The organism is Leucothrix arctica (assembly GCF_003172895.1).
Classification (GTDB): Bacteria; Pseudomonadota; Gammaproteobacteria; order Thiotrichales; family Thiotrichaceae; genus Leucothrix; species Leucothrix arctica.
In genome coordinates this window covers 57,672-171,577 of record NZ_QGKL01000043.1, presented here as the reverse complement: position 1 = coordinate 171,577, position 113,906 = coordinate 57,672, and the positions used below count along the sequence as shown (strand labels likewise).

Genomic DNA, 113,906 nt, shown 5'->3' with positions numbered 1-113,906 from the left:
AATATCCAATTGTGTTTTGCTAGTATCGATCCCTACATTGATTTCTTGCTCAATATTCATGATAAGATGGACTCCGACTTGCTATACGGGTTCTGAGACCCTAATGACTGTTCGAGTTATTATCTAATGAGTTATGTAGCGCTCATACTTGTTATCGGTATCTCTTGAAAAAGAGTAAGCCGTTGCTGCACCGAGCTACTACATAATGGCCTTTAGGAGCTAACTAAAGGTGGGTCTCAGTTTACCCGTTTTTTTAACATCTCAACCATACAAAAAGCTGCACGCGGACACATATTGCTGCGCTCGTTTTGTGTATGTCGCGTAGCTCCATTTTACACAAAAACGCTCTCCGCAATATGTGCAGGTGAGTTAAGCGTTATAAAGCATGAGATTTTATCTATCGAGGCAGTGTCTTTATCCGTGGTCTTTCATAAAGTCAGATGGACTTTGCCCAAAAAACGTCTTAAAAGCAGCGCTGTAAGCACTGTGGCTGCTGTAGCCATAGCGTAGGGCAATCTCAGTTATGGGGAGTCCTTCGTTAAGCGCTTCCAGAGAATAGAGCAAACGGGCTTGTTGTCGCCATTTACCAAAAGAAATACCTGTTAATTGTAAAAACTTTCGTTCAAAGGTTTTGGCTGAAATATGCAGTTCACTTGCCCATTCCGCGATTGGGCGTGCATCGGTTAAATGGTGTGTAAGGTATTCGCAGACGTTGTAATAACGTGCTTCTTTGGGCCAAGGCAATAATAGATTGAGAGCGTGATGCCGTTTTAATTCTTCCAATAATAAACTCACTAATAAGTTGGCGTGCCTATCTGCTCCATAATCAATCGGCAGCAAGGTGGCAGCTTGTATTAGTTCTTTGAGTAATGGCGTGACGTTAATAACAACAGTTCCATTAGGTAGCGTTGAATTAGCTGCGCCCGCTTTGATTAATATGCTGCGGACTTGAGTACGGCTGCGCATGATCACAGAGTGCTCTTCACCAACTGCCAGCCACACCGCTCGATTAGGTGGTACCAACCAACGCCCAGCCTGAGTTTCAATCAGCAGCATGCCTGAAATAGCATACATCAACTGCCCGCTGTTGCTGTGCTTGTGCGAAGCAATAAAGTGCCCTTTTGGATAATCTACGGCTATGCCATGTAACGGCAGCTTAGATGTTTCAAACAGGTTGAGCTTGTGTATATCGGCTACGGACTTACCCATAAATGTCTTTTTTTCTACATAATTTGCTCCATTATAGATATCAAGGCAGCCAATGAAAACCTAACATGCAGATTGATTTTTGATTGTTAGGGAGTTTACCCATGTTGCTTGACCCAAGTTGTAAGTATATTTCACACCCACCAGTTCAGTTAGTCGATCGTCAGTGGCCTGATCAGACGATTAGTAAAGCGCCGATCTGGTTGTCTACCGATTTGAGAGATGGCAACCAAGCATTATTTGAGCCAATGAACCTGAATAGAAAACATAAATTGTTTCAGACTTTGGTACAGGTTGGATTTAAAGAAATAGAGGTGGGTTTTCCAGCGGGTTCACAAATCGATTTTAATTTTTGTCGCCAGTTAATTGAGCAAAATCTCATTCCGGAAGATGTCGCCCCTATGGTCATGACGCAGTTACGTCATGACCTTATTGATCGTACTTTGGAAAGTATGAGCGGTGCACGACGTGTCATCGTGCATTTATATAATGCTGTGGCACCAGTGTGGCGTGAGATTGTTTTTGGATTATCGGTAGAACAGGTTGAGCAGTTAGTTCGTGATAATGTTCGCTATTTGAAAAGGCGCGTTGTGGACTTTCCAGAGACCGAATGGGTGTTGCAGTACTCACCAGAAACATTTTGCATGGCTGAGTTAGAGGTGTCTTTACGGATGTGCCATGCGGCGATGGATGAATGGCTAGAAGACGATACTCAAACCATGATCATCAACTTGCCAACTACAGTAGAAGTCAGCACGGCGAATGTGTTTGCTGATCAAATCGAGTGGATGCATCATCATTTGCAGCGCCGCCAGCAAGTAATTCTATCTGTTCATCCTCATAACGACCGTGGCACAGGAGTCGCTTGTGGAGAGCAAGCCTTATTAGCAGGGGCTGATCGAGTGGAAGGTTGTTTGTTTGGCAATGGCGAACGTAGCGGAAACTTGGATTTGGTTACTATTGCTTTAAATATGTATACCCAAGGTATTTCCCCAGGCCTAGATTTTTCAGATATTTTAGGTTTGGCATTAACGGTGGAAGAATGCACGGCAATTGCTTTGCACCCCCGTCACCCTTATGCAGGTGATTTGGTGTTCACTGCGTTTTCTGGCTCTCACCAAGATGCCATAGCTAAAGGCTTTAAGCGACAACAAGTCGGTGCGCCGTGGCGCATTCCTTACTTGCCGATTGACCCTAAAGACTTAGGGCGCACTTACGATGGAGTTGTGCGAGTTAACAGTCAATCGGGCAAAGGCGGTATTGCTTTTTTGCTGGAGCAGGATTATGGCATACAGATGCCACGTCGCATGCAGGTAGAGTTCAGCTCAATCGTCCAAAAGCAGGCGGATAGTGCCGAAACAGAACTATCGAGCCAACAACTATGGGAGCTGTTTACCCGTACTTATTTGCAGCCCGAGCAAGCTTCAGGAGTATACGGCTATCAGCGACACTCCTTATTTGAAACTTCATCAGGACAAGAAATTGTGTTGGATTTAAAGTCCACTCAAGGAAAGCATCGGCAAGTAAAAGGGCGAGGTAACGGCCCCATCGCAGCAACACTGGATGCGTTAGCACAACATGCAACGGTATTATCATATGAAGAGCGAAATCTAGGCCAAGGTAATGATGCCGAAGCGGTTACGTTAATCGAACTATCTACCGGTGGTTTATCTGGCTCGTATTTTGGCGTGGGTATTCATACTAACAGCACGACAGCATCTATTTTTGCTGTTTTAAGTGCATTAGCAAGAGTAAGTAGTTTTCAATATAAATAAATTTGGTCTTTATAAGCATACTAGCGGCTTTTCTAGAACTGATACTGAAGGTGAAAAATGGTTTTAACTGAGGTACTAAGGTGGCGTAGAGCGCTTCTCATGCAGCAAGTCACCTGCAAGGAAGTTTAAGAAGTACATGTGTAAATATTAAGGTCTATTATGAAAGCAATGCAGTGTGTTAAGTGCCAGAAAAACCCCTCGTTACGTTGGTTTTTCTTCAGTGGTTTTGATACTGATGATCGGTGTATCAAATGTGGAATGTTACTTAAGTGGAGTAAGAGGCGTATTTATCTTGGAATACTGGCGGCCGTACTGTCAGGACCTATTTTTCTTTTGACAGAGTCGTTTATTCCACATGATCTCTGTCGTGTCGCTGACACAGAATTTTGAACCCTCTACACGCCATACTTCAATCAAATACCCTTTTCAACCAGTCTGTTATCGAAACAAATCCTGAGTTATCTTTCTTAAATAAGCCCTTATGGTATGCATATGAAGGGGAAATACCAGGTTCTTTTTGCCAAGCTAGCCATGTTGACAGCTTAGCTTTGGAGTCATGATGTGTCGCAAAATTTTTGTGTTCATTCAGATTGTTGATTACAGTTGTTGCATGACCTAGTAACAACTGTTGTTCGGTTATGACCGAACCTAAAAATAGATCCTCAATCATCCCGTCTGATTGATGATTTGGCATGATCCAAACCCCAATTTCCGCGCCTGAAGGATGCTTAAAACACTCACCTTGGTTCATTTCTTCTGGTGTGGTAGTAATAATAAAGTCGTGTTTTTGTAACAGTTCGACCAATTGGTTTCTACGATTCTCAAAACCGTTGTTAGTTTGTGCACTATGGTCCGCATCAACAATAACGCCTAGTTTATTGATTTGGCCTCTGATTAATAAACCAAGTTGTAGTTCTAATTGTCGATAAAGTGGCTGCAAACCATTCCGATAAATCTGAGCATCGACATCCCTAGGGATTTTGGGCTCTATTTCAGGAATGTCTGATAACCCAGATAGTAACTGCTTAAAGAACTTTTGATCGCTTGCACCTTCGACAAGTAGTACGTTTCTGTTCGCCATTAGCGTACTTCCATGTCTGTTTCAGCGATCAATTTTGTATCTGCTTCATCATAGACGAGAGCAGAAATTGTTTTTTTGTCTACTTCACGTTCATTACGGCCTAATGACATAAGTCGTCCCTCTTCTGGCGAGGCTAGTGATACTTTACTGAATGCTTTAATGACATCTTTACTGTGGGTAGTCATGAACACTTGAATATTAAGCTCTTTTGCTAGCTTGAATATTTTTTCTAATACTTGCGCTTGAATTGAGTAGTGTAAACCGTTTTCAAACTCATCGATCATGAGGTAACCATCACGAGCGAAAAAAGCATGTAGGAATATTTGTAGTAGGCGGCTTATACCTTCTCCCATAGATTTTAATGAGATTGCTTTTGCTTCGCCTTTTAGTTTCACTACTGCGATTCTTTGTGGAAGTTCACCCGTTGATGTACCTGGTCGTTGCACAAACATTAAACTTGTTATGTTTGGATTGAGTATGTGCAGAGCATCTTGCAAAAACTGATCTTCGGAGTTTAAATAAACTTCATCCCATAGTTTTGCTAGATTCGTTTCTGAGTCTAAGGTTGTATTAACAACTGCATATGGGGCTGACTTCGCAGGTAGTGCATCACCTATAGCGTACTTGTTCATATCGACGAATCGGGAACTAACAACTTCCGAGCCATCTAGATTGCTGATACTACATTCTACGTTTGGAGCATTTAGCGCGCTAACTTCTTGCCATACGTCTAATAGAGAATCTCGTATTTTACCGTTTGCAGAATCACTTAAAAACTCATGTCGATTATCCAGAATTTTATCGAGTACACTTGTATTTCCACCTGAAGCAAATACTTGAACAGCCTCTAATAACGTGCTTTTTCCTGTATTGTTTTTGCCAACTATTAAGTTGACCCTTCCCAAGGAGGGGACCTCTAGGTTTTCAAAACAACGAAAATTACAAATTTTTAGACTATCTAGCATAGCTATACACCTTGTTTTCAAATAGCAAAATCAGCACGTTTAAACTCTGATAGCAATAGTATATATGAACACTGATTATTAGACCTCCTGTCGTTAAAGCTTATTTCTTCGGTAATTAGTTTTGTTTTGACTTATGGTTCAATAGAAGAAAAATAGTCATGTAACAATGGCGCTGGCCAGGACTTATGCTAATCTTTGTACCCGACAAAATTAAAGAAAATACAGACAAAAAAGCCAGCTCAACAACCGAGCTGGCTTCACCAAGCATCAATCTACCACCAGCAACCCCGCCTACTTAGGCTTCGTCACAATAGGCAAGTCCCAAGCATCTTTCTCCCAATCATCCTCAATCCACGTAAAGTCACTATGATAACAAGGTGGCGTAGAGCGCTTCTCATGCAGCAAGTCACCCGCGAGGAAGTTCAAAAAGTACATATGAGAACCCGGACAGCAAACGCTTGAGTGGTAGCCTTCTGGCACAATCGCGCAGTCGCCATCTTGCCCAGACATCACGTCGTTAAACTCGCCATCACGCCAGTTACGGTGCATCCAGAAGCCATTATCAGGTTGTAGCTTGAAGTAGTAAGTTTCCTCCAAATACGGCGAACCGTCTTTGCCATCATGACAATGAGGTGCCCAGCCTGACCAGCTTCCGCGAGGTACATATACTTCAAATAAGATCAGTCGTTCAGCAGGTAAAGGCGCTGCTAAAATGTGATTAACCTGTCTAAACGCTGCGCCACCACCACGAATCTCCGAACGCATTTCTTGCGGCTCAAACAAGCGAGTAGGGTAAACACCTTCAGCAGGTGCAGAACCAATGGCGAAGACCAGCGTGCCACCAGCAACTAAGCTAATTTTGTCGCCTGGAGTGACGTACAGCACCTGTGGCATTTCAGTGAATACACTGTCACGCGACAAGTTGTATTCCGTGCCATTGATGACAAATGTGCCTGACCCAGTGAGTGGAATAATCGCTGTTTCTTGGCCTTCGCGCGTTTCTTCAAACGCTTCGCCGTCTTTGTGATCACGCACTGAGAAGCTGAGGTATTTCCAGCCTGTCGATTCAGGAGTGATGTCGAGCATCACCCGCTGCTTTTTGTTCGATGGAATGTAACTTGTACTCATAATAGATGACCTATAAATGACTGTTGATACTGTAGCACTTCGCAGTTTTGGCGAGTGAATGCGATGATGTCGCTATACCTTTCAGCTTTGTTGAAGACCCTGCTCTTAGCGTGGAAAGCTATAAAATGTTTATAATCAAGGTCTAGCAGTGTTCGATATGGAGTTACCTGATGCGTTACTTATGGATAGTCTACTTTATGTTTTTACCTATGACACTTCAAGCCACAGGGCAATCTGTTACTCAAGCTTTGGGTGAGTTCGCATGGGAAAAACGTCAGATTATTGTCTTTACACCAGCGGCTGATGACTCGCGACTAACGCGTTTTAAAACGATTCAAACAGAGTTTGCAGAGGACTTTGCTGAGCGTTTTCTACAGACGTGGATTATCGAGGCTGACGGGAAGGTGTTACTAGAAGGTAAGCAGGATTCACGCTTACAGGCTGACTCGTTTTATCAGCACTTTAACGTGCAGAAAGACGAGTTTCGTGTCGTGTTAATTGGTTATGATCAAGGTGAAAAGCTGCGTCAGGCGGTATTTAATATTGATGAGTTATTGGGTGAGATTGACCAAATGTCGATGCGCCAGCAGGAAATGAGATCTCAATAGTTTTTATTTCAATTTTAGTCTAGGTAAGATCTCTGAAAACTCAGGTACGTCCTGCATGGCGCAGTCTTTATCTGCAAACAACATGGCATAGCCATGCACCAAGGACCACACCATCGTTTCAGTATTTAAAGCGTTGTTTCCAGTATGTTCAAATGGCAAACACACTTGTTGTAAGGTGCCATAAGACGCTTCACATGCTTGCTGATTCTCACTCATTGATTGCTTATCGGCACCCTCCAATTCCTCACAACCGGATTGGAACATCAAATGGAATAGGGTTTTATGAGTGCGCGCAAAGGTAATGTAAGCCTCGCAGGTCGCATTTAACTGATTCCACGGTGATGTTTCTGCTTGAGCATTTGCTTGCTGCATTGCTTCTGTAAACATGAAATGTCCGCGAGCCATGATGGCGACCTTCAAGCTAATAAGACCATTAAAATGGTTAGCAGGTGCGGCATGTGAAACCCCAGCGAGTGCCGCACATTTCCTCAAGGTAAGGGCTTGTGTTCCACCTGTTTCAAGCAGTTCTAAGCCCGCATTGATTAATGCTTCGCGGAGGTTTCCGTGGTGATGTGGCGCAGTGTTGTTCTTTTTAGTCATGGTAATGATTTTATGGCGACCAGTTGACAGTGTCAATTTGAATGCTTATATTGACACTGTCAATATTACTTCGGAGTTACCGTGCTACAGTCTCGAACCGCTTTTTATATCATGGCAGTTACCAGTGTCATCATCGCTTTGTCTTCGTATCGATTCTTGTTTTTGGACCTAGAGACGGCTTTTTCATATATGCCTAGCCATATAGATAATCGCTTAACGGCATTTATGCTGCACATCTCGTTAGCACCGATAGCGTTGATATTGGGTGTTATCCAATTTTCTTCAAAAATACGTACAAACATGCCTGCACTGCATCGTTGGACAGGGCGCATTTATGGTGTGTGTGTACTGGTTGCAGGTATTGCGGGACTGGTTATTGCTATTGGTGCAGAGGGTGGTTTTGTTGCAGCGACAGGCTTTGCTTTGTTGTCACTTGCTTGGATGTTTACTACATTTATGGGTGTTCAACATGTGCGTAATTGTCGTTTTGAAGAGCATCGGCGTTGGATGATTCGCTCGTTTGCACTGACGCTTGCAGGTGTTACTTTGAGGATACAGTTGCTGGGTTTTACGCTATTTGGAATGGAGTATACCGACGCTTCTTTGTATTTAGCTTGGTTGTGCTGGATACCTAATCTGCTTGTGGTGGAGTGGTGGATACGCCGAAGAGATAAGGTGAGTTAAAAATAAGACGCCCATATATCCTTTGATCTTTGGTGTATTTAAAGCATTTTTTGTTTATGTAGCTATTTTCGATCTGAATTTAATCTAAACTGATGCATAGAAATCACACTAAAATAAGCTAAAACATGATTGGTAAAAAGTATATGACGCTATCTAAATTTATTTCAATTCTCGTTATTTTTGTCTGTAGCATCATGAGTTATGGGAACTCGTATGCTGTTGAGTTTGAAGAGTGCAGCAAGTTTATAGGCAAGAATAAAACTAAGTACAGCAAGTGTCTGGAATACAGTTTTAGGGAAGCTGTTGCTCAGTCAAAGTTTAGTAAAATCAGTCATTGGTTGGGCTCGCGATCAGACGATGATTTGAATGGACCTTACGAATACCTTAGCTTGTTGATGTGTAGTAGTAGCACTAACGAGAATGGCGATACGATGGGGAAAGAAGGTGACAAGCCTTTTAAGGCTGAAAATAGTGCGCAAATTATAAAGGTGACAGATCAGCTTCTTAGTTTAGGCGCGTCGTTTGACTCAATGCCTCATTTCTCTCTTGTGACTCCGTTGTTTTGTGCGGTCAATAGGCAGAATAGTCAGGTGCTTGAGCATGTGCTGACACAGATAAAAGCGACGACTAAGGACTTAGATGGAAGTCTTTATGAAGGCTCTATTTCTGAGTTTGTTCCGCTATATAGAGCCGTGATAAATAATGACCTAGCTTCCGCTAAAGTATTGCTAAAACATGGCGCAACGACCGAGTTTTCTATTTGGGAGGGTGCAACCGCGTTAAATGCTGCTCTAAAGAAAAACCACGTAGAAATAGCGAATTGGTTGTTGGATGAGGGTGCAGTTGTCCAGCCTCGTTATGATTGTTCAGAGAAGTCTTCTTTGGGTTATGCGCTAGCTATACCTGCAAATATTGATGGGCGTGGGGCTATAGTTGCTCGTATTCGTGCACTTATGAAAAGTGTTTCTGTGGGTGTGGAGTGTTGACTCTTATTGCAACTATTCAGTCACTTAGCTTTAACCGGATTGTAACAAAGCTGCCATAGACTCCTGCCTCAAATACATTTAACTAGGAGTTTACAATGACCAAAACATGGAATCTTGTTGCCATAGCAGTACTTAGCTCGATTGCTTTGTGCAATGTGAGTGTTGCAGATAGTCATGGTGCGAAGTCAGCAGAGACAAATGTTCAATTAGGCCCGCGACCTTTCTACTTAGTTGAGCAAATGGACGACAGCGCACTTAAGTCTGAGTTACAAAAATGTGTCAATGGCCCATTTAAAAAATCAGACTTCTCAATAGGTCATCGTGGTGCTGCAATGCAGTTCCCTGAGCACACCAAAGAATCATACGAAGCAGCAGCTCGCATGGGTGCTGGTATTCTTGAGTGTGACGTGACATTCACAAAAGACAAAGAGTTAGTATGCCGCCACTCACAGTGCGACCTTCATACAACGACAAATATTCTAGCTATTCCAGAGCTTGCGGAAAAATGTACTAAGCCATTTTCACCTGCTGTTTATGATGATAAAACGGGTGAAATGCTTAGCCCAGCTTCTGCACAGTGTTGCGCGAGTGATCTAACGGTTGCTGAGTTCAAAACACTACGCGGGAAAATGGACGCTAGCGATAAAACTGCGAAGACTGTCGAAGCTTACATGGGTGGCACAGCTGGTTGGAGAACAGACTTATACGCAGGTACAGGCACTGTTTTAACACATGCTGAGAGTATCGAGCTATTCAAAAAGCTAGGCACAAAAATGACGCCTGAGCTTAAGTCAGCCAATGTAGCAATGCCATTTAATGGCTATACACAAGCAGACTACGCACAGCAAATGATTAACGAATACAAGGCTGCAGGTGTTGATGCCGCGAGTGTATTCCCGCAGTCATTTAATCTAAATGATGTGCTGTACTGGATCGAAAAAGAGCCAGCATTTGGTAAGCAAGCCGTTTACTTAGATGATGAAGTTTACAAGCACCATCCGAAAGAAAGACTTGATGTTGACGGCGGCTACAAGAAGCAAATCGCTAGAATGCCTGAACTGAAGAAGCAGGGTGTTAACTTCATGGCTCCACCAATGTGGGCGTTGATTGAGCTGAATGATAAGCAACAAATTGTCCCTTCAGAATACGCAAAGACGGCAAAAGCTAATGGTATTGACCTTATCACTTGGACATTGGAGCGCTCAGGTCTTCTTAAAAATGGCGGTGGTTGGTACTATCAGACCAGTACAGCAGCGTTGAAGAATGAAGGTGACATGATGGAAGTGCTAGACGTATTAGCGCAGGATGTTGGCATAAAAGGTATGTTCTCGGACTGGCCAGCAACGACGACTTATTACGCTAATTGCAAAGGGCTTTAAAATAATAAACAGGGCGAGAAGTTGCTTTCCCGTCCTGTTTTTTGATGCTGAAAATTGCTTACTTAAGCAATCCATCGAGGTGAAAATCTAACTGTGCCAACTGTGCCATAAAAAATTCACTTAGAAGAACACACTTAGTGGAATAGCATAACGCGGGTTTTTTTCATCTCCAAATGACAACACATTGTTACCCGCATATAACACAATGCCGAGTACGGGTTTGTTTGATTTTTCCTGTAACTCGGTGATGTGCCTGAAAGTATTCTGCTTAATGCCTTGTGATGACTTCACTTCGATAGCAATAATCTGATCATGCTTCTCGATAATAAAATCAATTTCCTTTTTATCAGTCGTTCGATAGTGATACAGCTTGGGTTGTAGCTCACTGTAGCTAATGTGTTTCAGTAGCTCACTAAACACAAACGTTTCTACCACCTCGCCTTTGTGGCGTGAAGACTGCAACTCATCAGCATTACGGATATCGAGTAGGTGACAGAACAGCCCACTATCAGTCATGTATAGCTTGGGAGACTTGATAAAGCGTTTAGAGATATTAGCGCTATAGGGTCGAAGCAAGGTTATCTGGTAAATCATCTCCAACATTGAAAGGTAATTGGTAATAGTTGGCTCGGATAAGCCAGCATCAGTTGCTAAGTCAGACTTATTAACCAAGCCGCAACTGCGCGGTGCGATGATGTTATAAAAACGAATGAACGCAGATAAGTCACGCAGCTCGCCAACGTCTCTAATGTCACGTTCAACATAGGTACTAATATAAGCATTAAACCACATAGAGCGACCTCGCTCTGATGTGACTTTGAGCGCTTCAGGGTAACCACCAAGTACCATTGCGGTCATCAAGTCCGTATGTGCAATTGTCGGAACTGCTAAGCCCTTAACGCCCTTTCTTAGTAAGTGATCGATAATATTATCATCGGGCTTGTGGTGAATTTCCTTTTGAGACAATGGCCACATTGGAATTTCAATAATACGTCCAGCCAATGTGTCCTTAGCTTTTTTCATATCCAGAACATTGGCAGAACCTGTCAGCAAAAAAGTGCCATTCTTTCTATTTTCATCAATGGCTATTTTTATCCCTTCTAATATTTCAGGGGCTTTTTGGATTTCATCCAGCGTCACAGGCTTAGGTAGTGTTGATATATAGCCAACAGGATCATGAAGTGCGGCGGCTCGTTCAACCAAGTTATCGAATACTCGATACTCTTGATCTTTGACCAAACACAATGTGGATTTACCAACCTGTCGCGCACCAGACAGTAGAACGGATGGCGAGATAGAGAGTGCTTCTGAGAGTAGGGTGTTGGCAGATCGCTTATACATTGTATGCTTATGATTATGTAAAAAACTAAAGTATACTTATGTTTTTTACATAACTAAAGGTGTGTATAAGGAAGCTCAAGCTTTGCAATATGAACTCGAGCTATCTATTCTAATATTGAATGATATTTTGGAATTTAGTTTGTCTTGCATGCACATGTGCATTAGTACGTCTCATGTATAAAATGACATAAGTGGCAGCCATAAAAAAGCCCCAACTAACTAAAGCTGAGGCTCTTTAAAAAAAGGCATGAACGACCAACAAACTTATTACTTAGGCTCTGAACCTTCACTAACCACTAGCTTAGAAAAAGTCACGCTGTTGTAGTCACCTGTCTTAACGTCTGCTGCAAAGTCACCTGTACCTGCACACGCTGGTGACCACATGCTGTCACTGTCTTTTGCACTACACTGGCCATACGCACCAGCCTTGAAGTAGAAAGGATCAAGCGCATAACCTTGGTCAAAGTTCTTCGCATCAACCTTACCGTTAGCATCAACATTGTTTGCTAGACTGATCTTGAACTCTTTAGTCTCACGACCTTCAGCGCTAAACGTTAGGTACATGTAATCGCCAAATACGTTTACTGTGTAGCTAAATTCTTTACCTAACTTAAGGCCTGCTTCTTTAGGGTCATTTCCAATGTTCCAACCGTTGCCCCAAACAGGGTAGTTGATGTCAGTACGGTCTGGATGTGCCTTCGCAAGGTTACGCTCGTAGTTCCAAAAAACAGAACCCGTTTCGTGGTTAGGAAGCTTCTTGTAGAAGATTTTTAGCGGCTCGTTACCGTTACCCCAACCCTTCGCTTCTTTAAGCTTTTCTTTGTTCTTAGCCGCATGAATCTGACCAACCACAACCGAATGTGCGGGTTCTTTATCAGAGTGCTTAGCACGCTTTGACACGTGGTTAACTTTTAGCGTTGCTTCCATCTTTCCACCGATAGCGCCAAACGTTTTAGCGTCAGGGTGTGAAGCAAGTGAGAAGTAGTTACCTGGATCTTTTGTACCGATGCTGTGGTCTGCACCGCGTAGTTCTTGGCGAAGCTCAGAACGTGCGTTAGAAGAGCCTTTTGTAGTAACCGCTTTGTTATGTACTTGAAATACTAGGTGGTTATTTTCATCTAAGTAAAAGAACTCAGGGTGAGAGTAAGTCATTAAGTTTGGAAGTTTGATTTCATCAACCTTGCCATTTTCATCAGCATCCATAGGGAGCGTGATTTTCCACTGGGACATATCAAAGTGATCAGCAGGCACGGGTGTTTTAGCGCTAACAGTAGCTGAAGCAGCTAGCAGTACAGAGAGGTATAGGCATTTCTTTAGCATTTTGTATCCTTACTTGAGTGTCTACTTACGGGGTGGTAGTTATTACGTAGATATCAATGGAGGGATAATGGGTGTTCATTTTGAATGGTCGTAAGTGCGACGTTGAGTCGCTGATGACTTCCATTGTTCCTCCATGTAATGCGCTAACGCTCAGACATTTAAGAACAGAATATGTAAAGTTGTCAATATATTTGTAAATACTTGTATTATTCAAACACCTTTAGCACAGCAATTCACCCAGCCGAACATTGGTCTTGTCCTGCTGATACTGCGCCAACTGAGCCATAAACAACTCCGCTGTAGCAATAGCATCTTCCAGCGCATTATGTGCACCATAAGGCGGTAAGTGATACTGCTTGCGCAAGTTTGCCAAGCGCAATTGGTTACTATGAATAGGCTGTTGGATACGGTCAAGTTTACGCTTTTCAAGCATCATGGTATCGACCATCAAAAAGGGGAGCGCTTTACCATAAACGCGTTTAGTCGCAGCCTCTAAAAAGTCACGCTCAATCTTCGAGTAGTGGACCAACAACACCTTGCCCGCCATTGCCTCAAGCAAGCGATCCAGCGCATCATGCAGCGCAACGCCGGTCTTCATTCTGTCATCGGTAATCTGGTGGATAATAACGCTCTTTGCATTGAGTGTTCGGTTAATACAAATCACTTCAGAAGTCGACGGGGCCAATGAAACGCGACCATTTTTATAAGGCATGTAACCCATGCTCAGAATGGCTTCATTCTTTGCGTCTAGGCCCGTCGTTTCAAAGTCCAGCGACAAGAAGTCAACGTCACTAATGGGCGTGTTTTTATCAGGCAGTGGCGCGCTCAAGTACGCGCGCGCCGCCGGATTATCGACATGGGGCAGCAAGCGATGTTGCTGATTCTGAATTGAGCGCCAGCGTGCAAACAAGTGTGTATCCTCCTTTTAAAAAACCAGTTAAGTGACTATCTAAATCGATTCGCCTGAAAGTTACTCGCCATGGTGCTTTGAACCGTTGCGACCACCTCAAAGGCATCTTTTAGATGGCGACGTTCAAGGGTCGATAATTCCTCAGGCGGAACGTAATTATCTGGCTCTTTACCCGCTTCAATCTGCATGGCCTGATGTTCAAGGCGCGTCATGCTAATAAATTCGAAGGCATCTTTTAAGTCAGCAATACGTTCGTCACTAATGCCACCCGGTGCTTCTGCAATCGCGTCAAGTCGCTCAAAAGTGTTGAGTAGCGGCAAGCCCATGACTAATGAATACACACGAGCGAGGTCAATAACAGGTGTGACACCACGCTTTTTAAAGTCGAGTGCTTTGATATTGTCGCCATTTTTCTCTAGTACAAAGCCTTTGAAAATACCCAGTGGCGGCTGGTTTCCTAAAGCATTAGCAGCGATATACGCCTGAAATAACGTGCCTTCTTTGGTCTTCTCTAACACTTCTTTCTGTAAACCTGCCAGTAGTGACTCATCACCGTACAAATGGCGAAGGTCAAAAAAGGTGCTGGCATACAGTAATGCTTGTGGTTGAGGGCGGTCGATCCATTCATTGAAATAGCCTCGCCAAACAGACACAGGCTGACGCCATTCTGGGTTAGTGGCCATGATGTTGCCGGGGCAATAAATATACCCACAGGCATCCAAACCATCACTGACCACTGTCGCGATATTTACAAAATACTCATCGTGCAACTCAGGGACAAAGTCATCAGAAATGATCATGCCGTTGTCTTGGTCGGTATGTGCTGTTTGCTCGCGACGTGCCATCGAGCCTGCAACCACAAAGGCGTAGGGCACGGGCGGTGGGCCGTATTGCTGTTCGGCAAGTGTTATTAGGCGACGGGTAATAGCTTGACCGATAGAGCTGATTGCATGGGCAATGTCGTAGGCTGGCAAGCTACTACGTACCATATTCACCAACGCTTTAGGCAAGTGAGCACTCAGCTGTTTCAACGTTTCTACGTCGCTGGCTTTATGAATGTCGCCGACCAAGTACACCGCGTTGTGGCTTTGACTGCGCAATAAGTCAGTATTGGATACGATACCGACGACCTTTTTAGTGGCAGGGTGCACTACCGGAATATGGTGAATGTTTCGACGAGCCATGAGTAACACGGCTTCTGACGCAGGTGCGTTGGAGTCGAGCGTATAAGGGTTTGGCGTCATGATCTGCCGAAGAGGGCTAGAAGAATCAAGGCGTGGCACGAGCGCACGTTGACGAAAATCCCTGTCAGAAACGATACCGATTAGTTGGTCGTTTTCAATGAGCAATGCTGAGCTAGTGTGATGCTCAGTCATTTTTACCGCAGCTTCATGAATGCTGATGCTAGGCGAGAGCGTCAGGCCTGTTTGAGCGAGATCTTTAAGGTGCAACGCCAGCAGTGAATAGTTTCCAGGGCGACTTTCTCGGAGCGCGTTTCTTAAGCGTTCTTGTTTTTTCTCGGAGAAAAAGTGCTGGATGACTTCATGTTGTTTTATCAGCGCCAAAAAGTCAGCGGCAGGTAGACAATAGAGCAGCGAGTCTTCAATGGATTTGACGAACATTGCAATGGGCGTTTGACTTAACACGGATGGAAAACCAATCCATTCGCCTTCTTCATAACGGCCTTGCAGGTTGCCCGCGGCATCCGTTACTTCAACTGCACCTTGGCGAATGATAAAGACATCGTGATTGACGTCACCAATTTGAAAAATGGTTTGGTCGCGGCGCACATAACGAATTTCCATCATCTTGACGACGCTAGTTAACGCATCACTAGATAGCTTGTTCAGTGGCATGCATTTCGATAAAAAATCATGAATTGCTAACTTTTCGACTTCCATTTTCCACCTCATGTTTTACAAACGCTTCACTAGCATGGTGCGTCGCTGCGGGTGGCTTGTCAATTGGTCAATAGTCTATAACGTGCCAGCGGCCGTTGAGCCTGAGAAAATCACGATATATTTTATAAAAACACAGACTTTCCACTAGTCGTAAGGCGGTATTAATTAATTTTTATGTGTGATTCCATGACTCCCAATAACCTAAAAATAAAGTCAGCGTAAAATGAATAATAAAATTACATTAGTAGGCCTAGCCCTTGTCTTGTTTGCATCAGCTTCGAGTTTGGCGGGTGTTTATAAGTGGGTCGATGAAAATGGCAATATGCATTACACACAAACACCTCCGCCAGCTAAAGCCAAAGTTAAAGTAGAAGAGATAGACGTACATAAAATCTCTAGCCCAGTAAGAGCCAAAAAAGAAAAGAGTGTGGCAGAGGACGATGTAAAACTTAAGATGCCGATTGAAACAGCAGCCAAGCCATCAGCTCAGCGCATTGCAAAACACTGCGTAAAAGCGATTGGTAAATTTAAGGCGGGCGCGTCGGCTAGTGTCAAAGCTAAAGAAATTGCGGAGTGCAAAACGAACCTAAAAGGCGCAGATGCCGATAAAATGAAAGAAATAGAGAGTTTTGTAGCCTCTATGTAGGCTTAAGTAGCGCTTTCAAAGCTCATTATTTATGCGATGATTAAGCTTTATAGAAAGTAACGATGCAAAGTTATGGACTCAAGTGCGATACACATCCCAATACCTTATTTAGTTGAAACGGTTGCCTTCCTGCTGACGGTAGTGTTGATTGTGCCGCTGTGTCATAAGATCAAGTTAAGCCCGATACTGGGCTATTTAGCGGTCGGTATTTTGATTGGCCCACATGCACTGTCGATTGTTTCTGATATTGAAAGTGTCAGCCACATTGCTGAGTTGGGCGTTGTGTTTTTGCTGTTTACGATTGGTTTAGAGTTATCCTTTGAGCGTTTAAAAGCCTATCGTAAGTTGATCTTTGGCTTAGGTGCTATCCACGTTGTGCTGTGTGCAACGATCATTGGCATGGTTGCATTTACATGGGGCAATAGCCCTGTGGTGTCACTGCTCATAGGCCTTTGTTTAGCACTGTCATCCACCGCAATGGTGATGCAGTTACTCAATGAACGAAATGAAATGGCCAGCACTCACGGACGTGCCAGTCTTGCTGTTTTACTGTTCCAAGACCTTGCGGTCGTGCCTATTCTGGTTTTACTCCCTATCCTTGCTGCGGAAGCAGACGTACCAATTTTTACTACGTTGGGCCTTGCAGTCCTAAAAGCGGTGGTGGTTGTGGCGGTTATTATACTGCTCGGCAGGCTGATATTTGTTCGTGTATTTCACCTTGTGGCGCGCACTAAAAGCGTGGATGTCTTCACTGCCATGATCTTATTGTCCGTGCTTGCGACCTCGTTACTCACTGCTTACGCAGGGTTATCGCTCACTCTGGGCGCATTGCTTGCAGGTTTATTGCTAGCCGAAACAGAGTTTAGACACCAAGTTGAAGGTGAGATATTGCCGTTTAAAGGGCTGCTGCTAGGCATGTTCTTTATGAGCGTGGGGATGATGCTGGACTTCTCCCTAGTCATCGATAAAGCAGGCTTTCTAGCACTGGCGCTGGTGGGTATGGTGGCGATAAAAGCAGTGGTTGGTGTGTTACTCGCACGTTACTTCGGCTTATCTACTCAAGATGCTTTGCGCACAGGTTTGTACTTATCAGAAGCCGGCGAGTTTGCTTTCGTACTGATTGGTCAGGCAGTTACCGTATATAAGTTGATCCCGACGGATGTGGGTCAGTTCATGGTTATTTTAGCGGGCTTATCGATGGTGATTACACCGCTGTTGGTTTATATCGCAGGCGTGTTAGCGGCCAAGTTTGCACCGTCTGACGCGCACTTGTCGGTACCAGAGCATCCTGAAAAAGACTTAACTAATCACGTGATTATTGCGGGTTATGGTCGAGTCGGTAAGTCAGTCGCAGCCACGTTAAAGTTAAACGAAATAGACTATGTGGCGCTTGATTTAGACTCGGAAAATGTAAGGCGGTGTCGGGAAGTGTCAGAGCTTGTGTACTACGGCGATGCTGCGAGACCTGATATCTTGAGGCAAGTGGGCGCTGATAAGGCCAAAGTTGTGTTGATTACATTGGATCAAATAGACGTGGCGATTCAAGTGGTCGAGGCGATCAAACGACGTTGGCCAGATCTGCCAGTATTGGTTCGAGCGCATGACGCTCAGCATAGTGATGAGCTTTACGCTGCTGGCGCAGATGCGGTTATGCCCGAAACGTTGGAGGCAAGTCTTCAGCTAGCAACCATGGTGTTGCAGCGAGTTGGTGTAGCGCCAGAGCAGGTGACTCAGACGCTGCTGTATATGCATGAAAACCAGTAGGTTTTAGTTAAGCGTGTGCGCAGCCTGTGCTTATAAGTAGTCGCGCAGGGTCTAAGATTTTCATCTCACGCTTATTAATAATCAATATATCGTTGGACTGGAACTGCTTCAGGATACGACTAATCGTTTCTGGTGCCATGCCGATGTGACTAGCGATGTCTTGTCGAGACATCGATAAAATAAGCTGGGTAGACGAGAAGCCGCGCTCAGCATTACGAGCGGATAGGTTATGAATAAACCCAGCCAGTTTTTGCTCAGCCGTTTGTGCATTTTGAAAGGCATTGGCGATGTTGATTTCTTTGCTAGACAGTCGCATTAGCTGCGCTTGAAGCGTTGGCATTTTTGCAGACAACAAAACCAGCTGATCATAATTAAACTGGCAAAGGACTGAGGTGGTTAGTGCAACCAAGCTACTAGAATACGTTTTAGTGTAGATCGCATCTAAGCCAATAATGTCACCGGGTAAATGAAAGCCAACTACGCGCTCTTCGCCCAAATCATTTAGCTTCACTGACTTATACATGCCTGACTTAACCGCGTAAAGATTGCGGAAAGGAGACTCCTGACGAATCACTTCATCACTTGTATGGTGCACTTTAGTGTCTTGCACGAGGGCTTCTAAACGTTCAAGTTCATCCTTACCTACGCCTGTAGGTAGACAGATTTTTTTTAATGAACACACACTACAATTGTGTTTTGCAGGACTAGACATTGGCTTTACCTCGTTGCTCTAACGAGTATCCAGATTATATCAACCGTTACTAAACTAATAGCGGTTTGTTCTGCAAAGGGTGAAGCTTTATGCCTATAAGGGAGTAGAGTTAAAACAGTGATATTTAATGCGACATAAATACCGGAACAGTCATGTTTTTGATAATACTGTGTGTCGCACCACCCAAGACGATCTCACGCCAGCGAGAGTGACCATAAGCACCCATCACTATCAGGTCATGCTCGTGTGATTGTGTAAAGGCCAATATCTCATCGCCGGTACTATTCTCGCTACCGCGTGATATTTCGACAGTGACCTCAATATCATGTCGTGCTAAATGCTCAGATATCATTGCGCCAGGTAAATCAGAGAAATTTGTATCTGACTTTTCAGGTTCAATGATAAGAATAGTTGCCTTACCAGCCAGTTGTAACAGAGGAAGTGCGTCATGAATAGCGCGCGAAGCTTCACGGCTTCCATCCCACGCGACCAGTGGTGACTCGCCAAAGTTAACCGTTGTGTAGGTATATGGAATGACTAGGCAAGGGCGGCCAGAGGCTAAAATCACTTCATCCGCGAGACCGTTATTGAGTGACTCTAAGTCATCTGAGTCAGGCTGTCCGATGACCAACAAGTCGCTGTAGCGAGCGCCATTGGCAAGCTCATAGGCAAATGAGCCACGAATAGCTTTCCAGCTGACGGTGGCATTATCTTGGCCAACCGCTTTATAGAAGATTGATTCAGCGTTCGCGATTTTATTCGTGAGAATGTCGTCATAGGCTTCAATGACGTCGGCAGTCACAGGGAACATGTCGTAAGACGGCATTGGAAATGATTTGCTAACGTAAACACCCGTTAAATGTGCACCGACTTTTTCAGCTAAGTTGGCGGCGAGATCAACGCGCTTGTTGCAAGCAGTATCGTTATCCGCATGAACTTGTATATCTTTGATAGCCATTACACACTCCTTTTAAAAAAAGGCCGCTTCCAAACAGAAGCGGCAGAAAGTGCGGTTAGGGCCGCACTAGGTCATTAACGAGTGACTGCTAGGGACTTGTATCTATTATCGGGTAATTAAAGAAGGTCGCCTTGACTTAGATCAAGAATGGTTCAATGACTAGGCTAGTTAAATACACCCATTCCCTCTTATACTGATGGCCAAATAACCTCACCCAGTGGCCAAGCATGCAACAAACACTCTTCAGCATTCTTCCGTTATTCTTGCTTATCGCGTTGGGCTACTTAGCTAAACGTACCGCATTATTAGATGTGCGAATGCTACCGGGGCTTAACCAGTACGTCTTTTACTTTGCCATACCGGCCTTGCTGTATACCGCCACCAGCAAACAGTCGATTGGTGAGCTGTTATATGCACCGGGTCTCATGGCATTTGCCGTGGGGTGTATGATCACAGGTACGATCTGTTGCCTCGTCTGTTATTACTACTTTAAATCCAAGCACGCTATTTCATTGGTGTTGCGCTACTTAAATGTAAACTTCGCCAACGTCGCCTATATGGGGATTCCTATCTCTTTTACCGTACTGGGTGAGTCAGCAAACGCTGCCACCATCGGTATTGTGCTTGCGAGTAATATATTTGTCGTGTGTGGCTCGCAGTTGCTGATCGAGCTATTAAAAGGCGACGGCATGAACGTGAAGTCACTACTCAATACACTCAACCGAGCGACGATACGTAACCCGTTATTTATGTCGGTGATGGCCGGTATTGCAGCGTCAGTGTTGCAGTTAGAGCTTCCTGAAACTATCAACATTACGCTTGAAATGGTGGCGGCAACGACTATTCCTGTGGCGTTATTTTGTTTGGGCGCGAGCTTTGAACTGACACGTACTGAAACCAACGTTACTGAAATATTCTGGGTCGTTTTTTGTAAGCTATTCGTCCAGCCAGCCGTCATGTGGGGCGTGTTTGCAGCCTTTGGCATGCAGGGCGAGCAGTGGTTGATTGTTGCGGTGTTATTGAATGCGTTGCCGACGGGCACATTGGCGCATGTATTGGCGATGCGTTATGGCGCGTTTGAAGTGCAAAGCTCGCAGATTATTGTTTATTCGACGGTGCTGTCGTTGGTGACGTTGTTGCTTTGGACGCAGTTGTTGGGGATTTGAAGCGTCTAGTTTAAGAAGCGGGTAATTTAAACTCAAACCGAGTCCCTTTGCCCAACTCACTTTCAACCTTCAGCTCAGACTCATGCAGCGCCAATAACTTAGACGCAATCGCCAGTCCAAGACCCTTACCTTTATGATAAGCCTGCTGTCCATTAGTCGAGCGGAAGTAAGGCTCAAACACATACGGCAAGTCTTCTTCTGCAATGCCTTGTCCCGTGTCTTCAATCGCGACCAACACTTGTAAGTCATCCTGCTCTTGTACCCTAATAGTCACCGTACCGCCCGCTGGCGTATACAAAATCGCGTTACCCACCAAGTTCTGAAACACCCGATCAAGACGTGCAACATCGACAAACGCATTGATCTCTTCGTTTTGCATATCAACCGCAAGGTGTACGCCTTTGTTACTAGCTAAACCACTTAACGACGCATAAAGATCACTCAACAAGTCAGACAGGCGAGTCAGCTCAGGGTTAACATCTACTTGACCATGTTCCAGTCGTGCTAACTCAAACAACTCATCAATCATGCCCGTCAGTTTGTGGTTGGTCAGTAGCGCCTTATCCAAAAAGTCATGACGATCAGCTTCAGATAAGTCATCACCACGCAGTTGCAGTGTTTCCAAATAAGCACGCATGCCAGCCAGCGGAGTACGCAGGTCATGCGAAACGTGCGCTAGAAATTCACGGCGCGTTTTGTCGTGTTTACGTAAGTAGCTGATCTGATCAACAATAGTGTTACCCATGCGATAAAACGATCCACGCAAGGCTTGTAACTCATCACCATCTTGGTCACCGGCTTGCAATGCGCCATTTGCATTAAGTTGTTCTTTAAAACCAGACTTCTCAAACGCAGCCACTTCGCGCTTTAGCTCAACCAAAGGGCGCGTCAGTTTATAAAATAGCAACAGGGCCGAAAGCAGCAAAAACGCCAATGCCGCAGTAATAATACTGAGACTAATCAACCAAGTTTTATTCGCATTAATCAGTGAGGCAGCGTCGTCATAAACCTCACCTTGAATAATGATGTAAAGGTAAGCCAGCATTTCGCCATTCGCATTTAAAATGGGCGCGGCAGAGAAGGCCTTTTTCTTATTCGAGCGCGGGTCTACACCGAGCGTTAGCTTGAATTCTTTGTTAGATATGAAGGTTTTAACCGGTGCTAAGTCAATATGATGATTAATGATCTTTTCATGAGGCGCTTTGTACTCAAGCACCTTACCGTCCAGACCAACCACATAAAGCTCGGTGCCTGGGTCAAGTCGCATCACCGTGTTAAACGCTTCTTTCACGTTTTCACTGTTTAGCTCATCGCCGGGGTATAGCGCGATGTCGCTGACTAAATAGCTCGCAAGGTTAAGGTGCAACTTTTGTGCAGTTTCCTGCTGAAGTTGGTGACTCGCATTGTCGTACACCCAAAAAAGCACCGCACCCAACGATAAAAATACGATGAATAAAACCAGTGCTAAGCGACGGTAAAGTCCCTTAATCATGAGCCATCCTCATCTGGGCGGTAAAACTTATAACCCACGCCCCAGACAGTCTGAATGAATTCACTCTTGCCGTTACTGCGCTTTAGTTTATTACGCAAACGGTTGATGTGCGTGTTTATGGTGTGCTCGTAACCGTCATGGCTATAACCCCAAACCGCGTCCAATAACTGCGAACGGGAATAGACTCGGCCAGCGTTTTTAGCAAGGTAAAATAATAGGTCAAACTCACGCGCTGTCAGCTCGATCAGTACCTCATTCATGCACACAACACGACTGCCAGCGTCTAGGTTTAGCTCATCAATACTGAGCTTTTCATCAACGCTTTCAATCGCTTCTTCAACAGGTGCAGCCAGTTGCGAGCGACGCAACAAGGCTTTCACACGTGCAGTACACTCGCGCATACTAAACGGCTTGGTTAGGTAGTCATCTGCACCCAGCTCCAAACCAATAACACGATCCGCTTCACCGTCTAACGAGGTCAGCATCAGTATCGGAATAGAAGGGTTCTTTTGACGTAGCTCTTTGCAAATATCCAAGCCATTGCAGTTGGGCAACATAATGTCCAACAGCACAATATCGTAACTCTCACGTAACAGGTTTTGCCTCGCGACTTCACCATCGGCAAAGTGCGTTACCTGATAACCCTGCGCTTTCATGTGAAATGACAGCATTTCAGCAATCGAGTTATCGTCTTCAACAATGGCAATGTGGTTCATGAATTATCCTGTTATATGGAGTCTAGTTGCAGTTAGAGTATGCCATCATGCGTGAATCACTGCTTTACTTGATGACATACTCAACACAACTTAGTCGATGCGCTTAACCGTTAAGCGAGCGGCTGGGTTATCAAAGCGGTGACTTTCATTCAAAATCGAGCTTGATAAACCATCATCACTACTAATCACACCACGGTGAATAGCCACGAAGTCTACGATGTCATCACGTGCTGCACTGTAACCTTCACCGCCGTTAGCAGGGCCGGGAATAGTGCCATCAGCTTCGCTGTTTAGCTCCGTTCCAGCATCCCAAACAGGGAGTGTCATGCTGCTAGACTCATCAACACTCAAACCACTGATGTCGTAGTTATCCGCTGCGGTAAAGCCGTCGTTAGTGTTTACCAGCATCGAAACGATGGATAGGTAAGTCTGGCTTCCTTCAGTCACACTCACTTCAACCGTTGCAGAACCACCTGGGCCAATTGCGCCAGTGCCGGAGTTGCTGTCTAGGTACTCAGCGTAACCTGCCGCTTCTGCCAGTAAGTCACCATTAGCACCACTTTCTGCCAACTGCTCCAAACCTGCTGATGCTGGACTGCCTTCGGTAAATGCGTGATAGCCTGACTTGTGTGCAATAACCGCTAACGGTGATAGCGGCTGGTTAGCCGTCAAATTAGTCACTGTTATTTGAAAGGTACGATTTTCCGTGTCCGTTTCAACATCGTCATTTTTACTACTACCATTACACGCTGCTAGAAATGCAGCGGCAACCAGTGGCACCACTAAACGCATCGTCGAGCGTTTATTTTTTATAGAAATACTCATAGTCATACCCCTTATTTCACAGTGATTGTTACGCGAGCAACTGGGTTTAACCAACGGTGAATACGGCTGTCTAGGTCACTAGTACCGCCCGTTGCGTCAGTGTCACCCAAAACGCCACGGTGAATGTGAACAGTAGGGTTTGTATCTGCACCTGCTGCGCCCGTACCGCCAGAACCTGCGTCACCACCCGGTGCTGCTGGAATACCAGGTGTACCTGCTGCGCCGCCGCCATTTACAATCTCATCGTTTGCTTCTGTACCTGCGTCATAACCGTTGATGTTGACGGTGTATGTACCTGCTTCTGTTGGGATCTTGTAAGAGTTTAAGCCGATGAATCCGTCATTTGTAGGCAGCATCATTGCAACAACTGAAATGTAGTTGTTGTCTGTGTCGTGTGTACTGATTTCTGCTGTTGCAGGACTAATAGCGCCCGGTGCAAGTAAGCCGCCCGCAGGGTTTGCTTGGTACTGTGCGCTTGTGCCGTCTAGATCAACGGTTAAACCGTCTAGGCTACCGCCTTCTGCCATTGCTTGTAGTGAGGCTGTCGCTGTCGAGCCTGACTGAAATAGGTGCGTGTCGCTGTCGTGAGCGGCCACTAGTAAAGGAGTGAAGTAGATACCTTGTGTCAGGTTTTGTACTTCTACTGTGAATGTTGCTGCGCTTGCCATTGAGCTAGCTAGTGCCATTGATAGAGCGACGCTGCCAAGTACGATTTGTCTTTTCATTTTGTTCATCTCTTAGTTGGTAAGTTCGAGATAGAGTTTAGTCCGGCGAAATAACGGAAGTTTCACCAAATTATAAACATTCTGTAAACATTGATTTATTGCGGTTGTCACAGTTATTCAACAGAAAGTTTATAAAAAGTTTAAGAATGGAAAGCACCCTAAAAGTATTGTTTCAGCATGTTCTGAAACAACGAACCCCTTACTTTAGGAGATAGACCATGACTGATTTAAATGACTTATTATTACGTAGCGCTTCACAAGACCAGAAAGCATTCAAGACTCTTTATGATCTGACATCACCTAAACTGTTTGGTGTGCTAGTTGGTATGATGAAGAGCGAATCAATTGCTGAAGACGTATTACAAGATGCCTTTTTAAAGATTTGGCAAAAAGCAGGTACATACCAAGCAAGCAAGAGCGGCGCGATGACTTGGATGCGTACCATTGCTACTAATACGGCTCGTGACAAGTTACGCGCTTTAAAAGTACGTCATTATCAAGATGAGTGTGGTGATTACGTTGAAAACTTGGAAGGCGATGTTGCAACACCTGAAACAGCGCACGATGTGACGACGGATATGGCTCGACTATTAGAGGCTGTGAAAGGCTTGAAGCCACTTCAACAAGAGTGTTTGATTCTTTCTTGTTACCACGGTTATTCGCACTCTGAGTTGGCTAAGAAGATGGGCCAGCCGTTGGGTACAGTGAAGACTTGGTTGAGATTGGCTAAGGAGCAGGTGGCTATGCCGGCTTGATGTCGCTAGCTTTCCGCACTATATAAATAACTCTAAAAATCAATTCGGAGTTGTGATGAATGCGACTACTTAGGTTGTCTCAAGAATACAAACCGTTTTTAGTTCACTAATTGTGAACTCTTTTTGCATGTGCTATATTCACAAAAAGTGAACTGAAGGCATGCATGCACGTAATTTCAAGAAAACCATTTAATGACGCAGCTAAGAAATATCCCAATGATGCGGTTGCCATCGAAGCACTCTACAAAACATTGAGGAACGGCCATTTCAGTGATCCTTTAGAAATGAAAAATTTGTTTCCAAGTCTGGATAACTTTAAATATAAAGATAAATGGTATGTCATAGATATAGGTGGCAATAATTTACGGCTACTCGCATTTATCGAGTTCCGTGATAACCGAATGTTTGTAAAGCATATTGTGTCTCATAGTGAGTATGACAGGCTTTGCAGCAGATACGCTAAGGAGTCAAAATGAGTAACTTTAGCCAAGTAAAAAATACCGCACTAGAATTATTTTCAATGGCTGGTTTTGTCAGTCATATTAAAAATGATGACGAGTACCACCAAGCATTAGAGCTGATGGATGAGTTGATAGAGGAGTACGATATGTACAAGCCTTTGATCGAAGTATTATCTGTTTCTATAGAGCGTTGGGAAGACGAAGCGGATGAGTTTGCAGACTTTAATGAGCGTATAGCAAACTTAGATGATGGGTTAGCGACGTTGCGTACGGTTATGGATCAGTACCAAATTAAAGCCGATGACCTTAAAGACGTTATAGGCAGTAAAAGCTTAGTGTCTATGATTTTGAGTGGCTCTAGAAAGCTAACTAAAGAGCATGTTCAGGCGCTTTCAAATCGCTTTAATATCAGTCCAGCATTGTTTTTTAAGCAACCTAGTTTGGCTGCTCCAAAATAATTTAAACGTTAAGCATCAACGATGCTGCTTGTAACTCTCCGCCTGATCAAACACTTCCTGATAAACCTCATCACGATCGACTGGCGGATATCCATGATCCGCCAATAGCATAATCAAATCCATTTTAAGCTCAGATTTAATATCATCCCGCTTTGACCAATCTGTATATTTCGCCTTATCGTCCACCAGCACCTTCACTGCTTTAGAAAGCTCCAACAACTTTTCTTCCTCAAACTCAAAGTTGTACTTATGAGCCAAGGTTTTCAAAATATCGTAAAACGCCTTCTCCTCAAAGCTAATATCTAGCTCATCGCCCGACGCCATCACATTTTTCAAGTCACTAATTAACGAGAAAATCTCATCGGTAATTTCGTTATGTAAGCCATCCTCATCAATATCCCGCTCATTATACTTATTCACCAAGGTCTGAAAGCGCTGTGTAAAGTCCATGCCCTTGACCTTATTCACCTTCTTCAAGTCACCAATCGCTTGCTTCAACATCTGCTTTAACAGTTTGATCTTAGTATTCGGCATTTTCATATTTTTGATGCGTTCCATGTACGCCTCTTCAAAAATATCTACCTGCGAAGCCGCGCCTTCGCCCATCTTAAACACTTCCTCAACGCCTTCGCTGTGCAGTGCTTCCTTCACCATCTCACGCACACGGGCATTCATCTGCGCTGTGTCTGGCGCGTCGCCTTTAGTAAGTTTGTAAATGATCGAACGAATCGCAAAATAGAAATGAATCTGGTCACGCTCTTGCGGGGTAAACGCATCACTACCAGAGCAAATGTCGTAAGCCGCTTTCAGTCGCTTCACCAAGTCCATAAAGCGCTTTTCTTGTTTCTGAGTCTCTTGGACAAACTCAGCGGCCAACCGTAAACACTTCAACTTCTGCTTAGGCTCACCACCAAAGTAGGGCGATTTATCAAATGTATGAAACGCACGATTTAACAAATCCAAATGATCACGCACTACTACAATCGACTGCTCGATCTCCTCAATATTGCTGGCATCGTTTTTAGAATACTGTGCCAAGGCTTGATTCATCTGGTTTTTAATCCCGATATAATCAACCACCAAACCCTTGTCTTTAACCACACCGTCGTCTTCGTAGTTACGATTTATCCGTGAAATGGTCTGAATCAGATTGTGCTTTTGTAGCGGCTTATCAATATAAATAGTATCCAAAAATGGCACATCAAAGCCCGTTAGCCACATATCCACCACGATCGCGATTTTGAAGTTCGACTCCGCTTTCTTAAACTGGCCATCCAACTTCTTGCGGTATTCCTTCGTGCCAAGCATGTTGTACAGCGTTTTCTTATCATCCTTACCACGCGTCATAATCATTTTGACGGTTTCCATCGGCATGACTTCATCGCGCTTTTTCTCGCTTAACGTCGAGTCCGTAAAATCAGGCTTTTTCACCTCTGCCCACTCAGGACGCAGCGCAATCAACTCTTGATACAAGTCAAACGCAATCTGCCGCGAGCTAGACACAAACATCGCCTTACCCTTAACCGACGACCTCTCAGTCACACGGTTTTCATAATGCTGTACAAAGTCCTTCGCTAAAGCTTGCAAACGGTCAGGGTCGCCCAAAATCGAATACATCGACGCAGACGCTTTCTTACTCTCGTCAACCTGATACTCCGTCGCACCTTCGCTCACGCAGTCCTCGTAATAGTCCTCGATTTCCATCAACTTTTGATTATCCAGAAACACCTTGGCCGCACGGCCTTCGTACACAATCGGTACGGTGATTTTGTCATGCACCGACTCAGTCATGGTATACGCGTCCACCACCTCACCAAACACATCCAAAGTCGCGTCTACAGGCGTTCCCGTAAAACCAACGTAAGTTGCGTTGGGTAGTGAGTCATGCAGATACTTAGCAAAGCCGTAAGTCTTTTTATAAGTACCTTTCTCAATATCAAAAGTCAGTTTCTGGTCGAGATTGGTTTGGCTACGGTGCGCCTCATCTGAAATACAAATCACATTGGTGCGATCAGTCAGCAGCGCGATGTCTTCAGTAAACTTATGAATCGTCGTTAAAAACACACCGCCACTCTCACGATCTTGCAACAACTCACGCAACTGCAAACGGCTCTCCACAGACGTAATCGTGTCATCACCAATATAGCTTTTCGCCTTACCAAAGGTCTGAGACAGCTGATCATCCAAGTCGGTACGGTCGGTAATTAACACAATTGTCGGACTCGCTAACGCCACACTTTTCATCAACAAACGCGACAAAAACAACATGGTAAAACTCTTACCGCAACCCGTCGTGCCAAAGTACGTGCCGCCTTTACCATCGCCATCAGGTTTCATATGCTGCTTAATATTCTCAAACAGCTTATTGGTCGCGTAATACTGCGGATAACGACACAGGATTTTGATCTCCTCGTTACCCGTATCCGGCATGTAGTTAAAGTTGTGAATCACATCCAGCAAGCGCTGCTTGTCAAACAAACCCTGAATCATGGTGTAGAGCGAATCAATCCCGTCTTTATCGACGACCTCTTCACCCGTGATCTTGCGCCACGCGTAAAAGAAACCGTAACCCGCAAAGAACGAACCTGATTTGGTATTCACACCATCACTAATCACACACAGCGCGTTGTACTTAAATAGCTCTGGAATATCGCGGCGATAACGTGTGGTGATTTGGGTATACGCCTCACTACAGTCCGCTTTTTCACGAATCGGGCTTTTAAACTCAAACACCACCAACGGCAGACCGTTAATATACAAAATCGCATCCGGAATGCGCTTGTTCTCATGCCCCTGAATCTCAAACTGACTCACCAGCTTAAAGCGGTTGTTATCCACGTTTTCATAGTCGATAAAGTAAGCGTGTAAATCCTTCTCGTTGCGGTCTTCACGCTCCGGCTGAAAACCGTCACACAGCAACTTCATAATCGCTTTATTGCTATCGTATAAGTCGGTTGCAGAGAACGCTTCTAACTGGCGAATGGTTGCTTCGATCTCTGAATCAGTGATGTTTTCAGCGGCGTATTGCGTAGACAGGAAAGCACGAATATCGTCTTTGATTAAGACCTCTTCCAAACCCTTAGCACCGCGACTGATGTCACAACCTAAGACGTGCGGATAACCTTGCTCACCGAGTAGGGCGATGATGGATTTTTCTAATTCGGCTTCTGTGAATTTCATAGGATTAGAACCAATATTGATCGTTGCTATCTTGATTATAGTGTCCGACGAGCATGTAACTGATCATGACACATGCAATTCCTGCTAAGCCTACGCTTCCGTAGAAAGCTAAGTAGCCGAGTGACTTGAGCGCAATATTTGCAGTCGAGCGCCGCTTAATATTTATATACAGCAAAAAGACGATCAATGCTGAGGTTGTTACAGCCAGACCAAAAGAAGCCCAGTTTAGCGAGAGAACCCCAATCAGCAATAGGATATTTACAAAGGCGAACGCGTACATACGGTCTAAGCTGACAGGCTTAAACTGAAACTGCTTAATCGCCATTTGATTGAATACGATTATTTTTTCACGCCCAACTTTGGTTACAAAGTACAAGGCTGTCACTACCGTTAGCAGAATGACTAAGGCCATGTATATAGTCTCTTTTTCTGTTACTTTCGATACTATATTGCACAACTAAGTTTTAAGCACTGTCTATTTTATGATAAAGGTGAGGTAACAAATGACTAATACGCCAAAGAAAAAGAACAAGAGCAAGAGCAAGCCTTCGCTGCTTTCTCTCGCGGGAAAAAATAAGGGAAGTGGTTTGTTTCAGTCAGCTGCCGAAGTTGATGCTTATATAGCTAAGCTTCGTGCTGAGTGGAAATAAAATATCACTGTTGTTTTCGGTACTTCTGCTTTGGACTACGCGGCTTTTCAGGGTGACTCATTTCAACCAAGCCCAGTTTTATCGCTGGATTTAGGTAGTTCTTTCTGAAATAGGTACGGTGTGAAAGCGAGAGTCTTTCCATCATCTCTGGTACTGCCAGGTACTGAATGTCCAGTATCTTTAGTAGCGATTTAACTTGGTCACTAGCTTGGTCAGTTACTTGGTCACTCTCAGTGTCTATGTTCTGCAAATTTTCCTGCAACACACTATCAATTGCTTCTAAGATAAACTCAATGAACGGTAAACTGTCCGTTGCTTTATCAGCAGCGCCCAATGCATCGTAATACGCTTGCTGACGATCTTTAATCACACTCTCAAGTGGCAATAAGAAAAATACAGGCTTCCACTGACCGAGTAATAACGTCTGCCACAAACGTCCCATACGGCCATTGCCATCCATAAACGGGTGGATGAACTCCAACTCGTAATGCACCACACTGCTTACAATCAAAGGATGCTGATCTGACGTTTCAGCCCAGTTAAAAAGGTCTTGAACAAGAAGCGGCACACGATTGGCTTGTGGTGCAACGTGCACCACTTTCTCACCTTGGTGAATGCCGACACCCTGACTTCTAAACTTTCCTGCATCTTTTAGAATCTCGCTCATCAGCAAGCCATGCGCAGCCAGGAAGTCCTCTTCACTATTAGCACGCCACTCTGGCAGCTTCTCATAAGCCGCTATCGCACCATGTACCTCAGCAATTTCCTTTGGCTCACCCAGCACATGCTTGCCTTCCATAATGGCGGTGATCTGCTCCAAACTCAGCGTGTTACCTTCAATCGCCAGCGTACCTGCTATGGTTTTAATGCGGTTTTGCTTTCTAAGCTGTGGCGAACTTTGTAGGTAGTCTTGATTGATTCTACCTAGTGATTCACTAATACGACTGACTAGGTGAATGACGTTGGCAGAAATAGTGAAGGGCGGTTGAGTTGGCACTATTAGACCCTGTTAGTTGCTGTTTTAGTTGTCCGGAATTTCCAGATAACTGAATGGTTAGGTGAGAATGATTGTTTATTCATTGGATCCCTTAATCCTCTGTAAATATTCCACCAATAGATGTACATGCGTTGATGGGTTATCCGTATCATTTCGTTCCGCAGCTACCAACCCTCTTGTTGCATTGGTCTTGGCAGTTTCGAGACGATCAAATAATCTTTTAAAACTACCTTTTTCGCCCTTGTCATACTGCGACATACCGTCTTGTTTTTTTAGATCGCTAAGCACTTGAGCGCCAACACTATTACCTTGCTGCGAGACATAGCCGCGAGTGGTGTACTCAAAGTGCAGTAATAACCAAAACTCGAAGCTAGGCACAGATTGTGCGCTTTGAAATACATCGCCCTTTTGCGCTTTAATTTGCGCCAAGGCACTGTCATAACAAGGGTGATTGTCTCTATCTATGACGCAATAAACTTTGTCGAAGGGCGAGTCACGCTTTTCTTCTCTTTTGGCTAACGCTTTTGCGTGACTAACCACTGAACTAGGGTTCGAGCCTGAGTCACCATCAATCACAATATTCAGCGATGATATTTGGTAATGAGACTGTATTTCTTGAAAGTAGTGTGGCTCTGTTTTCTCACCTTCACAGACTATCAGTACCTTATCGTAAGGTTCTTTCTCAGCTTTTTTACGCTTAGACGACTTCGGTTTTCTAGCCATGAAGATCACCTAAGTTCGACTTATCAATAAACGGCAATGCCCCGTATTTACCCGATAGGTAGTTGCGCTCGATATTGTCTGCGCCTTTTCTGACTTTGAAGTCGCTCAGTGAGTAAAGTGTTGTTGATTGTGCTTTGTTCTTTTCGCAAAACCAGATTTGGTCACGGCGGAATACGTCCTGACTTAGGATCGAGGTTTCGTGAGTGGTGAAGACCAGCTGGGCGTTGTTTGCATTGCTGTCTGCGCTGTTAAATAGCGAGACTAAGAACTTCACCATAGTTGGGTGTAGGCTGTTGTTTAGTTCGTCAATGAAGACGACAGCACCATCTTGTAGGCTTTCTACTAATGGAGCGGCAAAGGCAAACATGCGCTGTGTGCCGTCGGATTCTTCTTTTAGGTCTAGGTATTGGAAGCTGCCATCTTCTAGGCGGTGGCCAGTGTGTATGGTTATATGACCCATTTGATAGAGTTCGTTATTTATAGCGGGAACCACCGATTTAAGCATTTCACTAAATTTATCACTCAAATCAATAGATGACTGTTCAACTGATTTAGGTATAAGGTTGGGGCTGCCAATCTTACTTTTGTTAACTTTAATGTCTTCAATCCCTAAATCTCCTGCTTTTAGGAAAGTAAGTACATCCTTCTTAATTTTGCTATTACTCATAATCTTCTGAGCAGTCTGGATATCATTTAGCTCATGAGTTCTAATAATCTTCAATTTTCTTGTGAGCCAATGATAAATTGGAACAAGTTGTTTGCTATTGAGTTGAATGGCCGTAGACAAGAACAATGCGTTATCGCGAGTTGCTTCTTTCCATGTCGATTTGGCACCAGATAGATAGCTGTCTTTAGTCCAGCTGTATTGCTCACTTTCTTTATCATACTCACGCATAAACCAGGTTTGAGCACGTCCATTAGGGTAGGCAAAAAGCCACTCTTCCAGCACTCTTTCATTGTTAGCAGAGAAGCCATATTGATAACGAATGCCTTCGCTAATAAAGTCCATATTGAACTCAGTTGGCTCGTTAATACTATCTACTGAAAACTTAAAAGGCTCAATATCCAGCGCTTCGCCGGACTGTAACTTAGTGGCTGAGTTTAAAACTAGCCACTGCATTTTTGAGAGGGCGTTGATGATATTAGACTTTCCAGCCGCATTTGCACCATACACAACTGCACTTTTCATTAGGCCGAAATTACTCGCGCCTTTTGCATCAGGTTGGAAGGTGTTGCTATCGAGCAGTTCTTTACCTGAGTCGGTAATCATTTGCAGCTCGGCTTCGTCTTTAATCGAGCGATAGTTTTTCACTGAAAACTGGATCAACATAGGCTTAATCTTTGTTTTTTGACGTATATTGTCAAAAATACGCTATTTAGCGCTAAATAGAAAGAATGTTTTTGGTGCGGAGTTACTCGTTCTATCAATTCAAACTTATTGAAAATGGCTAGCCGGAAGCTATTGAATACTTTGGTGACTTCCTAAAGTTAGGGTTAATTAGCTCTTAATTTGTCACAAAGTAAGGGTTAATTTGGAGTAAATCAGCTACAAAATAAGGGTAATTTTCGTATGCACTGCTTCAAGGAGCATTTTAACTTGGTCGATTAGTATGAAAGTTTTCTCGAACCTGTAAGAAATGCTTACACGTTGAAAGCTAGGTGCATTTTGATTTTCTGTAGCCTGTTTCAGTTGTCCGAAATTTCCGAACAACTGAACTCTTAAGAAAACCAGTAAGCTCTTTATCTAGTCGCTTGTTCTACAAGCTTTTCAGCATCAGGAATGCGAAGTTCGCCTGAGAGGAGTTTGGGGAGTAGTGTGTCGCGGAGTTTAGTTAAAGAAATGCTCTGTTTTGAGTTAAATACTATTTTTTCGGTGTTGCTAATAAAAATATATTCTACAAATTGCTGTAGTTTCGTATTTGGAACGATGGTTATTAATTCGCTTAAATCAGATCTGCTCAATTCTGTTTGTCCTGTACTACCTAACCCCATTGACTCTACATGAGGTTCAATAGAGATCATCATCTGTGCGAAAGAGTAAGGCTTATACTTTTCAGGGTTTGGTCGTACAACAGTGACATGAGAGTCTACGACTGTTGGTTCGTCAAGAAATGTTACTTGCGCCATTCTCCCTAAAGTACCGACCCCAGTTGAGTTAATAAGTAAATCTCCTACCTCCAAAAACCTACCATCTACTTTCCTAAGAGATATATCGTTTTTCCTACATACTGAGAAATTAATTTTATGCTCTCTGATACATCTTTGATTGACGACTTTCACACCATCTTCTTCAGTATATTTAGGAGAAATACCTCGTCGTAATTCGGTGGTTAAATCTGCAAGGTTAGAAGTCTCCCACCCCTGCGGAATCCACCCCATCTCCTCCGTATATTCAAACGCATCAGGAAACAGCGGATTAACCACCTCATCCTTTTTCACAGCCTTTCGCTTTTCCGCACGTTCAGCAAAGACATCAGGAATAGCATTCCCAGCGGCAAGTGCATTGTCGATAACGGGGTCAAAGTCCACAAACCAGCTTTTAAACAAAGCTTGCGCCATTGCTTCCAGCGTTTCATTCATTTGGCGGTTGAGTTCGATTTTGTCGTCTAGTGAGCCAAGGATGTGGGCTATGGCTTTTTGTTCTTGGAGTGGCGGTACTAAAATTTCTAGCTCATGTAATTGAGCTTTACTAACATTAGGAAAGGTAGAACCAGTTGCAGAAGATAATAATTCTGGGACTTTAGAGTCGATTATGCCACGTAAAAAGCTTTTGTATTCGCTCCCTTTTTTATGTCTAAAAGCGGCTAACCCCCTTCCAATTGCATACTCTTTATCAGCCCAGTTCATTCTTCCTGTTGTTGAGCCACGAACACAAAATAGAATGTCATCTTCCTTTGCAAATCTCTTTGGGTCGGTTGTAAATTGTGTTGGGTAGGGGTGTCTTGTACCAAACTCAGTGGGGCCATTTAGTAATGGGGTGCCGACGGCATCTGAGTTGCAAGCATCTCCTTTTGGGGATTGCCCCATTTCAATTTCTGCTAGATCACCTAGAGTGCTTAGTGTCCATTCATTCCCCATAACCCAACACCCCCAAATTTTTCCTAATCACCGCATCTAGCTTTTCAGACTCTTCCATCTGTCCATACAGCGTTTGGCTTAACTCGGTCATTTTAGTTTCAAATGGTATTCCATCATCCTCAATCGGCGCAGCGCCCACGTAACGACCCGGCGTAAGCACATAGTCATTCGCCTTAATCTCATCCAGCGTTGCTGACTTGCAATAACCTGCTTCGTCTTCATAAGTCACGTCCGACTCAGTACGCCATGTGTGATAAGTGTCAGTGATGGTTTTAATGTCGTCGGTGGTGAGTTCTTTGTGTGTACGGCTGATCATGCTGCCCATGTTGCGCGCATCGATAAACAGCGTTTCGCCTTTGCGGTTTCTAAAGCCACGTTCTTTACTGGCAGCAGATTGCGCTTGTTTGTCACGATTGATAAACCATAAGCACACAGGTATCTGTGTGGTATAGAACAACTGACCGGGTAGCGCGATCATGCAGTCCACCAAGTCATTATCAATAATCTGCTGGCGTATCACGCCCTCGCCACTGGTCGCGGTGGACATGGAGCCATTCGCTAGTACAAATCCTGCTGTGCCGTGTTCGGACAGCTTGGAGATCATGTGTTGTATCCATGCGTAGTTGGCGTTGCCAGTCGGTGGTGTGTCGTAACCTGCCCAGCGTGGGTCATCGACCAACTCGGCTTTGTCGCGCCAGTCTTTTTGGTTAAAGGGCGGGTTGGCCATGATGAAGTCGGCTTTTAAGTCGGGGTGCTGGTCTTTAAAAAAGGTGTTGCCGGGTACGTCGCCCAAGTTGCCAGAGATACCGCGAATCGCCAGATTCATCTTCGCTAGTTTGTAAGTGGTGGCGGTGTTTTCCTGCCCGTAAATGGAGATGTCTTTGCTGTTTCCGTGGTGGCTTTCGATAAATTTAATCGACTGCACAAACATTCCCCCAGACCCGCAGCATGGGTCGTAGATTTTGCCTTTGTACGGCTCTATCATTTCTGCGATGAGGTTAACGATGCATTTTGGCGTGTAGAACTCACCACCGCCTTTACCTTCGGATGCGGCAAACTTGCCTAGGAAGTATTCATACACGCGCCCAACGATGTCATTTTCTTTGTCGCTTGAGATGTCGATATTGCTGATGGTGTCGATCAGTGAGGCGAGGTCTTTCGACTGCATGCCTAAGCGTGAGTAGTAGTTGTCTGGCAGTGCGCCTTTGAGGGCTTTGTTGTTTTTCTCGACCGTGTGCAGGGCGGTATCAATCTTGATCGCGATGTCGTCTTGCTTGGCGTGTTGTTTGATGTACGACCAGCGTGATTCTTCGGGTAGGTAGAAGACGTTTTTAGCGGTGTAGAAGTCTACCATTTCTAGGTAGTTTTCTTTGCCTTCGTCGATTAGCTCTTGGCGACGGGCTTCAAACTTGTCACTGGCAAATTTGAGGAAGATAAGGCTGAGGACAACGTGCTTGTATTCAGAAGATTCAACACTGCCGCGCAGTTTGTTGGCGGAGTCCCAAAGGGCTTCTTCAAAGCTTTTTTGGTTCTTTTCGGTTTTTTCTGCTTTGTTCGTAGCCATTCACGCTGCCTTTTTGTTGCTTGCCGTTATTGGGTGGGAGTGGTCATGATTTTATCATAAGCGATGAGCGGTGGTGTTTATTATTCGTTGGCTGATTTTTTGTAGAAAGTAGGGGGACTGACTTCACACTTTTACGCGCAGAAAAATGTAAAATTCCGCACTTTTATGCGCATAAAAGTGTAACCACCAGACAACAAAAAGGCGCCGAAGCACCTTTCTATATCTATCTAAAACAAACCAATCAACTACCGAACAACGTGCACCGTACACTTAGAGTGTCGAATAATACGTGCCGCATTCGCACCCAGCAGATAGTCAGAAAAGTCAGGCTTGTGCGCACCAACAACAATCATTGATGGCTCAGTCTTTTCAGCAACCTTCAGCACTTCTTGGTAAGTTTTACCAAAAGCGATGATGTGGCGGACTTTCTTATCAAAGTCCTCACCAACAACCTTGATGACTTGCTTCTTCAAAGACTGCTTAGCCTCGCTAATGATTTGCTCTTTGTGCTCCTCATTAAAAAAGCCACTCACTAAGCTAGTTCCAAAGTCAGGCACAACGGTGATCACATCTAGCTGTGCATCATCCATTACTGCAAGCTTAGCTGCTGCTTCCAGTACCTTGTTATCCTTGTCAGGATGACTGATATCAATTGCGCAAAGTATAGAGTTACTCATGCTGCAACCTCCTTTTTGTCTGTTGATACAGGTGCGACTTTCTCAACTCTTCGACGCTGTAGTAACACAACACCAAACAGTAGCAATAGCGCAGGAATAAACACTAACTCTTTTGGTAACTGAGATGCAGAAGCTTGAACAGTCTTGATCTCAACAGGCTTGTCGCCGTAGAAGTCAAAAGACTCAAGTGTCTTAACGTAAGGAGAGCTAAAGCCCGGCTCATCCATCTTCATGACATCACCTTCAGCAATCAACGCAAGGCCAGTCTCGCTGAGTCGATCAGCACCAGACTTATCGCCATCAATGCTAACAACCAACGTTGTTTCCTTGATTTCGCCAGTGTCAAAGTCAGGACCAGAAACAATCAATCGAACCTCATCACCCGACTTAGCATCATCCAATGCAGACGTAACCTGTACCGCAGGTACTGCCTTAAATGGTGGTTGAATGTGATCCATAACAAAGTCAGGTCTGAACAGTGCAAACGAGATCAGAATCAATGCAATGCTTTCATAGAAACGACTCTTAGTGATAAACCAGCCCATTGTTCCAGCGGTAAATATAAGGATCGCAATAGAAGCAATCACGAATACCAGCACACCTTGCGCAAAGCCCACATCAATTAACAATAAGTCGGTATTGAAGATGAACACAAACGGTAGCGCGATAGTTCTTAGTGAATAGAAGAATGCAACGAAACCCGTCTTAATCGCGTCACCACCCGATACAGCGGCGGCGGCAAAACTGGCCAGTCCAACCGGCGGGGTTACGTCAGCCATGATTCCAAAGTAGAACACGAATAGATGAACAGCGATTAGCGGTACGATCAAACCTGACTGTGCGCCAAGCTCAACAACCACACCCGCCATCAATGATGATACAACGATGTAGTTAGCCGTTGTCGGTAGACCCATACCTAAGATAAGGCTCAGTAAACCAACCATCACCAACATTAGGATCAAGTTACCACCAGATAAGAACTCAACAAGGTCAGCCATGACTTGACCAACACCTGTTAGCGTCACTGTTCCAACGATAACACCAGCCGTTGCAGTCGCTAGACCAATACCGATCATGTTACGAGAGCCGTCAATAAGACCGTCGATTAAGTCAGCCACTCCATCTTTAAATGAGCGAACAAACTCTCCACTACCACGGAACATCGCTTTAAGCGGACGTTGCGTTAGTAGGATGAAGAATAGTAATGCCGTCGCCCAGAATGCAGATAGTCCAGGAGACTTTTGCTCAATCATCAAGAAGTAAACCAACACGATGATAGGCAGTAGGTAGTAAAGACCGGCTTTGTAGATTTCACCAACGACAGGCAGCTCAACTGTTTCTGCGTTAGGGTCATCTGGCTCAAGGTCAGGTACTTTAGAAGCAACCCAAAGTAGTATGACGTAAGCAACACCGACCATAGCCGTTAGCACGACACCTGAGCTTTCAGGAAGGGCAGAGACGACCCAGTTGACAGGGAACTTCACCCCGTAACAGAGTGCGGCAAAACCGATGAAGAAGGCGGCCATTCCACCAATCGTGCGTCCCATAGAGACAACGCGATTACCGATAGTTGGCATGTTAGTTTTAACCGCTTCTAAGTGAACGATGTAAACCAAAGCGATGTAAGAGATTGCCGCAGGTAGGAAGGCGTGAGTGATAACTTCTAAGTAAGAAATACCAACATACTCAACCATTAAGAAGGCCGCAGCACCCATAACCGGTGGCATGATTTGGCCATTCACCGAGCTTGCCACTTCTACCGCACCGGCTTTTTCGGAGCTAAAGCCGACTCGTTTCATGAGCGGAATGGTAAAGGTACCGGTGGTGACCACGTTTGCGATCGACGAACCAGAGATAAGACCTGTTGCAGCAGAACCAACAACAGCCGCTTTAGCTGGGCCACCTTTTAAGTGTCCAAGTGCGCCAAAGGCCATTTTGATGAAGTAGTTTCCTGCACCGGCTTTATCGAGTAATGCCCCGAACAGTACGAACAAGAATACAAATTTAGTGGAAACACCCAATGCAATACCGAAGACACCTTCAGAGGTAATCCACATGTGGCTCATTGCTTTTTTCAGGGATGCGCCTTTCCAACGTATAACATCAGGGATCCATTCTGAAGACCCAAAGAATACGTAGAATAAGAAGATCGTTGCGATGATTGCCATAGCAGGGCCAAGCGCACGACGTGCTGCTTCAAACAATAGGATCAAACCTGCGAGTGCTACCCATTTATCAACGTCATCTGCCAGTCCACCGGCATCAACAATCTTTTGGTAAAACACAAATCCGTACAGTGCAATAAAAGCACCAATAGACGCCATTGCCCAATCTAACGCGGGTATGTAGTGACGAGGACTTGACTTGAGAGCGGGGTAAGCCATGAAGGCTAGGAATAGCGCGAAGGCTAGGTGAATCTGACGAGAGTTATTGATTAGATCGCCGGGTAATATGTAGTTGGAAGCGGGCGAGGCTAATATGATTTGGAAGGCAGCCCAGATGATGGCTACTACTGCTAGAAATGTTCCTACTGCGCCTTTGGGCGACCTCGACCCTGTATCGGAGGAGGCGACTAAGTCTTGGAGTTCCTCCTCGCTTAACGCACCTTTTACCTGAGCATCAGCCATAATAGTCTCCCTTTCAATAGCTAAATTTATGAATTCACATGGTATTTTATTGTTATTGCTTCAGAAATAAATAAGGGGCACATGAAGTGCCCCTTAAATAGAGAAGTGATTACTCGATCAAACCAGCTTCTTTGTAGTACTTAGCTGCGCCAGCGTGTAGCGGTGCAGATAGACCAGCAGTTGCCATTTCCTTAGGCTCAAGGTTAGCGAATGCAGGGTGTAACTTACGGAACGCTTCGATGTTTTCCATAACAGACTTAACAACTGTGTAAACCGCTTCTTCAGAAACGTCAGCAGATGAAACGAATGTTGCACCAACACCAAATGTCATCGTATCTTCGTCAGTACCACGGTACATTTTGCCCGGGATAGTTGCTGAACGGTAGAAAGAGTTGTCAGCGATAAGCTTCTCAACAACAGGACCATCAACGGTTACAAGTACTGAGTCACACGCTGTTGTTGCTTCTTGGATAGAACCTGATGGATGTCCAACAGTGTAAACCATTGCGTCGATCTGGTTATCACAAAGTGCAGCTGACTGCTCAGCGCCTTTTAGCTCAGTAGCTAGTTTGAAATCAGCTGTTGTCCAGCCTTTCGCTTCCATTAGTACTTCCATCGTTCCACGCTGGCCAGAACCAGGGTTACCGATATTTACACGCTTGCCTTTAAGGTCATCAAACGTCTTGATACCTGAATCAGCACGTGCAACTACTGTGAAAGGCTCTGGGTGTACTGAGAATACAGCGCGTAGCTTTTCAAATTTACCAGCCTTCTCAAACTTAGAAGTACCGTTGTAAGCGTGGTACTGCCAGTCAGACTGTGCAACACCGAACTCTAGCTCGCCTTCACGAATAGTGTTGATGTTGTAAACCGAACCACCTGTTGACTCTACTGAACAACGAATGCCGTGCTCTTTACGGCCTTTGTTAACTAGACGGCAAATTGCGCCACCTGTTGGGTAATAAACACCCGTCACACCACCAGTACCGATAGTGATAAATTCTTCTGCGTTTGCAACTGGCATTGTAACTGCTAGTGCTAGTATTGATGCGCTAAAACATTTAAGCATTTGTGTCTCCACCTTGGTTGGTTTTTCATATGTACTCATACATCCTTACATTCGAGATTTTAAATATCTATGCGCGTGTGTGCGTAGGCAATGACGCGTATTTATTAAGCTTGTGTTCACTGTAATAATAAGAGACAGTTTGCTTGTTATTTATTCGTTTGAGTCAGTTGCATGAAACTTTCATTGGGCGTACTTCTCGCCATTTACTTAGCAGGCTTGCAACTAATCGCGGTTATCTCCGTGGTGTTTTTCTCTTACGTCTCCTCCGAAAACGCATTGATTGAACACACCAAATCGTTACTCAGCGATACAGGTAATAATGCAGTCGAACATTCCAAAGGCTTTTTAGAACCTGCACGCGTCACTGCGATACTGTCACAACGTCTCATAGAGAGCGGCATTGTCTCTAGCGACAAACCAGAAGACCTAGAAAAACTCCTATTTCAACAACTACAAGTGGGGCCTCAACTCTCGGGTATTTTTTACGGCGATGAAGTCGGTAATTTTGTCTACGTCATGCGCAGTCATGGGGTGGCAGAGTATCGTACTAAAATCGTTCACCGAGACGAGCGTGGTTCAGTCGCGACACTCATCTGGCGAAATGATAACTATGAAGTGATTAAGCACATCGTTGACCCTTTAGATACGTTTGACCCAAGAACTCGGCCTTGGTACAGCAGCGCAAAAAGTAAGATGGATGCTATTTGGACGGATCCTTATATCTTCTTCTCTTCTCAGAAGCCGGGCGTGACCTCTGCGTTACCCGTGATTAACTTGAGTGGCGAGCTTAAAGGAGTGTTCGGCGTTGATATTGAAATTGACGAAATTTCAGACTTCTTAGCGCAACTCAAAGTAGGGCAGAATGGTGGCGTGATGGCGCTGACTAAAGACGGCAGTGTTATTGCTCACTCAAACCCTAGCTTGGTAAAAGTTGTCAATAAGGGCTCGCTATCTGAGTTCGTGAGCATCACTGAGATCGATGATGCTATTGCTAAAGTGGCGTTTGGTGGACTGAAACAACAAGATATTGAAGCCAAAGGTGACGCGAAACAATTTGAGTATGAGGGGAATGGATATGTGTCCACACTGATACCGTCAGATAACCAAGACTTGCCTTGGGCGATTGCCATTTATGCGCCAACCGAAGACTTTATCGGCGGAATCAAAGAAAACCGCACGCGTAATATTTGGATTGCGGTTTTTATTGCGCTCATTACTGGCTTGATTGGACTACGAGTGGCAGGGCGCATTAGTCGTCCGATACGTGAGTTTGCATTGCTTACAGAGCTATTATCCAGCGGAAAGGTGTCTACTTATGAAGACATTCCTGAGACTTACCGTGAGTTAAAAGACGCGAGTGAAGTGCTGTTAAACGAGATCGCACAACGTAAAGCTTTTGAGTTGGAATACGGTCGTACCTTTGACTTAGCGTCACGCGGCATGGCACAGATTTCGCCTAACTCTGGTCGTTTCATTCGAACTAATCCGCAACTCAATGACATTTTAGGGTTTACCTCGAAAGAGATGCAGGGCATGACGTTTTCAGAGATCTTGCACTCTGATGATAATGACACTTACTTGTCTTTCCAGTACGCGGTTCATAAGGACGTTGAGTACAATAAAGAGCGGCGTTACATCCGTAAAGACGGTACGTTTGCCTGGTTGCGAGTCAATGCTATTTTGATTCGTGACGAGCAAGGTAAAGCGCTGCACACCGTCGCAACGGTGGATGATGTTACTGCGTTGCGAAAGTCCAAAGACAAGATCAATGAATTGAGTTTGGAGTTATCACATTATTCACGCATAAGCATGATGGGTGAGATGGCAACGGGCTTGGCGCATGAGTTAAATCAACCACTAACAGCCATTACGCAAAATGCCGATGCAGCCTTGTTAACCGTCATGCAAAGCGACAAGCCTGACCCTGAGTTGATTGAAATCTTAGAAGAGATGGATCAGCAAGCACATCGGGGTGCTGATATTATTCGCGCCTTGCGTGGCTTTGTGCGTAAAGATAAAGGGCGAACGGAAGCGTTTGATTTAAAAGAGTTGATCGAGCAGACCTTGTACTTGGTTCACCCTGAGGCGAGTGTGCATGGCATCGCGATTTCATTTAAAGCACCTGCGCTGACTCATGCGACGGGTAGCCGTGTTCAAGTGGCACAGGTCATTGTAAACTTATTACGAAATGCGATAGAGGCGATTGCTAGTGATGACTCGTCGGTAAAGCAAATAAAGGTAAGAGCTGAAAGCGCCGATGACGATATGCTGAAAGTCTCGGTTGAAGATACAGGCGGCGGTGTTGACCCCAGTATCGAGCTATTTACGCAGTTTGAAACCAGTAAAAAAGATGGCATGGGACTGGGCTTAACGTTTAGCCGTTCCATTATTGAAGCGCACGGTGGCAAGCTTTGGTGTGAGTCTGATAAGCAGCACTGCACGAAGTTTTGTTTTACGTTACCTATTTTATCTATAAGCCAGCAGGAGAGTTCAGATGACCAATGAACAGCTTTTGACTGTTTTTATTGTTGATGATGACGATGATATTCGCTCGTCGTTATCGCGTGCATTAAGTAAGCGAGGCTACACGGTGGAGGCTTTTTCCTCTGCGCGTCACTTTCTTAAGGAGTATGACCATAACAAGCTCGGTTGCATCATTTTAGACTATGGTATGCCAGACATGAATGGCTTGGAACTTCAGCGCTACATGAAGGAGCATTCGATGATTTTGCCCGTGATCTTTATCACAGGGCATGGCGGTATTCCTGAGTCGGTTCAAGCGATCAAGCAGGGCGCAGTGGACTTTTTAGAAAAGCCTTTTCGCCAAACGACGCTGGTGAATTGCATTGATACCGCGTTTTCGACGGTGCTTGAAACACAGCAGTCAGCGCAGGGCAACAAGCAGCTAGAAGCAAAGCTTGAGCGACTCACCAATCGTGAGAAAGAAGTGGCGGAGTTTATTGTGCTGCATCCTTCTAGTACGTCGAGTAAGGAAGTAGGGCGTCACTTGGGGATTAGCCCTCGTACGGTGGATCATCACCGCGCAAGAGTCTTGGAAAAGATGAACATGACGTCGGTGACGGAGCTGGTTGATCAGTGTGTTAAAGCGGGTTTGTTTAGTAGCGACTAGCGTTATTAGCTAAGTCGCTCACCTTCAACCGTTACCCGATGCATTAGTCGTGTCTGACCAAAATAATCCCCAGCGGCAAAGTGCTGGACTAAGCGATTTTCCCAAATAGCGACACTGCCTGGACTCCACGTAAAGCGACAGCAAAACGGTGGCTGTACCGCAAAATCAAATAGGTATTTTAACAGTGGTGCTGACTCTTCTTCCGTCCACCCTTCAAAATGAGTGGTGAAATAGCCATTTACATACAGCGCTTTGCGGCCTGTGACTGGGTGCTTTAACACTACTGGATGCAAGCAAGGTTCGGTGATTTTTGCAGCTGAAAAAGTATCCGGCAAGACGGTTTCAGCTTTCGCAAAACTACCGTCGGTGTGCCATGCGTTGAGGCTGTCTAAGGTGTGTTTGAGTCCGTCTGACAAGTGATCATAAGCCGCGCCCATCGAAGCAAACAGCGTATCGCCACCAAAGTCAGGTAACTGCTGGGCTGATAAAATCGACGCCATTGCAGGTGCAGGATCATAAGACTGGTCGGTGTGCCAGCCACTACCAACAACCACAGTTTGGTCAGGGTTAGTACGAATCTCTGCGATTTCTGGATAACCTTCAACATGCGTGAAAAAACGGTTTACGTCGATCTCTCCCCAGCGTTTGGCAAAGGTTAGGTGCTGCTCTGGCGTGAGGTGTTGGTCGCGAAAAAAGATAACGCCATGTTCAAATAAGGCGTTACGAATAGCCTCAAACGTGTCATCTGATAACGACGCCAGCTTTACATTACTGATTTCTGCGCCAACGAATCCTGATAGTTTTTTTAGTGTTAGTGTTTCCATGGATTTATCGCTGTTGATGATATGCTTATTGATATTACTAGCTTATACGCACAGTTTATAAGACTAGACCTAAATAACTAAGAACAATGTGAGAATTTAATAAATGATACATTGTAACATTTGCATGTTCGCTTATAATCGAGCACATATGAACGTCAGAAAGGGAGCTCCAAATGGGAAGTTGTCAGCACGAGAGTGAATTAGCAGGAGGTGTTTCTCAGCGGATTGATACCATCATCAACCATGCAGAGCAACACTGTAAAACTCATGGTGTGCGCCTGACGGACAAACGAAAGCAGCTGTTGTCTGTGTTGATCGGTTCGGAAAAAGCACTGTCAGCTTATGAACTGATTGATCTGTGCAAAGCAGAGTTTGGTAAAGCGATCCCCGCAATGTCGGTCTACCGCATGTTGCAGTTCCTAGAAGATGAACGCTTGGTACACAAACTAAATCTGGCCAATAAATATGTTGCCTGCGCGCATATCAGCTGCGACCACGCACACTCTGTATCGCAGTTTTTGATCTGTGGTGAGTGCAGCAAAGTTGATGAAATTAGCGTGCCTAAGCAAGTGTTTGCTGAGCTTGAGAAAAATGTAGAAGAAGCGGGTTTTCACTTGATAACGCCTCAGCTAGAGATCAACTGTATTTGTAATGACTGTAAGAAGGGTAACAAGCACTAATGAACGCTAAAAGACTGGATATCAAGGCTGTTCCTACTAACATCATCACCGGTTTTTTGGGTGTTGGTAAGACGTCAACCATCTTGCAGTTACTCAAAAACAAACCAGAGAGTGAGCGCTGGGCAGTGTTGGTGAATGAGTTTGGCGAGATTGGAGTTGACGGTAGTTTGTTGCAAGGTCAACAAATTAATGACAGCGGTATATTCGTCACAGAAGTACCCGGTGGTTGCATGTGTTGTGCTGCTGGTTTACCTATGCAAATTGCGTTAAATCAGTTGTTGATGAATGCGATGCCTGATCGTTTATTGATAGAGCCTACTGGGCTTGGTCACCCCAAAGAAATCATGCAAGTGCTATCCACCAAGCACTACGAAGAGGTTTTGTCTTTACAGCAAACGCTAACCTTGGTTGATGCAAGAAACCTGTCTGATGAGCGTTACACCTCACACGAAACCTTTAACCAGCAGATCGCGATAGCGGATACGGTGATTGGTAATAAGGCCGACTTGTATACTGACGCTGATAAGGCGAACTTGATTGAGTACGTTAAGCAGCATGCTGCCCCTCATACGGATGTGATCTTTGCTAGTCATGGTGATATTGACTTGTCTGTGTTGTCGGGTAAGGCTACTGCTAGTGTTGATGAGCACGGTCACCATCATCATCACGGTCATGAGGACAAGCCTTTAGTGTCTGATATGCCCATGCCTGAGGTTGGCTTTTTGAAGGCTGAGAACCAAGGTGAAGGGTTTAAAAGTGTTGGTTGGCGCTTTGCTAAAGAGAAGGTGTTTGATTATCAAAAGCTTGCTGAGTTCCTAAAAGCAGTGGATGCGGAGCGTGTGAAGGGAGCGTTTATTACTAACGAAGGGTTGGTTGGGTTTAACATCACTAGGGATGCTCAGACTGAAATGGCGCTGAAAAGCTGTGAAGAGAGTCGTGTTGAGATTATTGGTGAGGGGTTGGATGATTCGTTAGAGGCGGGGTTGATGGCTTGTCTTGATGATAATTCTTAGTCTCAGCTGCTTTTTCAAGAGTTTAGCGGATAGTTAAAGAGGTTTAAGCCTAAGGAATTACCGTGTATTTCACCGCCCAGAAAATACAATTATCGCCATTTGATGAATCAGATTTAGATCTCTTTGTCGAGATATCTATGTCTCCAGAAATGATGGGTCATGTATATGACCCTTGTTCATTTGAAGAAGCTAATGAAGCGTTTATTGCTAAGTCACAACCTTGGTCTATGGAAAGTGATGGTTGGTTGTCATTCGGAATTTCTGAAGTAGCAACAGGCGAAAAACTTGGGAATGTAGGGCTAAAAATCACAAATCATGACGCTAAAATTGCTGAAGTAGGTTTTATGATTAAACCGAGTGCCCAAGGTAAAGGGTTTGCTGGTGAGGCGCTAAGTCTTGTCAAAAACTACGCTTTATCAGAATTAAATCTAAATAAATTAGTGGCTACTTGTTCAGTTAGCAATACTGGTTCATTTAAGCTACTAGAAAAACATGGTTTTATGCGCGAAGGTTGTATAAAGCAAAATGTCATAATCAACGGTAAATATGTTGATGATTATATTTACGGGTTTTGCAAACCGGCTTTATGTGTAAAAAATAAATTACAGTTAGTCGAAGAAAGGTGCCTGAAAGCATGGGGGCGTGTTTTAATTTATAATCTTTTCTGATCCAGAATTTAAAGATATAACATTCATATTTTGGCTGGCTTTAGTTAACTCAATAGCTTACGTGCTTGTATCTTGATTTTCCTCTTCCTCTTCCTCTTCCTCTTCCGCTAATTTCGCCCGATCTGCTTTGCTAATATATTTAGGCTTCTTCTTTGTCGATAATTTGGCTTTCGCCTTGTTGATGCGCGACTTTACTATCTGAATACTTTTCTTACGACGGTTCATTGCTTATTCCATGTGTGATTTTCGACATGATATCAGTTTTTAAAAAAAATCAGATTCATATTGCGAGTTGCTGATGTACTACGCCTCTCACCCTGCCTCACTCAAATAACTTTCATCCTATTCCATTATTTCCTCTAGAATCTAACAATACTATAGCGAGAGACTGACGATGGAAGAGCCTCTATTTTTAGCAGCGTATCCGTACCAAAACGATTTATTAACCTTACCGATTAAGAGTGTAGAACATGCAGTTTCTTGGTACTCGAATGCATTTGGTATGTTCGAAGTGCAGCGTCATACAGGCGCCCAACCTTCGGTGATTTTGGAAAGAGGTGGCATAAGACTTGGTTTTGCAGTTAATGGTGGTGATGCGGCTCAAGACGGTGCGGCAATCTTAGTGTTAGATATTCATCAGGCAAAAGTAATGCTTGAGTCAAATGGTGTGAATACGGGTGACTTGCAGAATGATGAACGTGGTGGTCAAAGCTATAAGGCCTTTTTTGTCATAGCACCAGATAGTCTTTGTTATTACTTTCATGAGTTGATTCAAGACCAGAAATAGTCGCTATTTTTCGAAGCTGGAATCGCTCTATTTAAAGAGGTTGAGTCTGGCTTTAAAGTGGTGTAGAAATAGTTTCAGGATCATCTTACAAGGAGGCGTCTATGTCATTAAAGAATGCAGGCTGGCATCAAGCTGTGCCGCCCAATGGTTTTGTAAATCGACCACGTACCGTCGAATACAATGACAACCCCGATGGTTTATCTTCAGTCGCTTCAATTGACATCGAGACCACGCCCGAACATTTGAACCTAGTATCTGGTGATCCCGCCTGTGCAACTTGGACGCGTAAATACGATGATCCTGATGTCTCAGCGTTGCGTGAACATCTGCGAGAAAATAATGGCATTAAAGGTCTGGAATTAGTGTCACCAGACGACCCAGAGCGCGCCGCAGCACTATTACACCGTGATGGTTTTGTCGCAGTTAAGGACGCATTGTCAGACGACCTGCTGGAACGGATGCGAAAAGCATCAGATACGGCAATCATGCAATTAATGGCCGATGACCCTGACTGCTCTGCAGGTGGTGGAGCAGGTGGGCTACCGCATCGATATTCATTTGGCGGAGGCTCGGCGTCACGACACATGCTGCACGTTGATGAATGGTGCGAGCTAATCGACTTGCCAACTATGACGCCCATTCTTAAAGCTATTTTCGGTTCTGACAACTACGTAGTTGGTGGTGCTGGCGGTGACGTTGCTATGCCCGGTGCGATTGAGTATCAGGGGTTGCACTCGGACAATATGTGGTCTGAACTGCCTGATCCGACAAATGCCGTTACCATGAGAGATGTACCGGTGCCTGTTCTTACCATCAATTTTCCGATGACAGACCTGACCTTTGAAAATGGACCCATACGTCAAATCCCGGGAACGCAGCGTTCACGAGCGCCGATACCAAACTTGGTTGATGAGCCAGAGTGGATGAAACTCTCAACTCTTTGTCCAGTTCCCGCAGGGACGGCTATTATCCGTGATATTCGTGCTTGGCATGGAGGTACACCGAACTTGTCACGCGAGGTTCGTGCAATGCCGAATGTTGAGTACTATGCGCCGTGGTTTCACAGTGAAGGCATCATGCGTTGCATGCCTTATGAACAATGGAAAAAACTGTCGCCACATGCACAACGCATTTCCCGTTATGTTATGTGTAACGAGGGTGAACAAGTGATTGGTGCTGGATACATGGATCCGAGGCGCAAAAAGCGCGAAGCATTTAAACAAAAGCAACTTGATGCAATGAGTGAGAAAGAGGTTAGGGAATATCTGGCTCGGCTTTAGAGGTTTTATTCTTACGATATTGAAGTGAATAATAGTCCTTAGTTCTCACCTTTTATTACCGAGCTATATATGCGGGTAAAGAGATGTTGGTTTTTTTGAAGACCGTGAAGATCGCTCAGGTACATGCGGGTGAAGAGATATTGGTTTGTTTGAAGGCCGCAAAGACTGCGCAGGTACCTGCGGGTGAAGATATGTCGGTTTGTTTGAAAACCGCGAAGACCGAGCAAATACCGCAGTCAGCGAGGAAAACGAAGGAAACGAGAACATGGGGAGGGCGCTCCGTACAATATAGCTGGATAGTTACACTCTAATGAGAAGCGTATTGAGAACACCCAATACGCTTTCTTTTTTTGTTGATTATGGACGTGCTAGATCCCAAACCCCACCAACACCATTACCCGTAGTATCACCCTGTGCACTATCGCCCACCCAGTAGTACAAAGGCATACCTTTAAGCGCCCATTGCATGCTGCCATCGTTACGTTTTACTAACGTCCATGCGCCTGTTGCCTTAGCGTCAGCTTTGGCTAAAAACGGTGGCCAAGCCGTTGCACAGTCGTCATAACAGTTAGATAGGTTCGGTGTGTCTTTACGAAAGGTGTATAGCGATAAGCCTTTTTCACCTGCAAATACTCTACCTGCTCCGGTGTCTGCAACACTCCAAGCAGTTGCTAGTGCCACTGAACAAAAACTTACGGATAACAAAACGCCTGCGATAATTTGATTAACTTTTTTCATGGTCATGTCCTCTTAGTAAGTACTAGTTGATGGTGTTTGCATGCTTGCTTTGGCTGGTCGGGCAAGATCCCAAATACCGCCAATACCATCTCCTCTTACATCACCGGCCGCTTTATCAGCCGCAAAGTAGTACAAAGGCATACCGTTGAGTGCCCATTGCTGTGAGCCGTCTTTGCGTGAAACGATTGTCCAAGCTCCTTTTGTGCTCGCACCCGCCTTTGCAGCGAATGGAGGCCATGCCGTAGCACAAGCGCCATCGCAGTTAGACACGCCTGAGGTGTCTTTCTTAAAGGTATAAAGTGATTTTCCAGACGGGTCGGTAAAGATTTTACCTTTAGATGAGTCTGCTGCTTTCCAAGCGTGGCTCATGCTTGTCGCTGCTGATGGTGTGTCATAAGCGGCACGCGCGATACTAGATAGTGCGATTAAACTTATTGCAGACAATTTGATGACTGTATTCATTGTTTCGATCCTTATCGGTTGAAAGAGGTTCACAACACCGTGTTTTCACTCGGTTATGCTCTGTAAACCCCTCAGCTCCGTTTTTATTCGATCGAATTGTTATTTTTTTTAAAAAAGTTTTATTTTAAATCGTCGTTAGGAAGTTTTTTGCAATACTTTCAATGACTTCAGGCTGTGTATCTCCAATTGCAATATAAGCAAATCCGCCATGATTCCAGCTAGCCGCATTTAGCCCTTTTATATTTGCTAGGGAAATTGCCTGATCTGGTTTACCATTTTTCAACACACAAATGGCAATCGGCGTACCGTCTTCACCCTGATACATAAACTGCGCCAATGGCTTTTGGTTAAATACCAAGGTTTGGGCGCGTTTAAACGTTAAGCCATCCGGCAAGAACTGTTGCGTTGGTACAGCCAGTCCTAGCTTAGTAGAGACTTGAGAAATACTCTTTTCTGCGGCATCAGCGGTCACGGTGAAAGTAGCTAGGGTGTCTTTGCTGTACAGCTTTTGATATCGCGCAACTTCGCCTTTCCATCCTACTGGTTCAGGCGGTGTTTGGAACATAGCACGCCCAACACCGACACCAATCGCTAGCGCAAAGCAGGCAGAAACCGCGTAGCTCATCCAGCTATTGTCGTTCGAAGCTGCTTTAGTAGGCATGCTCTCAACTTCAACCGCTGGGATATTGGCATTTAACGACTCAGTTGGCGCTTCCTGTAGCAGTTGATCAAAGGCTTGTTTGATCGGCGCAAAGTCTACTTCCAAGCCGCTTAAACGTTCTACGAGTGACTCGTCAGTCTCAAGCGCCTCGGCAATCTGTACCATTTTTGCTTCAGGTAATTCACCATCTAAAAATGCGGTGAGTTGTTCATCAGTGAAGGTAGTCATTTATAGACCTCCCTGTTTAGTCGTCGAGGTGGCGTTTACGGCTTCATTTATCTTTTTTCGCCCAGCGGCTAGCCGACTCATGACGGTGCCAATGGGAATATCTAAGACGCTTGCCGCTTCTTTATAGGAATAACCTTCTACGTACACTAAAAACACCACGTCTTTTTGCTCTGATGGCAACTTCATTACTAAGTTTAAAACTTGAACGCCAAAAATATTCGTTTCTGAATCACTACCCACAGCTTCCAGCTCGACCTCATCAACCGATTGTACGCCTTGACCACGTCGTACGCTGTCAGAGCGAAGTTGGTTTTTCCAAATGGATGAGATAATGCTAAAGGTCCACGCGTCGAGGCGTGTACCTGATTGATATTGTGAAGCTTTATTCAACGCTCGCTCAGCACCGGATTGGGTAAGGTCGTCAGCAATGTCACGCTTTTTAGAGAGTACTAAGGAGTATCGCCACATGCGCGGCAGTAGCGCAGGTAGGCCTTTTCTGACTTCTTGTTCGGACTGGCTGGGCATGAAGCGTTTATTCCTATCGGCTTTGTAGGGTAGGTAAGGTGAAGTATGGCAACAAATTCGCTGATATTCCAAGTTACTTTTGAATGAGACCTGTGTTAAACATAAAAATCAGGCCAGAAACATGAACAATAAATGAACCTATAAAATTCTGAGGTTACGTAACCTATATAAGTATTGTGGCATCTTTCCGCTCTAAGTCTTTATTTTCTATATGAGAGGAGCGGGTAAAGTTCAACAACAATGGATTGTTATATGGTTGATACACAGGAAGACGAAAACTCCCTTTTCGAATATCTCATTACAGGTTTGGTCATTCTTTTCTTTGGTGGACTGTACTATTTCATCAATCATGTCGGGGATGATGCAACAGGGCAGCCAATCTATGCGGTTAGCTCAAGCAGCAATGCTAACGCTGCAACAGCCGCATTAAGCACAGCTGGTGTTGTTAGCGCAGATGTCAGCGACAAGCCTGATGTTAAGCAGGCATCTGACGACACGACTAAAGCAGATACTACTCAAGTTGCAGAAGGCGACTCAGCGGGTAACGCTGTCAAGTTGGCAACAACAAACACTGACCAACAAAAAGCAGATGAAGCCAATCAACAAGCCATTGCAGCGTTAGCGGCAGAGAAGGCTAAGTTGTTAGGTGAAGTGACAGCGCTTCGTTCAGATAGAGATGAGTTAATTGCGACTAATGATGAGTTGATCGTAGAAGCGGAAGCGGTGATCAAGCAACTTTCCACGACTAAGCAGGCGGCTGCTCCTCAACCAGCCCTAGCTCAATCAACTAAAGCTCAATCAGCCCAGACTGAACCTCAAGCAGCGCAAACGAATAACGCTGGATTACAAAGCTATCAGTTACCTGACGGTACTGCGGTGAATGTAACGGATCAGGGTTTTGAAGGTTTATTAAAGCAAGCGCTTGAAGTAAGAGCGACCAATACACCGATTATCTTTGATGCGATTTACTTTGAGTCAGGGGCTTCTGAGCCAACCAAAAACTCGCAGAGCCAAATCACAGCAACCGCTGCGTTGATGAATGGATATCCAGAAGTGCATGTTCTGATTAAGGGACACACGGACGGTACCGGTGACTCACGCAACAATACGCTGCTGTCACTGACTCGCAGTAGTTATATGAAAAACGCATTGGTAAAACTTGGCATCGATGCTCGTCGCATTAATGTCCAGGGTGTCGGTTCACTTGAGCCTATAGCACCAAACGACACGGAAGAAGGGCGTAACGCCAACCGAAGAATCGAACTAATCCTTAATGATTAAGCAAACTATTAAATCCGGAGAATGACATAAAATGGATAATTTTTTATCACCTATTACCAACGCATTGGGCCCAGCTGTAAGTGGTGGCTTAGGCAAGGCATTAATTGGGCTGCTTATTTTAGTGGTTGGTCTTTTAATCGTGAAACTGTTGGCAGGCTTGTTTAAGCGCTTGCTGGGCAAGGTAGACTTTCTTGGGCGTCATAACCTAGCGAACCCTATTGCCTCACTTATCAAAGCAATCATGACGATATTTGTACTGATTGCAGTACTTCAGCACTTTGGTTTGACGGGCGTACTTGAGCCATTAAAAGACATGGTTGCTAAGTTCCTTGGTGTTATCCCTAACATTATCGGTGCAGGTGTCATCGCTTATGCGGGTTGGATCATTGCTAAGATTGTTGCTGAATTTGTGGGTATCGGCTTGCAGAGTGTTGAGCAGAGACTCGTAGAAAAGACAGGGTCATCTGACGTTCAAATCGCTAAAGTTGGTAGCACGTTTATTTTTGCGGCAATCCTATTGCCAATCCTTGTTGCTGCGTTGGGTGTATTGAATATTCCTGCCATTTCAGGGCCTGCTTCTGAGATGATTAACAAGTTAATGGCTTCTATCCCGAACATTATCGGTGCAGGTATTATCTTGGCAGTTGCTTACTTTGTGACGAAGTTTGTTGTGCAAATGCTGAGCGATATTTTGGATAGCATGGGCGTTGATGCACTACCTGAGAAGCTGGGTGTTCAAGGCTTGTTTACACCAACATTTACACCGACTCGTTTAGTCGGCGGCGCGATCATGTTCTTCTCTATGTTGACTGCGACGACTGCTGCAATAAACACATTGGGTATCGATGTTATCTCTGAAATCTTCGCGAAAGTGCTTGAGTTTGGTGGTGGTATCTTGATCGGTAGCGTTATCTTGCTTGTTGGCTTTACGCTTAGCAACATCGCTTATAACAAGCTTTCTGAGTCATCGAGTGCGGGTCTAGCAGGTATTGCACGCTTCGCTATTCTTGGCTTGGTATTGGCAATGGGTCTTAAGGCGATGGGTCTTGCGGACAATATTGTTAACATGGCCTTTGGTTTCACTATCGGTGCGGTTGCTATTGCTGCTGCGATTGCCTTCGGTTTAGGTGGTCAGGACGCTGCGAAATATATCGCAAACAAGTGGGCTAAAAAGTTATTTAAAGACTAATCGTTAACGCGGTTTAGCTAAAGGCTCGAGTGTTTACGCACTCGGGCCTTTTTTGATTTTGCAGGGGCTTATTTTATGAATTCTGAGTTATAGTAGTTATCTAAGTGCTACGCTTTTGAAATAATTCATAACAATTTAACAGGTGAAATATGTATCGTGTAATGTGTTTTGGTGATTCAAATACTTGGGGCTACGCGCCTGAAAATGGTGAGCGCTTTGACCGTCATACTCGCTGGACAGGTGTGATGCATGATTATTTAGGCGAAGATTTTGAGTTAGTTGAAGAAGGAATGAATGGCCGCACCACCGTCTGGGATGACCCTGTAGATGGTTTAATGAGTGGTTTAAACTACTTAGCGCCTTGCCTGAAGTCACAAAAGCCACTTGACCTTGTATTACTTATGTTGGGCACAAACGACTTAAAAGATCGCTACTGTGTGACGGCTCCGGAAATCGCCAAGTCTGTTGCACGGTTGGTTAAAGTTATTCAACAAAGTGACTGTGGTCCACAGGGCGCTGCTCCTAACGTTGTTTTGATGGCACCACCACCAACGATATTGGGCTTAGATGGCGTCGGTATTCGGGTCAATGGTTCTGCTAAATCACAAGGCTTTGCAGACCATTATGCTGAAGTCGCTAAAGAACTTAACTGTAAGTTTTTTGATGTTGGAAGTTGGATTGAATCAAGTCATGTTGATGGTGTTCATTTCAGTGCTGAGTCGCATCAAGTCTTAGGTCAAGCGATGGCTGAAGTGGTGGCGCGTTTGGCAAAAGAGAAAAAAACTAGCTGAAGCAATGGTTTATCTCAGCTATAGTAAACTTCACCTCCGTAAATTCTAAAACAATAGGAAAGCCTCTATGTGTTCAAATGAAAAGTTGGAAGAAATAAAATTGCTGAATGAGTTTAATCTTGAATCAACAGCAAGCGGAATAAAGGTACATAGCACCGAAGCCACAGAGACAGCCGTTGCAGCCGCAGCGCGCTTATTCGACAAGGGTTTTACTGATCATGTTGATGGTGGTTACTTAACCGAGCGTGGTATTGAAGCTGCAAATCATGCGCAGAAGCTGATGCGTTTGTTGGCAAACTAACAATCAGAATATATTAGCCAGTATCAGTCGTACATGAGAGGCTTCCTTCCATGCACGACTACACTATTGGGACTTAATCAGTAAGGCAAACCGACTGCGTCAGTAAGCTCGGTTTGCGGCAAGTTAGTACCTTTGCCTCTCTCACTGACCATAAAACGTCACCCTGACGACGAATAACATCGACATCATCAAAGCCTTCAAGAATGATGAAATTCGCAGGCTTACCCACATCAATACCGTAACGGTCAGCGATGTTTAACGTCTTAGCACCATTATCTGTGATCAAGTCTAAACCGGTCGACATATCGTCATAGCCCATCATGTGGCAAGAGTGTAAGCCTGAGTCCAGTACGCGTAGCAGCTTGCCGTTACCCAGCGTATACCAAGGATCTTGGATTGAGTCTTCGGCAAAGCAGATATTCATTCCAGCATCACGAATTTCTTTCACTCGTGTGATACCCCGTATTTTAGGGTATGAATCAAAGCGGCCTTGTAGATGGAGGCTTTCTGTTGGGCAAGACACAAAGTTGATTTTTGACATCTTTAATAATCGGAATAGCTTGCTGCAATACGCATTATTATAAGAGTGCATGGCTGTAGTATGGCTGGCCGTCACTTTTGAGCCCATGCCCGTTTCTAGTGCAGCGGTTGCCAACACTTCAAGGAATCGTGATGCACCATCATCGATCTCGTCACAATGTACATCAACCAGCTTATCGTGCTTTTGGGCTAGGTCTACCACCCAGCGCATCGACTCAACACCATATTCACGCGTGAACTCAAAGTGTGGGATACCCCCAATAACGTCAGCACCATGCTCTATGGCGCTCTCCATCAACTGCTTGCCATTTGGGAATGACAAGATACCTTCCTGAGGGAATGCGACAATCTGGAGGTCTAGATAGGGTTCAAGTTTAGGTCTTAGCGCGTTAATGGCTTTGAGTGCAACTAGGTTTGGGTCAGTCACATCCACATGCGTACGAATGTGTTGTACGCCGTTTGCTAAGAGTAACTCGACTGTCTTTAATACACGCTGTTGCACATCGTCATGGGTCAGCATTGGTTTGCGCTCAGACCAGCAATCGATACCTTCAAACAATGTGCCACTCATATTCCAGCGAGGTTGGCCTGCGGTGAGCACGGCATCAAGATGGATGTGTGGCTCAACAAATGGCGCGCACAATAGGTTACCGCTTGCATCTATGTCTGCGTCTTGCGCACTGACTGTTTCGCTCTGTTCTGTGATGGCGGCAAAGGTTCCGTCTTCACAAGTAACTGTGTAGAGCGCTGCTTGCCCACGTAAACGCGCATTAACTACTTTCATAAATCCGTCCTTAATTCAGTTTGTGTGTTTCGCGGTATCACATGATGTTAGCAAACAGCTTATAGATAAACATAATTACATCAATAGACTTGGACTTGATTATTAGGTTGATTTTCAAACAATCTGGATTTGCAAGCGCTGTAATTTTAACCAAAAAAGATAAGGTAATAGATAAATGTAAATAAGTTTTCTTTAATCTAAGTCCTTAAAATAAAAGTGATTTATTCTCTATCCTTTGTGTGGTTATTTTAATAAATACAAATAGTTTTAATCTAAAATCAATAGTACTGCGTATAAGAGGGGAACTTAATAATTATATTACATAAACAGTAAAGGATTGATAACCATGAAAAAATCTACTAACAACGCATTAATCGCAGGTGCAGCACTTGCTCTTTTAACTTCTGTAGCAGCAGCTAAGCCAAATGACCAGCTTCGTATCTCTGATGACGCGAGTGCCGCTCAAAAGAAGAGCTTTTACACATGGGTTGCTGGTGGCGCGATTTCAGGTCGTAAAGATAAGTGCTTCGGCATCGCTCTAGCAGTTGAGAACGATTGTGCAGCAGGTCCTGGTACAAGTTGCCAGGGTACTTCAACATCGGACTTCCAAGGTAACGCATGGACATATGCACCTAAAGGCACTTGTGAGCACATCATTACTCCAGCTGGCCCAGCATCAAAAACAGCGTTGAAGCGTAACATCAGCGGCGGTAGCAACCCTTGTTCAGCTAACCCATGTGCAGCTAATCCTTGCGCGGCTAACCCATGTGCAGCAAAGAATCCTTGCGCGGCTAACCCATGTGCAGCAAAGAATCCTTGCGCAGCTAAAAACCCATGTGCGGCAAAGAATCCTTGTGCAGCTAACCCATGTGCGGCTAAAAATCCTTGCGCAGCTAAAAACCCATGTGCAGCAAAGAATCCTTGTGCAGCTAACCCATGTGCAGCTAAGTAATTAACAAATAATGTGCGGTGTCGATTTTTGAAATCTGGCACTGCGTATTCCTTGTGAAATCCACCCCTAGTAGTGTGGCAACAAAATTAGAGAGTCATCTTATGAAAAAGTCTACAAATTCAGCACTTATCGCTGGTGCAGCATTGGCCGTTTTAACATCAGTCGCGGCGGCTAAGCCAAACGACCAGTTACGTATTTCTGCAGATGCTTCTGCAAGTGTAAAGCAAAGCTTTAACGCTTGGGTTCAGGGCGCAGCAATTTCAGGTCGTAAAGACAAGTGTTTCGGTATCGCGCTTACCGCTGAAAATGATTGTGCAGCAGGCCCAGGTACAAGTTGTCAGGGTACTTCAACAATTGACTTCCAAGGTAATGCATGGACATATGCACCTAAAGGTACTTGTGAGCATATCCTTACACCAGAAGGTTCTGCATCTAAAACTGCTCTAGAACGCAACATGAAGTAAATAATGAATAGTCACTTGGTCCAATTTGATTCGAAACAGTCAACACTGTCAGGCGCTGGGATTAATTTAAAACCCCAGCATTATGATGATGCACTCTCATTCGCTGACCCTAGTGTTCAGCAAGAATCCTTCCCAGATCTATGGTTTGAGGTGCATACAGAAAACTATTTCGTTCAAGGTGGGCCAAGATTGCGCTATCTGCAAGCAATTGCAGAACATTTCCCATTGAGTTTTCATGGGGTCGCAGGCTCTCTCGGTTCTTTTACCGAGAAGCCCGCTGCTATTACCAGTCGCCATTTGGCGCAAGTTAGCGCGTTAGTTAAACGCTTTAATCCAGTGATGGTGTCAGAACATGCGACTTGGTCAACCAGTCAGCATGCCTATTTCTCTGACCTATTACCACTACCTAGAACGCAGCAAGCACTCAACTGCTTGTGCGATGGTATTGACCGTTACCAAGAGGCCATTGGCCGCCCAATACTGATTGAGAATCCAACGAACTATTTAGACTTTATTTCAGAAATGGATGAAGCTGACTTTTTAATGGAAGCTGCCAATCGAACTGGCGCAGGGCTATTGGTCGACGTCAATAATTTATACCTAAGTTATCGCAATACTGACTTAGATCCTGGGCAATACCTGTCAGCGTTAGACCCGTCGAAAGTGGGCGAGATCCACATCGCTGGTTTTGACCCTGACCCAAACTTTCCAGATAAGCTATTGATTGATAGTCATGCATCACCCGTTGATGAAGCTGTCTGGAAGTTGTTAGAAACCGCAATGCAAGTACTTGGGCCAAAGCCTGTGCTGCTAGAGCGTGATGACAATGTGCCAGAGTTTAGCGAGTTGATGGAGGAACGTAACCGCGCTTCTTCTTTACTAGAAGCAATTACAAAAGCACCTCTGGAGAACGTGAATCATGGCAGATAACCGCTATTCTCACGATGACTATATCGGTGCTTTTGAGCGCTTTATGCAGACAGGGGAGCGTGACAAGCTTAATGCTTATCTTGGCGGTGACCGACCCGCATCGTTTCTTAGTGTGTACCGAAATGGCTTTATTCGAGCCAGTGCCTCTGCACTTGAAAGTAACTTTCCTACCTTAGTAAAACTATGGGGCGAGGATTATTTCGCGCAACTGGCAGGGAGCTATGTCAATGAAGCGCCACCAGCATCAGCGACACTCATTGGTTATGGCTTTGCGGATGACCCAGATACAAGTAATACAAGTTTTGTAGAATTTCTACACGTTAAGGTTGCAGAACTGATTGTCAGCTATCCTTACGTACCTGATCTTTGTCGTTTGGACCAAGCATGGATGCAAGCGCTCAATGCAAATGGTGATGACTTTTTAACGCTAGAAGTTGTGCAGGGCATAATTTCACGGGGTGAAGACTTGTCGGAGTTACCAATGGCGTTGGTTGACTCTACTCAGATAGTGAATCTTGAGTTCGACATATTTGAACTGTGGAGCCAGCTACGTTTTGGCCAGATGGAAGAAGACCAAAAGATTGAGTTAAGCGCTCATAAAAACGCCGTCATTTTTTGGCAAAGTAATTTACAAGTTCAAGCAAAGCCACTGTCAGACGTTGAGTCTGCGTTTATGTCTAGCTTGAAACAAACCGCAAGTTTTGACTCAGCAACTGAAGCAGCGACGTCTTTGGATGAAGACTTCGATGTATCGACGTTGTTTGCTGAGTTATTGAACGCACATCTTCTTAAATAAAATACGATATATATACGAGTGAATACACTATGGGTGCAATAAAATCTTTCTACATAACTATATTTGAGTGGCTGAACATCGTCTTCAAACCATTAGCATTGCTGGGTCTTCGCTGGCAGATCTTTAGCGTGTTCTTTTACTCAGGACTGGCTAAATGGAATGGTTGGTTCAAGCCTGATCCGGGTGTATATGACCTGTTTATGTATGAGTTCTTTTGTCCAGAAGAAGTGCGTGAAGGCGCATTGCTACTGTGTGATCCTAAAACATTAGAGTATGTTGAAGGGTCTCCAACGGTTGCTTACATTAAGTTCTTTGCTGTGACAGCGGGTGTCGCTGAGATTGCATTGCCGTTATTGCTTATCTTCGGTTTGTTCACTCGATTTGCAGCGTTAGGTATTTTGGTAATGACGGTGTTTATCCAGCTAGCTGTCTTCCCAACATGGTCTCACTGGGTTAACCCAGCGATGTGGTGGGCTGGTGTTGCAGCTGCACTTGTTATTATCGGCCCTGGTAAGTTGTCTTTGGACCACTTGTTTGGTTTCGAGAGAAAAGATTCACGATAATGTCGAGCTAAAATTTCAGCTTAACTAAAGCACTCGTTGGGGACACTCAACGGGTGCTTTTTTGGTTCTGGATTACCGATATTTCAAAGATAAGGTACTGCTATTTGTGGTTTTCTGAGGAAGGTCTATTATTAGTAATAGGCGAACCACCTTAAACCAAACATGGAGTTACCGTTTATGAATAAGTTATCTACCGCTTTAGGTTCTACTGTTGCTATCGCTAGTTTCTCGCTTATGGCGCTGTCATTTTCAGTACAAGCCAAGGAAGTTGGCGATGTAAATGTCGATTGGTTAGGTAGTGACATCAAGATTGAAGCGATTGAAGATCCAAAGGTTAAAGGCGTGACGTGTCATTTTTCATACTTTGACCGTGGCGTTATAGAGCGCTTGCGTAATGGTGAAGTGTTTAGTGACCCGTCTAACTCTGCCATCTCTTGTAAGCAGACAGGGCCGCTAGTGATTGGTGATATTGAAAAGGATGAGGGCGGTGAAAGTGTATTCTCAAAGCGTACCTCGTTGGTATGGAAGTCACTGAAAGTCACACGCGTTTATGATGAGGAGAATAAAACCCTTATCTACCTTTCTCATGCGACGGAAGTACAAAACGGCTCCGCAAAAATGGATCTTTCTACCATTCCTCTATATGGCCAAAAAGTGACTTGGACGGAAGAAGAGTAATCTGTTTTTAGGTGAATTAGCCGGTATTAGAGAAACTGACGCTAGGTTTTAAATGGCCTGCTATGAAGATTATGAGATTCGTCCACTTAATACAGGTCTTCCTAGATAAATCCCACCTGCAGGAAATCCACTTTTACTGCATCCAAAACCAAGAAAGCCAACTATCTAAGCAGTGGCTTTTATTTTTTATTAAGGTTTTATCTGATAAAAACTAAATATTATACGAATTTTAATTAATCAGAAATTTCCTTACTATAGGCAAATATTATGAAAATTATGACTCGGAGTTAGTAAAATGGAAACCTTAGCACTTTACAGTGTTGCAGTAGTTATCGGCCTAGTGCTACTGGCTTGGAGCTCCGATCGATTCGTCGACGGCGCATCAGGTATTGCAAAAAGCCTCGGTATCTCACCGCTTATTATTGGACTGACGATTGTTGCGTTTAGTACGTCAGCGCCAGAAATGCTGGTGTCTGGATTGGCCGCTTTTCAAGGCAACAACGGCCTTGCTATCGGTAATGTGGTGGGGTCTAATATTGCAAATATGACCTTAGTGTTAGGCGTGACCGTACTTCTCGCGCCTTTATTAGTTGGGCCACAAACGCTAAATAAAGACACGCCATTACTAATAATAGGGATGTTGTTTGCGCTCGGTATTTTGCTTTGGGACGACGTGCTATCTCGCCTAGATGGGATCTTGCTAATGGCAGCGATGATCTTTGTCATCTGGTTGACCATTGTTAGCGCTCGTAAAGAGTCAGCGGCTAAAACCAACGCGAGTAATGAAACAACGACCAAAACAGAGAAGGTCTCCAAGCAAATCATTTGGATGCTAGTGTCTGGCGTCATCATCTTACTGATCAGCGCAAAATTATTAGTTTGGGGCGCAGTCGGTGTCGCACAAATATTTGGTGTCAGTGATCTTGTTATCGGCCTAACTATCGTTGCGATAGGTACTAGCCTACCAGAGCTAGCAGCTTCTGTTTCAGCGGTCAAAAAAGGCGAGCACGACATGGCCGTCGGTAATGTGATCGGTTCTAGTTTATTCAATATTTTAGCGGTGCTGGGTATCGCTGGAATTGTTGGCCCCAACACCTTTAGCAACGAAGTCATTGTCCGAGACTATCCAATTATGCTTGGCTTGGTTGTGCTGTTTTATCTAGTCACGCGATTCGTCCCCAAAGGTGAGTCGTTCGTTATTCATCGCTGGGTGGGTGCAGTGTTACTGATTTCTTTCTTTGTTTATCAAGGCTTTATCTTATTCGGAGGTTCGCCATCATGATGACTACCATTGAGTCTTTTTTAAAACGTGAGTCGTCAGCGGGAATATTACTTATTTTCGTCACGATCTTTGCCTTAATCCTACAAAATAGCGCGCTCTCAAGTGTGTACAGTGCGTTCTTACATACGCCCGTAGAAGTACGTTTTGGCGAGCTACAAATTGCCAAGCCGTTACTACTGTGGGTTAACGACGGTTTGATGGCGATATTCTTCTTCCTCATCGGGCTTGAAGTGAAGCGTGAAGTGTTAGAAGGGCACCTTTCTTCACTGAGCCAAGTAGCACTTCCAGGCGCAGCGGCAGTGGGTGGAATGTTAGTTCCCGCACTGGTATTCATCGCGTTTAACCAAGGCGACGTGTTTGCTATGAAAGGTTGGGCAATACCGACAGCGACAGATATCGCGTTTGCCTTAGGTATTTTGTCACTGCTTGGAAAACGTGTGCCGCTATCTCTGAAGGTCTTCCTGTTGGCATTGGCGATCATCGATGACCTTGGCGCGATTGTTATCATTGCTTTGTTCTATACGGCTGAGCTGTCGACCGCATCAATTACAGTAGCGTCTATATCGTTATTCAGTTTAATCATTATGAATAGAATGGGTGTGACCAACAGAGCAGCCTACATCGTGTTGGGTATCGTGTTGTGGATCAGCGTACTAAAGTCAGGTGTTCACGCAACATTAGCCGGTGTCGCGCTTGCCTTTACCATCCCACTAACGTGTAAGAAAAAGGATGGCACTGAGTTCTCCATGAGTAAGGAAATGGAGTACGGATTACACTATTGGGTCGCGTTCCTGATCTTGCCGATGTTTGCTTTTGTAAATGCAGGTGTGGATTTGCGAGGCATTTCGCTAGACCAAATGTTTACACCAGTACCATTGGGAATCATTGCTGGTTTATTTATAGGTAAGCAGCTAGGTGTGTTTGGCTTTAGCTGGTTGGCTATTAAAATGGGTATCGCGAAGTTGCCAGAGGGTAGTGATTGGCGTCAGCTTTACGGTGTATCAATCCTTACCGGTGTTGGTTTTACCATGAGTTTATTTATCGACACGCTCGCGTACAACGACACGCAGATTTACCACTACGCAGACAAACTAGCGATTTTAATAGGATCGTTCTTGTCGGGTATTTTTGGTTATTACGTATTGCGAACAGCAAAGCCAACGGTTAAATGATCGGTAAATTAATGATGCGTTTAATAAACATTAGCGCCTGAGGTACGACATGAAGCAATTAAATTTCCATCACCTTCAGTACTTTCACGCTGTCGCTAAAGAGGGCAGCGTGACGCGTGCCGCAGAGCTAATGAACGTCACGCCTCAAACGGTGAGTGGTCAAATCTCAACGTTTGAGGAGTACATTGGAGCGCCACTGTTTAAGCGTGAAGGCAAGCGGCTAGAGCTAAATAGTTTGGGGCAGGTCACATTAGGCTATTCCGAAGATATTTTTAATTTAGGCCAAGAGCTGTCTCGCACACTAGCGACACAAGACGTTGGAAAGATGGCTAATTTCAATGTCGGTGTCGTTGATGCGATTCCTAAAGTGATGGTCTTTGATATGCTGGACTGTTGTTTTGATTTAGATAAGCAGTTTGTATTGGAGTGTCATGAAGGTGACTTACCGAGCCTTTTGGCAGACTTATCGATCAATAAGCTTGATTTGATACTTTCAGACCATCCACTGCCTGTAGGTGTCAGCGTGCGTGCGGTAAACCATTACCTTGGTCAGTCTGGTGTGACGTTTTTCACGACTAAAGATCAGTGTGAGAAGTACCGGGATGACTTTCCAAACTCGTTGCATAACTCACCGTTTTTGATGCCGAGCCGCAACTCTGCTCAGTTTCAAAATCTGATCTCATGGTTTGTTCAGTCTAAAATCTCACCGACGATTGTTGCCGAGGTTGATGATAGTGCCTTGCTCAAGTTTTTTGGGCAGTCAGGGCGTGGCATATTTTGTGTGTCATCGTCAGTCGAGCAGGACGTATTGGCTCAGTTTGATGTGGCTGTGATCGGGCGGGTTGATTCGCTCTCTGACCGTTATTATGCGATTTTACCGGATAGAAAAATTAAGCACCCTGCGGTTGATTCAGTTCTGGCAGTTGCTGAGCGTTTGTTGTCGGATAAGTAATTTGAATGTACATTTAATAACCTTATCCTGTCGTCTTGATATTAGTGCCACTTGTCGAAAATCTGAAAATTTATCCTCGTAATAGCGATCCAAGGTGTCTTGTTAGCCGTAGTATCTAAGCTAAGATTTAATCTAACTAAAAGGATGTCTAATGAAAAAGAATTTATTATGTACGCTTCTACTCGCTGCAGTCCCTTTGACCGCAGCATTTGCTGGTACTTCTGACAAGGCTGAAAAGTCTGATAATGCTGAAAAGACAACGGTCGTGATTCCGAGTGTATTCTCAGTAAAAGATACAGCAGATAAACTAAGCGCGATTCTTAAGAGCAAAGGCTTAACTGAGTTTGCGAGAATCAATCACGCAGAGAATGCTGAAAAAGCAGGTATGAAGCTGAGACCGACAGAGCTGATGATCTTTGGAAATCCGAAAGTTGGAACACCGCTAATGCTGTGTGCTCAAACGGTAGCGATTGATCTTCCACAGAAAATGCTGATTTGGCAGGATGAGGCTGACAAAGTATGGCTTTCATACAACACACCTGACTACCTAAAAAAGCGTCACAGCATCGAAGGGTGTGACGAGGTATTAGGGAAAATTACGAATGTACTTGGTGCATTGAGTAAAGCGGCAACAAGTAAGTAAAAGCTCAGTATCGACTGAACAAAATTCTGTCGACGAATGTGTCGGCAGAATTCGTTTCTCTGTTGTGTGTAATGTTGGCTCGTTTAAATATGTGGCAATATGCATCATGAGCTAACGAAAGGAGTTAAGGTATGAAGTCAAATCCGTCGAGACTATCCGCAGTTAACAACGTTTCAGAACGCCGTCGATTTCTAAAATCCCTCGCGACGCCCGCTCTATTAGCACTACTTCCCAGCGGTGCTTTTGCCTCAGGCAATCAGGCGATTATTACCAAAGCTATTCCAGTCAGTGGCGAACAGATCCCCGTGATTGGTATGGGTACTTGGATTACGTTTAATGTCGGAAACGATATCGCCACACGAAATGGTCGAACTCAGGTATTGAAAACCTTCTTTGACCTTGGTGGTAAAATGGTGGACTCCTCACCTATGTATGGTTCTGCCGAGGAAGTCATGGGTTACGCGCTCAAGCAATTAGCTAAAACTCAAGGTGAGGCCGTCCGCAAGTCACTATTTGCTACAACCAAAGTCTGGACGCCTTTTGATGGTGAGGAGCAAATCAATGACTCCTACAGCCTCTGGGGTGTTGACCAGTTTGACCTATTCCAAATCCATAATCTTGTGAACTGGGAAGACCATTTACAACGATTACAGGCGCTAAAAAAGGCTGGGAAAATACGTTATGTCGGTATCACGACGTCGCACGGAAGACGACATGCTGACCTAGAACAGATTATGAAAACGCAAGCGCTCGACTTTATTCAACTTACTTACAATGTTGAAGATCGTGAAGTAGAAGCGCGTTTGTTACCGCTTGCTAAAGAAAAAGGCATTGCCGTGATAGTGAATCGACCGTTTCAAGGCGGGCGTTTATTTGACCGATATGGAAACAAGCCATTACCCAGCTGGGCAAGTGAGATCGGTTGTGATAACTGGGCGCAGTTTTTCCTCAAATTTGTTGTCTCTCATCCTGCGGTGACTTGTGCTATTCCAGCGACGTCGCAAGTCGCTCACATGCAAGAGAATATGGCGGCAGGGCGTGGCGAGTTAGTGACTCAAGCAACACGTGACCGAATGCTGGCTTATTTACAGAGTATTTGATCATGGACTTGCTGCAATTTTCGTTGTTGGATATGACGCCATACGATAAGCAGAGTTGGTTTAATTTGGTGGGTGGCTATAACCAGTCACTATGGCCGTTTAACTTGCTAGCGGTGCTGTTTACGTTATCAGTGCCATTGCTGATAGCACGTGGCTCAGCAAGGCTCGGTTTGTTGTTGCTAGGCGTGAGTTGGTTGTGGTGTGGCGGGGTATTTCATTGGCAGTATTTTTCTAATTTAAATTGGGCTGCACCTTGGTTTGGTTGGGTGTTTATCGTAGAAGGTACACTATTGATATTGGCCGCTTTATTTCTAAAGCAGGGTGCTTGGATATCTCTGTCTTCACCGTGCGCTTGGCTCGCTAGTTTTATGGTATTGCTAGCGCTAGTCGTTTATCCATTGAGTGGTTTGTTAGAAGAAAGAACGCTGACTCAGTTGGAATGGTTTCCCTTATTACCTGCGCCTGTGACGCTGGTAACGGTGGCATTGTTAGTGCTGCTGAATAGCCGCTGGCGACACCTGTTAGTGGTCATTCCATTACTTTGGGTCGTAGTTAGTGGTGCATTTGCTTCGACATTGGGGCTACTGGAGCTTTACTTCATGGTTGGCACTATATTGCTTTGGTTCCTGCATTTAATAAACCTAGTAGTCCACAGATAAAGTCTTCAGTAGTGGCGAGACCAATAAAAAGGATAAATATTAAGTAAATACGAACTTTATCTACTAATATTAATAAGTTATTACCATATATAGTTATAAGTTATTATCAGGTGGCTTGTAAATACAGGTATTAGCTATTAAGGCATACAAATTAGTCCTATTAAGTATGTTTTTAGAGGAGAGTCGTCATGAAAGTTAATACCCCCAGTATTTTTAATCTCATAGTGGTTGCTGCAACAATGGTAATTGCACCTAACTTTGCAAATGCAGCAATAACAACCCAGTTTTGTTTACTGAATTCGAACACTCAAGGAGGGACGGACAGCACCAGTATTTATGTCAACCTAACGGGTGTCAGTGGTTCGACAGGTCAGTTGAACTTAGATAACCCCGGAAATGACTTTATACCTAAGCAGTGGAGTTGTTATGAGTTTTCGCTCGCCGACCTTGCTGGTAATGCTGGTAATGCTGGTGAGGATATTGGTGCTCACCAACAAGTAGAGATAGCGTTTGTATCAACAGGTATGAACAATTTTTGCATTACAGAGATGTATTCGCGTCGCTTGGAGCATTGGGATGAAGAGAAAGAAATGGGGAGTGTGCTTAGTACAAGTCGCTTCGGCACTGGCAATGAAGAGATCTGCTATGGCAGTAGCGACATTGTAACAATCTCATTTAGCGACGTAGAATATTTGTAGCCGATATTGGCCGATTTTAGCCAATAAATAATTTATTGGCTAAGTCACTTGAGTGGCTCAGCTAATACATACCATGTACCGCGAGCTTTACCGTGACGTTGAATTAAGCCTTTATCCTGCAATTCTTTCAATCGAAGCTTCAATGTTGAACGAGGTGTCTGGGTTAGGTTTTCTGCCTCAGACGCTGTAATACGCTCGTTGTCACTGAGGTAGTTGAGTATCGCTACACTATCTTTCGGTAAAGCATCCCAGCCTTGGCTAGCCGTCAGCTTTGTTTCTAAGTGTGTCTTTTGTGAAACGAGAGAGCGCAAAAAGAAAGTAAGCCAAGGCTGCCAGTCTGGATCACTTTGGTCGAGTGTACTTTGGGTACGACGCAGAGCGAGGTAGTAACTGTCTTTGCTGCGCTCGATGACGCTTTCAAGAGAACTATATGGCACGTAATGGTAGCCAGCTCTGAGTAACAATAACGTTGCTATCACTCGTGAAACTCTACCGTTACCATCTTGAAACGGGTGTATCGCTAAGAAAACAACATTAAACACACCAATCACCAAAAGAGGGTGGATGCTTTTATCTTCAAGTGACTCCCGTGTCCAACGCACTAAAGCTTCCATCTCGCGTGGCGTGTCAAAAGGCGTTGCTGTTTTAATCACAATACCCAAGCTATTCCCGTCAGAATCAAAGGCTTCAACATGGTTGTTTAAGGTTTTGTATTGACCACGATGACGATTATCTTTCTCGGAGTAGCTAAGCAGAATGCTGTGAAGTTGCTTTAGATAATTTTCAGTCAGCGGAATCTCTAAATAATTGGAGAAGATAGTCTCCATCGCATCAGCATAGCCTGCCACTTCTTGTTCATCACGGGTATCTAGAGACTGTTGCTCTAGTCTACCAAGCAATTGTTCAACCTCAGCATCACTTAAGCGGGCGCCTTCAATACGGGTTGACGAACCAATACTTTCGATAGTCGCAACATGGCGAAGCGCACTTAGACGCTCAGGCGTTAGGCTATGACGCAGATCCCAGCTAGCACTGAATGCATCAATCTCAGAAATATTTTTGAGATGTTCTGGTGAAATGCTGAGCGAGTGAATTTTCATATTGGCTAATTGGATAAAGACTGATAGCCGATATTAGCCGATATTGGCCAATAATGAAAATATTGGCTAACAACAGTTATAGGGTAACTACTATAGAGTTTGGCCGCAGTAGTCGAGGATAGAAAAATGGTTGTATATTGGTAGCTACTCTTCAGGGCTTGTTTGTACTTGTAATTTTGCTAGCTTTTCATCAATTTCAGATACGAGGTGTTGGGACAAATCGACTAAACCTTGAAGCCTATCTTTCCTATTCGTCAGAAGGTCTATTTCTTGCTTGATATCTTCATCTTTAAGTTCCTCATCTGATGGGCTTGGCTCGTTGTGAAGCATTTGTATAATACGGGTTTGAGGAATATCTGCGTCAAGAGATTGGGCTAACTCTAACCACTCTTCATTTTTATTCCTAATATCCGCAGCCGCATTGTTGAGGCACATTCTAATCAATAGTCTCGCTGAATAGTCTATGCCTTGAGAAAGCTCTAACCAATGTTTTGACTTTTCATGGATACCTGACTTTTCGATACTTTCCATAGCTTCCGTACGGAAAAAGTATGAGTTTTTTCTGGGTCAAGAGCTCTTATTGTCGTAAATAGTGTCTCGGTATCTTCTAAAGGTCTGTGGCTTTTCTGAAAAACACCAATGTGCTGCCAAAGCGCAAGAATGGCTTCGTGGCAACGGTCTTCTATTTCCTGTTTTTTAGTCCCTTCTGAACTGTCAACTTCAGCCATCAGGTCAGAAATATGATGCGACATCCAGCGCCCGAGTGTATCAACCGACTGATCAAGGTCGAGTTCTTTTACCAGAAGTTCGCCAAGCCTTAGAGTTTCTTTAGATTGTTTCAATTTTGCCATCTGAGTTAAATATTACCAATAATGTATATGATGGAAGATAACTTGGACTGTCATCTTGTTTATACTGATAAGAATCCCTCTTAAATTCACGATCGATCTGAATTTCGACTATCAGCTCCATTTTGAGGCTCTTTAACCAAGTTTTTAATGCCACTCGGTCTGCTAATAAGCGCGATCCCGTCTCGGGAGTGTTGTGGTCATTTTGACCTGACTTCCGTCCCCAGACCAAAGACTTCAAAACCGGTTGATCACAAGATTCAGCTGAATTCCAGCTTCGTCGTTCGTAGTCGGAATTGAGATTAAATTTGTCTGTGAACCATTTCGCTGGTCTTAATGGGGGGTAACCTATGTCACCTGCCCAAGGGTCACGTCCATCAATTCCATGTTCCCTATGAGTATTCCATATCCAACCCTTCAGTTTATAGGCTTCACTATCGATCTCTAGTTCGTTACCACTACTTGGAATTGTATAATCATGTGAATTATTAGCGGTTTGCAAGGCTCTAAGTAAGAATGTGGCATTTTTGGAGCTGACTAATGCGCTAGAAATTCTTATACGTTCTTCCCTATATCCGTCTGCGAAGTTCCAATTACCCCAAACCACAAGATCGTTTTCATCAGAAGACAATGCATTCAAAAAATCATCTTTGTGAACAGACCATCTCCATTCATCATTTTCTTCAGTCGATTTCCAACTAGGCTCGTCATTTGGCTCTGGGTCACGTCGATCTGACAACCAAAAACCATCACTGCGAGTAAGTTGATGTTGATTAATCCATTCTTCAAGTTCGTCACCTTCATAATTATGTTGATAACGTGTAGCGGTATCAATTAATTCTCCAGCCACTGTCATCATTGCGTGATATGAATGATAAAATGACAAGTCTTCTGTTTGAGGATAGGAATAATGTGAGTGGTCAGTATCTTGATCTCTATATAGACCATGTTCCCGCCTTGGATCAGCGATCATGTGGGCTTGGTTAAATATACCCCAGTCGTCACGTAATAATTTGTAGGCTCTATTTTCAACTTCTTTTGCTCCAAAGCCAAATACTTCCCCAAGGCTTTCGAACCAGTAGAGAGAGAAGTCGAAGTCAAAGTAATATTTGTCCTTTCCTCGATTCTCATCGGTAGTTTGAACGGTAAGTTGTCTTTTGTGTGTTGCGGCTAATATAGTCTTTTGTTTCGAGACATTAATTGAAGTGAGTCGCTTAATCTCTGTGTCTAGGAGTTCAACAGCACTCGCCTCATGCAATCCAAGCAGTATTTTAGCACTAACACCTCGCAGCATAACGTGTCGCTCTTTTGTATGACAACTTGCTTCTAGGAAGGCCCTGAACTGTCCAACTGCTTTGGCGTGACCAAGTGCGAGTGCACGCTGTAGAGAAAATAATAACCAAAGCTTGGCTGTCATTTCATATAATGGCAGAGTCGGGTCATGAAATGGTGTGGCATCTTGGCCTTCTGCGAACGATGATAAATGAGCTAAGGGTGTATATTCATCAAACGCACAAAGCATACAAACCACATGGGCTGCCTGCCAACGCTCTGTTGTATCTGGTGATGCAAGAGCTACCCAAATGTACCCTGCATAGGATGCTGATACTTCTGACGGAGGATTATGAAGGTGTGGCTTCCATTTCCCGTCACCATCATCTTCGGTCATGTCACTTTCGAGTAATGTAAGGCCGAAGTCCAAGGCTGATGTCGCTTGCTCTTGGGTAAGTGAGGGTGCAATTAATCCAACTAGTGAAAATAGACGACTTGATCCCAGTATTATTGGGTTTTCTGCGCAGGCTTCTACAACCCAATGGAATATCTCAGACTCTGTGACGCCAGAACAACGCGAAATGACGTTATAAGGTAACGGTTGCCAATAGCGTGATTTCGTTATGTCATAAAAATGAGTCTTACAAACTTGCTCTGTTATATTGCGTAGGGAGGACTGAATATAGTTCCTATTGAGCCAGTTTTGTGGAACAGACTCATAGACTCCTCTTATTTCGTATAAGCCGAAATCCGAAACCGAGAATATTGCTTCAAGTGCTGCGCTTTCTTCGCCACTATCAACTCGTTTGAAAAAATCTTTAGCAAATGGCTCAACATGATATGGAGGCTCACCTTTCCACATTAGGCGGTGTGAGTTTTGAATAGATTCGGACGACTTTACATTCAAATTAGCAAAAATATTGTCCCAATCTTTTACTGGGTCAGGTTTAGGTTCGTAATTTTTGAGTGAACCGCTGTTACGATCCCGTCGACGTTTTTCCTTACTTTCGGATATTCGACTCCGGCATCTGAAGCCGGATGTATTCCAACCGTTTTTTGATGCGACTTTGATTACTCGGTTCCACGCTTCGGGAGTCTCGCCTCGGATTTGCATGTACTGAACCGCGCAATCAAACAGTTTCTTTTGTTTCGCCTTATCATCAATATCTTCAATCGCGTTTTCTAATAGTTCTGAAGTTTCCCAATTATATTGAAAACCGATCAAGGCTAGTGCGGCTGCTGAGGAAATTTCCCCTAAATTGTTCAACTGTTTTACGGTTCGTGGAACCTCTCTGTTCATCCAGCCAAAAGAACGATCTTTCCAACGGCTTGAAATTGCTAAAGATGAAGAGGGGCAAAGTTTCGCAATAGCTTCAATAGTGCCCTCCCAATCGAAATATTTATCACGGGCAACAAAGTCATAGACTACTTCTGTGGCTCTGGCGATACGATAGCTAATTTCTGGCTGAGGACTGTCTTTATGAGCCGCGATATTTGAAAGATCTAATAGGGAGGACCAGCGATCAAGGTTTTCCTCTCCAATATTTCCTGCAACTTCTACAGCTTTCTCGAGGTAATATTCTGCTTCACTTGTATTTATCGCATAAACTGCTCGAGATAAGAGTGTATAGGACTCGACTTTTTGTTCTGCATCCATTCGCTCCTGATCAATGATATCGAAGGCTTCTTTAGCAAAATCAAATGAATGATCAGTGTAACGCTCTGTTCTTGCGCAGAGGTGAGCCAAGTGCGTTAGTGCTGGAGTGAAAAGCCTTTGTTTTAAAGATAACTTCCATGTATTGAACCTATTAATTCGTTTCTCAGTAGGATCAACCAAAAGAAGTATCTCCACCCACAAGCGAGAGATTTCTTTCGTAACAAAGCGACTGCCAAGATAGCCATCATAATCACTACTTCTAAACTCTTTGAGGCAACTATCAATTGCTTGATCCAAGTCTTCGGCTTTGATTTTCTTGAAAAGTGCCCGCACCCACAGTTTGTGCCAAGGCAACACTGACCCAACTCCTTCTTTCAGTTCTCGTGTTTCTCTGCTCTGAGAGTAGTGTTCTCTATCTAACTGCTCTTGGATATCTGGCTTGGCAAAGTCCCTTAAGTTAATATCTTTTTTTCGTAATGCAGCTCTAAGACAACTGGCTCGGAGTATCGTAAACCGAGGCTCATCTGAGATGTTGCTGAAGTAGAATTTTTCCTGCGGTGGGATGTAGATATCGAGTATGTCAGCAATATCACTACACCTTCCAACTCTCTGTGCAATTGCTGCTTGGGCGACTGAGTTCACCACGGAAAGTAAGGACTCCTCATATGTCGGTCCAGTTTGCTGTTTAGTTATTTTCAGGTGATGCTTTTTCAAACCTTCAACGGCTATTGATACGAATTGTCGTTTAGGATACCGAAGAATGACACTTTGCTTGCTAATGACAGCCAACAATATGCACAAGTTCTTCTGAGCACTTTGGGTAATCTGATTGATTAAATCATATTCTTTGAGATCAATGAGCCTTTGTAATACGATTGAACTAACACGAAATGAAATAGACTTTGGCGTCCATCTCCCTAGTTCATGGACGAAAGATTCAGCACCAACAAGATATAATGTGCACATAGCCATTTCTGCAATATCAGCATCTTGTATCTCTTCATTCTTACGTTTTTCATCAGGTAGCTTGGACCAATTCTGTACCCACTTGTGAGCAAGGCGTAGATAACTGCGTGCTTCTGGCAAGGTTTTATTATTCCCAGATAATAAACATGCCTCATAGGCATGGTGACCTCCATGCCAACTGGTTGAAAATGATTTTTGAGCTATGACTTCTCTAATGCGATGTGCTGGAAGAAGGTGTGATATCAGGTCAGTGTTTTCTTGTATTAACGCTTCTTGACGGGCATTTCCTGCTGTTTCACCACCAGCCTTAAGGGCAAGTTTTACCGCGTCATCATGTCGTGTTCTTCGCAATGCGGCTTTGAGCGAAAATTGTAACCTCTGAAGAGAAGCATTCCGTTTGTCAACGGCATTGTCTCCATAGTGGTCAGTGTCACTTAGGGCTTGCTCGACAAGTTCGTCATAAAGGCCTGCTTCCAACATCAGCTGCGGTAATGCAGATGCCGCGTAGCTGTTTGTGGTAGCAAGCGGCTTAAGAGTCTCAACAAACTTGATGAGTTTAGTGCTGTGTGGTTTGTAAGTTTCTCTGAACCAAGTTTCTGAGGGTTCGTCGAAGAACTGGATCGCATCTCCGATTATGGACAATGGTCGTCCTAAATCACTGGCAAAACTCCGAATTGCGCTTGTTTCAAGTCCAGACACAAGTGACAGAGTGTCAACCGGCACAAACGGACGAAGCGATGCAAGTGCTTCACAAAGAGCCTTTATTTGTGAGGCTTCGGCTTGGGGTATGCTATCCAAATGTTTAGCGATAGCTTCTTCAAACAACCCGCGAATGGTATCTTCAACAGAGCTGGGCTCTGGTCCGAGAAGGGTAATTGTTTCTTGTAAATCTCTGTCTCTGCTCAATGCCGTAGCTTGCACGCGAGGATTTTGCGTGCTGAGTCTATGGAATTCTTGAACATCACGGTCACTTGCATTCGAAAATTGTGCGATTAGATGTGCACGAGTCTCGGCTTCAGAAAATGATTTTAGTGATAAATCCACATAGCCATGCGGAGGATTTATTTTACTAATTCTATGAGACCGACAGAGGAAAACTGACACGACACCTTTTGGCAATTTCTCCCTTATTAGGTCTTTAGCAAAACTGGCACGCTCTTGATATTCTTCTGCGGCCATTTCGGCGTTATCAGCAGCATCAACTAAAATAACCAGTTTCGCTTCTGGGTTATCAGCATGAAGTACATTAACGGCTTGTTCTAGTCGGAATAAAAAAGCCTTAAGATAGTCCGCAGGATTTGCTAACCTTGAGGGGATTAGGGGGTGACATAGTTCTAAAGACGCTAACTCATTTGCAATTTGGACTAAACCAACAGCATGTTCGTCCCGTCTTTGAGTTGCATTTCGGTAGCTCCCGTTTCCAAAACAATCATAGATAAGAGCTTGAGAGCCATGTGGTATCTTGTTTATTAAACGTTTTGCGAGGGCTGTTTTACCAACGCCACCCTCTGCATGAATAACAATTGGGTTACCATCGTTTTCCATTATGCTTTGAATGAAGTCACTTTCCTGTTCTCTGGCGAAATGGCTTTCTCCTGACTCTATGAGTGATGGGGCCGGATACAACTCATCGTGACTTGTATTTAGGTATCTCAGTACATCCTCACGAGTGATTTCTGGGTTTTCGGCGTACTCCGGAGAAATTTTTTCAACTACAAGACGCCACAATTGGTCTACGGCTTCGGAATCACTTCCTGGTATATATCCTCTTAGTTCTTCAATTAGAATGCTGCGCTGTTTCCAGTGAATATCATGCGAATCATCTATACGAAAATTTGAAAAGAACTCATAAGCAAGGTCGTCACTATTAGTTTTCAGGTACCCTTTGATTTGAGCCCATTGCTTATTGTCCTCTTTAATAAGGCTTCTGGAGTGAATTCTTGATACCAGATCAGATACGTCTTGGGCTGCTGGTCGATTGGTCGTATAAGTGAAAACAACTTCTTGCGATATGTTATTCGTAGCTTCTTTTTTCCAAATCACGAATCGCTTAAAAAAGCCTTCTAAAGTGTTTTTTAAGGCGCTAAGAGTCCAAGGTTTATCACTTTTATAGGAATGCTTCAGTTGGTGGTAGATGATTTTACGGGCAAGCTTGATTTCGTAACTACCAAAATACTCCGCAACATCGACAACTTCTTCACCAGTACCAGTATTTTCAGAAATCGCCTCACTGGGAGAAACTCCTTCTAAAGTGATACAACTTAAATCCGAGTTAGTATCAAGTAAACTAAGGCAGCGTCTAGCAGCCCATCTGTAGTGAAACTGATCGCCAGCTCTCGTATATCTAATAGTGTCTGATTTTTTACCATACTTATGATGATATACGATTTATTGATATGGTTTTGATGCACTTTGTTATAAAAAACATCGATAATATTAGCCTTATCATTTTTCACTCACTGCTCAAGTGTAGTGAGTTTAGGCACTCCTATGTGATATCTGCCCACCACATAGACAAAGGCACAGCAAACAACTTCTCTCCAAACGGAATAACCTCACGACCGCTATAAAGAACAATACCTCTCTGAAACACCTTAGGCTCAGTTTCCTGCAAATGACGCAGACCTTTGAAGTCTTTACCATCAATGCTACTACTAGCTTTGACTTCAATGCCTGTTAGCTGCCCCGCTCGATTCTCCAAAATAAAATCAACTTCGATATTATTTTGAGTGCGGTAGTGCCATAGGGTTAGGCTCTTTTCGGAAAAGGCTAAATGCTTCAACAGTTCAGCCAGTACAAACGTCTCAACCAATCCACCAGATAAGCCAACGCCCGGCGCCAAGCGATCTGCTGACCAGCCTGCTAAGTTAGCCATTAGCCCCGAGTCAGGTATAAATACCTTGGGTGCTTTAACCAATCGTTTGGTGGCGTTGCGCGACCAAGCTGGTAGCCGATAAACTAAAAACAGCGTTTCAAGCAAGGTGAAGTAACGTTTCAGTGTTGTCTGAGTTAAGTCGCTAGTGCGTGATAGTTCGGCATGGTTAAGCAGATTACCGCTGCGGTGTGCGATCAGACTTAATAAGTTAGGCAATTCTGTCAGTTGTTCTATGTGCGCTAACTCACGTACATCTCGATACAAAATAGCCTGCAAGTAGCTATCAAACCAACTTGTTCGGCGGCGAGGAGTGCTTCGTTCAACAGCTTCGGGATAGCCACCAGACATTAGTCTTTCTATAAGCTCTGCACGGTCACAAGGTAAGATGTTCAGAGCGTTCATTTCTCCATCAAATAACCAATCCGCTAAGTTAGTATCAGGTGTGTCATTTATCTCAGCACAAGATAAAGGCAGGAGTGATAAAACTTCCATGCGGCCTGCGAGCGACTCAGAGATATTGGGTAGCAACATCACATTAGCAGAGCCTGTTAACAGGAAGCGTCCGGCTTGTCGGTCTCTATCAACAGCCGCTTTAATTGCTAGAAACAAGTCTGGAGCGCGTTGTACTTCGTCCAATATAATTGGCCCAGTCAGTCCTGAGATAAAGCCGTCGGGGTCGCTGGTTGCGGCGGCCAAGGTCACTTGGTCATCGAGTGTTAAGTAGCGTCGTGGATCAGACTCGTTGAGGTTTTGAGCTAAGGTGCTTTTACCTGTTTGACGCGCGCCATTGAGTAACACGACAGGTGTGTCGCTAAGCGCTTCTTTGATGAGTGGTGTGATGTGTCGTGTATGCATAAAGCCATTGTAGATTATTAAATTCATCCACTCAAGAGTGTAAAATCGTCCACCAACTGGACGATTTTACACTTCATGTAGTCATTCCTAGATAATTTACACCTACAAAAAAGCCAACTACCGAAGCAGTTGGCTTGTCATTTCTAGCGGTTGAAGTAACCCCTTAAAGTCGTTACAGCGTATTACGCATATCTAACGTGTAAGGGTATTCATTAGACTCTTTCACTTCTAGCTCACTAAACTTAGTCTCACTGGTCGTGTGTGACTGAATATCTCTTTGAATATCCTGATAACCAGGGTTAGAGATAGACACAGGCGAGTGACCAAAGTCCCAATAACGACTATTACGGCGAGACTCAGCTTCTAGTGGATTAAGCGGAGCATACTCAGGATTCATACCACCTGGGTGTGCCACATGGTAAGTACAACCACCGACTGAACGGTCATTCCAAGTATCCACAAGATCAAGCACCAATGGCGCGTGAACACCAATAGTAGGGTGCAATGCTGACGGCGGGTTCCAAGCGCGGTAACGGATACCCGCAACATACTCACCATGCTTACCCGTATTCTTAAGCGGTACACGTTGGCCATTACAAACCAATATGTAACGAGAATCAGTAAGGCCTTCTAGCGTCACCTGAACACGCTCAAGCGACGAATCAACATAACGTGCTGTACCTTGACTGCCAGACTCTTCACCCAGTACATGCCACGGCTCAATCGCGTTATAAAGATGCATGCTCATGTCACCAATTTGTACCGACCCATAACGAGGGAAACGGAACTCAATAAACGGTGTTAGCCAGTCAAACTTAAAGTCATAACCTGCATCGTTTAGATCACGTACCACGTCTTTCATGTCTGACTCGACATAGTGACGTAGCATAAAGCGGTCATGTAGCTCTGTGCCCCAACGAACCAATGGCTTCTTGTAAGGCTTGTCCCAGAACATCGCAACTAATGAACGAATCAGCAAACCTTGCATCAAGCTCATACGTGCATGTGGTGGCATTTCAAAACCACGGAACTCCAAGATACCTTGACGTCCAGACGCAGAGTCTGGCGAATACATCTTATCAATACAGAACTCAGAACGATGAGTATTACCCGTTAAATCAGTCAGCAAGTGACGGAGTAAACGGTCAGATAACCATGGTTGATCTGTCTCGCCTTTAGGCATTTGAGAGAATGCAATATCAAGCTCATACAGCTTCTCGTCACGACCTTCATCCACTCGCGGTGCCTGACTGGTTGGACCAATGAATAGACCAGAGAACAGGTAAGACAAAGCAGGGTGATGTTGCCAGTAAGTAATAATACTTTGCAGTAGCTCAGGACGACGTAAGAACGGGCTATCCAGTGCGTTAGCAGCACCCAATGTCACGTGATTACCACCACCAGTTCCAGTGTGGCGACCATCATGCATGAACTTCTCAGTCCCTAAACGTGTCAGACGTGCTTCTTCGTAAAGTGCTGTAGTATTTTTTACCAAGTCATTCCAGTTGCTTGCTGGGTGAATATTCACCTCAATAACACCTGGGTCAGGCGTTACCGCAAACGACGTCACACGTGGATCACGCGGTGGCGGGTAACCCTCAATACGTACAGGCGTTTCAAGCTTGTCAGCAGTCGCTTCAATTGATGAGATCAAGTCTAGATAGTGCTCTAGGTGACTCATCGGTGGCATGAAGATGCATAGGCAACCATCACGCGCTTCAATAGACATTGCCGTATGTGGAACGTCGACTAAGATCTTCTTAGCTTCATATGCTTGCTGCTTTTTAGACTTTTTCTTGTCTGATTTCTTAAAGCGACCTGCAACATCTTTCTCAAAATTGCTTAGCTCATCACGCTCTTCAAGACCGCAACGCTCAACTTGAATCTCACGCTCATCCTCAGCTTGCCAAGGTAGAGAACCCAACGGTAAACGCAGACCCATTGGTGAATCACCAGGGATAAGCAGTAACTTGTCGTTACGGAATTCCCAAGGCGCAGAGTGCCAACCTTGTTGTACAAAGTCCCAAGCAATCGGTAACGCGTAACCCGAAGGTGTGTCTAAGCCACGTAATAATACGCGAGCAATAGCCTGACGCTCTAGCGAGTCTTTCAGGTCGACCTTTTCTGAGTCTAAGTTTGCAGGGAGTGAGCCTTCTTTCCACAAGAAATACATCTTGTCTTCATAAGCAGGCACGACATATTTCTCATCGAGACCAAGATGCTTTGTCAGTAACTTACTAAACTTCTCTGCCGTTTTCTCATCGTGCTTGTAGTCGGTGTTATCCGCTGCAATCAGTTCAGGATTCTTCCAGATGTTAAAGCCATCATTACGCCAGAAGCAACTCAGCGCCCAACGTGGAATCTCTTCACCCGGATACCATTTTCCCTGCCCATAATGCAGTAAGCTACCTTTAGAGAAACGGTCTTTCATGCGCAGGAATAGCTCACCCGCAAGGCGACGTTTATCATCCCCTAGTGCGCCAGTATTCCACTGCTCGTCTTCCATATCATCGATAGAAACGAACGTTGGCTCGCCACCCATCGTTAGTCGAACATCACCCGCGGCCAAGTCTCTATCAACTTGATAACCGAGTGTGTTAATTGCTTCCCACTGACTTTCTGAATAAGGCTTGGTAACACGAGGGTCTTCAAAGAAACGTTGAACCGTGTTGCTGAAGTCAAAATCGACAACTTCACACTTTTCCATACCACCGGTAACAGGTGCAGCACCGTAAGGGTCAGGCGTACAGGCTAGTGGAATGTGTCCTTCACTGGCGAATAGTCCAGAAGTAGGGTCAAGACCAATCCAACCTGCACCCGGGATAAATACTTCACACCATGCGTGTAGGTCAGTGAAATCTTCTTCTGGGCCAGAAGGGCCATCCAATGATTTTTCATCTGAAGTAAGCTGTACTAAGTAACCTGAAACAAAGCGTGCCGCTAAGCCTAGGTGACGTAGAATATTGACCATCAACCAAGCGGTATCACGGCAAGAACCTTTTCCTAGCTTAAGTGTTTCTTCACAGCTTTGAACACCCGGCTCCATGCGTATGTTGTAACCAATTTCTTTTTCAAGGCGTTGGTTTATCTGTACAAGTAAATCTTGAACACGAATTTTAGAGCGGTCAACGGTCGACATCCACTCTTCTAATAGCTTGTATTTGCGGCCTTTCTTAAGGTAAGGCGCTAGCTCAGCTTTAAGTACTTTTTCGTATTGAAAAGGGTAGTTTTCTGCATACTCTTCGACGAAAAACTCAAACGGGTTGATGACCGTCAAATCAGCAATAAGGTCTACTTCAAACGAAAACTTTTTAGTCTTCTCTGGGAAAACAATACGCGCTTCGTAGTTACCAAACGGGTCTTGCATCCAGTTGATGTAATGGTCTTCTGGCTCTATTTTAAGAGAATATGATTGTATAGGCGTACGTGAGTGCGCCGCAGGTCTTAGTCGGATGACGTGCGGAGACAGTGTAATCGGCCGATCATATTCGTAGCTTGTTTTGTGGGAGAGTGCGACTTTAATAGTCATCTAGTTAGACCTCAGTCTGTGTTTGAGTTTGTTCAGGTGCAACCGCACTAAGGAACCACGTTGTGGCGATGATTTGGTGTAACTCGTTGATACCTTGCTGGGTCTCGTCAAAGAACTCGCTCAGGTCTTCCAACTGGACTTTACCATGCTGTTTGTATGAGTCTAGGTTGGAAATCAACGCATCAATGTTTTTAATGAATGTTTCATTGCGCGGTAAATTTTCTGCCAGCGACTTAGTTGAGTCTAGACAATGCTTGATTGACCGAGGGAATTCATCTTCGCCGATAAGGAAGCTCAATACGGGTTTAGGCGATATCATCGGGCCATTGACCATGCGGTACATCATCACAGCATTGTGAGCTTTAAGAATCTCCAGCCAAATGTGGTTGTCAAAAGTTCTTAAATTGTCTGCGCGACTAAGTAATACACCTGCCGCAACATCCAGTAGGCGAGTCGTCATATCAGCGCGTTCGATACAGGCGCCTAGGATTAAAAACTCATAGACTTGTGTACGGCTAAGCGTGGTGCGAACCATACCGTTGAAACGTTGGCATTTAGAGACAGTGTCTTTGAGGAATTGAAAACGGTTACGTTGGTGTAACGCCTCTTCAGCGCCTTTTTTGAGAAACAAGTTTAGGTCATTGAGCATTTCCCATGCTTCTGCTGGTAGTCTATCTCGTAAAGTACGGGCATTTTCTCTCGCCGCTTTTACTGCCGATCGAATAGAGCTTGGGTTTTCTTCGTCGCAAAGTAAAAACTTGATGACATTGCTTTCCGTCGCTTTGTCGTAGCTTTCGTAAAATAACTCTTCAGATGCCATTATTTTTAAGAGTACATCCCAGCCCAATTTTCCCGAGCTAGGGATGTCCATCATGACGTGTGTAAAAGCATTTAATAGGCGAGCGGTGTCTTCCGTTCGCTCCACATATCGTCCTAACCAGTAAGTACGCTCTGCATTTCTAGATAACATAGCAGTATCCTTTTATCGTATAGAGTAGTCCAGGTAACAGTATCCTTGTTACCCACTTTTTATTGTAGAAAGTTGAGCGTTTACGTTTCCACAATCCAAGTGTCTTTGCTTCCTCCACCCTGTGAGGAATTTACAACCAGCGAGCCTTCAGTCATGGCAACACGTGTGAGTCCACCTTTTGTTACCCAGCAATCTTTGCCTTGTAATATAAAGGGACGAAGGTCGAGATGACGAGGTGAAATACCCGCATCCGTTACAACAGGCGCAGTCGATAAGCTTAATGTCGGTTGAGAGACGTAGTTGCGCGGGTTGGCTTTAATCAACTTCCGGAATTCTTCGTGCTCTTCTTTCGTTGCTCTTGGGCCAATCAAAATGCCGTAACCGCCTGACTCATTGACAGGTTTAACGACTAACTCTTCGATATTGTCCAACGTGTATTGAAGGTCTTCTTCAATGTGACATAGGTAAGTCTTCACGTTTGGAAGAATTGCTTCTTCATCAAGGTAGTATTTAATCATGTCTGGGACGTAGGCGTATACTGCCTTGTCGTCCGCAACACCGCTGCCTGGGGCATTGGCAATAGCTACTTTACCTTGTTTCCAAGAGCGCATAATGCCTGGCACACCTAGCATCGAGTCCTTATTAAATACTTCAGGGTCTAGGAATGTGTCGTCAACACGACGGTAAATTACATCAACCATGCGCTTACCATTAACGGTATGCATATAGACGCAGTCGTCTTCATCAACGAATAGGTCAGCACCTTCTACTAATTGTGCGCCCATTTCTTGTGCTAAAAATGAGTGTTCAAAGTAAGCAGAGTTATAAATACCCGGTGTAAGCACTGCAATAAGAGGCGCGTCTACGTTGCGAGGTGATAGCGACGCTAACATCTCATAAAGCTTAATTGGGTAGTCTGACACCGGCATTATGCTTTGCTCGTCAAACAACTCGGGAAAGGTTCGTTTTGTAACGCCACGGTTTTCTATCATGTAAGAAACGCCGGAGGGAACACGCAAGTTATCTTCAAGCACCCTAAAGGTGCCTTCACCGTCACGCACCAAATCGGTGCCTGAAATGTTGGCCCACACGCCATGTGGGGGTGTAATACCCTTACAAGCCTCTAGGTAATTACTTGAGCCGTCAATTAAATGACCCGGTACAACCCCGTCTTTGATTATTTTTTGATCGTTATAGACGTCATTAATAAACAGGTTTAGAGCTTTAAGTCGCTGCTTAAGGCCTTTATCAACTTGTTCCCACTCATCCGCAGAGATGGGGCGAGGGATGATATCAAACGGCCAGTCACGGTCGATGTTATTGCCTTCGGAGTAGACGGTAAAAGAGACGCCCATTCCTTCTATACATAGCTGTGAGGCTTCTTTTCTAATCTGTAATTCTTCATTCGAAAGTGATTTTATATACTTTAGTAGGTTTGCAGCAACGGGACGAGGTTTATCAATATCTTCTAAAACCTCATCAAAAAACGGTGCTGGGTCATAGGTATTCCACTTCATGGACTGTTTCCTTTAAATGGTGTCTTTGTGATAGCGAAGGTTTACCTAGTATCAAGCAAACTCCATGCCATTCCCTGTGTATAGTTAATATATCCAAACGTTTAGCTAGTTTACAAAACTATTTTTTAATCTTTTAAAGTAAAACTTTTGATTTACGGGTAATATCCTGACTAAGAAATTACCTCCTTCGAGCTAAGGAGTAGGCTACTAAAGTGTAATTTTTTATTTCTGATACTATTCTATCACAGTATAAAAATTACACACCTCTTTCAAATGACCTACTGAAGGTTGTTTGGTCAATATACCCCAAAATTAAGCATGTATTTGCTTATGATTAAATTTTAAACGAAAAAAAACGATGACTTACTGTATAGCAATTAAAACTAATACCCATTTGATCTTTGCATCTGACTCACGAACGAATGCGGGCCCAGACCATGTGAGTACCTATAGCAAAATTTTTAGTTGGGGGATTCCGGGAAAGCGTCAGTTTGTATTATTAAGTGCTGGAAACCTGGCAACAACACAAGATGTTGTGATGCAAATCAACCGTGATATTCGGGAGGAAGAAGAGACCAATCTCCACACGGTTAAGTACCTCTCCGATGCGGCTGATTATGTTGGAAGGGTAAGTCTGATGATGCAGAATAAACACAATAATGCACAGATGACGTCTGGGTTTAATGCAGAATCAACCTTCATTCTTGGTGGTCAGATCGGATTAGATCCACCTGAAATCTTTATGGTGTACCCACAAGGAAACCATATTACCTGTCCTGCTATGACGCCATTTTTGCAGATTGGTGAGATTAAGTACGGTAAGCCGTTACTTGACCGAGTGATCGTTGAAGATACACTAGAGGAAGATGCCATTCGTGCTGCGATGGTTTCAATGGACTCAACGATGCGAAGTAATGTAACGGTAGGGCCACCCATTGAAATTATTAGTTATGACGTTGGAACTTTAACGCCTGGTCAGTATCGTATCTTCCGTAATAGTGATGCGTACTTGCGTCTATTACGTAAACGCTGGGGTGAGGCATTGTTAGAGGCTTTTGGTACGCTGCCAGAGCTACCAGTGTTATCAGAATCTCAAAAGGCTTCGTTATCATCGTCACCTGCTCTTCAGAAGTTGCCTGTTAAGAGTGCTCCTGTTATTTCTGACCCTGATATTGCTCAATAAAAAGTTACTTAAGGATTTGACATGAGAAGGTTGAGAATTAGGCACACGACGAGTTATCAGTACCCTAATGAGGTTATGTTTTTGCCTCATAAGCTACTGTTTCGTCCTCGTGAAGGACACTATGTAAGAATTAAAAACTCATTGCTAACTATTGAGCCTAAGAATCAGGTGCGATGGCATCGAGACATATCTGATAATAGTGTTGCTGTGGTTACCTTTGAGAAACCTAGTGACAAGTTATATATATCAAGTGAAGTCATTATTGAAAATCGTGACGATGCACCGTTAGATTTCTTGATTGAGAAGCATGCAGTGCACTTTCCTTTTGAGCATGCTGCTGTAGAGCTTAATGACTTAATCCCTTATCAAGCGTCGACGTTTCCTGATGATAGCAAGGCGATTGAAGACTGGATTCATCAGTTTTGGAAGGTAGGTCAGAAGATAGAGACTTATGTGTTGTTGGATAATATCAACAAGGCAATCAAGAATCAGATCGTTTACAAGGTACGTGAAGAAGCAGGGGTTCAAAGCCCGCTAGTGACGTTGACTAAGAAAACCGGTTCTTGCCGAGATATGGCGACGCTATTTATCGAAACGTGCCGTGCATTAGGCATGGGCGCTCGATTTATCAGTGGCTACCAGTATGTGAAAGGCTTGCCGATAGAGTCAGGGTCGACACATGCTTGGTCTGAAATTTACTTGCCGGGTGCGGGTTGGAAAGGCTTCGACTCTACTTCGGGTAAAGTGGTTGATAGTAGCTATATTCCGATTGCCGTTAGCTCAAACCCTGAAACGGTACCGCCAATTTCGGGTGCGTTTTCAGGGTTTATTGATGAGCCACCGGTTATGACTGTGGTCGTTGATATTGTTGAGATTACTGAAAGTTTCTAAACGCTATTAATCAATTGCCATTGTTTCTTTAATCGCTTGTCAGAAACAGGCATTGAAGTTCCAAGTTCTTGTGCAAACAACGACACACGGAGCTCTTCAATCATCCAACGATATTGTTGAGTTTCGTGATCGTGAATCAGCTCTGGTTTACTCTTAATTAGCTGTAAATATTGCTCCATGTGCTTAGTTGCAGGCAGGCGTAATTCACGATCCTTTTGAGCCGAATGACCAAGTTTTTCCAAACGTCGTTCAATCGCTTTCAAATAGCGACCGTATTCCTTCAGTGTTACTAAGCTCAAGCTATCTAAAAAGCCAGGGTAAACTAATTGCTCTAGCTGCTGCTTAATATCGCCCAGCGCTTGAAGTGCTTGCGGGTTGATACTGCCTTTTAAGCCTTTACGAATGGCGTGCACGCTAGGTAAACAAACGGATAAGTACTCACAAATGATATTTGCGGTAGGGATTAGCTGAGCTTTATTCGTTTCTAATTCTTTATTGAACGCTGCTTCGCCACGCACATTTTTACAATCAAACGTTAAGCGGAAACTGTTATCTACGATGCTCTTTTTGAGCTCTTTGCAGCTACCAGTAGAGGCGTAGTTGAGACAAAGCTTTTGTGCATCTGGCAGGTTCTTTTCTAAGTAGGTTGCGTCTTTTTTCATTGCTAGCATATACAAGCGTCGTAAGCCTGTTTGCTGTTCAGCCTTAGCTTGGTTATCAAACAATTGAATGGCAACGGAGTCTTTTTTGTCAACTAACGCTGGCCATGCCTTGATCTGCATTCCTGCTGTTTTAACGATGGTATCTTCAGGTAAGTCGCCAAAACTCCAGTCTGTGATGCTTTCTTGTTCAATGCTTTGTGTTGCCTGTTTTTGCAGATTGGCGCTCGTGGTTCGCTCAACGCCATTTTTTAAGACGTCTAAATCACGACCTGACTTAATGATTTTTCCTGCTTCATCGACCACAGCAAAGCGCATACGGTGATGATCAGAGAACGTCAGTGATTTGAGTGTCTCAGTGTCGATTTTAGTCCCAGACATACGGTGTAACTGGTGAGCTACCGCAGACAGCAAGCTTTCATCGTCACTGGTTTTGAGCGATTCACAACAGGCCTTTGCATAATCTGGCACAGGTACAAACTGTTTGCGTGTTTGCTTAGGTAAAGAACGAATCAGTTCCGTGACTTTATCTTCCAGCATACCCGGTACAAGGTAGTCAAAACGTTGCGAGTTTAGCTGGTGTAATGCTGCAGCAGGCACACGTAAGGTGACACCATCAGTCTCGTTACCCGGTTCGAAGTGGTAGGTCAGCGGCAAGCGCATATCATTCACTTCAAGACTGTCTGGGTATTGTTCGGCTTGCACATGTGAGTCATCACGCTGCATCAAGTCTTCTTTGGTCATCATCAGTGTCTGAGGCTTTTTCACGGCAATTATCTTGCGCCATTTCTCAAACGCTTTACCGTTGTAAACATGCTCAGGCAGGTGCTTATCGTAGTATTCAAAGAGTATGTCTTCGTCGACAAGAATATCGCGACGACGCGCTTTTGCTTCAAGTTTTTCTACTTCTTTGATTAGCTCACGGTTGTGCTTTAAAAACGCCGCTTTACTGTCAAACTCACCGTAGACCAACGCATGACGAATGAATATTTCACGTGATGTCTTAGGGTCAATCGGGCCAAAGTTAATACGACGCTGTCCCACAATCGTGATGCCGTAAAGCGTGGTGCGCTCATCAGCGCCGACTTGTGCAGGACGTTTTTCCCAACGCGGCTCGCTGTATGTGCGACGAATCAAGTGCTGACCAAGCTGTTCAATCCATTCGGGTTGAATCGCGGCAACAGTGCGTGCAAATAAGCGTGACGTCTCAACCTGCTCAGAGGCCATAATCCACTTAGGTGTTTTCTTACGCAGTCCTGAAGCAGGGAAGATCAATAGCTTGCGGCCGTTAGCCCCAAGGTACTCTTGGCGCTCTTCATGCAGCGCAACGTGGCCAAGTAGGCCTGTCAGCAAGCTTTGGTGAATAGACTCGTAACTTGCCTCATTACCTGCTTCTTTTATGCCTTGGTCTTTCAGACTTTCTTTAAGCTGGCGATAGATATCTTCCCACTCACGCAAACGCATGTAGGATAAGAATTCTTTTTTGCAAAGCTGGCGATATTTATTCTGAGTGAGTTCTTTGCGTTGTTCTTGAGTGTAATTCCATAACTTGAGATAACTCATGAAGTCAGACTTTTCGTCTTTAAAGCGTGCGTGTTTTTCATCAGACGCTTGTTTCTTGTCCATCGGGCGTTCGCGAGGATCTTGGCTAGCTAGGGCGCTGACGATAATCAGTGTTTCTTTTAATGCACCAAACTTTTGTGCCGCTAACAACATGCGGCCCAAACGTGGGTCGGTCGGCAAATGCGCCAACTTGCGTCCCATTTCGGTGATTGTATTGTCTTCTGTCACCGCACCGAGTTCAAATAACAGCTTAAAGCCATCTTTGATCATGCGTTGGTCTGGTGCTTCTACAAACGGGAAGTCAGCGACATGGCCAAGCTTGAGTATCGCCATTTGTAAAATAACTGAAGCAAGGTTGGTACGCAGTATTTCTGGGTCGGTAAACTCGCTACGACTGTCAAAGTCTTCTTCGCTGTATAGGCGAATAGCAATACCGTCACTAGTACGACCACAACGACCTGAGCGCTGGTTAGCCGATGCTTGTGAGATAGCTTCAATAGGTAGGCGCTGTACGCGCGCACGCCACGAGTAGCGAGAGATTCGGGCAACACCCGTATCAATGACGTAGCGAATCCCCGGAACGGTCAGAGAGGTCTCTGCAACGTTGGTTGCTAAGACGATGCGACGCTGACGGCCTGAGTTAAAAATTTTGTTTTGCTCAGCAGCGGACAATCTCGCAAATAGTGGCAAGATTTCCATGCTAGCAGGGTGGTGCTTACGTAATGCCTCGGCCGTTTCACGAATTTCTCGCTCGCCTGACAAGAACACCAAAATATCACCGGGGTCATCACGCAGTAGTTCATCACTCGCGTCAATGATGCCTTGGATCTGGTTTCTATCTAACTCGTCAGGATCATCAGTGACGAGAGGACGGTAACGTATCTCAACAGGGAATGTTCGCCCTGAGACTTCGATAATTGGCGCACCATCAAACTGTTTTGAGAATCGCTGTGGATCAATCGTTGCTGAAGTGATTATCAGCTTTAGGTCTTTACGGCGTGGTAGTAACCATTTGAAGTAACCTAAAAGGAAGTCGATATTTAGACTACGTTCGTGGGCTTCATCAATAATGATCGTGTCATATTGATTCAAGAAGCGGTCACTACGAATCTCGGCTAACAAGATGCCGTCGGTCAGCAAACGAATGTAGTTATCGTCACTGCCTTCTTCATTAAAGCGAACCTTGTAACCAACAATGTCACCCAATGGTGACTTTAGCTCGTCAGCAATACGGCTTGCAACGCTGCGAGCGGCTATACGACGTGGTTGTGTGTGGGCAATTAGACCATCAACACCTCGACCTAGCTCCAAACACATTTTCGGTATCTGTGTGGTTTTACCCGAACCTGTTTCACCACAAAGAATGGTGACTTGGTTTTCACTAATACACTTGAGTATGTCTTCCCGACGTTCGCTAACAGGTAGCTCAGGTGGGTAGGTAGGTTGTGGGAGGTTTTTTAGACGATGCTCTCGACGGGCACAAGAAGCATCAATGGCGAGCTGCATTTTTTCAAGTGCAGCCTCATCAGGGCTTTTTTGCAAACGCTGCAGGCGTCGCGAAAGCGTAAAACGCTGCGACCCCTGGCATTTAGAGAGTTGTTCTTTAAGTTCGTGTAGCTTCTTTTTCGGCATATTTTTGCAGCACTAAGGCAAGACGTTGTTCGCCGCACTTTTGTTCTGCAACACGATTACGTCCCTGTTTTTTAGCTAGGAACATCGCGTTATCTGCGGCATTCATGAGCATCGCAGGGTACATTACTTCCTCTTCATCGTCATCCGAATTATTTTCTTCAGGCGGAGGACAGCAAGAAACACCAACGCTAACAGTGATTACACCGTGGTCAGTGCCTGCGTGTTCGATCTGTAAGCTTTCAACTTTAGAGCGTAGCTTCTCACCGAGCATAGCCGCATTTTCCATAGTGGTATTTGGCAGCAACACCGCAAATTCTTCACCACTGTAACGCGCCGCAAGATCGGCAGGACGACGTGTAACTACTTCCATGCACGAAGCAATAGCCTTCAAGCAGTTGTCACCAGCACGCTGGCCTTGAGTCTCGTTGTACTTACTAAACTCATCAATATCGATGAGCAACATAGAGATAGGTACGCCATCCCGTGTTGAACGACGCCATTCATTTTTGAAGGTTAGGTCAAAGAAGCGACGATTAGAAATTTGTGTCAATGGATCAGTATTTGCCTGCTTTCTCAATGAAGACTGCGAGTCACGAAGCTCCATGAGGGTGCGGTGGATATAGTCTGAAACAGAATAGATCGTTGCAGCAAAAACAATAACGGCGATAGGCAGTAGGTAGCCATTCGCATCACTACTTCTATTGATAACCAGTGAAACAACTAACGGTGTGAGTACTGCAATGATTTGGATACTGAAAGCAAAGCGAGAAATAGCCAGCACAGGTATAGAAATCAATAACACACTAAACAAGGTGATGGTAAGCAGTACTTGGTGTGCGAAATCGAAAGGCATCAGGATAAATCCTGCGATACCCCAAATGGTATTGATAATGCTTGTCAGCAAGATGTGCTTATTTGCCCAAAGGACAATAGCGCCAGAGTCATGAAAATGATCAGGATTAAACTGCTGAGTAACACGAAGGCGATAGAAGCAGGTTGCGACTAAAAGCACTAACCAAATCGCTAGGTAATAAGTGAGGTAACCGTCAGAGTTCGCTTGATGATAACGTGCAAAAAACACGCTCAATACAGCGGCCAGTGCTAAGTTTCCCCAGAATCCTAACGTGGTCTTGCGGTAAAGCGTAGTGACTTGTTCCTGCTTTATTTCCGTCATTACCCCTGAGTGGACGGTATTAATACTCACTTGATAGCCTCTATGGTCGTTTGAAAGTGCCAGCCAATCATTATTGTGATTGATTATTGTTGATAGTGAAGCCCAATTTTTGAACAGCTGGTCGGTAAATCATCAACCCCATCAATGAATTACCTTATATCGACCAGATCATAGCATATTATCTAACGCGTCTGACAAGCGGATCATAACCAAGGCCTTTAACTTGGCTTTTCCAGTCTTCTAGTTGAACTGGAGCAACAGGGCCTGCAAGTACACGGTACCAAGTTGTACCCTTGCTAGAGTACTTTTGTACGGTTGCAGCAACACCACGTTGGTTTAGTTTACGTTGTGAGCGATCAGCCTGTGCTGAAGACTTAAATGATGCAACTTGCAGCATGTAGTCGCCCGATTGTGCTGATCTAGCTTCTACTTGTGTCGCAGTGTTCGCTAGTGCAACTGTGCGTGGTTGAACCGGCATATCAATACTTGGCAAAACCGCGTGGAAGCTAAAGATGGCACGTTTTTTAGGCGTAGGCTCTTCTAAAACGTCAGGTAGTGGCGTCGGACCAGAGTTTGTCTTACTTGTAATCACCGCATCGGTATTTTGCTGATTGGCTAGTGTCACACGCTGAGCATGTGTCAGTTCAGATGCTGGTACATCTGGAATGTTAGCTGCGAATGATGGTGTATTGCGGTTAGCATAAAAATACATGCTTAGACCAACTAATAGACCCATGAATACTCCGGCAAGCATCCAAGCCATTCCTGTTTTATAGCCTGATTCGGCTGGCTTTGCGTTTTTGAAATCTTTTTGCATAACAGTATTTCAACGTCCGATTTAATTGTAGTTTTTCTGAATAGTGCCATTCGTCTTGTCATTAGGCAAGATAAAGTGAAAATTATTTCTCAATAAACATGAGCTTACATGAAGTTCGTAGGATCAACATCAAGTGTATAGCGAAGATCCTTCGTCTTTTTTTGACGCTTCATTGTGCTAATTACTTGATCCAAAAAACAATGTAGAGAAGAGCGTTTTGTTGCGCTAACCATCATCTGGTAGCGGTATCGACCTGCTCGCTTTTCTAAAGGCGAAGGCATTGGCCCCAATAAACCTATTTCCCCAACTTGTTCAGACATTACAACCTGTAGATCATTCCTCACTCCTTGTAAAAAGTGAAGTCCTGCCTCGAAGTGCGGTGTGTTTGCTCGGATTAACGCATGAAACCCATAGGGTGGATATTGCCAAGCTTGTCTTTCTATTAATAATTGTGCCGCTACTGCTCTGTAGCCCTGTGTCAGTAGTTGGTTCAGAAGAGGGTGTTGCGGTTGACTCGTTTGTAAAATAACGCGACCCGGTTTTTCCCCTCTACCTGCTCGTCCACTGACTTGGACAATTTGCTGAGCTAATTGTTCCTGTGCGCGGTAGTCCGTACTAAATAGTGCTTGATCAATGTCTAAAATCCCAACCAGTGTAAGGTTCGGGAAATCGTGCCCCTTTGTTAACATTTGCGTGCCGACCAAAATAACGGGTTTGCCCTCCCGTACAATTTCCAATTTTTTTGCCAATTCACCCTTTCGGCTAGTGGTATCTCTATCCACTCTCACCACTGGTGTTTGTGGGAAATATGAACAGAGTAATTGTTCAATCCTTTCTGTACCATGACCGTGAGTGCTTATTTGTGGATTTTTACACGAAGGACATTGCGTTCCTACCTGTTGTTGATAGTCACAATGATGGCAAATAACCTTATTTCGGGATGCGTGATAAGTCATGTCTGTATCACAGGCTGGGCAGACGGCATGCCAGCCACAGCTATTGCATAATAGTACCGGTGCAAAGCCTCGACGATTCAAAAACAGCATTACTTGGTTGCCATCTTTAATTTGTTCGGCGACCAGTTTTAGTAATGTATTGGATACACCCGCTTCTGTGGTTTGTCCTTTTAAGTCGAGAATAGACGTCTTAGGAGGGGTACGTGTGCCGGGACGACTTTTTAGCTGTAGGTAGTGATAGCGTTTGCGGTCTGCATTGAGCAACGTTTCTAGCGCAGGTGTTGCACTACCTAAAATAATGGGAATTTTTAACTGGCTCGCACGTTTAACTGCAAAGTCACGAGCATGGTAGTGGAAGCCTTCTTGCTGCTTAAACGAGCCATCGTGCTCTTCATCAATAACAATGATGCCAAGGTTTTCAAAGGCACAAAATATGGATGAACGTGTTCCGACCACAACATCTGCTTCCCCGCTATGAGCACTTTGCCAGTTTTGCGCACGTTGGGTGTCATTCAGTCCAGAGTGCAAGGCGACGACAGTCTGCTGAGGGAAGAAGTCACAGAAACGTTGGAATAGTTGGGGTGTTAAACCTATCTCAGGGATCATTAATAAGGCTTGCTGACCCTTTTCTAAAACAGGCTTGATGGCACGCAAATAAATTTCGGTTTTACCGCTACCCGTAATACCGTGCAGCAAGACGGGTTGTAATTCGTCAGCTTCAACCCATTCGGCTAGTTGCGTCAGGTTTTGCTCTTGCTCGTCACTAAGCTCTATTAGGTGTTGGTTAGGGTGGTCAACGTCAGTACCCGATGACTTTTTAGGGACAACCAGTCTCCGCTCGGCCCAACCTTTATCTTCTAATTGCTGCATTGGCTTACGCCACTTACTCATCATTAGACTTGTGAGTTGCGCTTCTGTGAGGCTACTCTTTTGCAGTTTAGTGAGTAAGTCTTGTTGCAGTTTGGCACGTTTGATTTGACTAAGCGCGTCATCTACATCGGTGCACTGTAAATGCCATTCAAAGTTTTCTTGTAACGGTCTTCCGGCTCGCAAGCGGTTGGGGAGGGCGGTGAAGAAGACTTCGCCAATGGGGTGGTGATAATAAACACTGGCCCACTGAAGTAAGTCTAATAAGGGTTTGTCGAGTAGTGGCGCTTCATCTAATACTGACTCAATGGGTCTGAGTTTTTCAAACTCACTGACAAAGCCATTTTCTATGACAATACCAACAACGCTATGGTTTGGGCCGAGAGGCACACGCACGCGACAGCCAGGATCGGGTAAAGGCTGGCTGTCACATTCGTAATCAAAAGCTTGATATAGCGGTCGCGGTATAACGACCCTAAGCGTATTAGGTGGTGTGTTTGGCATGCCGCAGTTTAACGCTTAGCGCGTAGTTTGTCGGCTTCCTGTTGCAGTAATTTCTACACGACGGTTCTGTGCGCGTCCTGCTTTTGTTTTGTTGTCAGCAACGGGTGTGCTTTCACCTAAGCCAACCGTTGTCATTGATGATCGCATTAGACCTTGTTGAGCTAGGTAGTCAGCGACTGCATTGGCACGCTTAAGTGACAGGACTTGGTTTGTAGACGCAGAGCCTGAGCTATCAGTATGGCCTTCTATAAGTAAGCGAGTAATAGTGGTGTTCGCTGCGCTTAAACTACGTGCTAGTGAATTTAGTTTTGTCTTGCCGTCAGCACTTAGACGAGAGCTACCCGTTTTAAACGTTGCACTACCATTAAGTGTTAAGCGACGCGTTGTATTTTGTGTAGCGGCAGGCTTTGATGTTGCCATCACTTTTGCAGCAGCAGGTTTTGGAATGGTTGTTACCTTGGCGCTAGAAATAGGTGCTTGCGTAGGCTTGGTAATAACAGGTGCTGCAACGGTCATTTTAGGTGCGGTAGCGGTTACACCAAAAGCAGAAGTGGTTCCGGTACTTGCAGTTGTAGCTGTGCTTGTATTATTTGTTGCTACGACCGTGGGTGCTTTTAGTATCGTTTTACGCATCGGCACAGTAAGGTCGGTATTGACTTCAGGCACGACAGGCGCGGCTTTCTTTGCAGTAGTAGTCACCGCTTTTTTCGTCTCTTCCTTTTCTTGACCATACAGCTGACTACCAGGTATAGAGGAAAGGTTTTGAGTACTACAAGCAGTCGTTAATGCAATTAGAGTAAGTAGTGATAACGCTTTAGATGCAGGCTTTATAATAGTTTTATTCACGTTTCGATCTCCCAATTTATGACTTATTTTCAAACATCTTAACTAATTTATTGCAGGGTCACCACTGGGCGCTCAAATAAAGCTTCAAAGACGACTTTAGCCATGTCTTGAAGCTCACTGATATTGTACGTCGAGAGTGCCTTATAGATTTCTACCTTCTCATCGACGGTTAAACGATGGTTAGGTGAAATATCTTGCAGCAAGTAGGTGTCTTGCATGGCAGAAAATATAACAGAAGATGCGTAATACTCAGGCTGTCCTTGAGTCATTGAATTAATTGAAAATAACAATAACTTGGTGAGCCAGACTTTGTGGTTTGAGTCGGTATAGACCAGTTGTGTTAGATAAGCACCTAACTCTTCAAGACTGCTTTCGACGCCACGCTCGCTGAGTGATGAGAACTCTTCTGCTACCCAGCTAGGTTCTTTCCAGTCGCCTTTTTCAATCTGATGATAAGCCTCGTGATATTCAATGCTCGGTAACAGACTTGTCATGAGCTTTTCAAGCTCAGCCTTTGCCGCTTTTTGGGCGGGTTGAGGTTTTGGCTCTCGCAAGGTATCCATCATTCCACTAATAACGTCGAGCGCACCTTCTGAGCTTGTTGCTGGAAGTGAGCGCTGCAAAGTTTGCTGCATACGTGATGAAGCTAGGTGTTGTTGGTCGAGTAGCATTTCTTTAGCGGCACTGCGAAGCAACTTCAATGACTCTGGGCTTGAGAAAAGCTCAGTGATATCTGACTTGTAGTTTTTGGTAATATTTTCTTCAATGTCGTAGTAGCCCTGTAGCCAATAAGGGATGATGAAAGAGCGTCCCTGAAAGGTAAGTGCGGGTAATACTGACTGCTCACTGAAGCGTTTTATTTGATCCAATAGAATAAGCGAGCCGATACCTTGGCTCTTAAACGTGAGGCCCAGCGCACCATCAGCGGCTGGCACTCTATCTGCACGGTAGACGTGATAAAGCGGTAGCTCTTCATCTTCTAGATTGTCTTCGATGTAGTCTAGCGCCTTTCTATCTTGGACTTTGTACACGGTAATAATGCCGGTACGGCAAAGTGGCACGCTATCATCAACTTTTTGTTCATTAAGAAGGCGGCTCAGCAAGTTAATGATGGCATTTTCTTCTTTGTCGACTCCGGGAGCAAAGCTGCTGCACTCATCGGTAAATAACTTAGGCGACATATAGTAAGGCAGATTCTGTATATCCATCTCAGCATTCAGTCTTTTGAAAAAGATCATGACTTCTGCGCTACTTAACGTGTCATCTTGCATGCTGGATAGGGCACGTTCCATCTCTGTACGTACCCCACCTTTGTTAGGGACTAAGCTAACAATGTGCTGTTTTTCAAGCTCGGCTTTTGCAAGAATTTCTTCTAATGGTTTTTGTGCAGCGTACTGCTTAGCAACTAAAGCTTGGTGCAGTAGTTCACTGTAGTAGGGCATACGGTCTGCTAAGGCGAGGTGCATGTTTTTATTTACATACCACGTATGAGCTTGCCAGCTTCCAATAAGCAAACCTGCAATGATCAGCGGGTAAAATATGACTTTTGACAAAGGACTAAGTAGGGTTGATGGCATGATGCCGTCTCTAAACCAAACTTTTTGTTGCAAGCGCTGTTGCATGGCACCGATAAAGTCTCGACGAAATACGGGGTAAATCCCCTGCGTCTTAAATGTGCCAAGCACGGCTTTTTTATGCTTGATGTAGCGCATCGCTAATACATAGCGTAACGGCAGTATCCAGTGGTCATAGAAGCTCGGCTGCTCAAACCCGTCAGCAGTCATCGCTTCAATGTTTTCGCTATTGGACTCTTGTTCAATCAGCTTTAGTAATAGACTGTCTATCATGTTGCCTCCTAGCGCTTAAGCCACTGTAAGACATCACGTACTTTCGCGATGCGTTCATCAGAGGTTTGTGTAACATAGCAGTCAGTTGCGACAACTAGTTGGTCAGCTTTTTGTCGAGCAACGGGGTCTTTAATCGAGTCACTCAGTCCGCGTTGGAAGCCAGACCAGTCCCAGTCACAAATGTATTCTGGTAAATGTTTAAAACGTTCTGCAACGTTTCCTAGTGCAATAGCCGCATCTGCATTGTTATTGTTCTGCAAATAATAAATTCCTGCCAATGCGTCTTTAATTTGTTTGTAGCCATCAGTCAGCAAGCCACTGTTGTTGATGTCGTTATGCAATGCGGCGAACGTTTTAGGGTCGATATTTGCAGTGACATACGTTTCTAGTAAATCGAGGTCAACTTCTGCTGCAACACTCCGAAGGACGGGTGATTGGTCGCGTGCTTTTTTTAAGGCGTTGCGTGCCGCTTCTAGCTCACTAACGGCTGTATCTAGGTCGTTGAAATATAGCCATGCCAGTGCACCAGACTCTCTATGTCCAGAAGCGACTCGCCATGGCTCAGGGCTAGATTTTGCAATAAAGGAAACGGACTCTCTAAAGCATGAGTACATCGTTCTAGCTTTTTCGATGTCACCACTTTTGTGATAATTCGCAGTCAGGTGCCAGTAACTTGAGTTGATGGCACTTGGATCTTTAGAACACTGCATTTTTCTTGAGTATTCGATGGCTTTTTCATAGTTTTCTTGACGAGAGAAGCAGCGAAGCGCAACACTTTCTAAATCTGATTTAATATCAATTTCACTGCGTCGCCATTTTACTTCTTTACCAATAGCTTGAATTGAAGTTTCAACTTTTGCACAGTCTTTTTCATTATCAAGCACTGCACGGTAGGAATTTACAATTAGCTCAATTTCGTTTCGTCTAGCGCCACCAGCGGTTGGCATGTCGTTGCATTGGGGGGCAGGCTCAAGGCTGCACTGGAAGGCGCCACTTCCGTCACCCTCAGTATTATTCCCACCGGTGTCATCATCTTCTTGCAGGCCTTGTTGACGAAACCGCTCTTGCATACTTGAGGAAGTCATTGACGCGAGTAGTTCGGCTGGCGTTAGTGCGGATGCAGAGCTGCTAAAGTCAAAACTTAGGTCTGGGTTTGCCTGAACTAAATTACTGAGTACTTGCTTAGTTTGTCTGTCTGCGAGCCATTCAACAAATAGAAAGGTTTTTGGATCGGTTTGAGCTTGTTGCTCGGCAAAGTCATTATCAATATAACGAAAAGTTGCGTAAGCGGCGCCTGCGAGTACCACAGGGATCATCAAGAACGCTGCAAGTTTTACTTTCAAACGAGTTTGAGCACTACCAGCGCGATCAATAGTTGCTTGGTTGCGTTGTTCCGTTCGGCCTTGGGTATACTTGATGGTATCTAGGTATTGCTGTTGAGCTTCACTAGATTTATTAGCTTTACGTAGCTCTTCTGCTCGCTGATAAAGCAGCTTAGAGTCACTGTCCGATCTGTTCATACGTCGTTATGTCCGAGCGCAAAAAAAATGCTTGTAAGCTGAGGCCTACAAACAGCGAGAAAATTATCATAATTATCGTCGCGATACATCGTGAATTCCAGTATGTGGTTGAGCCAACTATACCAGACTTTTTCCCCCAAGCTGTTAGCCTTTAGATTAAGGTGTAATAGCGCCAACGACTGTGCCGGCAACTGCGCCGCCAACCAATCCGCCAACGGGTCCACCAGCGACTGTGCCTGCAACTGTACCTGCAACGGTTGCGCCTGCAGTCACTACTGCGCCGGCAACTTTAAACGGTACTTTTGCAACACCAATTGTCGCACCTGCAACTTGCTGGCCTGAGCAGCCAACAACAAAGTAAGTACTTGCAACTACGGTCAGTAGCATTAGTTTTTTCATGGTATTCCCCTAACTATTTAATGTTCTAGTTCCGGCAGTTCTGAGCCGTTTTGCTCGGAGGTTACCCCATGCTCGTCGTCTGTTCCAGCCTTTTGTTCAAAGTTAATGCGCCATTCGAGGTTGTTTTTAGAGGTCGCATTTTCTAGTGCTTTCTCTTTGGTGATTCGACCCGCTAGGAAAAGCTTTACTAAAGACTGATCAAACGTGTGCATACCATCGGTTGAGCCTTTCTCTTGCAGTTGAGCCAACTCATGAGTATTACCCTTACGAATAATTTCACTAATGAAGGGCGTATTGATCAACACTTCACTGGCGAGTACACGTCTGCCATAAACATCTGGAATCAATCGTTGTGCAACAATACCCCGAAGGTTAAGCGACAAGTCCATCAAAATCCGTTGCTTTTGCTCAGCAGGGAATAGGTACAATAATCTATCTAGTGCTTGAGTCGTATTTGTTGCATGTAGCGTGGTAATGACCAAGTGACCTGTGTCGGCAAACCCCATTGCAGAGTCAACTGTTTCGGTATCTCGTACCTCACCAACCATGACAACGTCCGGTGCTTCACGCATCGCTTCACGCATCGCGTTTTTGTAAGACAAGGTATCAAAGCCGACTTCACGTTGGCCAATGATTGACTGGTCGTGTGTGAAGATAAACTCAATAGGGTCTTCGATCGTCAGAATATGCCCAGCATGTCGCTCATTTCGGTACTGAATTAATGAGGCCATTGATGTGGATTTACCCGCACCAGTAGAGCCAACGAATAGCACAAGGCCATCCTTTTTCATGACTAATTCTTTGAGTACTTCCGGTAAGCCTAACTCTTCAGGTGCCATGATGTCTGAACGCACGTGGCGCACGACAAGAGATACTTCGCCTCGTTGATAATAACCATTGACTCGAAAACGACCAACGCCTTCAATGGCAAGGCCTTTATTAACTTCACGCGTGGCTTCAAAAGTTGCCCACTCTTCGTCGCTAAACATTCCTTTGGCTAAGTTCTCAACCATGCCCGGCTTTAACGACTCTTTCGTTAGGTGCTTGAAGCCTCCCATCACTTTAAGTGAGACCTTAGCGCCAGTCGTTAAATATAAATCAGACGCTTCGTACTTCACCATTGCTGCTAGAAGCGCGGCTATCTTTAAAGGACTATCACTCATAGTGCAGCCTCGTCATAAACGTCTTCGATCGACATGCTATCTGTACCTTCGAAGAAATCTCCACCTTTTGCCTTACGGCTATGCAGCTTCAGTTGTAGTCTTAGATCATTGATCGAGTCAGCATTTCTCATGCCTTCTTGAACAGTAATTAGACCTGCATCAATCATTTGGAAGAGTGCTTGGTCAAACGTACACATACCCAACTGGTTCGACTTGGCCATGAGCTCTTTCATGCCTGCTATGTCACCCTTCAAAATCAGGTCAGCCATCATCGGTGAATTGATCATGACTTCAACGGCAGGGAAGCGTCCCTTACCGTCTTTAGTACGAGTCAGACGCTGTGACACAATGGCTTTCAAGTTAAGCGACAAGTCCATCAAGAGTTGCTCACGTCGCTCTTCTGGGAAGAAGTTAATGATACGGTCAATCGCTTGGTTAGTGCTGTTAGCATGAAGGGTGGTCATACATAAGTGACCGGTCTCAGCGTAACTTATGGCATATTCCATCGACTCGCGGTCACGTACCTCACCCAATAAAATCACGTCAGGCGCCTGACGCAGAGTGTTCTTCATAGCGATTTCATAGTCTTCAGTATCGAGACCAATTTCACGCTGAGTGATTAAGCAGCCTTTGTGTTGATGAGTAAATTCAATCGGGTCTTCAATGGTAATAATGTGGCCTTGTGTTGCCTCATTTCTCAAATCGACCATCGCCGCAAGTGTTGTCGACTTACCCGAACCTGTAGAACCCACCATGATAATCAAACCACGCGTCGTCATCGTTAAGTCTTTAAGCACTGGTGGAATACCTAGCTTTTTGAAGCTTGGAATATCACTTGGAATATGTCGCAAAACCATGCCTGCACAACCACGCTGGGTAAATGCATTTACACGAAAACGGTCAGACCCAGGAAGGCTAATAGAAAAGTTACCTTCCATGTGCTCTTCAAAGTTACGCATCTGTTTGTCGTTCATGATTGAACGAACCAACATGCGTGCTTGGTCTTCATTCAACTTTTGGTTAGACAGTGGTTTCATTAGACCGCTGACTTTCACGCTAGGTGGCGCACCTGCGGTGACAAAAAGATCCGAACCATTAAGCTTTAAGACGTTATGCAGCAGACTATGAACGTATGCCATTGCACTTTCTTTATCCATAATAGTACTCCCTGAAAGTGTTATTTTTATTATTTAGATTGCGTCTGGGCTATCTGCTTTAGATATAGCAACTTCTTTGGTGATTAGCCCTTGAGAAACCAACTTTTGCAATGCCTGATCTAGGGTTTGCATACCCTCACCAGCACTGGTTTGTAGTGTTGATTTCATCTGTGCGATTTTGTTCTCACGAATCATTGATCGAATAGCACGTGTGCCGATTAGAATCTCGTGAGCAGCGACTCGTCCGCCGCCTGTTTTCTTAAGTAGTGTCTGAGAAATGATTGCTTCAAGTGACTCTGAAATCATTGAGCGAACCATGTCTTTTTCAGCGGCAGGGAATACATCAACAATACGGTCAATGGTTTTTGGTGCGCTGGTTGTATGGAGTGTTCCGAACACTAAATGACCCGTTTCAGCAGCGGTTAGTGCAAGTCGAATTGTCTCAAGGTCACGCAGCTCACCGACCAAGATAGTATCGGGATCTTCACGAAGGGCTGAGCGTAGTGACGCTTCAAAGCTCTTAGTATCACGATGAACTTCTCGTTGGTTAATCAAGCATTTCTTACTCTCGTGAACAAATTCTATCGGGTCTTCAAGGGTCAAAATATGGCCGTAGTCATTCTTGTTTTTGTAGTCAATCATGGCTGCAAGCGTCGTCGACTTACCAGAACCTGTTGGGCCAGTTACTAAGACTAAACCACGCGGCTTATCAGTGATCTTCTTAAAGATCGACGGAGCGTTTAAATCTTCCAAGCTAAGGATCTTACTTGGGATTGTTCTGAATACAGCTGCCGCACCACGGTTTTGGTTAAATGCGTTAACACGAAAGCGAGCTACGCCAGGGATTTCGAATGAAAAGTCAGTTTCCCACTTTTCCTCAAAGTCCTTACGTTGCTTATCATTCATGATGTCGTAAACCATGCTGTGAACATCTTTATGCTCAAGCTCTGGTAGATTGACGCGACGCATGTCGCCGTCTACACGAATAATAGGAGGCTGACCGGCCGAGATATGCAAGTCAGAGGCGTTATTCTTTACCGAAAAGGCCAGCAGTTGTGTAATATCCATGATTAGACTTTTTATTATTTAGAAAATACAGGTTTGACCGTACCATAGATGCCTAATATCCCTCATAATCTTCAGACAATTGGCGCAGAGATTGCCGAGTGTTGCAAGCCTGTTAATCGGGCGTTTGGCCACGTTCAGTTGTTAGCCGTCAGTAAGCGCCATGGTGTAGATGCTATCAAGCAAGCATATGACGCAGGACAGCGTGCATTTGGTGAAAACTATGTGCAAGAACTGGTCGAGAAAGCACAAGCGTTGAAATCACTCGATATCGAGTGGCACTTCATTGGCGCCCTGCAATCCAATAAAAGCAAAGACATTGCCGACATTGCCGACTGGGTGCATACCATCGACCGCTTAAAGATAGCGCGTCGTTTGAGTGAGCAACGTCCTGCTGAACTACCTCCACTTAACGTGTGTTTGCAGCTCAATGTAAACAATGAAGAGAGTAAGTCGGGAGTCGGCCTCAGTGAGCTCGAAGCATTAGCAGAAGCAGTGTCAAAACTACCTAATTTGAAACTGCGCGGCCTCATGGCGATCCCAGAAGCGACACACGATGAGGCGACGCAGCGCGCTAATTTCGCTTTAGTTGCCGCCGCAAAAGATACCTTAAATGCCAAAGGCTATGAGCTAGATACCTTATCAATGGGTATGAGTAGTGATATGCCCGCTGCCATTGCCGAAGGCGCAACGATTGTAAGAATTGGTACCGCTATTTTTGGTGCCCGAACCTAAGAACAAACAATAGGTACACACGCATGACAACGAATACAAAAATCACCTTTATCGGCGCTGGCAATATGGCTAGTAGCATTATTGCAGGCTTAGTTGAGTCTGATTCTGCGGTAGAAATTACGGTATCTGACCCTAATGAAAGTCAGCTTGACGTGGTTCGTGCGCAGTTCCCAAACTGTCATACAACGACTGATAACCATCAAGCGGTGAGTACTGCCGATGTGATTGTACTCGCAGTGAAGCCACAGGTTATGCAAGTGGTTTGTGAAGGCTTAGAGCCGAGCGTCCAAAAAACGAAGCCAATGATTATTTCAGTTGCGGCAGGTGTCAGTGAGTCTAGCCTTAGCCGTTGGTTAGGTGGTGAGCTTCCTGTTGTACGTTGTATGCCAAACACGCCCGCGTTAGTGGGTGCAGGTATGTCAGGTTTATATGCAAATTCACGCGTTAGCGCTGAGCAAAAGAACCTAGCAGAAAGCATGTTACGTGCGGTTGGCGTAGTGATGTGGCTTGATAATGAAGATATGCTACATGCTGTTACCGCAGTATCGGGTTCAGGCCCTGCGTATTTCTTTCTAGTCATGGAAGCGATGCAGCAGTCAGCAGAGTCATTTGGCTTTACGCCAGAGCAAGCTCGCTTGTTGGTACAGCAAACCGCGTTTGGTGCGGCTAAGTTAGCGATGGAAAGTGTTGACTCAGCAGCAGTACTGCGCGCAAAAGTAACCTCGAAAGGCGGCACAACCGAAGCAGCGATTAATGACCTCCAAGCGTCAGGTCTTGAAGGGATATTTGATAGTGCCTTGAAAGCTGCAGCTAATCGCTCAATTGTATTAAGTGGCGGCCAGCCAGCTATTGAAAAATCATAAGGATAATTTGTTATGTCAGTGATGTTAGATATTGGTGTTTTTTTAGTTCAAACCATATTGTCGCTTTATACTTCCGCGATCATTTTGCGCTTCTTATTAGGATACGCACGTGCTGATTTTTATAATCCGCTATCGCAGTTTTTGGTCAAAATAACCAACCCAGTGTTGGTACCCGCAAGACGCTTTTTGCCATCTATTGGTAAGCTTGATACATCTGCAGTGGCAGTGGCTTACATCATTATTTTGATTAAAGGCATATTGCTTAATTCGATGATGAGCGCCGGTTTTAGTATTGTCAGCCTACTGTTTATGTCGGTCGGTGAACTGATTAGCTCAGTGATTTGGATGTACATTATCGGGCTATTAATTATGGCAGTTATTAGTTGGATTGGTAGCGCACAAGGCAACCCTGTATTGCCGTTGATTAATAGTTTAACGGCGCCATTGCTTGCACCTTTTCGTAAATTCATTCCGCCAGTGGGTATGATGGATTTAACACCGATGGCTGCTATGCTGGCTTTGTATATATTATTGATTGTCGTTAAAGGGATTTTTCATCCAGTTTTCTAATGGTTGGATACTCTAAATGTTAACGACTGAAAGCCTCGTATGTGTATTCATTTCGAGGCTTTTTTTGGACTTGAAATCTGTGTCTAGTCCAAGTCAGTTAGTATCAATATTGGTTAGGTTAATAAGCCGTTCAACGATGGCAAGAGCAAGGAAAGAATAATGAAAGCAATGTTAGCGAGTGTATTAGCGTTGGGGTTGGCCTTAGTTGTCAGCATGGTGTCGTTTGCCAAGGAAGTTGAGGATGCTTCTGACGGTTTTGAGCCTGATCATAAGGTCGTGATTCAAGTCAGTACGGCCGATCCAAAAGTTCATGCATTGGCGTTGAGTAACGCTGTAAACCTGCAAAAGCATTATGGCATTGATAATATCGCGATTGAGATTGTGGCTTATGGCCCGGGGCTGAGTATGGTCACAAAACAAAGCACGGTACTTGAGCGTGTAACTAGCCTGATATTTGAAGATGTTACGGTTACGGCCTGCGGTAATACCATGGATACGATTGCTCGTAATACAGGTAAGCAGCCTGAGTTGATTGAAGGTGTCGGTAAAGTTCAGACGGGTCTGGCGCGTATTATCGAGTTGCAGGAACAAGGTTATAGTTACGTACGACCGTAAGCGCCGACAGTCTTCACAATAGCTGCACAATTCCCCTTAAATTTTAAGTTACAGTCTGGCCGTATTGCAGCCAAAAAAATAAAGGGGACTCTAAATGCGGCATCTATCAATCTGTGCATCGGCACTGCTTTTGAGCGCTTGTCTATCATCGTCAAATGACGATTCATATGCTTCAGACTTCATAAGTGATACAGCGTTTAAGGCGGCAGTCACAAACACGGCACCAATCGCGGATGCGGGTGTAGATAAGAATGTTGCAGCGGGTAGCACCGTGAGTTTAGATGCCAGTGGCAGCTCAGATATAGACTCAGATATACTCTTTTATGACTGGTCTACCGGGATAACTACCGCAACCATTAGCTCAGCAGCGTTGAGTGAAACGACCATTGTTAACCCATCATTTACTGCCGACGAAGTAGGTACTTACATCTTTCAAGTCGCAGTTAGTGATGGGATAGACACGGTTACTGACGAAGTTACCATTACTGTGACTGATGGAACAGCGACAGGCGAAGGAACAACATCAGGCATTGAATGTGATTACAGTAGTAGTACCTACAATGACTCTGACTCAGTAAACCTACCGAGCCTTTCTGACTGGACGTGCACAGATACCACGCGTGAACTCATTGCAAATGGTGTGCCTGACCACGCCGTAGGTACCTTCCCCAATGCTGGAAATTCAAATACGATTAGCGAAAACGAGGTTGCTGTCATCTATCCATTAGCGCCTGTGCTAACAGATAAAGTGATTGTGCTAGGTGGCTTATCTGGTGCGCTAGGTTATATGCTAAATGGTGTAGAAATTGACGCGTCTACAGAAGGTTCCTGTGATGACTCGGGTGACTTTTGCAGTCTTACAGATAATAGTGCGAGTTGGAGTATTGAAGTGCTGGGTCAAGGCGGCTTTGATTTTGGTATTGATTACAATAATGCACATGTGCGGCCTGATGGTACTTATCACTATCATGGCTTGCCAGAAGCGTTTATTTTATCACTCGGAGTTCATAGCAATAAAATGACATTGATTGCTTGGGCGGCCGATGGTTTCCCGATTTACGCGCGTTATGGTTATTCTGGTGTGATGAGTTCAGTGTCACCCTTGGTTAAGATGAAAGGAAGTTATCAGTTAATGCTGACACAAAGTCCGACAAGACCTTCAGTAGATACTTTCCCACTAGGTACGTTTAAACAAGACTGGGAGTATGTAGAGGGTTCGGGTGATTTGGATGAGTGCAATGGTCGTTTTGGTGTAACACCTGAGTTTCCGAATGGTATCTATCATTACTATGGGACAGATACTTACCCTTATTTGCAGCGTTGTGTGAAGGGTGTGGTCGAGGATGCGCTTGAAGGTGATCGGTCTTAAAACGTTTAGCTGAGTTCTGTCTTAATAATTTTCTAGATACAAAAAAGGAACAGCTAGAGACCTACTAGCCGTTCCTTTTAAGTTTTACCTTCAGGTATTTAAGGCCGTTTTATTGGCCCAGTCTCTTAGGCAATACTGCTTTCAACGCATAAATGCTCACGCCAAGGTTATCCGAAACTTTTGAAAAGTCAGCGTTGGGGGCACCTGCATCTTGTAGCGCTTCGATGAGTGCTTTCTTTGTTACGTTTAACTTTCTAGCTGCTTCACCAAAATCTGTAGGAGATGTCGTTGGTGCTGTTTCTCCAGCACAAACGCACGTGCTTAATAATAGCGCCGAAGAGATTAAGGCAAGTGTTGTCTTCATTGTTCGTTTTACCAAGGTGGCAGTGTGAGTCTTTAACTCGTTATAAAGTACAAAAATGTGTGTGATATAAGTCACCCATATTTAAGATTTTAGTAGCCACTTTAATCGTAAAATGTGAAGTTAGGATGCAGATGCTAGCAAAGAAGTTGTAAGTATTTTTATACTAGCTTCTCTGCTGGGAAAAACATTTCAAATTTTGTTTTTCCTTCAAATGATTCAGCTGTAATCGTCCCGCCATAAGTCTCAATAATTGACTTAGTAATAGCCAAGCCTAAGCCTGCACCAAAGCCATAATCATGCTCTCGTGATTTATCTTTGCGGTAAAAACGCCCAAAAATAAACGGTAGGCAGTCCGCAGGAATAGTGTCACCGACATTATTAATGCTTATGGTTAGGTCTTGGTCTTCCTCTTGCTTAATCAAGATGCGTATCGTTGAGAAGGGCGTAGAGTGGCGAACGGCATTTGACAGCAAGTTGTTTATTGCTCTCTGGAACATTTGCTTATCGCAATTAAGTACACCTGTACCTACCATTTTAATCTCTAGCTCTTTGTCTTCTGCAGCAATACTGTGGTATTCAATGAGTTGATCAATAACGTCTTCTAGTTTTAGCTTTTCATTATTCTTGTAGAGTAATGAATTTTCAGCTTTAGCGAGGTATAAGGTGTCATTAATTGTTTTGTTAATACGCTCAAGTTCTTCTAGGTTTGAGCCTAAAATATCACGGTACTCAGCAACATCGCGGTCGCTCGATAACACAACCTGAGTTTGTGTGGTCAGGTTAGTGAGCGGTGTGCGTAACTCATGAGCGATGTCTGATGAGAAGTCACTCAGGCGCTTGAAACCTTCATCTAAGCGGTCAAGCATGTTATTTTGCCCAATGGCCAACTCTTCCAGCTCTGATGGGAGTTTTTGAGTCGGAATACGAATATCAAGATGACCAGGACGTATACGTGCTATGTAGTTCTCAAAGCGTTTAAGCGGCCTTAAACCATTACTAACAATAACAACACTATATAGACCTGCAAGTAATGTCATGACTGTCGTGAACCAGAAAAACATGGTGCTAACAGCCTCAAAAAATTCGATATGGTTGTTAATGTTTATGCCTACAACCACAGTCGTTGTTTCATTTATGTAGAAAGATTCTGCGAGGTAGTGATCTTCCTTATCTATCCACTGACGAGAGTACATACTCGCTTTGTTATCTAAAACAAACTTTGATGGGTCACTAGGTAGTGATGCTGATGAGTTCTGGTAACTAATTATATTATTTTCAATGTTCCAGACCTTCAACGAGTTTCTTTCAAAGCCACGGATCATTTTTTGCTGATAAGGCGTAATAGCGGTATTGCGGTTTAGAGCGGTAAAGCTTTCATGGATGTAACTAGATCCAAGATCCAAAAAGTGTTTTTTAATGGTGTACTGCGCGATTGACCCAAGCATTAGCTGAAGTACCACCGTTATACCAAGAAACATCAATATTAGATTTTTTCGCATTGACGGTTTGCGGTTAAATATCATGAAGATACCGCTTCGAATTTATACCCCATGCCTCGAATAGTATGGATTAATGGTTGTTCGTAAGGTTTATCTACTTTTTGTCGAAGTCGCTTTACCGCTACGTCGATAACATTTGTATCGCTATCAAAGTTCATGTCCCATACCAGTGATGCAATACTTGTACGTGAGAGTACTTGGCCTGCTTTGCGCATAAATAACTCAAGCAATAAAAACTCTTTGGCCGTCAACGGGATAGAGTTTCCTTGGCGAGTGGCTGTGCGCTTTAGTAGGTCTAACTCAAGATCAGCAATTACAATGGTCGAAGAGTTTTGAGCGCTTGATTGGGGAGGGTTGCTAGTACGCAGTGCATTTTGAATGCGGGCTAGTAATTCTGCAAAGGCATAAGGTTTTACGATGTAATCATTTGCACCGGACTCTAAACCTTTAACGCGATCCTCGATCTGGTCTTTGGCTGTAAGCATAATAACAGGGGTAGCTATTTCGCTACTTCTAAGTGTTTGAAGCACTTGCCATCCATTAAGTTTGGGCAGCATGATGTCTAGAATGATTAGGTCATAGGGTTGGCTAGTTGCATGATATAAACCATCAACGCCATCACAACAAAGGTCAACAGTGTACCCAGACTCTGTCAGGCCTTTCTGGAGATATTGTCCCGCTTTTACTTCATCTTCTATGACCAACAGTTTCATGCTGTGTATTTCCTTTGGTGCAAAGTGTTTAGACTATCTTATATTAAAAAATAAAACAGAGGCATGATGATATTTAGTCACCAAACCTCTGGTCTGCAGGGAAGCGTTTAACATTCCTTTTAATAGAGTAATTATTGCATTAAAAAACTGACCTCACTCTTTCAGTAACATGACATTTCTGCCATCTAAGGTCTTATCTTGTACTTAAATCAAGCAGTTTATATTTAGGCAAAAAAAGACCGACAAAAAGCTGGTCTAAAAAGGGAGGAGTGCAGCATGAAATTAACTGCGGTCTTGCGGAGTAGTGCTATTAATCGTTGTCGTTGTCACGATCTTCGTTGAAACTCACATCAACATTCACCAGGCCGACAAAACCAAGTTTACCGTTTGCGCCCATGCGCTCTTGAACAGTGACATAAGATCCGTTTTGTAGTTTCGCTGAATTAATATCTGCATCGATCGAAAAGATATCCAACTCATTAAATAGCTGACGTGGTGAAGCAGACTGTAGTTGAGACAATTTGCTCGTACCTAACTGGTAAGCTTCTGCACGGCTGCTCGCTGTTTCAGTGATTAGAGTGTCTTTCTTGTGTTGCTCAAAGTCATAAGCCTGAGCTGCTGATGCGCCGATTAAAAGAACAGATGCTGCTACTAGTGAAGTTAACGTTTTCATAATATGTTTCCTGTTGAAGGTTTTCGTTTAAGTGGGTCTATTATGTCATCGCTTGCTGACAAAAACCTTTCAGAAAAATGACATTACTGCCATTTAAAGACTTATTTTGTTATTAAATAAAAGACGTTATGTACAGACAAAAAAAGACCGACAAAAAGCCGGTCTAAAAAGGGAGGAGTGCAGCATGAAATTAACTGCGGTACTACTGAGAGACAATAATTAGTCGTTGTCTCTGTCTTCTAAGTAAGTGACGTCAACATTGACTAAGCCAACATAGCCAGTCTGGCCATTGCTGCTGCGCGCTCTTGAACCGTAATGTAAGCACCATCCTTAAGACGGGTCGTATTTTCATCAGCATCTAGCGAGAAAATATCTAATTCATTGAACAGCTGACGAGGTGATGCAGACTGGAGTTGTGTCAATTTGTTCAGACCCAACTGGTAAGCTTCAGAACGGCTAGCCGCTGTTTCTGTCATGACCGTGTCTTTTTCGTTTTGCTCAAAGTCATATGCTTGAGCTGCTGATGCGCCGATTAAAAGAACTGATGCTGCTACTAATGACGTTAATGTTTTCATGATATGTTTCCTGTTGAAGGTTTTAGTTTAAGTGAATCTATTATGTCACTAGCTTGCTGACACAAACCTTTCAGGAAAATGACATTGCTGCCATTTAAAGATTTATTTTGTCACTAAATTTCAGGTAAAAAAAAGACCGGAAAAACCGGTCTTAAAAAGGGAGGAGGAAATGTAAAACTGTGTACTACTGAGGAACGTTATTAATCGTCGTCTCTTTCTTCGTTGTAACTTACATCAACATTCACTAGGCCAACATAACCCAGTTTGCCGTTTGCGCCCATGCGCTCTTGTACAGTTACAAAAGATCCGTCTTCTAAGTGTGCTGAACTCACAACCGCATCAATCGAGAAAATATCCAACTCATTAAATAGTTGGCGTGGTGATGCTGATTGTAGCTGAGATAATTTGCTCGTACCTAGCTGGTAAGCCTCTGCACGGCTGCTCGCTGTTTCTGTCGTTAGTATGTCTTTTGAGTGACGCTCAAAGTTAGAAGCGTTTGCTGCTGTTGCACTGATAAGGAGAACAGACGTTACTAGTAATGATGTTAAAGTTTTCATGATTATTTCCTTTCAGAAGTTCGTTTAAGTGAGTCTATTATGTCACTAGCTTGCTGACAGAAACCTTTCAGTAAAATGACATTATTGCCATTTAAAGACTTATTTTGTTATCCAATAAAAGCTGTTATTTACAGGCAAAAAAAAGACTGGCAAAAGCCAGTCTAAAAGCAAACGAGGTAGGGACTATGGGGTAATCTTACTACCTCTTCGCAGGAGGAGTTTAGTTGTCAGCGTGGTGTCTTGTGACACTAGCGACAACATTATTTAGAATATTGGCATAAGGGCCATCTTCTAAATCTATCTGGCTTTCATCAACACCAGGCGCAAAAGCCTGAAGTTCGTCATTAAACTCGTAGACATTTTCACGGCTACTAGAAGATTCTGAAACTAATGTGTCTTGATCAAAGTAAGCTGCGTTTGCAGTTGCTGCGCTGATTAGGAGAACAGAAGCAGCCATAAGTGATGTAAGTGTTTTCATGGGCATCCCTTCAAGTGGTTAGTTAATGATAGTTATATTACAGATTCAAACTGACATCAGTCTTTCAGTAAAATGACATTTTTGCCATTTAAGGGTTTTCGGTAATAAATATTCTTTTGTCATGCTCTTGGTAACTGACTTCAACGCTGACTAGGCCTACATAGCAGAGTATGCCGTCTGCATACATACGTTCTTGAACAGTGACATAAGAGCTGTCTTCTACACGTGCTGTGCGCTTATTGATGCTTGATGAGTACCCGTGTACTTGATTCGTTAACTGTTCAGGCGGGATAGACTTTAAGATTGATAATTTCTCAACGCCCAGCTGATAAGCTTCCGCAAAACTGGTTGCGTCTTTGGTCGTTAATGTCTCTTTCATGCTTTGATCAACGTCTGCGGCATTAACTGTTGTTGCACCCATAAGTAGGACCGATGTTACAACAAGTGATAATAGTGTTTTCATGGCTGCTCCCTCTTAGAGATGTCATTTAAGTGGGATCATTATTGCACTCTGAAGCTGACAGCTGTCTGGCAGGAAAATGACATTAATGCCATTTGACAATGTAGGGTATATAAATATGACAGGCACAAAAATGGCCGGTAAAAACCGACCATTTTGACTCTATTCAATCAACGCAGGGAATAGAAACGTTGACTGAGAGTCTTTCGAAAAAAGTTAACTAATCAAATTAGAAAGCGATTTTCATACCAGCCATGTAACCTAGGTCAGATGCATCTACGTCGTTGTCGCCGATCTCAGCAAATACACTTACATTGCTGTTCAAGTTACGTGTAACGTTACCGTAGTACTGAACAATATCTTCTTGTCCTTCTAGGTCTGCATATGTTGCACCAACAGCCATTTCAGTCTTAGGCATGATTGGGAAACCAACAGCAACGTTAGTGTAGCTATCAGTATCATTGTCACTGTAGTCGATACCAACATTAGCTCGGCCGATGTCAGCAGAAGCCATGATACCGTATGTTTCTACAGAATCAGCACCAGGAACAGACTTGTAGTCTTGGTATACAACGCCAAGGTCAACAGGACCTAGCTTAGTTGTTAGAAGTAGGTCAGTTGCAGACTCGTCATCTTCTTCTAGGTCGTGAGAAAGTGTTGCGCCGTAGTTTGATGCAGCGTATGCAAATTTAACAGTGTCAGAACCACCAGTTGTTGGGAATGCGTTACCGCCGTCCATTTCGAAACTCTTTTCAACACCGAAATCATCACTACCCCAGTATTGACGACCAAGAGATGTACTTAGACCGCCAACTTTTAAACCGACATAAGCTGTGTCAATGATATCGTCGTCATTTTCAATAATACCATCAGTTCCTCCATCAAAAATACCATCAGCTTCGCTAGCCCAATCTAGACCAAGGTTACCAAAAGCAACCATGCCGTTACCTAGCTTGTAGTTAACACCGAAGTCTAGCTGAAGGTCGTCAAACTCAACTTCGCCACTTTCGTTCTCACCGATCTCTTGGATGATTTGAACTTCGTAGTTACCGTCAACGCTAACAGTTACGCCGTCGTTTGTGTAAAGGTCTGCAGCAGTAGCTACAGTTGATGCTGTGATTGCTGCAATAGCGCTAGCTAGGATTAGTTTTTTCATGTCTTGTTTACTCGCATTAAATTAGTAATAACTACTTACCGTTTTCTTTGTCATCTATTAAGAACGACCCGGTAATTATGTAATAACAGGCTTAAAGAGAGAGGAGGGGAAACCCGTCAGTCTGTTAGTTTTATGCTGTTTTTTTACCTTTACCGTGTTGTGGTAAAAAGGCTAAAAACAACATATGGAGCGAGTATAGGGTCGTGGGGATTGCAGGGAAGTGACCGCAAAATGACATAAATGTCAGAAAGAAAAATAATCGAATGCGAATAGGTATAAAAGCGTGGCGAGTACTATTTGTGGATAATTAGAGTGTTGTTTTTTTGCCTACATTAAGCAACTGAGTTATGAGTGAAAGCTAGGTAATGATTGGTGTGCAAGGCTGTATCGAGCTTTTAAGAGAGCACTCAAGCGGTAAGTTTAACGGTTTATTTCCCACCGCTATTTCTTTATTACTAATAATTTATATTGACCATTTAGTTGATGACACAGGCAAAATAGTTATTTGACGCTACCCATATAGCTATTGGATAGCGTTTGGTGCAAGTAAGATAAAGTGACTATCGTCGTGAGTGCCGATCTTCTGCTACTCAATCAATTCCATCAACGTAGCGACTTTTTCTTCTAGCTGCTCAATACGTTTAAGCAAGTTGCTATCAATAGCAGGGCTAGTTGCGCTTGAAGACACGGGTGAAGCGTCAAAGCTAAATGCTGAAATATCAACCTCACCACACAGCGTATGAGAATAACGATCCTCACGTTGTCCTGAGCCTTTGCCAAGTAACACTAGTAAAGGGTAAGTGCGGTTAAGTAACTTTTGGACGGTTGCTTGTACTTTGTCGATGCTTTCAAACGCCACCATTCTATCGGTGCGGGCTTTGATCTCATTAATGGTTAATGGCTCACGTAGCATCAGTATGCTTAATACAGCAAGTTCTTCGCGGCTTAGGTTCAAGCTACGCATCACTAAGTGACTCATCTTATTAGCACGGCTGCCGTATTCTATTTTTACCAAATCAAGCGTCACTAACTCATTACAAAGATGGCCGACTTCGCCTTCAGTCAATGACATGACGGGTTGTCTATTGGTCTTTTGGTTGCAAGCAGTGACTAATGAGTGAACGGTTAGAGGGTAGCTATTAGGTGTTGCTAAATGCTTCTCTACTAAACTAGCCAGCACGCGTGCTTGGTTGGCCGTTAGCTCTGGTGGCTTTGCATCGGGTGCATCTACCAGAAACTCATTGGCGACGTCAGACATAAGAGTTGCTCCTTCTGTTTATTAATGCAGTTTATTGTAGAATAAACTATCAACTACTAGCTTAACAGGAAACCTTATATCGTTAATAAGCCGGTTGAACATAAGGCTCGACCCTTGCGTTCTTAATTTGATATCCCGCTAATGCTAAGTCAGTTTCCACATCGCCGACTTCCATCTCACCCACAACCCAAACAGGTCGGTAAGTCTGGTCAAGCGTGATGCTTTTTCCTTTTATAGGACTAACCATAACCGTTTGGTTAGCTGGTGGTGGTGGCGAGTGAATGCAACTTC

Annotated in this window: 106 protein-coding genes (1 of these 106 only partly in view); 44 read left to right on the top strand and 62 right to left on the bottom strand. The window is 44.3% G+C overall.

Going from position 1 to position 113,906, the window contains the following annotated elements; all coding sequences use genetic code 11:
* Positions 1 to 414 precede the first annotated feature (414 nt).
* Positions 415 to 1,209 (bottom strand): AraC family transcriptional regulator, encoded by a 795-nt coding sequence (locus DKT75_RS21330; protein ID WP_109826899.1) that lies wholly within the window; start codon positions 1,207 to 1,209, stop codon positions 415 to 417.
* Between the two features lie 101 nt (positions 1,210 to 1,310).
* On the opposite strand from DKT75_RS21330, the gene DKT75_RS21325 reads away from it, so the two are divergent.
* Positions 1,311 to 2,981 carry a 2-isopropylmalate synthase gene (locus tag DKT75_RS21325; protein ID WP_109826897.1) on the top strand — a complete coding sequence of 557 codons (1,671 nt, stop codon included), beginning with the start codon at positions 1,311 to 1,313 and terminating at the stop codon, positions 2,979 to 2,981.
* Between the two features lie 409 nt (positions 2,982 to 3,390).
* Here DKT75_RS21325 and DKT75_RS21320 read toward each other — a convergent pair whose 3' ends face one another.
* The 3 genes from DKT75_RS21320 to DKT75_RS21310 form a co-directional block, all read right to left on the bottom strand.
* On the bottom strand, positions 3,391 to 4,062 hold the full coding sequence (locus tag DKT75_RS21320; RefSeq protein ID WP_109826895.1) for a DUF3226 domain-containing protein: 672 nt from the start codon (positions 4,060 to 4,062) through the stop codon (positions 3,391 to 3,393).
* On the bottom strand, positions 4,062 to 5,027 hold the full coding sequence (locus DKT75_RS21315; protein ID WP_109826893.1) for an AAA family ATPase: 966 nt from the start codon (positions 5,025 to 5,027) through the stop codon (positions 4,062 to 4,064). Before DKT75_RS21315 ends, DKT75_RS21320 begins: the two co-directional genes overlap by 1 nt.
* Before the next feature lie 291 nt (positions 5,028 to 5,318).
* On the bottom strand, positions 5,319 to 6,155 hold the full coding sequence (locus DKT75_RS21310) for a 5-deoxy-glucuronate isomerase (protein WP_109826891.1): 837 nt from the start codon (positions 6,153 to 6,155) through the stop codon (positions 5,319 to 5,321).
* 170 nt (positions 6,156 to 6,325) lie between these two features.
* Here DKT75_RS21310 and DKT75_RS21305 point away from each other — a divergent pair, with 170 nt between their 5' ends.
* The gene (locus DKT75_RS21305) at positions 6,326 to 6,763 is read left to right on the top strand and encodes a DUF4174 domain-containing protein (protein ID WP_109826889.1); all 438 of its coding nucleotides are present in this window, start codon (positions 6,326 to 6,328) and stop codon (positions 6,761 to 6,763) included.
* Positions 6,764 to 6,766: 3 nt separating this feature from the next.
* Here the strand turns inward: DKT75_RS21305 and DKT75_RS21300 are convergent, their stop codons facing one another.
* Entirely contained in the window at positions 6,767 to 7,399 is a 633-nt protein-coding gene (locus tag DKT75_RS21300) for a TetR/AcrR family transcriptional regulator (protein WP_109826887.1), read from the bottom strand.
* Positions 7,400 to 7,444: 45 nt separating this feature from the next.
* On the opposite strand from DKT75_RS21300, the gene DKT75_RS21295 reads away from it, so the two are divergent.
* The 3 genes from DKT75_RS21295 (at position 7,445) to DKT75_RS21285 (ending at position 10,412) form a co-directional block, all read left to right on the top strand.
* Positions 7,445 to 8,047, top strand: coding sequence for a DUF2306 domain-containing protein (locus tag DKT75_RS21295; RefSeq protein WP_109826885.1), 603 nt, complete (start codon positions 7,445 to 7,447; stop codon positions 8,045 to 8,047).
* Between the two features lie 143 nt (positions 8,048 to 8,190).
* Positions 8,191 to 9,033, top strand: a complete 843-nt coding sequence (locus DKT75_RS21290; RefSeq protein WP_158278940.1) for an ankyrin repeat domain-containing protein — start codon at positions 8,191 to 8,193, stop codon at positions 9,031 to 9,033.
* A 95-nt stretch (positions 9,034 to 9,128) separates the two neighbouring features.
* Entirely contained in the window at positions 9,129 to 10,412 is a 1,284-nt protein-coding gene (locus tag DKT75_RS21285) for a glycerophosphodiester phosphodiesterase family protein (protein WP_109826879.1), read from the top strand.
* A gap of 120 nt (positions 10,413 to 10,532) precedes the next feature.
* Here DKT75_RS21285 and DKT75_RS21280 read toward each other — a convergent pair whose 3' ends face one another.
* The 4 genes from DKT75_RS21280 to DKT75_RS21265 all read right to left on the bottom strand — a co-directional run bounded on the left by DKT75_RS21280 (position 10,533) and on the right by DKT75_RS21265 (position 15,884).
* Positions 10,533 to 11,753, bottom strand: coding sequence for an ATP-binding protein (locus DKT75_RS21280; RefSeq protein WP_109826875.1), 1,221 nt, complete (start codon positions 11,751 to 11,753; stop codon positions 10,533 to 10,535).
* A 267-nt stretch (positions 11,754 to 12,020) separates the two neighbouring features.
* The gene (locus tag DKT75_RS21275; RefSeq protein ID WP_109826873.1) at positions 12,021 to 13,073 is read right to left on the bottom strand and encodes a polysaccharide lyase family 7 protein; all 1,053 of its coding nucleotides are present in this window, start codon (positions 13,071 to 13,073) and stop codon (positions 12,021 to 12,023) included.
* A gap of 220 nt (positions 13,074 to 13,293) precedes the next feature.
* Positions 13,294 to 13,983, bottom strand: coding sequence for an exonuclease domain-containing protein (locus DKT75_RS21270; RefSeq protein WP_109826871.1), 690 nt, complete (start codon positions 13,981 to 13,983; stop codon positions 13,294 to 13,296).
* Positions 13,984 to 14,018: 35 nt separating this feature from the next.
* Positions 14,019 to 15,884 (bottom strand): DUF294 nucleotidyltransferase-like domain-containing protein, encoded by a 1,866-nt coding sequence (locus DKT75_RS21265; protein ID WP_109826869.1) that lies wholly within the window; start codon positions 15,882 to 15,884, stop codon positions 14,019 to 14,021.
* A gap of 223 nt (positions 15,885 to 16,107) precedes the next feature.
* Here DKT75_RS21265 and DKT75_RS21260 point away from each other — a divergent pair, with 223 nt between their 5' ends.
* Positions 16,108 to 16,530, top strand: a complete 423-nt coding sequence (locus DKT75_RS21260) for a DUF4124 domain-containing protein (RefSeq protein ID WP_109826867.1) — start codon at positions 16,108 to 16,110, stop codon at positions 16,528 to 16,530.
* 72 nt (positions 16,531 to 16,602) lie between these two features.
* Positions 16,603 to 18,294 carry a monovalent cation:proton antiporter-2 (CPA2) family protein gene (locus DKT75_RS21255; protein WP_109826865.1) on the top strand — a complete coding sequence of 564 codons (1,692 nt, stop codon included), beginning with the start codon at positions 16,603 to 16,605 and terminating at the stop codon, positions 18,292 to 18,294.
* Between the two features lie 7 nt (positions 18,295 to 18,301).
* Here the strand turns inward: DKT75_RS21255 and DKT75_RS21250 are convergent, their stop codons facing one another.
* Complete coding sequence (locus DKT75_RS21250; protein WP_109826863.1) at positions 18,302 to 19,006, bottom strand: helix-turn-helix domain-containing protein; 705 nt, start codon at positions 19,004 to 19,006, stop codon at positions 18,302 to 18,304.
* Positions 19,007 to 19,130: 124 nt separating this feature from the next.
* Positions 19,131 to 19,964 (bottom strand): universal stress protein, encoded by an 834-nt coding sequence (locus DKT75_RS21245; protein WP_109826861.1) that lies wholly within the window; start codon positions 19,962 to 19,964, stop codon positions 19,131 to 19,133.
* Between the two features lie 227 nt (positions 19,965 to 20,191).
* Between DKT75_RS21245 and DKT75_RS21240 the strand changes: the two genes are divergently transcribed.
* On the top strand, positions 20,192 to 21,130 hold the full coding sequence (locus tag DKT75_RS21240; protein WP_109826859.1) for an AEC family transporter: 939 nt from the start codon (positions 20,192 to 20,194) through the stop codon (positions 21,128 to 21,130).
* A gap of 10 nt (positions 21,131 to 21,140) precedes the next feature.
* On the opposite strand, the gene DKT75_RS21235 is transcribed toward DKT75_RS21240, so the two are convergent.
* The 4 genes from DKT75_RS21235 to DKT75_RS21220 form a co-directional block, all read right to left on the bottom strand.
* A complete protein-coding gene (locus DKT75_RS21235; RefSeq protein ID WP_109826856.1) occupies positions 21,141 to 22,622 on the bottom strand; it encodes a sensor histidine kinase in 1,482 nt (493 codons plus the stop codon).
* Complete coding sequence (locus DKT75_RS21230; RefSeq protein WP_109826854.1) at positions 22,619 to 23,338, bottom strand: response regulator transcription factor; 720 nt, start codon at positions 23,336 to 23,338, stop codon at positions 22,619 to 22,621. Before DKT75_RS21230 ends, DKT75_RS21235 begins: the two co-directional genes overlap by 4 nt.
* Positions 23,339 to 23,428: 90 nt before the next feature.
* The gene (locus DKT75_RS21225) at positions 23,429 to 24,163 is read right to left on the bottom strand and encodes a spondin domain-containing protein (RefSeq protein ID WP_158278939.1); all 735 of its coding nucleotides are present in this window, start codon (positions 24,161 to 24,163) and stop codon (positions 23,429 to 23,431) included.
* A gap of 11 nt (positions 24,164 to 24,174) precedes the next feature.
* Positions 24,175 to 24,888, bottom strand: a complete 714-nt coding sequence (locus DKT75_RS21220) for a spondin domain-containing protein (protein WP_109826850.1) — start codon at positions 24,886 to 24,888, stop codon at positions 24,175 to 24,177.
* 218 nt (positions 24,889 to 25,106) lie between these two features.
* On the opposite strand from DKT75_RS21220, the gene DKT75_RS21215 reads away from it, so the two are divergent.
* The 3 genes from DKT75_RS21215 to DKT75_RS21205 all read left to right on the top strand — a co-directional run bounded on the left by DKT75_RS21215 (position 25,107) and on the right by DKT75_RS21205 (position 26,562).
* A complete protein-coding gene (locus DKT75_RS21215) occupies positions 25,107 to 25,643 on the top strand; it encodes an RNA polymerase sigma factor (protein ID WP_109826848.1) in 537 nt (178 codons plus the stop codon).
* 164 nt (positions 25,644 to 25,807) lie between these two features.
* On the top strand, positions 25,808 to 26,119 hold the full coding sequence (locus DKT75_RS21210; protein WP_109826846.1) for a type II toxin-antitoxin system HigB family toxin: 312 nt from the start codon (positions 25,808 to 25,810) through the stop codon (positions 26,117 to 26,119).
* Positions 26,116 to 26,562: a helix-turn-helix domain-containing protein gene (locus tag DKT75_RS21205; RefSeq protein ID WP_109826844.1), complete on the top strand. Its 447-nt coding sequence runs from the start codon at positions 26,116 to 26,118 to the stop codon at positions 26,560 to 26,562. Before DKT75_RS21210 ends, DKT75_RS21205 begins: the two co-directional genes overlap by 4 nt.
* 15 nt (positions 26,563 to 26,577) lie before the next feature.
* Here the strand turns inward: DKT75_RS21205 and DKT75_RS21200 are convergent, their stop codons facing one another.
* Positions 26,578 to 29,742, bottom strand: a complete 3,165-nt coding sequence (locus DKT75_RS21200) for a type I restriction endonuclease subunit R (RefSeq protein ID WP_109826842.1) — start codon at positions 29,740 to 29,742, stop codon at positions 26,578 to 26,580.
* Positions 29,743 to 29,746: 4 nt separating this feature from the next.
* Positions 29,747 to 30,154 (bottom strand): hypothetical protein, encoded by a 408-nt coding sequence (locus DKT75_RS21195; protein ID WP_109826840.1) that lies wholly within the window; start codon positions 30,152 to 30,154, stop codon positions 29,747 to 29,749.
* A 91-nt stretch (positions 30,155 to 30,245) separates the two neighbouring features.
* On the opposite strand from DKT75_RS21195, the gene DKT75_RS21865 reads away from it, so the two are divergent.
* A complete protein-coding gene (locus DKT75_RS21865; protein WP_158278938.1) occupies positions 30,246 to 30,392 on the top strand; it encodes a hypothetical protein in 147 nt (48 codons plus the stop codon).
* Positions 30,393 to 30,396: 4 nt separating this feature from the next.
* Here the strand turns inward: DKT75_RS21865 and DKT75_RS21190 are convergent, their stop codons facing one another.
* The 8 genes from DKT75_RS21190 to DKT75_RS21155 form a co-directional block, all read right to left on the bottom strand.
* Positions 30,397 to 31,389 (bottom strand): Fic family protein, encoded by a 993-nt coding sequence (locus DKT75_RS21190; protein WP_109826838.1) that lies wholly within the window; start codon positions 31,387 to 31,389, stop codon positions 30,397 to 30,399.
* A 75-nt stretch (positions 31,390 to 31,464) separates the two neighbouring features.
* A complete protein-coding gene (locus DKT75_RS21185; RefSeq protein WP_109826836.1) occupies positions 31,465 to 32,112 on the bottom strand; it encodes an RloB family protein in 648 nt (215 codons plus the stop codon).
* Positions 32,105 to 33,442: an AAA family ATPase gene (locus tag DKT75_RS21180; RefSeq protein WP_109826834.1), complete on the bottom strand. Its 1,338-nt coding sequence runs from the start codon at positions 33,440 to 33,442 to the stop codon at positions 32,105 to 32,107. Before DKT75_RS21180 ends, DKT75_RS21185 begins: the two co-directional genes overlap by 8 nt.
* Before the next feature lie 410 nt (positions 33,443 to 33,852).
* Positions 33,853 to 35,190 carry a restriction endonuclease subunit S gene (locus tag DKT75_RS21175; protein ID WP_109826832.1) on the bottom strand — a complete coding sequence of 446 codons (1,338 nt, stop codon included), beginning with the start codon at positions 35,188 to 35,190 and terminating at the stop codon, positions 33,853 to 33,855.
* The gene (locus DKT75_RS21170; RefSeq protein ID WP_109826830.1) at positions 35,180 to 36,754 is read right to left on the bottom strand and encodes a class I SAM-dependent DNA methyltransferase; all 1,575 of its coding nucleotides are present in this window, start codon (positions 36,752 to 36,754) and stop codon (positions 35,180 to 35,182) included. The genes DKT75_RS21175 and DKT75_RS21170 overlap by 11 nt, the downstream gene beginning before the upstream one ends.
* Before the next feature lie 245 nt (positions 36,755 to 36,999).
* The gene (locus DKT75_RS21165; protein ID WP_109826828.1) at positions 37,000 to 37,431 is read right to left on the bottom strand and encodes a universal stress protein; all 432 of its coding nucleotides are present in this window, start codon (positions 37,429 to 37,431) and stop codon (positions 37,000 to 37,002) included.
* The gene (locus DKT75_RS21160) at positions 37,428 to 40,058 is read right to left on the bottom strand and encodes a TRAP transporter permease (protein WP_170310694.1); all 2,631 of its coding nucleotides are present in this window, start codon (positions 40,056 to 40,058) and stop codon (positions 37,428 to 37,430) included. Before DKT75_RS21160 ends, DKT75_RS21165 begins: the two co-directional genes overlap by 4 nt.
* 109 nt (positions 40,059 to 40,167) lie before the next feature.
* Complete coding sequence (locus DKT75_RS21155) at positions 40,168 to 41,127, bottom strand: TAXI family TRAP transporter solute-binding subunit (protein ID WP_109826824.1); 960 nt, start codon at positions 41,125 to 41,127, stop codon at positions 40,168 to 40,170.
* A gap of 171 nt (positions 41,128 to 41,298) precedes the next feature.
* Between DKT75_RS21155 and DKT75_RS21150 the strand changes: the two genes are divergently transcribed.
* Positions 41,299 to 43,632, top strand: a complete 2,334-nt coding sequence (locus DKT75_RS21150; protein WP_109826822.1) for a sensor histidine kinase — start codon at positions 41,299 to 41,301, stop codon at positions 43,630 to 43,632.
* Positions 43,622 to 44,257: a response regulator transcription factor gene (locus DKT75_RS21145; RefSeq protein ID WP_109826820.1), complete on the top strand. Its 636-nt coding sequence runs from the start codon at positions 43,622 to 43,624 to the stop codon at positions 44,255 to 44,257. Before DKT75_RS21150 ends, DKT75_RS21145 begins: the two co-directional genes overlap by 11 nt.
* 5 nt (positions 44,258 to 44,262) lie before the next feature.
* On the opposite strand, the gene DKT75_RS21140 is transcribed toward DKT75_RS21145, so the two are convergent.
* Positions 44,263 to 45,081 carry a TauD/TfdA dioxygenase family protein gene (locus tag DKT75_RS21140; RefSeq protein ID WP_109826818.1) on the bottom strand — a complete coding sequence of 273 codons (819 nt, stop codon included), beginning with the start codon at positions 45,079 to 45,081 and terminating at the stop codon, positions 44,263 to 44,265.
* Between the two features lie 173 nt (positions 45,082 to 45,254).
* Here DKT75_RS21140 and DKT75_RS21135 point away from each other — a divergent pair, with 173 nt between their 5' ends.
* The 3 genes from DKT75_RS21135 to DKT75_RS21125 all read left to right on the top strand — a co-directional run bounded on the left by DKT75_RS21135 (position 45,255) and on the right by DKT75_RS21125 (position 47,442).
* Positions 45,255 to 45,761: a Fur family transcriptional regulator gene (locus DKT75_RS21135; protein WP_109826816.1), complete on the top strand. Its 507-nt coding sequence runs from the start codon at positions 45,255 to 45,257 to the stop codon at positions 45,759 to 45,761.
* Entirely contained in the window at positions 45,761 to 46,774 is a 1,014-nt protein-coding gene (locus tag DKT75_RS21130) for a CobW family GTP-binding protein (RefSeq protein ID WP_109826814.1), read from the top strand. The genes DKT75_RS21135 and DKT75_RS21130 overlap by 1 nt, the downstream gene beginning before the upstream one ends.
* Positions 46,775 to 46,836: 62 nt before the next feature.
* Positions 46,837 to 47,442: a GNAT family N-acetyltransferase gene (locus DKT75_RS21125; protein WP_109826812.1), complete on the top strand. Its 606-nt coding sequence runs from the start codon at positions 46,837 to 46,839 to the stop codon at positions 47,440 to 47,442.
* Positions 47,443 to 47,499: 57 nt separating this feature from the next.
* Here the strand turns inward: DKT75_RS21125 and DKT75_RS21120 are convergent, their stop codons facing one another.
* Positions 47,500 to 47,667, bottom strand: coding sequence for a DUF2986 domain-containing protein (locus DKT75_RS21120; RefSeq protein ID WP_109826810.1), 168 nt, complete (start codon positions 47,665 to 47,667; stop codon positions 47,500 to 47,502).
* A gap of 169 nt (positions 47,668 to 47,836) precedes the next feature.
* On the opposite strand from DKT75_RS21120, the gene DKT75_RS21115 reads away from it, so the two are divergent.
* The 3 genes from DKT75_RS21115 (at position 47,837) to DKT75_RS21105 (ending at position 49,820) form a co-directional block, all read left to right on the top strand.
* Positions 47,837 to 48,229: a VOC family protein gene (locus DKT75_RS21115; RefSeq protein WP_109826808.1), complete on the top strand. Its 393-nt coding sequence runs from the start codon at positions 47,837 to 47,839 to the stop codon at positions 48,227 to 48,229.
* Between the two features lie 101 nt (positions 48,230 to 48,330).
* Complete coding sequence (locus DKT75_RS21110) at positions 48,331 to 49,509, top strand: phytanoyl-CoA dioxygenase family protein (RefSeq protein WP_109826806.1); 1,179 nt, start codon at positions 48,331 to 48,333, stop codon at positions 49,507 to 49,509.
* Positions 49,510 to 49,592: 83 nt separating this feature from the next.
* Complete coding sequence (locus DKT75_RS21105; RefSeq protein ID WP_109826804.1) at positions 49,593 to 49,820, top strand: hypothetical protein; 228 nt, start codon at positions 49,593 to 49,595, stop codon at positions 49,818 to 49,820.
* Positions 49,821 to 49,866: 46 nt separating this feature from the next.
* Here DKT75_RS21105 and DKT75_RS21100 read toward each other — a convergent pair whose 3' ends face one another.
* The 4 genes from DKT75_RS21100 to DKT75_RS21085 form a co-directional block, all read right to left on the bottom strand.
* On the bottom strand, positions 49,867 to 50,247 hold the full coding sequence (locus DKT75_RS21100) for a COG4315 family predicted lipoprotein (protein WP_211665528.1): 381 nt from the start codon (positions 50,245 to 50,247) through the stop codon (positions 49,867 to 49,869).
* A 12-nt stretch (positions 50,248 to 50,259) separates the two neighbouring features.
* Positions 50,260 to 50,709: a COG4315 family predicted lipoprotein gene (locus DKT75_RS21095; RefSeq protein ID WP_109826800.1), complete on the bottom strand. Its 450-nt coding sequence runs from the start codon at positions 50,707 to 50,709 to the stop codon at positions 50,260 to 50,262.
* Positions 50,710 to 50,833: 124 nt separating this feature from the next.
* Positions 50,834 to 51,598, bottom strand: a complete 765-nt coding sequence (locus tag DKT75_RS21090; protein ID WP_109826798.1) for an anti-sigma factor family protein — start codon at positions 51,596 to 51,598, stop codon at positions 50,834 to 50,836.
* Positions 51,599 to 52,123 (bottom strand): RNA polymerase sigma factor, encoded by a 525-nt coding sequence (locus tag DKT75_RS21085; protein ID WP_109826796.1) that lies wholly within the window; start codon positions 52,121 to 52,123, stop codon positions 51,599 to 51,601.
* 252 nt (positions 52,124 to 52,375) lie between these two features.
* Between DKT75_RS21085 and DKT75_RS21080 the strand changes: the two genes are divergently transcribed.
* The 4 genes from DKT75_RS21080 (at position 52,376) to DKT75_RS21065 (ending at position 55,685) form a co-directional block, all read left to right on the top strand.
* The gene (locus tag DKT75_RS21080) at positions 52,376 to 53,404 is read left to right on the top strand and encodes an OmpA family protein (RefSeq protein ID WP_158278937.1); all 1,029 of its coding nucleotides are present in this window, start codon (positions 52,376 to 52,378) and stop codon (positions 53,402 to 53,404) included.
* 31 nt (positions 53,405 to 53,435) lie between these two features.
* A complete protein-coding gene (locus tag DKT75_RS21075; protein WP_109826792.1) occupies positions 53,436 to 54,593 on the top strand; it encodes a mechanosensitive ion channel in 1,158 nt (385 codons plus the stop codon).
* 149 nt (positions 54,594 to 54,742) lie between these two features.
* Positions 54,743 to 55,384 (top strand): SGNH/GDSL hydrolase family protein, encoded by a 642-nt coding sequence (locus tag DKT75_RS21070; protein ID WP_109826790.1) that lies wholly within the window; start codon positions 54,743 to 54,745, stop codon positions 55,382 to 55,384.
* A 67-nt stretch (positions 55,385 to 55,451) separates the two neighbouring features.
* Positions 55,452 to 55,685 carry a TIGR02647 family protein gene (locus DKT75_RS21065; protein ID WP_109826788.1) on the top strand — a complete coding sequence of 78 codons (234 nt, stop codon included), beginning with the start codon at positions 55,452 to 55,454 and terminating at the stop codon, positions 55,683 to 55,685.
* Positions 55,686 to 55,758: 73 nt separating this feature from the next.
* Here the strand turns inward: DKT75_RS21065 and codA are convergent, their stop codons facing one another.
* Complete coding sequence (codA, locus tag DKT75_RS21060; protein ID WP_109826786.1) at positions 55,759 to 57,009, bottom strand: cytosine deaminase; 1,251 nt, start codon at positions 57,007 to 57,009, stop codon at positions 55,759 to 55,761.
* Between the two features lie 346 nt (positions 57,010 to 57,355).
* Between codA and bufA1 the strand changes: the two genes are divergently transcribed.
* The 13 genes from bufA1 to DKT75_RS20990 all read left to right on the top strand — a co-directional run bounded on the left by bufA1 (position 57,356) and on the right by DKT75_RS20990 (position 67,898).
* Positions 57,356 to 57,961: a BufA1 family periplasmic bufferin-type metallophore gene (bufA1, locus tag DKT75_RS22140; protein WP_211665527.1), complete on the top strand. Its 606-nt coding sequence runs from the start codon at positions 57,356 to 57,358 to the stop codon at positions 57,959 to 57,961.
* A 101-nt stretch (positions 57,962 to 58,062) separates the two neighbouring features.
* Positions 58,063 to 58,425, top strand: a complete 363-nt coding sequence (locus tag DKT75_RS21045; RefSeq protein ID WP_109826783.1) for a BufA1 family periplasmic bufferin-type metallophore — start codon at positions 58,063 to 58,065, stop codon at positions 58,423 to 58,425.
* Between the two features lie 3 nt (positions 58,426 to 58,428).
* Positions 58,429 to 59,355, top strand: coding sequence for an MbnB/TglH/ChrH family RiPP precursor modification enzyme (locus DKT75_RS21040; protein ID WP_170310693.1), 927 nt, complete (start codon positions 58,429 to 58,431; stop codon positions 59,353 to 59,355).
* Positions 59,345 to 60,151 (top strand): HvfC/BufC N-terminal domain-containing protein, encoded by an 807-nt coding sequence (locus DKT75_RS21035; RefSeq protein ID WP_109826779.1) that lies wholly within the window; start codon positions 59,345 to 59,347, stop codon positions 60,149 to 60,151. Before DKT75_RS21040 ends, DKT75_RS21035 begins: the two co-directional genes overlap by 11 nt.
* 29 nt (positions 60,152 to 60,180) lie before the next feature.
* Positions 60,181 to 60,714 carry a DoxX family protein gene (locus DKT75_RS21030; RefSeq protein WP_109826777.1) on the top strand — a complete coding sequence of 178 codons (534 nt, stop codon included), beginning with the start codon at positions 60,181 to 60,183 and terminating at the stop codon, positions 60,712 to 60,714.
* Positions 60,715 to 60,891: 177 nt separating this feature from the next.
* Positions 60,892 to 61,392 carry a CreA family protein gene (locus DKT75_RS21025; RefSeq protein ID WP_109826775.1) on the top strand — a complete coding sequence of 167 codons (501 nt, stop codon included), beginning with the start codon at positions 60,892 to 60,894 and terminating at the stop codon, positions 61,390 to 61,392.
* A gap of 295 nt (positions 61,393 to 61,687) precedes the next feature.
* A complete protein-coding gene (locus DKT75_RS21020; RefSeq protein ID WP_109826773.1) occupies positions 61,688 to 62,674 on the top strand; it encodes a calcium/sodium antiporter in 987 nt (328 codons plus the stop codon).
* Positions 62,671 to 63,846, top strand: a complete 1,176-nt coding sequence (gene nhaA / locus DKT75_RS21015) for a Na+/H+ antiporter NhaA (RefSeq protein ID WP_211665526.1) — start codon at positions 62,671 to 62,673, stop codon at positions 63,844 to 63,846. The genes DKT75_RS21020 and nhaA overlap by 4 nt, the downstream gene beginning before the upstream one ends.
* Positions 63,847 to 63,895: 49 nt before the next feature.
* A complete protein-coding gene (nhaR, locus tag DKT75_RS21010; protein WP_109826771.1) occupies positions 63,896 to 64,798 on the top strand; it encodes a transcriptional activator NhaR in 903 nt (300 codons plus the stop codon).
* Positions 64,799 to 64,949: 151 nt separating this feature from the next.
* Entirely contained in the window at positions 64,950 to 65,441 is a 492-nt protein-coding gene (locus DKT75_RS21005) for a DUF302 domain-containing protein (RefSeq protein ID WP_109826769.1), read from the top strand.
* A gap of 131 nt (positions 65,442 to 65,572) precedes the next feature.
* The gene (locus DKT75_RS21000; protein WP_109826767.1) at positions 65,573 to 66,541 is read left to right on the top strand and encodes an aldo/keto reductase; all 969 of its coding nucleotides are present in this window, start codon (positions 65,573 to 65,575) and stop codon (positions 66,539 to 66,541) included.
* A gap of 2 nt (positions 66,542 to 66,543) precedes the next feature.
* Positions 66,544 to 67,200 carry a DUF6064 family protein gene (locus DKT75_RS20995; protein WP_109826765.1) on the top strand — a complete coding sequence of 219 codons (657 nt, stop codon included), beginning with the start codon at positions 66,544 to 66,546 and terminating at the stop codon, positions 67,198 to 67,200.
* 188 nt (positions 67,201 to 67,388) lie between these two features.
* A complete protein-coding gene (locus tag DKT75_RS20990) occupies positions 67,389 to 67,898 on the top strand; it encodes a hypothetical protein (protein WP_109826763.1) in 510 nt (169 codons plus the stop codon).
* 44 nt (positions 67,899 to 67,942) lie between these two features.
* Here DKT75_RS20990 and DKT75_RS20985 read toward each other — a convergent pair whose 3' ends face one another.
* The 8 genes from DKT75_RS20985 to DKT75_RS20945 all read right to left on the bottom strand — a co-directional run bounded on the left by DKT75_RS20985 (position 67,943) and on the right by DKT75_RS20945 (position 83,487).
* Positions 67,943 to 68,998, bottom strand: a complete 1,056-nt coding sequence (locus DKT75_RS20985) for a Fic family protein (protein ID WP_109826761.1) — start codon at positions 68,996 to 68,998, stop codon at positions 67,943 to 67,945.
* Positions 68,999 to 69,142: 144 nt separating this feature from the next.
* Positions 69,143 to 69,529 carry a hypothetical protein gene (locus DKT75_RS20980; RefSeq protein ID WP_146201418.1) on the bottom strand — a complete coding sequence of 129 codons (387 nt, stop codon included), beginning with the start codon at positions 69,527 to 69,529 and terminating at the stop codon, positions 69,143 to 69,145.
* Complete coding sequence (locus tag DKT75_RS20975; RefSeq protein WP_146201417.1) at positions 69,478 to 69,840, bottom strand: hypothetical protein; 363 nt, start codon at positions 69,838 to 69,840, stop codon at positions 69,478 to 69,480. Before DKT75_RS20975 ends, DKT75_RS20980 begins: the two co-directional genes overlap by 52 nt.
* Positions 69,827 to 75,784, bottom strand: a complete 5,958-nt coding sequence (locus DKT75_RS20970) for an ATP-binding protein (RefSeq protein ID WP_109826755.1) — start codon at positions 75,782 to 75,784, stop codon at positions 69,827 to 69,829. Before DKT75_RS20970 ends, DKT75_RS20975 begins: the two co-directional genes overlap by 14 nt.
* Before the next feature lie 445 nt (positions 75,785 to 76,229).
* Positions 76,230 to 77,471, bottom strand: a complete 1,242-nt coding sequence (locus tag DKT75_RS20960) for an ATP-binding protein (protein ID WP_109826906.1) — start codon at positions 77,469 to 77,471, stop codon at positions 76,230 to 76,232.
* Positions 77,472 to 77,643: 172 nt separating this feature from the next.
* On the bottom strand, positions 77,644 to 81,000 hold the full coding sequence (locus DKT75_RS20955) for a transglutaminase family protein (protein WP_109826751.1): 3,357 nt from the start codon (positions 80,998 to 81,000) through the stop codon (positions 77,644 to 77,646).
* A gap of 4 nt (positions 81,001 to 81,004) precedes the next feature.
* On the bottom strand, positions 81,005 to 81,970 hold the full coding sequence (locus DKT75_RS20950; RefSeq protein WP_109826748.1) for an alpha-E domain-containing protein: 966 nt from the start codon (positions 81,968 to 81,970) through the stop codon (positions 81,005 to 81,007).
* A gap of 80 nt (positions 81,971 to 82,050) precedes the next feature.
* Positions 82,051 to 83,487 (bottom strand): circularly permuted type 2 ATP-grasp protein, encoded by a 1,437-nt coding sequence (locus tag DKT75_RS20945; RefSeq protein WP_109826746.1) that lies wholly within the window; start codon positions 83,485 to 83,487, stop codon positions 82,051 to 82,053.
* A 358-nt stretch (positions 83,488 to 83,845) separates the two neighbouring features.
* Here DKT75_RS20945 and DKT75_RS20940 point away from each other — a divergent pair, with 358 nt between their 5' ends.
* Positions 83,846 to 84,670, top strand: coding sequence for a proteasome-type protease (locus DKT75_RS20940; RefSeq protein WP_109826744.1), 825 nt, complete (start codon positions 83,846 to 83,848; stop codon positions 84,668 to 84,670).
* 21 nt (positions 84,671 to 84,691) lie between these two features.
* Positions 84,692 to 85,561, top strand: coding sequence for a transglutaminase family protein (locus tag DKT75_RS20935; RefSeq protein WP_109826742.1), 870 nt, complete (start codon positions 84,692 to 84,694; stop codon positions 85,559 to 85,561).
* On the opposite strand, the gene hrpA is transcribed toward DKT75_RS20935, so the two are convergent.
* The 11 genes from hrpA to DKT75_RS20880 all read right to left on the bottom strand — a co-directional run bounded on the left by hrpA (position 85,558) and on the right by DKT75_RS20880 (position 101,733).
* Positions 85,558 to 89,415: an ATP-dependent RNA helicase HrpA gene (hrpA, locus tag DKT75_RS20930; protein WP_109826740.1), complete on the bottom strand. Its 3,858-nt coding sequence runs from the start codon at positions 89,413 to 89,415 to the stop codon at positions 85,558 to 85,560. The genes DKT75_RS20935 and hrpA overlap by 4 nt on opposite strands.
* The gene (locus DKT75_RS20925; protein WP_146201416.1) at positions 89,387 to 90,619 is read right to left on the bottom strand and encodes a GGDEF domain-containing protein; all 1,233 of its coding nucleotides are present in this window, start codon (positions 90,617 to 90,619) and stop codon (positions 89,387 to 89,389) included. The genes hrpA and DKT75_RS20925 overlap by 29 nt, the downstream gene beginning before the upstream one ends.
* A 148-nt stretch (positions 90,620 to 90,767) precedes the next feature.
* A complete protein-coding gene (locus tag DKT75_RS20920; RefSeq protein WP_109826736.1) occupies positions 90,768 to 91,406 on the bottom strand; it encodes an SPOR domain-containing protein in 639 nt (212 codons plus the stop codon).
* 104 nt (positions 91,407 to 91,510) lie between these two features.
* Positions 91,511 to 93,733 (bottom strand): primosomal protein N', encoded by a 2,223-nt coding sequence (locus DKT75_RS20915; RefSeq protein ID WP_109826734.1) that lies wholly within the window; start codon positions 93,731 to 93,733, stop codon positions 91,511 to 91,513.
* A 15-nt stretch (positions 93,734 to 93,748) separates the two neighbouring features.
* Complete coding sequence (locus DKT75_RS20910; protein WP_109826731.1) at positions 93,749 to 94,579, bottom strand: OmpA family protein; 831 nt, start codon at positions 94,577 to 94,579, stop codon at positions 93,749 to 93,751.
* 47 nt (positions 94,580 to 94,626) lie between these two features.
* The gene (locus DKT75_RS20905; RefSeq protein ID WP_109826729.1) at positions 94,627 to 96,426 is read right to left on the bottom strand and encodes a hypothetical protein; all 1,800 of its coding nucleotides are present in this window, start codon (positions 96,424 to 96,426) and stop codon (positions 94,627 to 94,629) included.
* A gap of 8 nt (positions 96,427 to 96,434) precedes the next feature.
* A complete protein-coding gene (locus DKT75_RS20900; RefSeq protein ID WP_109826727.1) occupies positions 96,435 to 97,946 on the bottom strand; it encodes a hypothetical protein in 1,512 nt (503 codons plus the stop codon).
* A 156-nt stretch (positions 97,947 to 98,102) separates the two neighbouring features.
* Positions 98,103 to 98,345, bottom strand: a complete 243-nt coding sequence (locus DKT75_RS20895) for a hypothetical protein (protein WP_109826725.1) — start codon at positions 98,343 to 98,345, stop codon at positions 98,103 to 98,105.
* Between the two features lie 17 nt (positions 98,346 to 98,362).
* Positions 98,363 to 99,508: a PilT/PilU family type 4a pilus ATPase gene (locus DKT75_RS20890; protein ID WP_109826723.1), complete on the bottom strand. Its 1,146-nt coding sequence runs from the start codon at positions 99,506 to 99,508 to the stop codon at positions 98,363 to 98,365.
* Positions 99,505 to 100,665 (bottom strand): PilT/PilU family type 4a pilus ATPase, encoded by a 1,161-nt coding sequence (locus tag DKT75_RS20885; RefSeq protein ID WP_109826721.1) that lies wholly within the window; start codon positions 100,663 to 100,665, stop codon positions 99,505 to 99,507. The genes DKT75_RS20890 and DKT75_RS20885 overlap by 4 nt, the downstream gene beginning before the upstream one ends.
* A 33-nt stretch (positions 100,666 to 100,698) precedes the next feature.
* On the bottom strand, positions 100,699 to 101,733 hold the full coding sequence (locus tag DKT75_RS20880) for a type IV pilus twitching motility protein PilT (RefSeq protein WP_109826719.1): 1,035 nt from the start codon (positions 101,731 to 101,733) through the stop codon (positions 100,699 to 100,701).
* Positions 101,734 to 101,781: 48 nt separating this feature from the next.
* On the opposite strand from DKT75_RS20880, the gene DKT75_RS20875 reads away from it, so the two are divergent.
* From DKT75_RS20875 to DKT75_RS20855, 5 genes are all read left to right on the top strand, one after another.
* Positions 101,782 to 102,465: a YggS family pyridoxal phosphate-dependent enzyme gene (locus DKT75_RS20875; RefSeq protein WP_109826717.1), complete on the top strand. Its 684-nt coding sequence runs from the start codon at positions 101,782 to 101,784 to the stop codon at positions 102,463 to 102,465.
* A 23-nt stretch (positions 102,466 to 102,488) separates the two neighbouring features.
* The gene (gene proC, locus DKT75_RS20870; protein ID WP_109826715.1) at positions 102,489 to 103,328 is read left to right on the top strand and encodes a pyrroline-5-carboxylate reductase; all 840 of its coding nucleotides are present in this window, start codon (positions 102,489 to 102,491) and stop codon (positions 103,326 to 103,328) included.
* A gap of 12 nt (positions 103,329 to 103,340) precedes the next feature.
* Entirely contained in the window at positions 103,341 to 103,898 is a 558-nt protein-coding gene (locus DKT75_RS20865) for a YggT family protein (RefSeq protein ID WP_109826713.1), read from the top strand.
* Positions 103,899 to 104,057: 159 nt separating this feature from the next.
* Positions 104,058 to 104,513, top strand: a complete 456-nt coding sequence (locus DKT75_RS20860) for a DsrE family protein (RefSeq protein WP_245923293.1) — start codon at positions 104,058 to 104,060, stop codon at positions 104,511 to 104,513.
* 94 nt (positions 104,514 to 104,607) lie between these two features.
* Complete coding sequence (locus DKT75_RS20855) at positions 104,608 to 105,882, top strand: YHYH protein (protein ID WP_109826711.1); 1,275 nt, start codon at positions 104,608 to 104,610, stop codon at positions 105,880 to 105,882.
* 109 nt (positions 105,883 to 105,991) lie between these two features.
* On the opposite strand, the gene DKT75_RS20850 is transcribed toward DKT75_RS20855, so the two are convergent.
* The 11 genes from DKT75_RS20850 to DKT75_RS20800 all read right to left on the bottom strand — a co-directional run.
* Positions 105,992 to 106,246: a hypothetical protein gene (locus DKT75_RS20850; protein WP_109826709.1), complete on the bottom strand. Its 255-nt coding sequence runs from the start codon at positions 106,244 to 106,246 to the stop codon at positions 105,992 to 105,994.
* A gap of 158 nt (positions 106,247 to 106,404) precedes the next feature.
* Positions 106,405 to 107,745: a heavy metal sensor histidine kinase gene (locus tag DKT75_RS20845; RefSeq protein WP_158278936.1), complete on the bottom strand. Its 1,341-nt coding sequence runs from the start codon at positions 107,743 to 107,745 to the stop codon at positions 106,405 to 106,407.
* A gap of 20 nt (positions 107,746 to 107,765) precedes the next feature.
* Positions 107,766 to 108,458 (bottom strand): heavy metal response regulator transcription factor, encoded by a 693-nt coding sequence (locus DKT75_RS20840; protein WP_109826705.1) that lies wholly within the window; start codon positions 108,456 to 108,458, stop codon positions 107,766 to 107,768.
* Positions 108,459 to 108,768: 310 nt separating this feature from the next.
* The gene (locus DKT75_RS20835; RefSeq protein WP_109826702.1) at positions 108,769 to 109,131 is read right to left on the bottom strand and encodes a DUF3316 domain-containing protein; all 363 of its coding nucleotides are present in this window, start codon (positions 109,129 to 109,131) and stop codon (positions 108,769 to 108,771) included.
* Between the two features lie 263 nt (positions 109,132 to 109,394).
* The gene (locus tag DKT75_RS20830; protein WP_109826700.1) at positions 109,395 to 109,706 is read right to left on the bottom strand and encodes a DUF3316 domain-containing protein; all 312 of its coding nucleotides are present in this window, start codon (positions 109,704 to 109,706) and stop codon (positions 109,395 to 109,397) included.
* A 200-nt stretch (positions 109,707 to 109,906) separates the two neighbouring features.
* A complete protein-coding gene (locus DKT75_RS20825) occupies positions 109,907 to 110,263 on the bottom strand; it encodes a DUF3316 domain-containing protein (protein ID WP_109826698.1) in 357 nt (118 codons plus the stop codon).
* Between the two features lie 220 nt (positions 110,264 to 110,483).
* Entirely contained in the window at positions 110,484 to 110,741 is a 258-nt protein-coding gene (locus DKT75_RS20820; protein WP_109826696.1) for a hypothetical protein, read from the bottom strand.
* An 88-nt stretch (positions 110,742 to 110,829) separates the two neighbouring features.
* Positions 110,830 to 111,204 carry a DUF3316 domain-containing protein gene (locus DKT75_RS20815; protein WP_109826694.1) on the bottom strand — a complete coding sequence of 125 codons (375 nt, stop codon included), beginning with the start codon at positions 111,202 to 111,204 and terminating at the stop codon, positions 110,830 to 110,832.
* Positions 111,205 to 111,430: 226 nt separating this feature from the next.
* Positions 111,431 to 112,357 carry a porin gene (locus DKT75_RS20810; protein ID WP_109826692.1) on the bottom strand — a complete coding sequence of 309 codons (927 nt, stop codon included), beginning with the start codon at positions 112,355 to 112,357 and terminating at the stop codon, positions 111,431 to 111,433.
* A 586-nt stretch (positions 112,358 to 112,943) separates the two neighbouring features.
* The gene (locus tag DKT75_RS20805) at positions 112,944 to 113,615 is read right to left on the bottom strand and encodes a YceH family protein (protein WP_109826690.1); all 672 of its coding nucleotides are present in this window, start codon (positions 113,613 to 113,615) and stop codon (positions 112,944 to 112,946) included.
* Between the two features lie 82 nt (positions 113,616 to 113,697).
* Positions 113,698 to 113,906: the end of a DUF3299 domain-containing protein gene (locus tag DKT75_RS20800; protein WP_109826688.1), read on the bottom strand. It continues 454 nt past the right edge of the window; only the last 209 of its 663 coding nucleotides appear in the window; its start codon lies beyond the right edge, outside the window; its stop codon occupies positions 113,698 to 113,700.

Coding starts and splice junctions, on each gene's coding strand:
- DKT75_RS21235 (WP_109826856.1), bottom strand. CDS start 22,622: ATGATTAAGGGACTTTACCGTCGCTTAGCACTGGTTTTATTCATCGTA.
- DKT75_RS20850 (WP_109826709.1), bottom strand. CDS start 106,246: ATGAAGACAACACTTGCCTTAATCTCTTCGGCGCTATTATTAAGCACG.
- DKT75_RS21285 (WP_109826879.1), top strand. CDS start 9,129: ATGACCAAAACATGGAATCTTGTTGCCATAGCAGTACTTAGCTCGATT.
- DKT75_RS21310 (WP_109826891.1), bottom strand. CDS start 6,155: ATGAGTACAAGTTACATTCCATCGAACAAAAAGCAGCGGGTGATGCTC.
- DKT75_RS21245 (WP_109826861.1), bottom strand. CDS start 19,964: ATGGCTATCAAAGATATACAAGTTCATGCGGATAACGATACTGCTTGC.
- DKT75_RS21205 (WP_109826844.1), top strand. CDS start 26,116: ATGAGTAACTTTAGCCAAGTAAAAAATACCGCACTAGAATTATTTTCA.
- DKT75_RS21170 (WP_109826830.1), bottom strand. CDS start 36,754: ATGGCTACGAACAAAGCAGAAAAAACCGAAAAGAACCAAAAAAGCTTT.
- DKT75_RS21155 (WP_109826824.1), bottom strand. CDS start 41,127: ATGCTTAAATGTTTTAGCGCATCAATACTAGCACTAGCAGTTACAATG.
- DKT75_RS21150 (WP_109826822.1), top strand. CDS start 41,299: ATGAAACTTTCATTGGGCGTACTTCTCGCCATTTACTTAGCAGGCTTG.
- DKT75_RS20960 (WP_109826906.1), bottom strand. CDS start 77,471: ATGCATACACGACACATCACACCACTCATCAAAGAAGCGCTTAGCGAC.
- DKT75_RS20920 (WP_109826736.1), bottom strand. CDS start 91,406: ATGCAAAAAGATTTCAAAAACGCAAAGCCAGCCGAATCAGGCTATAAA.
- DKT75_RS20995 (WP_109826765.1), top strand. CDS start 66,544: ATGGACTTGCTGCAATTTTCGTTGTTGGATATGACGCCATACGATAAG.
- DKT75_RS21065 (WP_109826788.1), top strand. CDS start 55,452: ATGTGTTCAAATGAAAAGTTGGAAGAAATAAAATTGCTGAATGAGTTT.
- DKT75_RS21080 (WP_158278937.1), top strand. CDS start 52,376: ATGGTTGATACACAGGAAGACGAAAACTCCCTTTTCGAATATCTCATT.
- DKT75_RS21165 (WP_109826828.1), bottom strand. CDS start 37,431: ATGAGTAACTCTATACTTTGCGCAATTGATATCAGTCATCCTGACAAG.
- DKT75_RS20875 (WP_109826717.1), top strand. CDS start 101,782: ATGCCTAATATCCCTCATAATCTTCAGACAATTGGCGCAGAGATTGCC.
- DKT75_RS20865 (WP_109826713.1), top strand. CDS start 103,341: ATGTCAGTGATGTTAGATATTGGTGTTTTTTTAGTTCAAACCATATTG.
- codA (WP_109826786.1), bottom strand. CDS start 57,009: ATGAAAGTAGTTAATGCGCGTTTACGTGGGCAAGCAGCGCTCTACACA.
- DKT75_RS21045 (WP_109826783.1), top strand. CDS start 58,063: ATGAAAAAGTCTACAAATTCAGCACTTATCGCTGGTGCAGCATTGGCC.
- hrpA (WP_109826740.1), bottom strand. CDS start 89,415: ATGCCGAAAAAGAAGCTACACGAACTTAAAGAACAACTCTCTAAATGC.
- DKT75_RS20820 (WP_109826696.1), bottom strand. CDS start 110,741: ATGAAAACACTTACATCACTTATGGCTGCTTCTGTTCTCCTAATCAGC.
- DKT75_RS21305 (WP_109826889.1), top strand. CDS start 6,326: ATGCGTTACTTATGGATAGTCTACTTTATGTTTTTACCTATGACACTT.
- DKT75_RS20885 (WP_109826721.1), bottom strand. CDS start 100,665: ATGGATAAAGAAAGTGCAATGGCATACGTTCATAGTCTGCTGCATAAC.
- DKT75_RS20860 (WP_245923293.1), top strand. CDS start 104,058: ATGAAAGCAATGTTAGCGAGTGTATTAGCGTTGGGGTTGGCCTTAGTT.
- DKT75_RS21135 (WP_109826816.1), top strand. CDS start 45,255: ATGGGAAGTTGTCAGCACGAGAGTGAATTAGCAGGAGGTGTTTCTCAG.
- DKT75_RS20880 (WP_109826719.1), bottom strand. CDS start 101,733: ATGGATATTACACAACTGCTGGCCTTTTCGGTAAAGAATAACGCCTCT.
- DKT75_RS21200 (WP_109826842.1), bottom strand. CDS start 29,742: ATGAAATTCACAGAAGCCGAATTAGAAAAATCCATCATCGCCCTACTC.
- DKT75_RS20830 (WP_109826700.1), bottom strand. CDS start 109,706: ATGAAAACATTAACGTCATTAGTAGCAGCATCAGTTCTTTTAATCGGC.
- DKT75_RS21250 (WP_109826863.1), bottom strand. CDS start 19,006: ATGTCTAGTCCTGCAAAACACAATTGTAGTGTGTGTTCATTAAAAAAA.
- DKT75_RS21215 (WP_109826848.1), top strand. CDS start 25,107: ATGACTGATTTAAATGACTTATTATTACGTAGCGCTTCACAAGACCAG.
- DKT75_RS21025 (WP_109826775.1), top strand. CDS start 60,892: ATGAATAAGTTATCTACCGCTTTAGGTTCTACTGTTGCTATCGCTAGT.
- DKT75_RS20805 (WP_109826690.1), bottom strand. CDS start 113,615: ATGTCTGACGTCGCCAATGAGTTTCTGGTAGATGCACCCGATGCAAAG.
- DKT75_RS21185 (WP_109826836.1), bottom strand. CDS start 32,112: ATGGCTAGAAAACCGAAGTCGTCTAAGCGTAAAAAAGCTGAGAAAGAA.
- DKT75_RS20950 (WP_109826748.1), bottom strand. CDS start 81,970: ATGTTATCTAGAAATGCAGAGCGTACTTACTGGTTAGGACGATATGTG.
- DKT75_RS21325 (WP_109826897.1), top strand. CDS start 1,311: ATGTTGCTTGACCCAAGTTGTAAGTATATTTCACACCCACCAGTTCAG.
- DKT75_RS20845 (WP_158278936.1), bottom strand. CDS start 107,745: ATGCGAAAAAATCTAATATTGATGTTTCTTGGTATAACGGTGGTACTT.
- DKT75_RS21220 (WP_109826850.1), bottom strand. CDS start 24,888: ATGAAAAGACAAATCGTACTTGGCAGCGTCGCTCTATCAATGGCACTA.
- DKT75_RS21145 (WP_109826820.1), top strand. CDS start 43,622: ATGACCAATGAACAGCTTTTGACTGTTTTTATTGTTGATGATGACGAT.
- nhaR (WP_109826771.1), top strand. CDS start 63,896: ATGAAGCAATTAAATTTCCATCACCTTCAGTACTTTCACGCTGTCGCT.
- DKT75_RS21130 (WP_109826814.1), top strand. CDS start 45,761: ATGAACGCTAAAAGACTGGATATCAAGGCTGTTCCTACTAACATCATC.
- DKT75_RS20840 (WP_109826705.1), bottom strand. CDS start 108,458: ATGAAACTGTTGGTCATAGAAGATGAAGTAAAAGCGGGACAATATCTC.
- DKT75_RS21240 (WP_109826859.1), top strand. CDS start 20,192: ATGCAACAAACACTCTTCAGCATTCTTCCGTTATTCTTGCTTATCGCG.
- DKT75_RS20915 (WP_109826734.1), bottom strand. CDS start 93,733: ATGCCAAACACACCACCTAATACGCTTAGGGTCGTTATACCGCGACCG.
- DKT75_RS21265 (WP_109826869.1), bottom strand. CDS start 15,884: ATGGAAGTCGAAAAGTTAGCAATTCATGATTTTTTATCGAAATGCATG.
- DKT75_RS20935 (WP_109826742.1), top strand. CDS start 84,692: ATGAGAAGGTTGAGAATTAGGCACACGACGAGTTATCAGTACCCTAAT.
- DKT75_RS20810 (WP_109826692.1), bottom strand. CDS start 112,357: ATGAAAAAACTAATCCTAGCTAGCGCTATTGCAGCAATCACAGCATCA.
- DKT75_RS20855 (WP_109826711.1), top strand. CDS start 104,608: ATGCGGCATCTATCAATCTGTGCATCGGCACTGCTTTTGAGCGCTTGT.
- DKT75_RS20825 (WP_109826698.1), bottom strand. CDS start 110,263: ATGAAAACTTTAACATCATTACTAGTAACGTCTGTTCTCCTTATCAGT.
- DKT75_RS21260 (WP_109826867.1), top strand. CDS start 16,108: ATGAATAATAAAATTACATTAGTAGGCCTAGCCCTTGTCTTGTTTGCA.
- DKT75_RS21290 (WP_158278940.1), top strand. CDS start 8,191: ATGACGCTATCTAAATTTATTTCAATTCTCGTTATTTTTGTCTGTAGC.
- DKT75_RS20980 (WP_146201418.1), bottom strand. CDS start 69,529: ATGGAAAGTATCGAAAAGTCAGGTATCCATGAAAAGTCAAAACATTGG.
- DKT75_RS20940 (WP_109826744.1), top strand. CDS start 83,846: ATGACTTACTGTATAGCAATTAAAACTAATACCCATTTGATCTTTGCA.
- DKT75_RS21255 (WP_109826865.1), top strand. CDS start 16,603: ATGGACTCAAGTGCGATACACATCCCAATACCTTATTTAGTTGAAACG.
- DKT75_RS21330 (WP_109826899.1), bottom strand. CDS start 1,209: ATGGGTAAGTCCGTAGCCGATATACACAAGCTCAACCTGTTTGAAACA.
- DKT75_RS20835 (WP_109826702.1), bottom strand. CDS start 109,131: ATGAAAACGTTAACTTCACTAGTAGCAGCATCTGTTCTTTTAATCGGC.
- DKT75_RS21175 (WP_109826832.1), bottom strand. CDS start 35,190: ATGGGGAATGAATGGACACTAAGCACTCTAGGTGATCTAGCAGAAATT.
- DKT75_RS21180 (WP_109826834.1), bottom strand. CDS start 33,442: ATGTTGATCCAGTTTTCAGTGAAAAACTATCGCTCGATTAAAGACGAA.
- DKT75_RS21315 (WP_109826893.1), bottom strand. CDS start 5,027: ATGCTAGATAGTCTAAAAATTTGTAATTTTCGTTGTTTTGAAAACCTA.
- DKT75_RS21280 (WP_109826875.1), bottom strand. CDS start 11,753: ATGTATAAGCGATCTGCCAACACCCTACTCTCAGAAGCACTCTCTATC.
- proC (WP_109826715.1), top strand. CDS start 102,489: ATGACAACGAATACAAAAATCACCTTTATCGGCGCTGGCAATATGGCT.
- DKT75_RS21320 (WP_109826895.1), bottom strand. CDS start 4,062: ATGGCGAACAGAAACGTACTACTTGTCGAAGGTGCAAGCGATCAAAAG.
- DKT75_RS21070 (WP_109826790.1), top strand. CDS start 54,743: ATGTATCGTGTAATGTGTTTTGGTGATTCAAATACTTGGGGCTACGCG.
- DKT75_RS21120 (WP_109826810.1), bottom strand. CDS start 47,667: ATGAACCGTCGTAAGAAAAGTATTCAGATAGTAAAGTCGCGCATCAAC.
- DKT75_RS20890 (WP_109826723.1), bottom strand. CDS start 99,508: ATGAGTGATAGTCCTTTAAAGATAGCCGCGCTTCTAGCAGCAATGGTG.
- nhaA (WP_211665526.1), top strand. CDS start 62,671: ATGATGACTACCATTGAGTCTTTTTTAAAACGTGAGTCGTCAGCGGGA.
- DKT75_RS20900 (WP_109826727.1), bottom strand. CDS start 97,946: ATGAACAGATCGGACAGTGACTCTAAGCTGCTTTATCAGCGAGCAGAA.
- DKT75_RS21100 (WP_211665528.1), bottom strand. CDS start 50,247: ATGAAAAAAGTTAATCAAATTATCGCAGGCGTTTTGTTATCCGTAAGT.
- DKT75_RS21230 (WP_109826854.1), bottom strand. CDS start 23,338: ATGAACCACATTGCCATTGTTGAAGACGATAACTCGATTGCTGAAATG.
- bufA1 (WP_211665527.1), top strand. CDS start 57,356: ATGAAAAAATCTACTAACAACGCATTAATCGCAGGTGCAGCACTTGCT.
- DKT75_RS21000 (WP_109826767.1), top strand. CDS start 65,573: ATGAAGTCAAATCCGTCGAGACTATCCGCAGTTAACAACGTTTCAGAA.
- DKT75_RS21225 (WP_158278939.1), bottom strand. CDS start 24,163: ATGAGTATTTCTATAAAAAATAAACGCTCGACGATGCGTTTAGTGGTG.
- DKT75_RS21020 (WP_109826773.1), top strand. CDS start 61,688: ATGGAAACCTTAGCACTTTACAGTGTTGCAGTAGTTATCGGCCTAGTG.
- DKT75_RS21035 (WP_109826779.1), top strand. CDS start 59,345: ATGGCAGATAACCGCTATTCTCACGATGACTATATCGGTGCTTTTGAG.
- DKT75_RS21115 (WP_109826808.1), top strand. CDS start 47,837: ATGGAAGAGCCTCTATTTTTAGCAGCGTATCCGTACCAAAACGATTTA.
- DKT75_RS21040 (WP_170310693.1), top strand. CDS start 58,429: ATGAATAGTCACTTGGTCCAATTTGATTCGAAACAGTCAACACTGTCA.
- DKT75_RS21140 (WP_109826818.1), bottom strand. CDS start 45,081: ATGGAAACACTAACACTAAAAAAACTATCAGGATTCGTTGGCGCAGAA.
- DKT75_RS20815 (WP_109826694.1), bottom strand. CDS start 111,204: ATGAAAACACTATTATCACTTGTTGTAACATCGGTCCTACTTATGGGT.
- DKT75_RS21090 (WP_109826798.1), bottom strand. CDS start 51,598: ATGACTACCTTCACTGATGAACAACTCACCGCATTTTTAGATGGTGAA.
- DKT75_RS20985 (WP_109826761.1), bottom strand. CDS start 68,998: ATGAAAATTCACTCGCTCAGCATTTCACCAGAACATCTCAAAAATATT.
- DKT75_RS20905 (WP_109826729.1), bottom strand. CDS start 96,426: ATGATAGACAGTCTATTACTAAAGCTGATTGAACAAGAGTCCAATAGC.
- DKT75_RS20895 (WP_109826725.1), bottom strand. CDS start 98,345: ATGAAAAAACTAATGCTACTGACCGTAGTTGCAAGTACTTACTTTGTT.
- DKT75_RS21110 (WP_109826806.1), top strand. CDS start 48,331: ATGTCATTAAAGAATGCAGGCTGGCATCAAGCTGTGCCGCCCAATGGT.
- DKT75_RS21075 (WP_109826792.1), top strand. CDS start 53,436: ATGGATAATTTTTTATCACCTATTACCAACGCATTGGGCCCAGCTGTA.
- DKT75_RS20990 (WP_109826763.1), top strand. CDS start 67,389: ATGAAAGTTAATACCCCCAGTATTTTTAATCTCATAGTGGTTGCTGCA.
- DKT75_RS21195 (WP_109826840.1), bottom strand. CDS start 30,154: ATGGCCTTAGTCATTCTGCTAACGGTAGTGACAGCCTTGTACTTTGTA.
- DKT75_RS21085 (WP_109826796.1), bottom strand. CDS start 52,123: ATGCCCAGCCAGTCCGAACAAGAAGTCAGAAAAGGCCTACCTGCGCTA.
- DKT75_RS20945 (WP_109826746.1), bottom strand. CDS start 83,487: ATGAAGTGGAATACCTATGACCCAGCACCGTTTTTTGATGAGGTTTTA.
- DKT75_RS21210 (WP_109826846.1), top strand. CDS start 25,808: ATGCACGTAATTTCAAGAAAACCATTTAATGACGCAGCTAAGAAATAT.
- DKT75_RS21160 (WP_170310694.1), bottom strand. CDS start 40,058: ATGGCTGATGCTCAGGTAAAAGGTGCGTTAAGCGAGGAGGAACTCCAA.
- DKT75_RS21275 (WP_109826873.1), bottom strand. CDS start 13,073: ATGCTAAAGAAATGCCTATACCTCTCTGTACTGCTAGCTGCTTCAGCT.
- DKT75_RS21105 (WP_109826804.1), top strand. CDS start 49,593: ATGTTGGTTTTTTTGAAGACCGTGAAGATCGCTCAGGTACATGCGGGT.
- DKT75_RS21005 (WP_109826769.1), top strand. CDS start 64,950: ATGAAAAAGAATTTATTATGTACGCTTCTACTCGCTGCAGTCCCTTTG.
- DKT75_RS20955 (WP_109826751.1), bottom strand. CDS start 81,000: ATGACTATTAAAGTCGCACTCTCCCACAAAACAAGCTACGAATATGAT.
- DKT75_RS21030 (WP_109826777.1), top strand. CDS start 60,181: ATGGGTGCAATAAAATCTTTCTACATAACTATATTTGAGTGGCTGAAC.
- DKT75_RS21865 (WP_158278938.1), top strand. CDS start 30,246: ATGACTAATACGCCAAAGAAAAAGAACAAGAGCAAGAGCAAGCCTTCG.
- DKT75_RS21095 (WP_109826800.1), bottom strand. CDS start 50,709: ATGAATACAGTCATCAAATTGTCTGCAATAAGTTTAATCGCACTATCT.